Raw genomic sequence first — 114,215 nt, 5'->3', positions numbered from 1 at the left:
ATCTTCACCTTGCCCTGGACGCGCACGGGGACACGCTCCACGCCGCACGTGTCCGCCACCTTCGCCAGCAGGCAGAACCGGACGCCGTCCTTGGCGCGTGCGTGGTACGCCATCCCGCCGGCTCCAAGGCCCCCGCCCTTGCCGAAGTTGAAAATCTTGGCGAGGGAGCGGAAGGACGTGGCAGTTGCCTCCTTGGCCTTCACGCGCGGAAGGAGGGTGTCGTATCTCTCCCCCAGGAAGGTGGCCGCCGCCGAGGTGTGGACATCCTCCTTGGCCAGCAGCGCATCCGCCATGCGCGAGTAGCCCACGTCCCAGATGGCACGCTGGGCCATGGTGCGCAGCTCCAGGCCGCCGTAGTCCACGGAGCAGAAGACGAAGCCAGGGCGGGCCTCGTGGCATTCGCGCACGCCCCCGCGCTGGGGAAGCTGCTGGTAGTCGCTGGAGACGCGCGTCGTGGACACCAGCACGTTGAAGCGCGGATTGAGGGGGACAGTGGTGCCGGCCTCCAGCTTGCCCAGGTAGGTGGAGCGGTACTTGTCCACCTTGCCGGCCTTGCCCAGTTCCTCCAGCACCGTGTCGCCCGAGTCGAGGAGGGTGTCCCGGTCCGTGGCCACCTGTCCCTCGGGGAATCTGGAGGATGGCGGGGTGACGGGAGGAGCGCCGTTGTAGGCGGTGGTGACGAGCTGTGCGAGGCGCTTGGAGTCCTTGGTGCCGTTGGTGCGGAAGATGCCGGCGGCCTGGAAGTGAGCGCGGTTGGCTTTCCACTCTTGCTCGACGCGGCGGCGCAGCTCCTCGACGCGTCCGGCATCGGTGCGAAGCCCCCATATGGAGGCGAAGTGGAGAGCGAGGGCGGTGCGGACCTGGTCTCCTTCGGCGTGGAGGTTGCCGCCGTTGGCGACGGTGGACGCGGCGCGCGCTTGGGACAGGTGGACGTCCAGCGTGAAGCGCGCGTCGCGTAGCGGGTACTTCACGGCGCCTTCGGGCCACTGCTCCAGCGGCACGCGGTCCAGCTCTCCATAGCGAAGGCGCCACGCGTCGGGGGCGTGCTTGTCGGCGCTGATGTCGAGGCCGAGGTGGCGCCGCACCAGGAGGGCCAGCGGGTATCGGGCGCCCTCATCGTCCCCCAACGGGCGGCCCGTCTCCGGGTCCACACCATGGAGTCCGCGGGCTATGTCCAGAAGGGCCTCGCGGATGGCCACGTCATGGAAGCGGCCTGCTTCGGCGGCGGCGAAGACGGCGTCCACCAGTCGCGGGTCATCCGCGCACATGACGCCCAGGTCGTACGGGAGATTGGCGCCCGTCAGTTCGACTTCCGGCGAGCGGAGGGCCTCACTGAACCACGCGCGAGCCTGGGCGGCGGACAGGAGCTGCTCGCTACCAGCTGCCTCCAGGGCGATGGAAGCGCAGACGAGCGGAGGCGCCAGGAGACCGGGTTGAATCGGGTACGTCTCGGTGTCGAAGCTGAAGAGGGTAGCCACAACACCAAAAGGCCCGTGACGTGGGCCAGCCGTGGCGCCCTTGGGATAGCGCCAAGAAGTTCAGAGGTGAAGGGGAAGTCAGCCCAGGGCGTCAGCGAGCGGCGGCAGCTTCGCGGCGGCGCGCTTGGCCTCGATGGCGGCCAGCTCCGCGTCCGTGGGACTCACGTTGCTCCAGCGGTAGCCCTCGATGACCTTGCCGGGCCTGCCTTCCTTCTCCGGGAGCGTCTTGGGGAAGACGTCGCAGTCCACTAGGAGGAAGGCGCCGGCCTGCTTCGCCTCGGTGAACTTGGCGATGAAGTCCGGAGAGACTTCGTGCTCCTCGGCACCAGCCAGGGCCATGAGGAACGCCTTGAAGCGCCCGCCGCCGTTCTTCTTCGCGTCGGAGAGGTTCTCGACGTAGCTGGTGACGAGGCCGGGCCGCGTGGGCTCGGTGTTGGGCTGGGTCCGCTCCGACGTCACCACCTTCACTTCAGCGATGGCGGACAGGCCCTTGAAGCCGTCCTTGGTGCGGATGGACTGCACCTCCAGGCGGTAGCGTCCGGCCTTGAGGTACTGCGCGCCGAGGGCAGCCTGGGAGGTGGCGATTCGTGCAAGTGCGGCGTTGCTCATGTCCCGTGTTTCCGTTCGAGTGGCGGGACGTCGAAAGGACGTCCTCTCCTTCCTTTATGGGGACGCTTTCTGGGCGTGGCGCACGCAAGGAAGGGTGGGCCTCCACGTCATGGCGCGGCCATCGTTCGCAGCACGTGCCGCATTCTCGCCGCACCAAAAAAGTGCCATCCAGGCGCCAAGTGAAAGGCGCTTTTGCGGCGGCCAGACCGCACTTAGGCTCGACTTGACGTATTCGCCCACTAGGCATTGGGTCGACAAGGAGGGGTGTGTGATTCGTGCACTTGAAGATGACCTCAGAAGCAAGGCTCCCAAGGAATGGGCAGTGGAGGATAGAGAGTTGGTAGTTGTGCAGGTGATACTGTTTATCACGGGAGGACTCAGTATCATTGGGCATGTTGATGGCTGGTGGACCAGATTGGCTGCGGTAGTGGTTGCGTCTATGGCTCCGCTGTCCGTTCTCGCGTGGCGCATCAGGCGAATAAAGACGTCCTGGCGCCTGCGGACAGGGCTGAGAATCGACACGCTTGATGATGTTCAGAGATGTGTTGAGGAGGAACAGGCGCGTTTTGTTCTTGAGCACCCAAGCGTCAACCGGAATGGAAAAATCATCGAGGCCACAATTGCGGCTCTTCGGGCACGCAAGGAAATAGCCAAAAGCACTCCTCTGCTCACTCGGGAGTTCTGGTGCGTCCTGGCCTTCTTTGGAATTACGTTTTATGCCAACTCAATGGGCACACTCTTTGGTCAGTCGCAAATAGAGTTTGCACTTGTTGTTACTAGCATGGCCGTAATTGTCACCACCGTGGTCGCTGTGACGCGCTGGTATGTGCGCGACTTCATAACTCAGCGAGAGACCCTTCTTGGCAGAATGGAGAAGGCCCTGATCGGCGCAAAGGCTTCGCTAGAAGGGACTGGAGAGCTTGCGCCCTGGTGGAAGGGGGCGCGAGTGGCAACGGTTGAAACCGCATCCTCCCCGGATGGTGTCCGAAACCTTCCTTAAAGGATGTCTCACTAGTTGAACTCAACTAGTCAACGAGAGAAGCAGTTTTTGCGGCTGTCCGTCCGTCTGCTGGATGAACCGCGCTCGCTCGCGTGCCGTGGTGAACGCATCTGCGAAGTCCTGTGTGTGCAGGCACACGTCCACCTCGACGCAGGGCGCCTGCTGACCGGGGCGATGCGTGCGCGCGAGCAGTTGTTCCCAGGTGGCGCCGTCGCTAGGCGGTGTCACCACGAGGTTTCGGAAGAACTGCTGAAGGTTCTTTCCCGTGGCGTGCGCTTTGATGCTCGCCACGACGGAGCGCTTCCCCGTCTCACGGATGATGGACTCGGACGCCGCCTTCCCCCCGCCGTAGAACGGCACACCCGCCGCCTTGGCGATGCGCTCGCCCAGCTCCGGATACTCGACCCAGACGATTCCCACACGCGAGCGGGCCCACTCTGCCGCGTCCCTCACGAGAAAGTCCGACACCCAAACGGCCTGGGGCTCGGGCTGCACGGCGGCATGAATCTCCGCCCACTCCGCCCATGTCCCCGCGTTCCAGACGGGCTTGTCGCCCTCATAGGGCGGCGTCATGTGCGCGCGGATGGCTGCCTTGGTGAGCAGTCCCGGTGAGTCGAGGTGCTCGCGACGCTCGCCCTTGAGTTCCTCCCAGACTTCCTTGTTCCACGCCTTCCGCCGCGCGAACCACTTCTCAATCAGCTCTGGCAGCTCGCCCCTCGGGTAGCGCCAGCGGTGGAAGAAACCGGCGGACAGCTGTCGCGCGCAGGCCACGGACTGGAGCTGCTCCTGGAACTGTTCTCCGTCCGGACGCTCGCCCGCGTGCGCCAGCTCGATGAAGGCGAGGAGCTGCGCGGGCACAGGCCCCGGGTAGCGCGGGCGGATGATGAGCGGCTTGTCCAGGGCGCTCTCTTCCGTGGCCACCACGCCGCGCGTCGCGTTGCGACGACGCTGGAAGCCCTCGCGCACGTGCTCTCCCGGCTCGCACAGCCGCTCCAGCGCGCCAGGAGGGGCCACCACCTTGCCCGGGTCCAGGGCTGTTCCCCACTCCTCGACGACGTGGTGTGCGAGTGGCAAGGGAGAACCCTCACCGAGCGCCAGTCGCGACAGGTGCGCGTAGTCCTTGATGCTCTTGGACGCGAATGTGCCGGAGAGTGCCACGAGGCGCGTCCGTGGGTGCTCCTCGAAGTAGCGAAGGAAGCGGCCCGTGCGCGTGGACTTCGGGTCCTTGAGGTTGTGCGCCTCGTTGAGAATGACGAGGTCCGGGCGGATGCGCTCCAGGAGGTTCGTCGCTTCCTGACTGGAGAGCTTGTTGTACGAAACGACATGGAGCACTGGCAGGCCGACGCGGAACCACCTGCCGCCCGCGAGGTTGGGAAGCCGCCAGTGCGCGCCGTAGTAGCTCCATTCGACTTGGAACTGGGGCAGCAGGTTGGCGGGGATGAAGAGGACGGCCACGCGGCAGCCCGGCATCACCATGGGCATGAGGAAGGTTGTCAGCTCCTTGCCGTGGCCCGTGCCGATGGGCGCGAGGAGCCCGCCGACGCGCGCGGCTTCCAGAAGCGCCTGGGCCTGCACCCGCCGAAGATGCGTAGGGCATGGACGCGGCGGGGACATGCTCGCGCAGCTACACGGGCCGAGTGTCGCGCGTAGCTGGGCTTCCAGCGCCTCGATGTCCGCCGCTGTGTACGCGGTGGCGAGGTTCCGCCGAGGCAGGGCGAGGATGCGGCCGAGGTCCGCCGAGTAGCCTACGGGAGAGCGCCCATAGACAGGAGCGCGCTCCTCGGGCGGCGGGGGGCTGGAGGGCGTGGACATGACGCCCAGTCGTTCAAGCAGCCGCATCCCCACTCCCTTCAGCGAGCACCGCGCACGAAGTCACCAGGGCCGCACAAGGGCTCCAGGGCCTCGACGGCGAGTTGCAGCAGCTCCGAGTGGGCGAGGCCGAGGGCCGCGTAAGCTCCCGGCGCGGGCGGCGCATTGCGGATGGCCATGGAGAGCGCGCCCTTCCACCGGCCGAAACCCAGCGTGCTTTCGGCTCCCGCGAATCGCAGGTCCGCCACGCCGCCGGCCTCGCTCACCTGGGCTGCCACCTTCGCCACGTACTCGGACAGCGACTCCGCAGGCATGTTGGGAATGCAGTCCACGAAGAGGCGCAGGCGCTCTCCCTGGGTGCTCGGCGCGGCCGGCGGGCTGGTGACGGGCTCCTGGTGCTCGACGCGCGGCGCGGCGACGGGGACGTCCAGGACCTTCGGCTTGCGTCCACGGCGCTTCGGCGCGGCGTCCGTGGCGATGGTGGGCGATGCGGGCGGCGCGTCCGGGGGCAGCACGGCGGCCACCTCGGCACCAGGGCAGGACACATGCAGCACGTCACCCGAGCGAAGCTTGCTGGTGTTCTCGTGCGTCATGGCCTCGCCGCACCTGTCGCATGTCCCCAGCGGCTCGGGGATGACCTGGTGGGGTACGGTGAGAGGGAGCTGCGCGGCGGTGGCGGGGGCCTGGGTCTTGGGAATGAAGCGGTTCAACAGGGACATGGTGCGTTCTCCTGAAAGGCACTGCGCTTTGAAGGGGCACCCGCCGTACTTCTCGCAGGCGCCGAAGTTGGGAGGCGCGTCGGCGGTGCGCGTGGCGCGGGCCACCTCGCGCATGCGGCGCACCATAGGGACGACCTTCTGTGTCCACTCGCGCGTGACGTGCTCGACGCTCACCCTGGCCAGCACGCTCTCGGCACGCTTCGCGCCGCGCGTCTGGAAGTAGAGGTGCTCCAGCTCCAGCACGCGGACACCTGGGAAGCGCGCGTCGGAGAGGGCCGCCCAGACGCCGTAGCCCACCATCTGCAATCCGGCCTCGGTGCTCGCGTCCACCAACTGCGTGGGCGTCGCCCCGTAGCGCGCCACGTTGGACGAGAACTTGTGGTCCGTGACGCGCAGCACGCCTTCCGCGAGTCGGCGCGGGTTGATGAGGTCGATGTGTCCGATGAACGGGACTCCATCCGCCGACAGGGGCGAGGGCGTGCCGAAGGACTCTTCAACCAGGAGGTCCGCGCCCGGAGCAGGAAGCAGATGGCGCCCAGCCCGCGCGACGTCGCCCAGCACGTCCTCGCCAGTGCGTAGGTAGTGCTCCAACTGCGCATGCCCCTCGACGCCCAGGGCTTGCGCCTTCGTCTCGGGCTCGGGCAGCCGCAGCACCTTGGCGAAGTACCAGCGACGCGGACACAGGCTGAATTGCTTCAGCTGCGACACCGAGAGGAAGTTGAGGATGCCCCCGTCTACTGCGCGACGGCGGGGGCCCTCGAGTTGCGCGGGCGAGTCACTCCCCACGGCGCGCCTCTGCGGTGATGAGCGTCTGGCGGGCCATCTCCAAGTAGGGGGCGTGCTGCTCAATGCCAACGACGGCCCGACCTGCTTTCACCGCGGCGGCCCCCACCGTGCCCGAGCCGAAGAACGGGTCGAGAACGATGTCACCAGGACGGGTGATGTAACGCACCCACCAGTCGCAGAGGACTTCGGGCGTTGCTGCGCCGTGGCCCTTCGCACCGCCGCTGGTGACACTGTTCGAGTTGGCAATCGGAAGGAGGTTGTAGGGTGTGACGCCACCTCGCTCCGCGACAATGTCTGCAATCCTGCCTGGCCTGACGGACAGTCCCGAGGGAGAAACCCGCAGTGCGCGACTCTCGCGCTTGAGCGCCGCCATGGACTCGGAGGGAGTCCACAAAACCGCGTCCTGGTTGCGATAACACTTGGGGGAACCCAGCCAGACGCATGCTTTCACCGACGGGCGCATGAGCCCGTTCTTTCGCTGACAGCTTCCCGTCGGCGGCGCGCTGACGTTCCACCACCAGACGTCTTGAACAAGGTTCCACTCCCGCGACGTCCAGGCCAGGAACTCGAACAACCACGGCCGCATCCTTCCTACATGCTCGCTGTTGGGTTGCAGGATGAAGACGGCGGAACCCGAGGGCTTGAGCACCCGACGCACTTGTCCGACGACAGCGCGCATGAGTTCGTGCCATTCCGGCTCCGACAGCCGCCCATAGTCGCGGTCAATCTCCGGATAGGGAGGGTCGGTGATGATGGCGTCGACACACTCATTGGGAAACGACGCCATGACTTCGTGGCAGTTCCCGGAGAAGAGGGTCGCATGGTTGGAGTCATGAATGGGCGTCACACACTCTCTAATGGGGACGCTTTCCGCGACTGGTTCACGCCAACGCGGTTTTGTTGAGCCGCGTGCATGTCGGGCAGACGAAGCCTAGGACGTTGCGGAATCTGATTTCCCCACGCCCTGTGATGCCCCACCGACGCGCCTTGAACTCGTTGTAGGTGCCTCGGAATGTCTCCCCACACCCCAGGTAGCAGGTTTGGGTGAACTTGATGGAGAACACGTCTTTGTCTTTCATGGTTTGGCCGTCTTGATTGTTGCTACGGGGGAAACTGGATTGAGTCGTGTCGCGCCGTGGCCCAATTGCTGGGGCGCGGTGCGGATGGTTTCTGGCGGCAGGTAGACCCACGTCTGGATGCCGGCAATCCGCCGCTGGGTGCGCTGGAACCCCAGGCGTCGCAACGCGCGGCCAATGTCGAGGCGGACGCCGCGCGGAATCTGCCCAGGCGTCGTGAGGAGTAGCGCGTCGCGGGCCACCAACTCGGTGGTCACCTCGTTGCGCTTCTCGGGCGGCAAGCTCAACACCCACTGGAGAATCGTGTCGTCGGGGCCTCCATCCGACTCGCTGCGCTCCTGCGCGTGTTGCTCCGCGCGCTGGGCTTGCTTCTCTTCGAGCCACCACTCCTCACCCTTCCGGAAGCGCACCACGGCCTCCGCCCAGAGCTGGCCCCTGTCTCGCTTCAGGGCCGCGATGTCGATGTGGGTGCACTTGACGGGCCACCACCGTCGGTAGCCGCTCGAATCGGCGCGCAGGTACTCGGACGAGTTCGTGGTTCCGACGAAGACGCAACGGCGCGGCGTCTTCACCGTGACGCGGCCATAGGGCGGACGGAAGGTGTCCTCGTTGCGCGAGATGAAGGCTTTGAGGTCTTCCGCCTCGGACGCGCGCAGTGTCGTCACCTCGGCAAGCTCGATGAGTGAGCAGCGGCCCGCGAGGGAGGCGCTGTCCTTGTCGCGGATGTTGATGGGTGCATCGCAGAACCACTCCCCCGCGAGGACGCGGAAGGCCGTGGACTTCCGGATGCCCTGGGGTCCTTCGAGGATGAGCACCGTGTCCACCTTGCAGCCCGGCTCCAGCGCGCGGGCCACGGCGCTGATGAGCCACTTGCCGCTGATGGTGCGCAGGTGCTCGGTGTCGCCCTCGGCACCGAAGTAGCGCTCCAACATGAAGTCCGCACGAGGGACGCCGTCCCAGGTGAGGCCCTCAAGGTAGTCGCGCAGCGGGTCATACGCGTTGGTAGTGGCCACCTGTCTCAGAACGTCGCGGACCTGGGCGGCGCGCGGGTCCATGCCGAGGCGGCCGTACTCGCTTTGCTGAATCCAGCAGGCGATGCGGCCATCCAGCTCATCGATGGGCGAGTCATCCGGCAGTGGGCCGCCCGCGTACTCCATGTGTTTCGTCACTTCGTTGAAGCGAATGGTGTCTCGCCACTCGGGAGAGAGCGTCAGGATGGTGAAGAGATTGGCCTCGTTGTTCTTGAGACGCCTGCCGTCCTTCGTCTCGTAAGAGAGCAGCGCGCGCGTCCAGTCCTCTTCCGTGGCGGCAGAGACGTCCTCCTCGGTGGATACGGGCGTCTCGGTTTTCGGTCTGCCTTGGAGTGACGTCCACAACGCCTGGTTGTCCGCGACGCGCTTGGCATCTCCCTGGACGCGGCGTTCGCGGTGTCGACGCAGCTTGAGGATGGCCTCCTCGCACAGATGCGCGGTGCCCTCGCCCCATGCCGTTGCCGCGAAGCAGGGCCGGAGCACCTCCAGGATGGCCTCCTCGGGCGTGGCCGGCGGCAGCACGTGAGCCACGCACGACATGAGAGTGTTGAGCGTGTTGTCCTGCATGCCCACCTCGGCAAGAGGCTCTCCAGACAGCACGCGGCGAATGAGCGCGCTGTGCTCGGGCTTGCGGACGCGGCGCAGCTTGGCGCGCAGCTCGTAGAGGTCCGCCGGCCCCGACTCCACCGAGGGCATGGAGATGGAGGGAGTGGCAGGGACGACCGGTGTTGGGCGCACCGCGGCGAGCAACGCGTCGACGTCGAGCGCGCGGCCCTCGCTGACGTTGGTGATGGCCTCGTGCTCGCCCGAGTGGTTGGGCAGGAAGTAGATGCGCGACAGGTTCCGCGTGTTCGGGTCCGCCGGCATCTCCAGCAGGCGCTCCGCTTCTTCCCGCACGCGCGGCCACTCGGCGGGCAGCACTGGACGCGTCAGTGGGACGACGATGCGCAGGCTGGTGTGGCCAGGACGGTGCCCATGCGTGGTGTGGACAATCGCCGCGTAGCCGTCGAGCTTCTCCGAGGCTCGGACAGTCTGCTCCGTGGACACTCCGTCCAAATCGAAGACAGCTGCCGTGACAGAGTGGACCTCGGCATCCTTACGGAGCGGGCCGATGTCGACGGGGGCCCAGGCCCGTTGAGACAGCTTCGTGGGGCACCTGTGGCCGACGCACGGGGCGCAGGCCGTCACAGCATGCGTGGTGAGCAGCTGTATCAACTCGCCCCATGTCACATCTTGGGACTGGGGTCTGTTGTCCTGGACGCCGTCGAAGAATGCGACTCGGACGCGAGTGTCTCCGACGACAGGGGCGGCACTTCCGGCGGGGGGCTGGTTGGGACGAAGGCTCACGCACTTTCTTATGGGGACACTTTCCGCGACTGGCCCAGCAAGGGCTCACTTTCGCGCCTCGGCACCTCCTTTCGGGTAACAGGGGTGTCACCGTGAAGGTGTCGCCGTCACCAGCTCCGCTCTATCTATCCTCTAGAATCACTGTGGTGTGTCTTTGTCATGTCCTCTGATACCTCAACTTTTCTACACCCTATATAGAGAAGAGTTAGTGACAGTGACGCCTTGTTGGTGACCTCTGCCGGTGAGGAATCCGCAGGCGGACGCGAACCACGCGCGGAAGTTGTCCCCATAAGTAGGGACATGGGCTTTGCGTCTCCCAGCATGGTTGAGACTTTGTGTCAGAGGCAGGCGCTACGTTGCGTCCTGCGAGTCCCCCTCGTCGCGTGGTGCGGCATGCCGCTCGTGCGGGCGTTTCATTCGCTCGCCGCGGTGTTGCTCACAGCACGAGCCATTGTTCTCAGGGTGAACTGGCAGGCGCCTTGCTTAGCGATGCCTTCCCCTTCGGGTTCTGTGTTCCGCGAGTGTTTCACAACGAGGCAAGTCGCAGGGGGCAGTCATGCAGTGCGGTAGCGGGCCAGTGAAGCAGGATGATGTGAAGTCGGGGCGTGGGGGAGCGCGAGTGTCCCGAGAGTTGGTCGACATGTTGGTCCTCGCGATTCGCGGGTGCCGAGCGTCAGGGGACGCTCAGTCCGAGCGCGAGTACTCCGGCCAGCTGATGGACGTGCTGATGCCCGAGCTGCGCAAGCTCGCGTGCGATTTCGACAAGTCGCGAGGCTCCCTGTCGCGGGAGGACCTCGTCCAAGTCGCGGCGATGGAGGCCGTGAAGGCGGTTGATACGTATCAGCGCTCGAAGCGCGGAGAGCAGAGCTTCGCGACGTGGGTGAAGTGGCGTGCCCACCGAGCCATCATGGACCAAATCCGGTTGCACCGAGCGGACGTGTGTCTGCCGGACCGGGCCCAGCGCGGCAAGGGCAAGTGGCAGCAGGCCGTGGACCTCGTCAGCAAAGACGCGCCAGAGCAGGAGCTCTCCAGGTCCGCGACGCGGAAGAATGACGAGAGACGCGCACGCGAGGCGGACAGTCTCGTGTCCGTCCTCATCGCGCATGAGCGGTCCGTCCTGGTGCAACGTGCGCTCGCGGAGCTGGAGCCCCAGCAGGAGGAGCTTCTCTCCCGCATCTACGGCATCGGCATGCCACGCGAGGGGACGCGTGCCGTGGCTACGAGGTGGGGCATGTCCCGTCGACGTGTCGACGAGCTGTTGGCCCAGGCTCATGACGAGCTGCGCGCGCGGTTGAGTGGGAGGCTCCTCTAGTGCCGGTGCTTGTCGCCAGGAAGGGCGGGCCGTGCGCGGCGTGTGGCGCGCCTATCCTGGAGGGTGAGCGCATCGCCTACGAGCTGGCGACAGGCCCACGTCACCTCGCGTGTGCAGACAGGGAACCGGAGCTGCGTCGCAACAGGTACGCGGCCCGGTGCTCGCTCTGTGGCTTCCTGGTGCGCAAGGGACGGGGACGGCTCGACGTCACCGAAACGAGCGAGGGCGGGGCCTTCTTGCACGTCTGGCGGGTGTTCTGCGCGGACGTCGCGGCGTGCAACGCGCGGCTCGCCCAGGTCGCTCGGTGAGATCTTGTCCCACATGCGAAACCTGTAGCTGGACTTAGCGAGCCCCCCGGGTCCGGATTTTGGACGGCGGGCCCTTTCCTGTCTTGCTCGGCGGACCCCCACGCTCGAAAAACTTCGAGAAAAACGGCGCGGGCTACCGGGTTTTGTTCGGCCCGCTGAATGAAAGTTTGAAGAGAACTCCGGACCAGTCGCGGAAAGCGTCCCCATTGAAGGGGATGAATGGCTCGTCCAACAAAGCTCACCCCTGAGTTGCAGGCTGACATCTGCGCCCACCTGGAGCGCGGTCTGTTCCGTCGTGCCGTTGCCGGCCTCGTGGGCGTCGAGGAGCACACCCTCTCGCGCTGGTATCACCGAGGCGCCGGAGAACAACGCGGCCTGTACCGGGACTTCTTCCTCTCGGTGAACGAGGCGGAAGCGAAGTTCATGGCGGGGGCAACGGACATGCTCCAGGCCGCCGCGTCTCACAACCCCAAGCACGTCCAGTGGCTTCTCTCGCGTCGATTCCCCGACCTCTACGGGAGGCGCGACAACGTCGAATTGCAGGCGCCCGAGGACAAGGCCGCCGACGAGAAGGCCCTGCGCGAGCTGCTGATGGAGCGCCTGGGCCGCTTCCTCCCGGACGCGCCCGAGCCCGAGGCGAGCGCCTCCAGCTCCACCGACGCAGACGAGGGGGACGGCCATGTCTCGTGACTCTCGGTGCTCGCGTTTCTCGGTGCTGGTGGACCACCTCGCTCCTGATGAGTCTCCTGCTGCGTTCCTGGTGAAGCAGGCACGCACCCGCCAGGGACTCGCGCGTCTCTTCGGTCGGCTCACCCATCCGGAGGTGGAGACGCTCGTTCATGACTTGGACTTCTGGGCGCGCCGCGAGCAGATGCCGCCGGCCTCGTTCGCCACGTGCTTCATCATGGCGGGCCGGGGCTTCGGAAAGACCTGGTCGGGCGCGCGCTGGGTGATTCAGAAGGCCCGCGAGGCGAAGACGATTGGCGCGCTCATTGGCCCCACGGCGGCGGACGTGCGCGACACCATGATTCGCGGCTCCAGCGGCATCCTCGCCTTGTCGCCCCCGTGGTTCATGCCGGTGTACGAGCCCAGTAAGCGGCGCGTGACGTGGCCCAACGGCGTCTATGCCATCTGCTACTCGGCGGATAAGCCGGACCGTCTGCGTGGCCCCAACTGCGGCTGGGCGTGGGGGGACGAGCCCGCCTCCTGGAAGCATGAGATGGCCGCGCTGGACCAGCTCCCCATGGTGCTCCGCATTGGCACCGCGGCGAACCCGCCCCAGCTTCTTCTGACAGGGACTCCACGCCCGCTGAAGAAGCTGGAGGAGCTTCTCTTCTCCGATGCGGAGACGAAGGCGCTTCGGGCTGGCGTAGTGCTGCGGACGGGTTCCTCGTTGGCCAACCGCGCCAACCTGGCGCCCAGTGCCGTGGCCACCATGAAGGCCCTCATGCACACGCGCTGGGGCCAACAGGAAGTCCTCGGCAAGCTGCTGATGGACGTGCCGGGGGCCATCTTCGGCTCGGCGCGATGGGGCCGCGTGGAGGCGGACGCTCACGAGTACGCGCGGGCGTTGGACAGGCGCATCGTCTCCGTGGACCCTGCGCCCACCAGCGAGACGGGCTCGGACGAGACGGGCATCATCGTCCAGGGCGTGAGAAACAGTCCGCTTGTCGGGACGGATGGCGCGTCACTCAAGCGCGTCTCGGTGCTCAAGGATGCCAGCCTCCGGGGCTCGCCGCGTGAGTGGGCAGCCTCCGCGATTCGCGAGTACCTCGCCTTCGGATGCGACGCCCTGGTGGCCGAGGTGAACTCGGGCGGGGAGATGGTCGAGACGACGATTCAGACGGTGGCCTCTGAGATGGGCGTCCACGTCAACGTGAAGCCCGTCCGCGCTCGCGAGGCCAAGTCCAAGCGCGCCGAGCCGGTGAGCGCGCTGGCGGAGACGGGGCGCATCGAGCTGGTGGGCACCTTCCCGAAGCTCGAGGCCCAGCTGTCCAAGTTCAGCGGCATCAACGGCCGCCGCGATGACCGGGTGGATGCCCTGTTGTGGGGCGTCCACGAGCTGGTGTTCGCGGATTCCTTCTTCTGTCTGTGAGGTTGGCGATGGGCTTCTGGGAACGGATGAAGGCGGCGGTGGGCCACGAGCCGCGCAAGGGGACAGGGCTGGAGCTGTCGCGCTGGCAGCAGGCGCCGCCGCGTCGCGGGACTGCGCAGCTCCTCTCCGCGTACCGGGAAATGCCGTGGCTCCGCGCCTGTGTGGACGTCGTGGCCGACTCGGTGGCGGGCGTGCAGTGGCGTGTCTACCGGCGCGTTCAGAAGGACGGGCAGCCCGTGAAGGACTACGCGCTGCGAAGTGCGACGCGAGAAGTCCGGGCCGGGCGACTGAAGGCGATGCTGGATGCGGGCGAGGCTCAGGAGGTTCCGGACCATCCCGTCCTCAAGCTGCTCTCGGACCCGAACGACCATCTTACCGGACGTAGCGTGACGAAGCTCGTACAGGTGTACCTGGATTTGGTGGGCGAGGCGTTCCTGGTGCTGGAGCGCGTGGGCGGTGTGCCGGTGGGCTTCTGGCCAGTGCCCCCAAGCACCGTCACGCGGTTGCCTGCGCTCGATGTACCTCGCGAGCAACGCACGTACACGGTGACGGTGGGCAAGGTGTCGCGGGAGATTGCGGCCAGCGACGTGTTGCACCTGCGCAGCTTGGACCCTGAGGACCCGCTGGGGCGCGGCATCGGCCCGGCCTACGCGCTGGGGGACGAGCTGGATACCGACGAGTACGTGGCGCGGTTCCTCAAAACGTCCTTCTGGAACAACATGCTGCCGCCGGCCATCGCCTCGATTGAGGGCCTGTCCGACGCGAACAGCGCGGGCGCGAAGGCATTCAAGGAGTCGCTGGCGCGCGAGCACCAGGGGCCGGACAAGGCAGGGAAGCTCCTCATCACCAGTGGCAAGGTGACGTTTGCGCGCCTCGACACGAGCTTCAAGGACATGCAGCTGGTGGAGCTGCGGCGCTTCCTCATGGATTTCGTGCGGATGACGTTTCGGGTACCGCCTGAAATCGTCGGAGACATCTCCAGCTCGAACAAGGCCACGGCCTTTGCTGCACGGGAGAACCTCGCCGAGCAGGCGACCCTTCCGCGCATGGAGTTCCTCCGCACTGAATATCAGATGCGGCTGATGACTCTGCTGGGCGACGACGGGGCCATTCTCGATTACGACAGCCCCGTTCCAGCCGACCGCGAGCACCAGCTCCGCGTCATGGGGGCTTTGCCGGAGGCATTTTCGTACGATGAGTGGCGAGAGTTGGCGGGGCTACGGCCGGACCCCAATCGGCAGGGGTATCCGTTGCTTTTGCCGGGACAGTCGCCATCTTCCGGACGACTAGCGAAAGTTGGGGATGATAATGGGCTCGGATGACGACACGGCTTCCCTATGTGTGCAATGACTATGTAATCCAATAGAATGCGCCCAGGAGGGCATGTATTTAATTTGTGTATCAGCAATGTTCATGCCTTATTTGTGCTTGTCGTGGAGGCTGACTTGTCTGTCGGTGGACTAGTAGAAGTATTGTCGGCCATCTGTTCACGGCCGGGAGCGACTGACACCTCTAGTTCATGAATCCAAGCCAGAAATTTGCGTCCCTCCTGAGAGGCGCGTTGGATGTCGTATTTTATCCCCGGGCGAGTATAGTCTTCGACGAATCCATAGAGCTTCAGCGTGGGTATGACTTGAAAATACAGCGTCCTCATTGCCTGATCCGTCCCAGTGCTGTTGTTTATGCCAGTAATGATGTGGTTTCGATACCTTAAGACTGCGGTCGCAATGCTAATTGTCTCTCCATTTAGGTCGAATTCCAGTTTGCTTAAGGCTTCGAATACTCGCAAGAATTCAGCACTCTTGTCTTCCGGCTTTGGGGTGTTTGCGACCTTGGCTTCGAGGGACGCGACTTGCTTCCTAAGGTCTCTATTTTCCGCAACCAAAGCTTTTAGTTCGGTAATCGTGTCGGCAGCGTCCGGCGTCTCTGTCGCTGGCACCCATCCTCGCTTTGGATTGCCTTCGGTAATTTCCTTGAGAGACATGTGTATTGCCAGCTTAATCTCGTTTCTGTCGTTGGCGATCTTGCACATCTTTTTCATGACCGATGATTTGAATTTCTTCAGATGGCCTGGATGCTCTTGCTCGAGTGCATCGGCCTTTAGTTGCGCTACCTTGTTGTTAAGTGCGGCTTCGCCAAGGACGACTGCGAAGTGAGGCAATCCCTTTTCAATAGCGCGTTGGTACTCGAGCTCGGTGTACGACTTTTTGCTCTTGGGCTCGATGGTGCCGTATCGACCTCCGAGGATTAAGAGAAATGCATCCGAATCGTCTATCCATTTCTTGATTGCTTCCAGTTGGCTTGTGCTTCCGGCTGTGAAGAGTTCCATTCCCGCAGGGATGTGACCGGCTTCGAGGACTGCTTCAACAGCGGCTTGTCGTTCGTCCCGGAGGTCCTTAAAGGTGGAGGAAATAAAGACGAGCAGCTTTCTTCTCATGTGAGACTCCTCTCAGGTGAGCTTCGATGTGCGACTATGGTGGGAAGTGGTGGGCATCGTGCATCAGTAGTCTGGAAGAACGAAACGGCCGGCACAATAGACCGCCTGATATGCGGGATGCCGGGAATGTGAGGGGCGGCGTCAATGAGAATGAAAGCTCGCCGACCTTCTTTTTGGGGTGGGGTTTTTGTGACTCTGCTCCGAGCCATTCGCGGAAAGCGTCCCCATAAAGAGAGGTGATGCCTGCACCTCTCTCCAGAGCCCGCTTCTTCACAGTCCAGAAGGACGCCCCAGAGCCGGCCAAGGGCGCGCCGAGGCTCCATACCTTTCGCGCCAACGACGGCGACTTCGACCGCTACAACGACCGGTTGAGCGTCCAGGGCTGGATGCTGGACGCCTTCAACGCCAACCCCGTCGTCCTCTACAACCACGACGACGGCTCCGGTGGCTTCTTCGGCACGGGCCGGAAGGACGTGTTGCCCATCGGCAAAGGGCGCGCGTACGTCCAGGGCGATGCCCTTCTGGTGGACATCGAGTTCGACCAGGAAGACGACTTCGCTCGGAAGGTGGAGAGCAAGGTCGCACGCGGCATTCTGAATGCCGTGTCGGTGCGCTACCTCATGCACCGCTACCACGAGAACGAGCGTGGCGGATTCGACTGCGAGCAACAGGAGTTGCTCGAAATCTCCGTCGTCCTCATTCCGGGCAACCAGCGCGCAGTCCGGGTGAAGGAACTGGCCGACGAGCGCGCCGCCTTCATCCAGGACGTGGCGAAGGCGGTGGTCGCCACCCTCGATGAGCGCGAGCGGAGCAAGGCCGCGCTCCCTCCAGCCCCCGACGTCAACGCCCTGGCCAAGCACACAGCCGAGGCCCTCTTGCAGCACTTCAAGGAGATGCGATGACCCCCGAGCAGATGCAGGAAGTGGCGAAGTCCCTGGGCCCTCTCGTGGCCGCGCAGCTGATGGAGCAGGCCAAGGGCCAGCGTGACGGGCTTGCCGGCTTCCTCGGTGCGAAGTCCAAGCCCGAGGACAGCCAGGTCCCTGGCATCCTGAAGAGTCTGAGCGGCTTCGGCGCGTACCTGAAGGCCGTCGTCAACGCGGGCCGCAACCCGACGCGGGAGGCGGTGCTGGAGCAGGCCAAGCGCTTCGGTGGCGCTGACGTCCAGAAGGCGGTGCAGGAGAGCGTCTTCAGCTCGGCTGGCGTGCTGGTGCCGGTGCAGGAGGCCGGGGAGATGATTGAGTTCCTCCGTCCTGACTCCGTCGTCCTCGCGTTGGGGGCGCGCACGGTGCCGTTCAAAGGCGAGTTGCACTTCGGGAAGAAGACCGGAAGCGTCACCTTCAAGTGGATTGGCGAAGGCGAGAAGGTGGAGAAGTCGCAGCCCTCGCACGGGAAGGTGGTGCTCAAAGCCCACAAGGCGATGATTCTGGCCGACATCTCCAACGACCTCTTGCGCAACCCGGCGGTGGGTGACGCGGGCGTTGCCGAGGACTTCCGCGAGGCGACGGCGGATGGCATGGACGAGGCGGCGCTCAACGGTGACGGCCAGGGTCCCAACCCGAAGGGCGTTCTCGCGCAGATGGAGTCCTCGCATTCGAAGGCCCGGAGCGGGACGAGCGCGGACCACTACCTCGCGGACGTGGACGGCATGGTGGAGGACGTCCTCAAGGCGAACATCAAGCTGCGGCGTCCGGGCTTCCTGCTGCACCCGACGCGGGAAACGGCGCTGCTGGGGCTGAAGGACGGCGGCACGTGGATTTTCCGGGACGAGATGCTCAACCGGGGCACGCTGCGCGGCTTCCCCTACAAGGCGTCCACGCGGATTGCGCCGAGCCGCATTCTCTTCGGCACGTGGGACCAGCTGCTCTACGGCGTGGACACGGAGCTGGTGCTGTCCGAGCACGACGTCCGCGCCGAGTACGACGAGACGACGCTCCGGGGAATCTGCCGAGGGGACTTCAAGCTGCGGCACGACAAGGCGTTCTCGGAGCGCAAGGGCTACTGAGGCCGCGGAATCACCAGGAGACACGACATGCACGCGAACACGCAGGACTTCCAAGTCTTCTACAAAGCCGTCGGGGTGGCGGGTGGTGCGCTCACGGCCGGCGGGACGGGCGACGCCGCCGAGGTGACGAGCGGTGCTGTGGACCGCAACGGCTTCGACTCCGCGCAGCTCCTCTTCTCGGGAAGCACCAACTGCGCGGCGGGCCAGACGCTCAAGGCCACGGTGAAGCTGGCCGAGTCCGAGGACGGGACTGCGTTCGGCGCGGACGAGACGCTGGCCAATGCCGTGACGGTGGTGGCCGGTGGTGCCGCGCCTCAAGCCTTCTGCCTCCGGGTGGACTTGCGCGTCGCCAACCGCAAGCGCTTCCTCCGTATGAAGGTGACGCCCGACTTGTCGGCGGCTAACACGGACACCGCGCAATGGGGTGCGGCCCTTGTTCTTGGCGGCGCCGACGAATTCCCTGTGCGGTGAGCCATGCCTTCAGCTGCGGACCTCTGTCTTGCCTCCACTGTCGCGGATGACTTGGGCATCCCCGCGTCTCCGCGCGTGGAAGTGCTCGTCACGGCCGCAAGTCGCGCCGTGGCGGGCTACTGCTGCCGGGTCTTCGAGCGGGGCCTGGGCCTCGTGGAGTACCCGGCAGGCTACGGGCGCCCCCTGCTTCTCCTGGAGCGCCCTCCCGTCCTGGCTGTCTCCGGCGTCTGGGAGGCTGGCAACCAGGTCTCCGCTGACGAGTACGAGATTGCCGGCGGCTTGGCCGCGTCCGGCATGTTGAGGCGCAGGCGCGGCGTGTGGCGGGCGACGATGAGCATGGGGGGGGGCGTGACGGGGATGCTCGGTGACTTCCATGGAGACGGTGGCGAGGATGGGCTCCGCGTCGTCTACGACGGGGGCTACGTCACCCCAGGACAGCAGGCGCTCGACGGTGCCATGGTGGTGACGCTCCCCGAGGATGTGCAGGAGGCCGCCGTCCTCACGGCCGTTCAGCTCTACCGCTCGCGAGGTGTCGACGCCATGGTGGCCAGTGAGTCGATTGGCGACTGGAGCGTCAGCTACTTCGCGGCCAAGGCAGAGGGCAAGAGTCCCATCCCGGGTGCCGCGCAGGCTCTCCTCGCGCCCTACGCTCTGCATCGGGTGAGCTGATGGCGTCGCCTTCAGACAGGTTCCGTCAGACCATCTTCTACGCCCTGGTGATGGGGAGGGATGCTCACGGCAAGCCAACTCTGGGACCTGTGTCCCCTGTGCGGGCGCGCGTGCAACCGAGCCGACGACTCATCCGCGACGCAACCGGCAACGAACACCTTGCCTCGCACGTCATCTACACGGACGCGGAGCTGACCCTGCTCCACCGGCTCTGGTTGCCGGGAGAGGACAAATCCGACTTTAACCGTGCTCGGCGGCCGGCGGCGGTGGACGAGCTGGTGGACGGCGCTGGCGTGGTGCGCTTTCGCAAGGTGTGGCTGTGAGTCGCGACCTTGCTGCGGAGCTGGCGGCGGTGCTGGAGGCGGCGGGCCTCGGATTGGCGCGGCCTCCCTCTCCTGGGGCCAACCTCTTCACTGCCCCCATGCCCGAGGCGGATGGCGGTGTACCGGATAGGGCCGTGGCGTTGGTGGTGACGGGCGGCGCTGGGCCACTGCCGTACCTGGGGCTGGGACGTGCGGCGTACCTGTCCCCTGGCTGTCAGGTGCGCATCCGTTCGGCGCGCGAGACCTTCCGAGAAGGACAGCAGCTCGCGTTTGCTGTGTTTGAGGCCCTGCACCAGTCCCTCGGCATCTCGAATGCCAGCGTTCGTGCTGAGGAAAGTGCACCAACCTATCTAGGGACGGACGGTGCTGATAGGCACCGTTGGTCTCTTTCTCTTGTTGTCGGGTATAGGAGTTAGTATCACCAGAGCGAATGTCGGTGCGGGTCGATGATTATGGAGTGGAAGTCTCAATCCCATTTGAGCTGGCCCATCGCAGAATGGCGTTTCTTTGGGAGGTGTCGAAGTAGTCAGTCATGAGTTTTCCGCTTTGCGAAAATCCCATGAACCCCGGGATTCCTATTTGCTGAAGCATGTCGGCCATTGCTCGCGATGCAATCGAGAGGCGCTCGCCTCCCAACTGTGCCGATGCCTCGATGTTGATCGTATGCCGGCTCGGAATGAAATCTCGGACAATGCGTCGGGGTTGCTCGGCTCCGGATTCTCCACGACGGAAGATCCGAACTCCATTCCTCGCTCCACGCGTCGCGAACGTGACAATCAGGATTCCATCGCCGATGGTGCCGCAATGATTTGTTGCGTGCTCTGATAGGAATACGAGCTGGTCGTGCAGAGACGTCGCAACTCTTTCGTCAATTGCATCCCAGAATCGTTGATCGTTGTTGAACCATGAGACCATCTCTGCGCAGTAGCCCGAGCCGTCAGAGTGTAGTTCTGCTTTTCTGAAGTCTGCGAGGCCGGTTTCTTGGTCTGCGTCAGTTAGTGTTACTCGTCGAAACCCAGTAGTGGATTGTCTCCAGGGTAAGACACCGCTTTCAGCGTGTCGCATGGTTCGAACACGGAGGGCGTTAGCCCACGAGAGAAGGCTGTTCTCGGTTTCGTGGGCAATCTTCATTGAGCCAGATGTATTCGGGACAAGAGCAAGTACCAGAAAGAGCCCGTCGCTACCTCTTGTTGGGATGTAGTCTCCTTCACGGAGAACATTGTTGAGCTTGTCGATCTGCGATTCTGCGGCTGCGAATCTGTTTCGGTATTGTTCTGCGATTTCATTTTCGGACAGGATTCGACTTTTGGCGCCATCTCGCTGGTAATAACGGAGGCTCTCGCCAACGCGGACCGCATGGGGCGCCCATTCGCTCTTAGGAACCGTGATGATATACACTCCTCGCGATGGCTCGGTGGTACGCCCTTGGAATTTGATTTCGACGTTTTGTATGAATGGTGCGATCAGTGAGGCTAAAATCTGCCTCATTCTGAGTATTTCGGGTTCGCTATGGGCGATGTGGCTTATTGTTGTGGCGATTCCGTTGCGTTCCTCGACGCCGAGAATGATGATGCCGCCTTGCGTGTTTGCCATCGCTGAGACGTCTTTGGCGAGTTCGCGCTTGTCGTCGTCTCGGTTGCCGTAGATCTCAGCCTTGAAGTCTAGATCTAAATCCTCTGCGACTTGGGTCGATGCGAGGGTCTGTTCAAGCCCTTCGATGGAGATGTTCTCAAGTGTCGATCCAAGTACCGCCTCAACTCGTTGTAGGCGCAGCAATGGCACAGAGCCTCCTTGTGATGTGCGCGAAAGTAGCGAAATCCTCATGGCCAGGGAAGGTGATGGAGGGCTGCGGTTGAACTCGGCAAGTCCCCGACTACGCTGTGACCATCCTCGGAAAGCGTCCCCATAAAGAAGTAGTGGGATGCCTGTCCGAGTCAAAATTGACGTTGTGAAGTTGGAGCGCCTGCGCCGCTCCCCCGCCGATATGCTGCGCGCGCTGGATGTTCCGTGCCGGGACATCGCGCGGCTTGCCCTCGACTACTCCCTGTTCCTGGTGCCGGTGGGCAAGGACGCCTCGGACGGCCATCTGCGCGACACGGCCTTCCTGGACGGTCCTCGTTACAACCTCGGACCGCCCCTCTCCACCACGTGGACAGCGGGCTACACGCACCCGTCCGCCGGCCCCATTCACGAGGGTTGGCACTGGGGCGCGCCCATCTTCAACCCGCCGTCCCACTTCCTCCGCAAGTCCTTCCGCAAAGCCCGAGGAAGCGCGCGCCGCCGCGTCGCCGCCGTCCTCCAGGACTTCCTCGCTCGCCGCTTTCCCGCGCACTGAAGGAGACACCCATGGCCCAGCCCCGAGAGGCATTCTTCGACAAGCTCTACATCCGCGCCACGGAGACAGCTCCCACCGAGGTTGACGCACTGGACGGCGTCACGGAGGCCCCCGTCAATCGCGCCAAGGACACCGTCGACACCAACTACTTCGGCAATGACGGCTACAAGCGCAGCAAGGGCACCCTCAAGTCCTTCACCATCCCCCTGGCAGGCCACATCCTCAAGGGCAGCGCGCCTCAGAAGGTGCTCCTTGACGCCTTCGAGTCCGACGCCACGGTGTTCTTCACCATCATCGAGGACGAAGCAGCCCCCGTGGGCAGCCAGGGCTACCGCTACCCGGTGACGGTGACGTCCTACGAGGAAGGGCGCAGCTCCACGGACGTCGTCACCTTCTCAGTCACTCTCAACGGCCAGGGCGCTCCTGTTGCCGTGTAGCTGGCCATTGCCTTTCACCTTCGAGGAGACACCCATGTCCGCACCCGCCATGCACCGCAAGCCCCTGGGCACTCGCCGCACCCTCCACAGGCGCGTCGCTCTTGACGGCGCCGACTACGACATTTGCCGCCCCACGTTGGGCGAGAAGATGGACGTGCTGTCCGCGTCGCGCGCGGCCAAGGAGATGGGCGACAACCGCCATCCCGTGGACGAGGCGGCGGGGATGATGATGATGGCTCGCATTGCCGTCTGCTGCCTGTACTTCCCGGGCACCGCGACGCGCGTCTTCACCGAGGCGGAAGTGGCGGCGGTGAAGAACGAGCCCTGGCTGGAAGAGGTGCAAGGCGAGTTGGCCTCGGCCTTCGCGGGCCCGACGCTGGAGAGCGCGAAGGGAAACTCCGAGACCACCCCGAGCTGAAGGCCCTGCATGGGGTGGTGAAGCTGACGGGCCAGTCTCCAGACGAGGTGCGTGGGTGGGCCTGGGACGACGTCGTCCACCTGCTCGCCTACTGCGACTTGGAGGCCGACGAGCTGCGCGCGGGACGTCCCCAGACTGGGGCCGGGAGCGGCGGCCACGAGGTGACAACGGTTTTCAGGAAGCGTCCGAAGAGGTGAGGCATGTCTGGCGGCGGGCTGAAGGTGGGCGACCTCTACGTGGCGGTGACGGCCTCCATTGGCGAGGCCATGGCCAACCTCGCCAAGCTTGTGAGGGGCGTGGAGAAGGCCGCCAAGGAAGTGAAAGAGAAGGCGGGGGACCTCGGGGACATTGGCGCGGTGGTAGCGGCGGGACTCGCGGGCGCGGTGGTCGCCGCGTCCCAGTCCAATGCGGCCATGTCCCAGGAGGTGGAGCGGATTACCTCGCTGCTCTACACGCTCGCCGCCGACCTTGGCGACGCGCTGATGCCGGTGGTGAAGCAGGTGGCGGACGGGCTGGAGAAGGTAGTGGCCAGCTTCCAGTCCCTCTCGCCCGAAGTGATGGCGAGCGCCCTGCACATGGCCGTCTGGGTGGCGGGAGCGGGCCTTGCCTTGGGGGCCATCGGGAAGGTGGCGGGTGTCGTCGAGGCACTGGCCGCCGGGACGGGCCTGTTGCTGTCGGCCTTCAACTCGTTGAGCAAGTCCACGGCGCTGGCCTCGCTCGCGGGCAGCATGGACAAGGTGACGCAGTCCATGGGCGGCATGGTGGCCACCGCGCCCTCGGTGAAGAGCAGCCTCTCGCGGCTGGCCCTGTCCTTCGGGACGCTGCTGGTGCCGCTCGCCGCCGCTGCCGCTGCCATGGCCGGCATTGTGCTGCTCGCGGGCGCCGTCTACGCGGCCTGGGAGGACTCCAGCACGGGCCTCGCGGAGTTCTTCCGGGGCCTGGGCGAGAAGCTGGGGCCGCTGGCCGCGCGGATTGCGGACGCCTTCGCCCGTGCCTTCGCGGCCCTCGGGGACTTCCTCGGGCGTGTCGCCGCATCCATGTTGGAGCGAGTGGCGGCCTTGGTGCGCGGCGTCTCGCGCTTGCTGGAGCCGGTGGCGAGGGCGGCGGGCTTCTCCCAACTGGCGGACACCTTCGCAGCTGTCTCCACCCTCACGGGCCAACAGCTCCTCGAGTCGCTGGGGCAGGGAGCCCAGCTGCTTTGGACGGGGGCGAAGGAGACGGCGGAAGCGGTGGGCGCGGCGGTGGCGGGTGCTGGCCGCACGTTGGCCGAAGGTGCTGCCTTTGGGTTGGCCTCCAGCGCGGCCGGGACCAGGCGCCTGGGAACAGACCTCGCCCGCGCGCTCAACCTGGAGCACTTCACCAAGGCGATTCAGGACCTCGTCGCGCAGCTGACGGGCGTAACGGCCTCCACCGGCAAGGCCCGCATCCGCCAGCCCACGGACAAGGCGGCCCTGGCTGCATCGGCCAAGGAAGAAGCCGCGAGGGCGCGCGAGCTGGGGAAGCTCCAGGAACAGGCCGCCGAGGAGTCGCACCGCGAGTTCATCGCAAGCATCCGCGCCGAGGAGGCCGCTGGGGCCGCCGCCTTCCGCGAGGTGCGCCGCGAGGCCGAGTCCCTGGCCGCCGCGGCCGAGGCCGCCATGCAGAGCGCCCGCGAGGGCCTCATGAATCGCCTCATTGGCGGACTGGGCGCCCTGGGGGACCTCATCAACGCGGGCCTGCAAGGACTCCAGGCGGGTGGCGTGTATGGCGCCATCATCGCCGTGGTGTCGGAGCTGCTCATGCAGTCCGAGGGCTTCAAGGGCGTCATCGAAGCCACCAACGGAATCATCCAGCGGGTGGCCGATGCGCTGGGGACGCTCCTGGAGCCGCTCCAGCCGCTTCTGGGCGCCATCTCCCTCGTCGTCGACGGCTTCTTCTCCGCGTTGACGCCAGTCTTCGAGATGCTGGGGAACGCGATTCGGCCTCTTGCGCCACTGCTCGTCGTCGTCGGGCAACTGCTGGAGGGCCTCGCGCCGCTCTTCGAGCAGATGGGCAAGTTCTTCATCATGCTGATGGACCCGCTGGGCCAACTGGTGGGGCCCGTGCTGAAGGCCCTCTTCTCCGTGCTCAAGTTCGTGGCGACCGTGATTCTGGCCGTGGCGCGGGCGATTGGCTGGGTGTGGAACCTCATCGTCAGTGCGGTCCAGAAAGTCATCCACGCGTTGAGCAGCATCATTTCCTGGACGGGCTTTGACGGACTGGCGCGCTTCGCTCGCAGCCTCGACGGGTTGAAGGTGGACACAGACGCCATGCGTGCCTCACAGGACGCCCTGGAGGGGACGACGTGGGAGTCGGCCATGGCACGGGCCGAGGAGACGGCTCGGGTGCGCGAGCACACGCAAGCGGTGTCGCGTGCCACCGAGGCGTTGACCAACGTGCCGTCGGCTTGGCGGCGCGCGCTTCGCACCTTCGAGTCGGAGGATGCCCAGGAGGGGCCGACGCGTCCGCCCACCCCGACGTCGCCCACGTCTCCCGTGCCCGAGGAAGAACCCGGGGACGGCGAGCATCCGGCGACACCCATTCAGGGAGGTGCCGCGCCGCAAGTCCTGCCCGTCGTACTGGAGCACTACGAGCGGATGCGGCGGCTGTTCGGCCTTGGCGCAGGAGCGACATCCCAGTCCGCGCCCATCACCTACAACATCGTCGGCTACGACATTGACGCCGCTATGGAACAGACGCGCCGCGATGAGGACCTGCGCCAGCAGCGCGCGGGCGTGCGCACCAGCGGCAGCCGCATCCGTCTGACGTCCCGCTTCTCTCCCGTCTGAGGACTTCCACCATGCCCGCGCTCGCCCTTTCTGGAATCCCCTTGCCGGTGCTCACCGAGAGGGGCCTTACGTACACACCCACCTTGCTGGGGGAACACCGTCGCGCCTTCTCCGGGTGGTTGCGCACCAGCGAGCGGCGGGAAGTCCTCTCGTACGCGGGCAACACCGGGCCTCTCTCACAGGAGGATGCCCGCGCATACCGGGGCCTCGTCAAAGGGGAGGGCCACGTGTGGAACTTCGACTCGGGCATGCGGAGCAACTCGTTCCTTCTGCCGAGCGCTACCACGGGCACGGCGACGGCCGGTGTCGCGGGAGGGCGCTATGGCGCGTGCCTGCGCATGGCCGCCAACTCCAGCGTGACGTTCCTGACGGGCGTGGGCGCGAAGTGGACGGTGGCCTATTGGTGGAAGCTGGAGGGACAAGCGACGTGGACGCACTTCATCCACCGCTCCGGGCACTTCATCTCCAGTGGAGGGCTCGTCGACTCCACCACGCCCAATAGCGGCGCGCTCGTCGTGGACGGGGCTGGAGCCCTGGCTGGGGGAGATGTGACGCTGCGAATCCTTGGCGGTTTTGGTGGCGGCATCGTCAACCCCACCAACGCGGCGTTGCTGGTGGATGACCTCGTCATCCTTCCGTGGGTGGCGCCTTCCTCGTGGGTAGCGCCCTGGTACGCGGCTGGCCAGCCCTTCGGCGCGCCGTACCCGTACCACGTGGCCTCGGGCTCGGCGCTGTACGAGCCACGCGTGGTGCTGGGCAAGGTGGGCCAGGGGCGCGCCGTGGAGTGGTGGCAGGGCGGTGCTCGCGTGCTGGGCCAGGAGTTCGACTACGAGTTGCAGGAGCGCTGACGCATGCGTCCTCTGTCTTCCTTCCAGGCGGCTCTCCTCACCAGCCCCACGGGCTACTCGACGCATCCGCGCGTCTGGGTCCGCGACGCTCAAGGCGTCTGGCTCAACCTGCAAACCCTCTTCGGCGTCGACTGGGTGCTGGGCGTGCGCATCAACGAGAAGCTGGACGCGCCCGTGGCCGAGGCCGAGGTGACCCTAGCGCGCGATGGGGCCGGTGGTGGGCGCATGTCCCTCTCGCCCCTGGTGTTGCAGTCGCTTGCTAACACCACCCAAGGCAGCTTCGCGCCGTTGCTCGCGGAGGCGGCCTACTTCCGCATCGAGCTGGGGCTGGCGGCGCCCGGAGGCGTGCCGAGGGAAGAGGACTACTTCGAGGTCATTCGAGGCCGCATTGATGAGGTGGACACGGGGCCCGAGGAGTTGAAGGTGGTGGGGCGCGACTTGGGTGGGCTACTCCAGGACACCGTCATCGAGGTCGAGCACGAGTATGGAGACGACTCCGCGGGCGTCCCCGTGCAGGCCATCATCCAGGCGATATGTAACGACAACGGCATGGCCAGCTTCGGCCTCTACGTGCCGGTGGACCCGCTCTCCCAACGCGGGAGGTACGCGCAGAAGGTGGAGCCTGTCCTCGAAGCGGTGCGCACCCTCGCGCAGCGAATCGGCTGGGACTGCCGCATGAAGTGGCGGGCGAGCACCGGGGCCTACGCGCTGACGCTCTACGCACCGGACCGGCTCCAGACGTCCGAGGAGTGGGCCTATGGCCCGGACGAGTACGCGGACCTCGACTCGGTGACGCGCCAGCTCGTGGACATGCGCACGGACGTCGAGGTGGTCTACAGCGACAGGGCGGACCTCGACGCGTCGGGGGTGCCGAAGCGAAAGAAGGTGACGGCGAGCAACCCCACGGCGCGGGCCCAGGTGGGGCGGCGATGGATGCAGGTGGCCGAGGACGCCTCCAGCAACATCAACACGGAGGCCGAGGCGCAGCGCCTCGCGGATGCTGCGGTGGCGGACCTCTCCGTCTCTCCCCTCACGGTGAGCATGACGGTAGATCCGCACCCGGCCCTGGAGCTGGGGGACCTGGTGCGCGTGGAGCCGGATGGCGTCCGCCTGGACACAGCGCACCGGCTCGCCGTGCAGGAGATTGAGCACGAATGCGCGACGGATGGCACCGCCCGCATGAAGCTGGTGCTGCGCGGGCAGCCCTCGACGTCGGTCCGTGAGTGGCTGGAGCGCGACGCGCGGCCCGGCATCGCCCCGAGCGCGCCCTTCACCGGACCGGCGGCGCCCCAACAGCTGAAGACAATGCCCATCGTCAACGGCTTCACCGTGGCGTGGACGCCCGCGCCTTCCGGCCCCAAGTGGGACGAGTACGAGCTGCACGTCTCGCGGGAGCCGGACTTCGTCCCTTCGGTGGACACCTTCCAGGCGCGCGCGCGGACGACGTCCTTCCAGTTGTCCAACTTGAAGCCGGGCGTGACGTACTTCTGCCGGGTGGTGGGGCGGGACGTGCGGGGCAACGTCGGGGCGCCCTCGGAGGCGGTGCCTGTCACCACGGCTTACCTGACACCCGCCACGTTGCTGCCCGGCGTGGCCTTCGGTGAGTCGCCGCCCAATCCGGACTTCGAGGCGTGGAGCGTAGAGTCCTCGCCGCCGGACGCATGGGCCATGGGGGCGGGCCTGTGGGCCGGACATGCCCAGGTGACGGAGGATGCCTTCACCGGACAGCGCGCGGTGCGGCTGCTGGCGAGCGGGACGCGCCTCGACTCCCAGGCGATGATTGCCCGTCCCGGGGACAGGTATGGCCTGGACGCGCTGGCGAAGACAACGCAGCTGGGCACGGTGCTGGCAGTCCAACTCGTCTGGTACGACGGCGCCTTCAACGCCCTGTTCACGTCGAGCACCAGCCGTGCGTTGCCTGCCGGCGGATGGCAGCGCCTCACCGGCTTCCATGCCGCGCCGGCAGGGACTCGCTACGTGCAGGTGCGTCTCTTCGTGCCGCTCACTACGGGAGAGCCTTGGGTCTACGTCGACTCGGTGCGGCTGGAGTGCGTGGGCGGTCTCGTTGAGCCGTGGATTGGCATTCGCACCGACCAGCTCAACGACTTGGAGAACGGGTGGACGCCCTGGGATGCCGCTGCGTGGCCGCTGGGCTACTACAAGAACAGCGACAATGAGGTGTCCATGCGCGGTGCCGTGCGCCCCGGGACGGTGGGCTACGTCACCGTCTACCGCATGCCAGGGGGCTACCGCCCCAGCAGTCCGCGCGTCCTCATGCTTCCCACGAGCCACGGCCTGGGCTTTGGGCAGCTCAACGTGGATGGGGCGTTGCAGGTGTACAGCGTTCCCGCTGGGACTGTGTGGGTGAGCCTGGACGGGGTGCGTTTCCGCGCGGAGCAGTAGGGGCGCTTGGGCCACGGCTGGAAAGTGTCCCCATTGAAGAGAGGGAGAGCGGGAGCTGTGCGGCATGGCGCCGCGAGCCCCGCTCGAAAGGCTCACCATGCCCCGTCCCTCTTTGCTCCTGGCCGCGTCCCTCCTGCTCGCGTCTACCGCCCTGGCCGCCGAGTCGCCTGTCGTACCGGACCCGAGCCGCATCGAGGAGTTCGCGCGCCTCGTGTTCGACGCGGTGACGTCTCGCAACTGGGCCCTCGTCGCGTCCCTCGCGGTGGTGGCCGTCGTCTACGCGCTGCGCCGCTTCGGCGGCACGCTCTTCCCGTGGCTAACGTCCTCGCGCGCGGGGGCGGTGCTGGCGCTGCTGGTGGCCGTGGCGGGCGCCGTGGCCAACGCGCTGGTGGCGGGTGAGTCCTTCACCTGGACGCTGCTCCTGAAGGCCCTGGGCATCGGCCTGGGAGCGGCGGGTGGCTTCTCCGTGCTGAAGGCGCTCCTCTTCGGTGACGAGGTGGTGCGCAAGGCCGAGGAGGCGGGAGAGCTGGCCGCCGGGGAGATTGCCGGCAAGGCGGCGGCGGTGGCCGTCCTGGAGCAGCTCCACAAGGGCCGCAAGCTGTGAGGTGGTTTGGCTTGGTGCTGGCCTTGGTGCTCGCGGGGCCGGTGCGTGCCGAGGACGAGGTGCTGGACGTCGAGCGTGCCACCGTGACGCTCCAGGATGGGCGCGTGGTGGAAGTCTCCGAGGGGTGTTGGCTGTCCACGAGAGCGTGCCTCGACACGGCCCGGGAGGTGCGTCGCCTCCAGGTCGAGAACGAGGAGCTGCGCCAGCACGCGGGAGACGCGCCGCTGGTGAAGGTGCTCGTGGCGCTCGCCCTCGGGGCGGGCCTGGGATTCACCGTGGCGAAGCTTGCCCGTTGAAGGCCGGAATCTAAAAAGTCCCTGAATCGTGGACTTTTCAGGTGATTCCTGCCGAGAATCCTCGGGAGCGTCAGTGCATTGCCCCTCTTGCTCCCGAGGACTCATGCCTCCCCCTAAGAACAGTGGCAATACCGTCCCCAAGTCACGTCGTACGTCCTATCCCCCGACGCCAGATGCGCCCCAGCCCCTCTTCAAAGTGGGAGGCGTCCGGTACGAGGCCGTCCGCACGCTGGCCCACATGCAGACAGGGGACACGCTGCTCTTGGCCCACCGCTACGCGCAGGAAGAGACGCTTCCAGGCCTCTGCCTTGTGCGGCGTTTGCCGAGCCCTCCAACGTACGCGGAGCGTCGGCGTCTCTCGGATGAGATTCAGCTGGCCTTCCGCCTGAACCACCCCGGCATTGCCCAGGTGTTCCACCTGAAGATTCACCAGGACTCGCCCCACGTCGTCATGGAGTACGTGGACGGCCCTTCCTTGGAGACGCTGGTGAGCGCGGGCGTGGTGCGCGGCAAGCCTGTCTCGGAAGCCTTCGCCCTCTATTCGGGTGTCGAGCTGGCGGAAGCCCTGCACTACGCCCACACGTTGAAGGGGGAGGACGGAAAGCCGCTGGGCATCATCCACCGCGACGTCAATCCCCGGCATGTCTTCGTGGGTGCCCACGGGGAGGTGAAGCTGGCCAACTTCGGCGCGTCCTTTTCGCTGCTGGTGGGGCGCACCGAGTCGCCCGCGAGTCTGGTACGGGGCGACGTCGCCTATGCCTCGCCCGAGTACCTGGAGCGTGCCCCTCTGTCCCCGCGCTCCGACGTCTTCAGCCTGGGCGTGCTGCTCGTGGAGTTGCTGACGGGCACGCACCTCTTCGACGTCGAGGACGTGCCGTCACCGCCCGAGGGCATGCGCCGACTCGTCCCCGAGTACCTTCCCTCCCTGCCACTGACGCAGATGAGGACGCTGCTCGCCAGCTTCGGTCCGGAGGACGTCGAGCGCGCGGTGAAGAGTCTAGCCCCGGACGTGAAGGCAATTCTGCACACCGCCTTGCGTGTCGTCCCCGAGGAGCGCTTCGCCACGGCGGCGGACATGCGTGACGTGCTGCGGGCGGCCTTGGCCAAGCGTCACCCAGGCTATGGGCGCCAGGACGCACTGGAGGAGGTGCGCCGCGTCGTCGCGGAGGGCGGAGCCCAGCGCGAGATGGTGGAGTTCGGTGAGGTCGGCATCTATCCCGAGGGGTTGGAGGAGCACGAGCTGCTCGCGCTCGCGAAGAAGGGCTAGCGCGACAGGGCGGTGGCCACGTGAACGAGGGCGTCGAGCTTCTCCTCGTTCAGCTTCCGCGCCAGAGAGAGAAGGCGGCGCAGCTCGGGTGTCTCCTCCTCACGAGGGGGAGTGCGCTGCGCCTTCTTGCCTGCTCCTGGTGGCGTCAGGCCCATCAGCACCTCGGGGGACACGTGCAACTCCGCGCAGAGTCGGAAGAGGGAGGGAACGCTGGGCAGCATCTTCCCGCGCTCCAATCGGTTGTAGACGGCATGCACGAGCCCCACGCGCTCGGCCACCTCGGCCCGTGTCAGCCCCAGCTTCTCGCGCGCCTCACGGGCCGCCACGCCGATGGTTACCGCGAGTTCTTCATTCATATGCCTTCACCGAGGAGAGATGAGTTCGAGGATGGCTCTTACCCGAGCGTCGTCCAATTGGCGCACGTGAAAAAAGAGCCGACGTCGCGCTGGCAGGTCCTCGTCTGGAGGCAACGTCGGCGAGTGGCCCATCAGCTCGTTGGGCGACGCGTCCAGCACCTCGCAAAGTCGGTGAAGTGTCGAGACGCTGGGCTGCATCTTCCCTCGCTCCAAGCGGTTGTAGACAGTGAGGACAATCCCCACGCGCCGGGCTACTTCGGCCTGTGTCAATCCCAGGCGTTTGCGAGCGACGCGAGCGGCGCAACCAATGACGATGGGGAGTGGTGAGGGAGAAGTGGGAAGGGACGTGGCTGCCTTCATCGCTCCTGTGTAGCCGAAAGCGCCTCAGAATTGAATCCCTAGAGTCACGCGCCCAGCGTTGGACCTAGTACGTCCTGCGCTGCTCTGGCTTCGCGAGGATGGACTCCACGTTGGGTGATGCGTCTGGTAGCGTTCGCCGCCCGCTGGGAGGCAAGCGAATGCAAGAGAGCGACACCGTGAGAGCCGGGAGAAGGACGCCATGAGGAACGGGCCGTCCCTCGCGATGCTGGCGCCCGGCTCCCAGGTGGTGGGCTACACGGTGGAGCGGCCCCTGGGCAGCGGTGGCTTTGGCGCCGTGTACCTCGCGCGGTGCGATGGGCAGCCCGCCGCATTGAAGCTCCTGGACTTGAAGCGGGTGGGAGAGCGGGTCGAGCGCGAAGTCTCCATCCTCCTTCGCCTCAATCACCCCAACGTGGTCGGCATTCTCGGCTTCGGGTTCTGGCCCACGGCGTCACCGGAGTTCGCCTTCATCGCGATGGAGTACGTGGAGGGGCGCCAGCTCGATGCGTGGGCCAGTGAGGAGAACCCTTCCGCCCGTCAGGTTGCCAGGGTGGTGCTGGACGTGGCGCGAGCATTGGAGGCGGCCCATGGAGCGGGTGCCCTTCATCGCGACGTCAAGGAGTCCAACATCATGGTCCGCACCTCGGATGGCGCGGCCAAGCTGGTGGACTTCGGCATAGGCGACTACGAGGGCGCGCGGGAAATTACCTCGGGCAACCTCCCTCCCGGGACACCGCAGTATCGCTCCCCGGAGGCGAGGATGCACATCCGGCAAAATAGAGGCGGTTCCCGGACCAGATTTGAACCCACGCCCTCGGACGACCTGTGGGCGTTGGGACTCGTTTTCTACGGGCTGCTCACTGCGCGCGTTCCTTTCGAGGGACCGGAGGACGACCTTCGCGACGAAGCCGTTATCGCCACCGTGCCGAGGACGCCGCGTGAGGTGAACGAGCGCGTGCCCGTGGCACTGAGTGACGCGTGTATGCGGCTGATGGAGAAGACTCCCGCGACGCGGGTCCCCAGCGCGCAGGCCCTTCGCGTGGCACTGGAGGAGGTTCTTCGCGACGCGGACGCGGCGTGGGACGTGCCGCTGTGCGACTCCTACAGCGATGACTCAGCCACGACCGAGGGTGAGCGGGACACTCACGACAGGTGGCTGCACTCCCTCATTCAAAGGCCCCGGCGAGGCAAGCGTCCCCAGGTGGTAAGGCAAGAGCCCCCGCCAGCGTGCGAGGTACAAGCACCCGAGGAGAGCGCTCCCACGACGGAGCACGTGTCGCGGACAGTGCGCCCCGCTTGGACCTGGGCAGCCATGGCCCTGGCAGTGGTGCTCGTCGCGGTAGGGGCCCTGTGGAACTGGTGGACGTCACGCGTAGAGGAGGCCGTACTGACCCGTCAGGAAGTAGCGCGCATTGGGAGTTCGTCTCAAGCTGTCCGGGCCGCATCTCCCTCCATCGGAATGGAGGCCACCCCTGCGGTCGTCGCCGTTCCCGCGATGCTTCCCGAGGCCACAACTGTGATGATGGAGAAGACCGAAACCGCGACGCCACCGAAGCCCGTGACGAAGGGTACGGGCATCATGAGCAGGGCCATTGCCACGGCAGCGGCATGCACGGCTTTGGGTTGCCCCGGCGTGCAGGTGCGGCCGCCTCCCCCTCCGGAGGAGTGTCCGCCCGGAGCCGTTGAGGCAATGGAGAAGTGGGGCGTCAAGGTGGAGGATCATTGGGGCGTTACCTTCCTTGTTAATAAGCCAAAGATCATCACGGTGACTGATGGCCCGACTGAAATGCGGCTCCTCGGCAAGTGGAAGCGCATTCCGGATGCGACATTCTCAGGGAGGCTTACTGTGAGTGACCGCGTTTATGGGCGGTTCACCCGTGCGCGTACCAGCGATGGAAAGAGCTTCCCCGTGTGCCTGGAACTCCTGTCGGGATCCTTGGTGAAGGGGCTGGAGAGGGAGCCGGGTGATGACAGCCCGACTTCGGCTCGTGTCTTTACGACAGGGGACGTCAGGGCGGTGGACGAGTTTGAGTGACGCAGCGTGCGCGAGATGCCACACGAGGGAGTTCCGGACGGATGCATGCAACATCAGCGGTCGTTTTCCTTGGGCTCTTGCTCTTTGCTGGAGGTGCGGCGGCACAGGGAAACACGGCCTCCGGCGGTGGTGCTCGGCGCATTGAATTGGGGCCGGATGATTCCGGAGCGTTAGTCGAGGTTGCTGTCAGCCCTGGCTTGTCTACGATGCTTCTCTTTGACTCTGAGCTGGCTCAAGAAGGGGTCGACTTAGACGAGAGGGGTGTTTTCTCAATTGTCGATGTGGGCCGCATGACGATGCGACTCGTCCCTTCTGCGAAGGTGATTCCTGGGGAAAAGTTTCGCCTGTCGGTGAGATTCCGTGATGGCGCAGCGCCTCCCAGCGCATCGATCTTGCTAACGGCTCACCCTGCGCGTGCGGACACGGTTGTGGAGGTGTATCGGAACACGCGAACTGTCGAGTCATACCGGCAGGAGACCAAAGAAGCACGAGCCGAGGCACAGCGGTGCCAGGAAGAAAGCGCGCGCTTGGTTTCGGAGCATGGAGCCCCGGGGGGCCTCGCTGGGTTGCTCGCGGTTGGCGGAGTCGACGTGAATGGCGTGGCTGGTCGGGATGTGACCAAGACGATTTCTTCGGACTCGAAGAGCGCGCTTCAGCCTTTCAAGGTGCAGAGCTACCGCTCGACGGGACGCGTAGCCCTTGAAGTCTTTCTGACGGGCCTTCGTGGAGATCAACCATGGACCGCCAAAGGCGCTGCACTGCGCGGTCTCCAGGGTACTGAATTAAAGGTGCTCCGAGTATGGCAAGAGTCACCTATTGCATCGGGTGGAATTGGGCGCTTGGTGGTTGAAGCAGAAGCCTCCGCCGAATCCGCACGGGGCCCCTTCTCCTTCAAGCTGTGGGAGGCCGATGGGCAGCGCACGGTGACGATTAGCAACGTGACCTTCCCCTGACGGGGCTTCGAGGCATGTCGGGGTGACGTTGTAAGATTCCGCCGCGCAGTCGGTTCCCAGCCGTTTGTCAGACGGGAATGCCAGCATTCAACCCACTTGCCTCCCTTGGAGAGAGGCATGGGGGTGCTGAATGCGTGCTGTCCTCTGGGTGCTGTGCGCCGCTCTCCTCGTGACGGGATGCGCTGGCGTTGAACCCTCGACGCGCAGGAGCACTTTCCAGCAGCGTTCCGCACTACTCGGGGAAGGGGGGCACTCCCGAGGACAGCGAAGCGATGCGTTCGACACGCTGCTTCGCGACGCGGGGCTGGAGGACCAAGACGCACGTCCCGTGGCTGGCAGTTCGCTCACGCCGACACACGCCGCGCGTCTGCTGGAGGCGCTGACGGGCAAGGACGTGACGCTGGGGCAGTTCCCGGCACGCGTCGCGGTGGGCTTCATGCTGCGCGAGGTGCTCGCCGCGGGCGAAGTGTCGCGCGCCGAGCTGGTGCGGCGAGTCGGGCGCTTCACGCAACTGGCGGTCCTCCGTCCTGACGGTTGCCTCGCGTGGGTGCGCAGCGGGCAGACCCAGCAGCGCGTGGGCACCGTGGAGTGGAAGGACGGTGGCTTCCGGTCCGGCCAGTTCGAGCTGGGCGTCTTCTACTCGGGCAAGGGCGGTGTCTTCCGACAACTGAACGCGCGGCTGGAGGAGACCGGAGAAGGCGCCTTCGCGGACGTCCACGACGATGCCGACTACCTGAGCCGCACACTGGACGGAGCCGAAGAGGCTTTCGTCGGGCTGGCGCTGGCGGTGGGGCAGCTCCTCTCCACGTCACCAGCGGACACCCTCGCGGCGCTGAGACACATGCCTGCCGCCGTGGCGGCGCTGCTGGCCTCGTCGCCCGAGTACCTGGAGCGCTTCCAGTACATGCCGCGCGGCGAGCAGGTGCAGGCCGTCTCCAAGCTGGTGACGAACATCGTCGCCACGTGGGGCACGGTGTCCGCCACCACACGCACGTTGGAAGGCGCCTCGCTCGCCATGGCGGAAGTGCCGAAGCTGTCGCTGTCCGCCCAAGGGGTGCTCGCCATGGAGAGCGTGGCGGTGCCGGTGGGGCGCGCGGCGGCGGTGCTGAGCGGTGGGCCTGGCGCAGCCATCATCCTCCAGAGGGCGAGTACGGCCGCGAAGAGCGGGGCACCGTCGAAAGGGCCTGGCCAGTGGGGACCTGCCCAAGAGTCCATGTCCCCCCGTGCGCGGCGCTACCAGGAACAAATCACGGGGCACACTGCCGACGAGGCATACTGGGTCGGTGGCGTAGGCAAGGGCAGCGGAGGCGTGAAGTTCGATGGGTACGGGAAGCGCGTGCTGCTGGAGGCGAAGGGACCGGGCTATGCCAAGTTCTTCGAGGGGCTCGACCCGAAGCGCTGGTTCAAGAACTCAGGGGCGGAGGCGCTCATCCAGCAGGCCCAAAGACAGGTCGAAAAGGCGCCTTCGGGTGTGCCAATTCGTTGGCATGTTGCGGAGAAGCAGGCCGCCGATGCCATTCGGCAGCTCTTGCGAGGCCGAAACATAGATGAAATCGAGGTTGTCTTTACGCCCCCTCTCCCATGAGGAGACGCAGACCGTGAACGAAACTTACTACTTGGGAACTTACTGGGGGGCTCGCAAGGAACTGGCGGGGGAATGCGCTGTGCGCACAGGGACGTTGCTCTCGATGCTCCCCACTGTTGACCCCTCGTTTGCCCGATGGTTCCAGCAGGGCAAGTCACGAACCGATGCGCTTCGGCGTTCTATTGAGCCGAATGTGCAGGACCTGGAGCGGTTGATTAGTCGCGGCAAGGACCGCGTGATTGAGGACCTGGGGTTTCGCTTCCGTGGCTGGAACGGAGTTCTCGATGAACGTGATGCCAGCAGTTTTGATGTGACGTGCGGGGGCCGTTCGGTACGAGTCAGCAACTTCTGGCTGTTCGATTTGCCCATTCAAGGAGCGAATGCAGGCCGCGTGCTCACGGGAGATGTCCTTGCCTCATTGATGCGAGTGACCGCCACGTCCTGGGAGCCTGATTGGGGCGTGGCCATGTCGCACTCCCATCGGGACATGGTCGAGCCTCGGCGCGTCCCGAAGTCACCCTACGTCGGATGGGTAACGTACCTCGCGCGTCATCGCGGCACGGTGCCTCCCCTCCCCTCTCCAGTGCGTGTCGAGTCAGTGGAGGACAAGGGCACGCTGATTGTCCTCACTCCCGAGCGCTTCACTGTGAGCAATCCGGAGCATGTGTCGCTGGCCGAGCAGGTGCGCGAGCTGCTGGACCGAGCAGGGCTGTTGAAGCCCCTCGCGGTGTGACCTTCCCCCCTGCTTCTTGAGCTGGTGGAGTTGGCCTCATGTGCCCCCAGTGTGCCCCTCCAGCGTGGAATGGGGCGGCACACTGGGGGACAGGCTGGGACGGGGCGGGATAACGAACCCGAGGAGAATCAAGGCGATAGCGGGTAACAGCGCGTCCTGCTTGGGGTTTTCTATCGCCTCGTCTGCGGATACGAGGCTCGCAGCAGCGCGAAGAGGGGCGCGAGCAGATGTGGCGGCAAGCCCACGGGCAGCACCACCCGCAGCACGCCGGAGGGGGCCTGGCCCACCTCGCGCAGCGAGGCCACCAGCGCGCTCGTCTCCTGCATCATCAGCCGGCCACGACGGGCGAGCACCTCTCCCGCCTCCGTCAGGACGATGCCCGTGGGAGTGCTCGTGAGGAGCGGCACACCCGCGCGAGCCTCCAGCGCCTCCACGCGTCTGCGCAGCGTGGTCCGTGACACGGCGAGGGACTCGGCCGCGGCCAGGAACGAGCCCGTCTCCGCGACGCCCACGAAGGCACGCAACTCTTCCAGGTCCATGCTCTCGCCTCGTCGGTGAGGGCTCGCGAGCCCCACCCAGACGCCTCCCATCGAGTGAGCATCCTCGGGCGCCTCCACGACCGCAAGGCGGGCCGCGACAGACCGCGCATGAAGCAATGGACGCGCGAGGTGGAGTCGTTGCTCCGGAGCAATCCTACCGCGTGGTGGAGCGGCGCTTCGAGCGCAGGGGTCGGGGATACGCTGCGCATTCCTGACGCGGCTGGAAAGCCGTTGGACCTGAGGTTGGACCATGCGCGCTGACGTCCTGCTGTTGCTCGTGTTGTTGCTGTCCACGGGGTGCGCGTCCGTGGAGCGTGCACCTGGGCGGAGGAGGACCTTGAACTACGCGCCGCATACGGTCACTGAGTACGCCGGGCAAGGCCGTCTGGCTGGAGCTGGGGGACAAAGCGGCGCACTGACTCGGCAGGCAGTCCTCCAAGCGATTGACGAGGTAGCGGACTCATTGGACGGGAGCGAGGCCGCGCTCTCCACGCTCGCGGCGCGTGCTCCGGCGCATGGTCGAGGGAGTCTCGACGGCGTGTTCACGCGCTATCTCGACCACGGCTCCCATCAACTGATGTCGCTTCGTGGTTCGTTGGGGCGTGCCACCGCGCTGACGGAAGTGGCGTCGGAAGTCGACGATTCGGACATGGAGCTGGCCCTGCTCCGCATGACGGGACCTCGACTCCAGTCTGCCCTGTTCGGAACCCTGTTGCTGGCCACCTGGGTCGACTTCCTTCACCTCGCGGAAGCCGTGCTCCGGGACTGCCCCATGTACGGCTTCGAGAGGCTGTTCGTGGACCTGCATCGATTGCGCGAAATGATGGAGCCCACGCTGAAGGAGCTCACTTCGCTGGAGCCTGAGCGGGTCGAGGCGGCGGCGACCTCGATGCCCGAGCTGATGGGGAAGCTGACGCATGAGTTCGATGCAATCCATCGAGATGCCCGCGAGGCCATGAAAGTAGCCGGGCAGGTCATGGCGGCGGCCCAGGCGCTGGAGATGCTTGCCCTGATTTCCACGCTGAAGATGTCGTTGCCTCGGCTGCCGCCCGCTGCTCCCGCGACGCTCGGCGCGAGGCTGGTGATGAGTTCAGGTGGTGTAATGGCGGGCTCGCGAATCGTCGTCTCCGCGGAGTGGGTGGAGATGATGCGAAGGCTCGTGCAGGCGGGCGTCCTCTCTGTTCCCGCCGTCAGCGCGGCCGTCCGCATTCACGGCGGACAGGTGCTGATGGCGCAAGCGCACCAGGACCTGCCCAAGGGGGTCCGCGATGCGCTGGGCGACAGCCCGGAAGTGCGAGGCATGCGGGTGACGGGCAAGGCAGGAGCGGGCATGTCGGAGGCGCCGAAGCACCATGTCCTGCCGAAGGAGCATCGCGAGTGGTTCGAGCAGCGCGGCTTCAAGGGGGACATGGACATCGACCAGTTCTGCGTCCGGCTGGAACAGGCCCACCACGAGGCGATTCACGGTGGGGGAAACTGGAAGCTGGGGCGCATGTGGCCCGATGAGTGGAACCGGATGATCATGCGGCTGTTGGGCAAGGCCGAGAGAGAGACGGGCCGGACGTTGACCCGCAACGAGATCCTGAACATCGTCGCGGAGAACATGAAGCTCTACGACATCCCGATGAAGTTCACCAAGGGGAGAAGCCGATGACAGACGGACGTTCATGGCAGGGGAACTGGAAGGCCCGCCTGTATGAGCGTGTCCGCGAGCGTGGGTACGATTCGCTTACGGCCTTTGCCGAAGCACGCCCGGCCGTCCCGTTGGTGGAGCTGGCCGAGGAGCTTGGCGAGGATGACATCGCCGGTGTGCAGGTACTGAAGGGGCTGCTCGCCGAGGCAGAGCAGCGCAAGAGCACCACACGGTTTGTCCGCGATGTTCTCGTGCGCCTGCTATCCCAGAACCTCCCGCACGGGTGGCCAGCAGTGATGGATGACGGAACCCGCTTCCTGATTGGGAAGGCTCTTGGCTCATGGTCGGCCTACATTCCTGATTCGTATGAGGAACGAGCCGATCAAGTCATGGCCGCTCTTCGTGCGAATCCGCCCCCCGCCGGCTGGCGTCCACTCGGGCCTGACGACGAGTTGCTCCGCACGCTCCTCCCTGACGAAGAAGCCTGACCCGTAGAGGAAGACACCGAGAATGCCAGGTCGACGCCCTTCCCGAATGCCCACGCCACGTCTCCTCGTCGCAATCCTCGCCCTGGGATGGAGTGGCCTCGGTTGCAAGGACTCGAGCCCCGCGCCCACGACCCAGCCCGCCAGGACAGGCACGGACCTCGCGTCCCTGGAGCAGGTGGTCAACCTTCCCCGTCGCCCCATTTCCGTCCAGTGGCGAAAGGCCATTCGCGGAACACCGGGGATGGGCCCCACCGATTGGGAAGTGCTGGCCGTCCTCGAGTACTCGGAGGCCGAGGCCCAGGCGCTCCTGGCCACGCTGAAACCCACGGACCTCGCACCGCCCACGCTGGACGACGGAGGCTGGCTGCCGGCCTCCACGCGCAAGTCCCTCGCGGGCGCCCGGGCCTATGACGCCTCCGCCTTCTACCGGCCTCCGCTCCAACACGGGACGGTGCTCCACGTGCCGGGCACGAACACCTTCCTGCTCTCCCTCTTCACGATGTAGCCCGAAGGCCCGCGCGGGAAAGGCTCGGTCCGCCACGTCCCTTGGACGTCGCCTTGTCGCCGTCACGTCCTCGCCGAAGGGCACCTGGCGCCGGCCGTGTCGGCTCGCGGGCCGCCCGCGTCATGAGCCGGAGATGTGACGCCCCTCGCACCCTGCTAGCGTCGTCGCGTCGTTTTCCCGGCGAGGCTCCAGACTCCATGAAGAAGCTCCTCATCATCGCGGGTGTGCTGTTCGTGGCGCTTGGAGGGCTCGTCCTCAAGACGCTCTCCGACGCCGGACAGTTCAAGCACCTCACCCCCCACGCGCCCGGCAAGTGCACGCCGGTGTCGGGCATGCCCGGCGCGGAGGACATCACCTTCCACCCGAGCCTGGGCTACGCCTACGTCTCCTCGGATGACCGGCGCGCGACGCTGGCGGGGCGCCCCGTGCCCGGCGGCATCTACCGCTATGACCTCTCCGGCACCACGCCTCCGGTGCTGCTGACGGGAAGCTTCTCCCCCGACTTCCATCCGCACGGCATCGGCCTGCACGTGGACCCGTCGTCCGGCGCGCAGACGCTGTTCGTGGTGAACCACTCCCGGTCCGAAGGCCAGCGCATCGAGCGCTTCGAGGTCGGCGAGGACGGCCTGCTGGTGCACCGCGCCTCGTTGAGCGACGCGCTGCTCGTGTCCCCCAACGACGTCGTCGCCGTGGACGCGCAGCGCTTCTACGTGACGAATGACCACGGTTACCCGCCGGGCGCGAGGCAGGTGCTGGAGGACTACCTCCAACTCGCCCTGGGCAACGTCCTCTACTTCGACGGCCAGCGCTTCCAGGAGGTCATCCAGGACACGAAGTACGCCAACGGCATCAACCGCTCCGCGGACGGGCGCACCGTGTACCTGGCGGAGTCGGTGGGTCGCTCACTGCGCAGCTACGAGCGCAACCTGGAGACGGGCGCGCTGACGCTGCTCAACACGCTGGATTTGAAGTCCGGCCCGGACAACATCGAACTGGATGCCGACGGCAACCTCTGGATTGCCTCCCACCCCAAGATGCTCGACTTCGCCTCCTATGCGGGCGACCTGACGGGCAAGAGCCGGGCGCCCGCACAGGTGCTGCGCGTGACGGGCACGGGCGCGGACCTGAAGGCCACCGAGGTGTATCTGGACGACGGAAGCCAGACGGCCGGCACGGCCACCGCCGCGGTCTTCGGCAAGCGGATGCTCCTGGGCCCCGTGTTCGAGAAGGACTTCCTCGACTGCGAGCTGCCCTGAGCGCGTCGTCGGAATCCAACGGCCCTTCGCCCCCGAGTCGCAACCGGCTTGTCCTGACTTGAGAGCCTCCCCAACCTCCTGGCTGCCAAGACAGGGGGCGGACGCTTTCGCCCGGGGGAGAACGGCGACATGGGCGGTGGGCTGAGTTGGAGGGGGACAGTGGGACTGGGTGGGCTCTGCGCGGCGCTCGCGGCGTTCGCTCCGGGAAGCGCGAAAGCGGACGTGGACGAGGCCCTGGCCCTGGGGCATCACCACAAGGACAAGCAGAAGAAGAAGGAAGAGGAGCGGGCGAAGCGGGAGGCGGCCGCCACGGGTGGTTCGGGCGCGGCGGCGATGATGGGGCCTCGCGTGGGTGGCCACGTGGCCGCGGTGATTCCCTTCCTGAGCGTCACGGACGAGGACACCACCGTCATCTTCGGGGACTTCTTCACCGTGGGCCTCGCGCCGGGCATCACCCTGCACCTCAACGAGCGCTGGGCCCTCGACTTCGAGTTCATCGCCTTCAGCCGCTGGCAGTTCGAGGACGACGGCACTCCGGCGAGCGTCAGCACCAGCTTCGTGCTGGACCCGGGCGTCATCTACGACTTCGGAGCGTTCAAGGGCGGCCTGCGGCTGGCCATGCAGGTGGGCGAGGGCGTGCCCTTCAACGGAGGCATCGTCCCCATCATCATCAAGGGCTTCCCCATCACCGAACATCTGAAGTGGTTCGTGGAGCTGGACCTGCCCTTCTTCGTCACCGGAGCGCCGGGCGACGCGGGCATCAGCTTCTCGCCCCAAATCCAGACGGGCATCGCCTTCTGACGACGCCCGCCCCACCCAGAGCCGCTTCACCGTGCTCGCCCACGAGCGGGATGAAGCGGCGCTGGTTGCGAGGACTCAGCGCCCCGCGAGGTTCTTGGCGACGAAGTCCCAGTTGACCAGGCTGGTGAGGAAGGTCTCGATGTACTTGGGACGCTGGTTGCGGAAGTCGATGTAGTACGCGTGCTCCCACACGTCGATGGTGAGCAGCGCCTTCTGGCCGTGCTTCATCGGCAGGTCCGCGTTGCCCGTCTTGGTGATGGCGAGCTTGTCCTTGTCCAGCACCAGCCACGCCCAGCCCGAGCCGAACTGCGTCGCGGCGGCCTGGGAGAACTCCTCCTTGAACTTGTCGAAGGAGCCGAAGTCACGGGTGATGGCCGCGGCCAGGTCGCCCGTCGGCTGCCCGCCACCGCTCGGCTTCATGCAGTGCCAGTAGAAGGTGTGGTTCCAGACCTGCGCCGCGTTGTTGAACACGCCACCGTCGCTGGAGAGGATGATCTCCTCCAGGGACTTGCTCTCCTCGGGCTTGCCGGCGAGCAGCTTGTTCAGGTTCGTCACGTACGCCTGGTGGTGCTTGCCGTAGTGATACTCGAGCGTCTCCTCGCTGATGTGAGGGGCGAGCGCGTCCTTGCGGTACGGAAGTTCAGGCAGCGTGAAGGCCATGAGTCGGGTCCTTTCCAGGGTAAAGGGATGCGGAGAACTATCACCCTCCTACCCGCGAAAGGGGCTCGACTCCAATGCATTGGCGGCCCGCCAAAGCACTGGACGCCCGGGATACCGACGGGTCAACACTCCGCGAGGGGCCCCCGGGGCGGCGATGTATCAGGTGACCCGGGGCTCGTTTCGGAACTGGACACCCTGGGTCATCCGGCCAGGGGCGGACGCACCAGCAGCACCGGCCGCTCGGTGCGCGCGAGGACGGCCTGCGTCACCGAGCCGAGCACCGCGCGCTTCAGCCCCGTGCGTCCATGCGTCCCGAGCACGAGCGCATCCACGGCGAGTCGCTCCGCCGCCTGGGCCAGCGCCGTCACGACGTCCTTGCCGTCGACGATGACCTCCACCCGCGCGTGACGTCCGGTGGCCTCGGCCTCGCGAGGCACCAGCGCCTCCAGCTTGCGTTGCGCCGTCTCCACCGACGGGCCCGCCTCCGCGACATGGAGCAGGTGCACGGTGCCGCCCGGCGCCACCAGGCCGAAGGCGTGCGCCACCGCGCGGTTGCCCGTCTCCGAGAAGTCGGTGGCCACCAGCACGTCGCGGAACGACGGCAGGGGCGCGTCCACGCCGGTCGGCACCGCGCGCGAGGACACGCAGGCCACGGACATCCGCGCCAGCCGCAGCGCATGGTGGGACACGCTCCACATCTTCCCGAGCGCGCGCCGGTGATGCGTCCCCACCACGAGCAGGTCCGCGCGCTCCCGCTCGGCCAGCTCCACCAGGTGGTCCGCGATGCGCCCCAGCGAGGGCTCCAGCACCGTGCGCGCCGCCGCGCCTCCAAAGGCCAGCGGTGCCACCAAGGCCTCCGTCTCCCGGTCCAGCACGGCGCGCAGCTCCGGCGTCATCTCGGCCAGCTCCAGCGGGCGCGACAAGCCCAGGCGGCGGTACTCCTCATCCGGCCACACCACGCGCGCGCCGACGACTTCCACCGGTCCCCACGCGCGCAGGCCGCGCACCCACTCCCGCGCGGCCTCGAAGGGCACCGAGCGGTCCACGCCGAGCACCACGCGCAGGGGACGTTTGCCCCGCACCCACGCCTCCAGCACCTCCGCGTCGCGGACCGCGAGCAGCGGCGCGTCCAGCGACTGCGCCAGCCGGTCCACCGTCCCACCGACGCCGAGGAACGGCGCCTCCTGCGTGGGAGGCGCCGTCACCACCAGCGTGGCCATGCGCTCCCGGGCCACCTCCGCGACCTCCACCGCCGCCTCGCCGGTGCGCAGCTCCTGTTCCACCCGGGCGCCCGACTTCGTCAGTCGACGGGCCTCGTCTCCCAGCGCCGCCTCGGCCGCCTGGTGCAGCGCCTTGCCGAAGGCGCGCGCGGAGTTGGGGTTGAGCACGTGCACCAGGAACAGCGGCACGTCCGCCTTCCGGGCCAGCTCGGCGGCGAAGTCACTGGCGCGGCGCGCGGCGTCGGAGAAGTTGGTGGCGCAGACGATGGACATGGCGGTTCCTCCACGAGTCGGACGGGCGTCATGCCCATCCGCCCTGCACACGCGGCTCACGCTCCGGCGGGCCGCACCTGTTCGACGCGCACCTCGTTCACCAGGGGCTCGCCATGCTCGAAGGCCCGGACGCTCGCCAGCGTGGTGCGGGCGATGCTCACCAGGGCCTCGCGGGTGAGGAAGGCCTGGTGCGAGGTGACGAGCACGTTGGGAAAGGTGAGCAGGCGCGCGAGCACGTCGTCCTGGAGCACCTGTCCGGAGAGGTCCTGGAAGAAGATGCCTTCCTCCTCCTCGTACACGTCCAGGCCCGCCGCGCCGATGTGGCCGGACTTGAGCGCATCGATGAGCGCGCGGCTGTCGATGAGCGCGCCGCGGCCCGTGTTGATGAGCAACACGCCCCGCTTCATCCGCGTCAGCGCCTTGGCGTCCACCATGTGCCGTGTGCCCGGAGTGAGCGGCACATGGAGCGAGATGATGTCCGAGGCCGAATACAGCGCGTCCAGCGACACGTAGCGCGCGCCCACCTCCCGGGCGAACGCCTCGTCCGGCGCGACGTCGAAGCAGACGACGTCGCAGCCGAAGCCCTTGAAGATGCGCGCGGCCACCTGGCCGATGCGGCCCGTGCCCACCACGCCCACCGTCTTGCCCGCCATGTCGAAGCCCACCAGCCCATCCAGCGAGAAGTTCCAGTCGCGCACGCGCGCGAAGGCTCGGGGGATGTGGCGGTTGAGGGAGAGCACCAGCGTCACGGCATGCTCGGCCACCGCGTGCGGCGAGTACTCCGGCACCCGCGTCACCCGCACGTCCAGGCGCCGCGCGGCCTCCAGGTCGATGTGGTTGTAGCCCGCGGAGCGCGTGGCCACGAGCCGCACGCCCCCCGCCCGCAATATCTCCAGCGTGGGCGCGTCCAGGCGGTCGTTGACGAACGAGCACACCGCATGGAAGCCCTCCGCCAGCCGCGCCGTCTGGAGCGTCAGTCGAGGCTCCAGGAACGTCAGCGCATGACCGAACTCCGCGTTGGCATCCTCCAGCGCGCTCCGGTCATACCGATGGGTGTCGAAGACGGCCAGCCGCATGCCTGCTCTCCCGCCGACGGGCCGTGTGCCCGCCGCGTCCGGTCGGTCGCCATTGCAACGCTCACACCATGCGTGGGCGCAAGAGGAGCGAGGCGAGGAGGGACCGCGCAAAAGCTGCACACGTCTTGGAGTGGACGCAAAAGCCTCGGGCGCTCCGGGGGCTGGCGGCCAGGCGGGGGCGTCGTTAGAAGCACGTCGCGCGGGCCGCTTCCGGAGGCGACACGGCCTACCTTTTCGGAACGAGGCTCCGAGGAGGCGTCATGTTCCGCTGTGCAGCCTGTGGTGCGTTCAACCGCGTACGAGAGCCCCGCCCTACCGGGGCACCGGAGTGTGGCCGCTGCCACAAGGCCCTGGATTTGTCGGGCGCGCCGCAGGAGGTGGACGGCGAGGCGCTGGACCGCGCGGTGCTCGGCTCTCCCGTGCCCGTCCTCCTCGACTTGTGGGCGCCGTGGTGCGCGCCCTGTCGCGTGGCGGGCCCCATCCTGGATGAGGTGGGCCGCGCGCAGGCGGGCCGGCTGCTGGTGCTCAAGCTGAACACGGAGCAGCACCCGCGTCCCGCGAGCGCCTTGAACGTGCAAGGCATTCCGACGTTCATCGTCTTCTCTGGCGGGCGCGAGGTGGCGCGGCGCAGCGGTGTGCTGCCCAGGCCGGAGCTGGAGCGGTGGGTGTCGAGCGCGACGGCGGGCCCACCCGGAGCGGGCGCCACGGCCTGAGTCCCGCACCCAGCGCGCGGCGCATGTCGCGCATTGATTGAAGGAGGCCGGCCATGGAGCCCGAGGCCGCGCTGTTGACGGACCTCTACCAGCTCACGATGACGGAGGCGTATCTGGCCGAGGGCCAGTGGGACGAGGCGGTCTTCAGCCTCTTCGTCCGCGGGCTTCCGACCCGGCGCAACTACCTGCTGGCGGCGGGCCTGGAGGACGCGCTCCACACGCTGGAGCAGCTGCGCTTCCGCGCGGAGGACCTGGAGTGGCTGGCCTCACAGGGGCGGTTCTCGGACCGGCTGCTCGGGTGGCTGGAGCGCTTCAAGTTCAGCGGCGACTTGGACGCGATGCCGGAGGGAACTCCCGTTTTTGGTCAGGAGCCCTTGCTGGAGGTGCGCGCGCCGCTGCCCGAGGCGCAGTTGGTGGAGACGTACCTGCTCAACCACGTGCACCTCCAGACGCTCGCGGCGTCCAAGGCCTCGCGCGTGGTGACGGCGGCGGCGGGACGGCCGGTGATGGAGTTCGGCCTGCGGCGCATCCATGGAACGGACGCGGGGCTGAAGGTCGCTCGCGCGTCGTATCTGGCGGGCGTGGAGTCCACGTCGAACGTGCTCGCGGGGATGCGGTATGGGATTCCGCTGTCGGGCACGATGGCGCACAGCTACGTGCAGTCGCATGACGATGAGCTGGAGGCGTTCCGCGCCTTCACCCGCGTCTACCCCGACGCGACGTTGCTGGTGGATACCTACGACACGCTGCGCGGCGTGCAGCACGTGATTCGACTGGCGCGCGAGCTGGGTGAGGACTTCCGCGTGCGAGCGCTGCGGTTGGACTCAGGAGACCTGCTGGCGCTGTCGCTGGCGGCGCGCGAGCTGTTGGACGAGGCGGGCCTGGAGCGCGTGCGACTGATTGGGAGCGGCGGGCTGGACGAGGACTCGGTGGCGAAGCTGCTCGCGCGTGGCGCGCCGCTGGATGGCTTCGGCGTGGGCACGGCGATGGGCGTGTCCGCGGACGCGCCCTCGCTGGACATGGCCTACAAGCTGGTGGAGTACGCGGGCAAGGGCCGCGTGAAGCTGTCCGCGGGCAAGGCGCTGCTGCCCGGCGCCAAGCAGGTGTATCGCCAGGACGAGGACGGCGTGGCGCGCAGGGACTTGCTCGTGCGGCGCGGAGACGTCGCGAGCGGGCGCCCGCTGCTGCGGCCGGTGATGCGCGCGGGCCAGCGCCTGCCCGATGCGTCTCCGTCTCTGGAAGAGGTCCGTCAGCACGCGCGGAGGGAGCTGTCCCGACTCCCCGCAGAGGTGCGCGCGCTGGAGCCCGCGAGGCCACCCTACTCCGTCGTCGTGGGTGACGGACTCGCGCGGGCACGGGCTCACGAGGTCGAGGTCTGGGCGGCCGAACCCTGAGCGTCGCTCCGGCGTGACAGGAGGCCATCCCCCCGCGAGCAACGCGAGGCCGCCGAGCGACTCCATCGCGAACATGGTTCCGGCCGTCCAGCCGGGGAAGCCATGGGCGCGGGTGTAGGACCCGCGAGGCGAGGAGCGGCCCACAATCCCACGAGTGGGACTTATAACCACTGTATTTCCAATGCAACAGAGTCACTGTCATGCCGCGTCGTCACGCGATGTTGACGAGGAGGGGCGCGCGGAGCGTCGGTCCCCCTCGGCACAATGCGGACCTCACCCTTCACCACGAGGAACGGATGACACGAGCAACCACAGCGAAGACGTGGCTTGGCCTGGGATTGTGTGGAGCGTTGGCGACGGTGGCCGGGGCTTCCACGGCGGTCGCGGAAGCGCCACGCGTCGAGGCACGCACGGCCTTCATCTCTCCCTGGTCTCAAGCGGCGTCGATGAGCCAGATTCGCGCGTTCCACACGGCGACGCGGCTGCCCTCGGGCAAGGTGCTCGTCACGGGCGGCAATGGCTGGGGCTCGGTGACGGCGTCGACGGAGACGTATGACGCGGCCACCAACACCTGGAGCGCGGCGGCGACGATGAGCCAGACGCGGGCGCGTCACACGGCGACGTTGCTGGCGTCGGGACAGGTGCTCGTCGTCGGCGGCCAGGGCGCGGGCACGCTGGCGAGCGCGGAGTTGTACAACCCCACCACGAACACGTGGAGCGCCACGGGCAGCCTCGGCACGGCGCGCGGCAGCCATCAGGCGGTGCTGCTGGCCTCGGGCAAGGTGCTGGTGTTCGGCGGCTTCGGAGCCACGGCGCTGAAGAGCGCGGAGCTGTACAACCCGGCGACGGGGACGTGGGCGGCGACGGGCTCCACGTCGGTCGTCTCGGGGAAGGTCAGCGCCACGCTGCTGCCTTCGGGCAATGTGCTGGTCATCAACGACGACGGCGTCACGGGCGCGGCGGAGGTGTACAACGCGAGCACGGGCACGTGGAGCCGCGTGTCGGACCCGCCGGCCTTCTACGGACACGCGGCGATTCTGCTGAACCAGGGCGCGGTGCTGGCCACGGGACAGGAGACGGGACAGTACGCGAGCGGCGCATGGCTGTTCTGGCCGGAGGACAACGAGTGGGAGTACGTCTCGTATGCCACCGAGGAGCGTCGGCGGAGCCACTCGATGACGCTGCTGCCGTCGGGCAAGGTGCTCGTCGCGCGAGGCACGCGCAACCAGATTGGCGGCACCACGGAGCTGTTCAGCCCGGCCACGTGGCAGCTCTCCGTCGTGGGCAATGACACACCGACGTATGGGCATACGGCCACGCTTCTGACCAACGGCAAGGTGCTCGTCGTCGGTGGCACCAGCCAGGAAGAGCCGGAGATGTACTCGTCCGGTGAGCTGTTCACCGAGTAGCGAGCGGTCCGCGGCTCCCGGCCCGCCTGTCTTTCGAATCGAGACAGGCGGCGCCGTGTGCTACGCGGGGTGGTGATGAAGACCGACGTCCCCACCCAGCTCATCGAGGGCTACTCCGCCGAGGAGCTGCTGCGCATGCCGGCGGAGGAGTTGGAGGCCTTCGCGTTCACCGGTGAGGCATTGATTCTCCGGGTGGGCAGCGGCGAACTGCTGGGGCGCTTCCGGCGGCTGCCGGACCGACTCGAGGTGGAGCTGGCGCAGGTGGACCGGGGCGGCCAGGGGATTCTGCTCGCGCTGTGGCGTCTGGCGCGTCAACTGGCGAGCGCGCGCGGGGTGCCCCAGGTCGAGTGGATTGTCCACGCGGTGCATTGCGCCCATCCGAACCTCAAGCTGCGTCGAGTGCTCGAGCGCCGGGGCTTCGTGGTGCGTGAGCTGCCAGGACGCGGCTCCGCCTACCACTTCATCGACACGGTGTAGGCGCAGGCGTTCACTGTGCTCGCCGGGCCCACCGGTCCGCGTCGCGGCATGGCCCGTCCTGCGTCGTGGACCAGACGTGTGCCGTGGAGGCTGTGTGGCCGAGGCGTGCCCCGTGGACGACAGTCGCGAAGCCGTGGCGTTCATGTCCCGGTGGCGATTGGCCAGTGAATTGAAGGCCGGGCCTCCGGGGCTGTGAGCCCTTTTCACACTCAACAACCTGGCGGACCACCCGTGGTTCCTCACGACATGCGTGAGGCGCTCCGGACCCGCAAGCCCCGTGTCAGAGCGCCACGCGAGGATTTGGGTGCTCGGCGGGGGGAGGCTTCAATGCTGTTGGTGGATGTCTGGGAAGAGCACCTCGACGAGGCGTCTTTCCGATGGGAGCAATGGGAGCGAGCGCTCGTGGCTCCGGATGCGACGCTGTCGGAGGTGGCGGAGCGGGAAGAACGTCTGTTGGGGAATCTGGAAGGGCTGGCGGAGCGGGAAGCCCTCGACGCGGTGGTGAGGCCGGCGTTCGACTCGGAGGAAGCAGCACGAGTCTCTGTCGCCACCCACGCGCTGTTGAGCCAGGGCGCCGTGGACGAAGTGTTGTCGCGACTGCGAGGGGCGGAGGTCGAACCCCGTGCCGCCATGCGCCGCGCGCTGGAGGTCAGCGAGGTCGAGGGAGTGAGCACCGCGGTCGAGTCCCTGTTGAAGACAGGCGACCTGGACCTTCAAGCGCATGTATTGGAGGTCCTGGCCTTCCGACAGTCCACGTCGTCCGAGGTGCTGGCGCGGTACTTCCTGCATGACGAGCCGAGGGCGCGAATCGCCGCGCTCAATGGGGCGAGGCCACTGTCCGAGGAGCTCGCGCGGAAGGTGCTGCCGGCGCTGCTCGCCTCCGCGCATCCCGGCATCCGGCTGGCGGCCATGGAGGCGGGGTTGACCGCGGGGCTGCGGATGGCATGGGAGGCGTGCGGCAAGGAGGCACGGGAGGAGGAGGCCTCGAGTCCGGAGGCGAGGGTGTTGCTCGCGCTGGGTGGCGGGGAGGAAGACGCGGACTTCCTGGTGGGACTGGCGAAGGACGACGAGCTTCGTCCCGAGGCCTTGTGGGCGCTGGGGTTCAGCGGACGGCTCGCGGCGATGGAGGTCTGCGCGAGGCTGCTCCATGTGCCTTGCGTGGCCCGGCTCGCGGGGGAGGCGTTCTCGGCCATGACGGGGCTCGTGTTGGAGGGGCCGTACGCCCTGCTCGAAGGAGAGGAGCCCGAGGAGTCCGATGACCCCGAGGCCGACCTCACGGTGCGTCCCGAGGATGACCTGCCGTGGCCGAACGCGTCGGCGGTCCGAGGTTGGTGGACGGAGTCACGGAGCCGTTTCGTGAAGGGACAGCGCTATCTGCTGGGGCGGCCTTTCAGTGGCGCCGTGCTGCTGGAAGCCCTGGAGACGAGTCCGATGCGGCGGCGTCACGTGCTCGCGCGCGAACTGGCCATCCGCACGAAGGGGCAGCACGTCATTCCCACGCGAGCCTTTGCCCCGCGTCAGCGGGAGGCCCTCACGCGGGCCCGAGGAGCGCGGCTGGTGTTGGGAAGCGGCCCGCTCATCTCCACGCTTCGCTGAGAGTGACGAGGACACGCCACCATGCCCGCTCTCGAAAACCTCACGCCGTTCGCGGCCACCGACTTCCTGACCCAGACGAAGGAGGGCGAGGACGGTCTCGTTCTCGTCGTGGCTGGCACCTTCACCTTGCCCGCGCCTGGACGCGCCTCGGTGGCGCCGCTGACGTTGAGCGAGGTTCAGACCTCGCCACCAAGAACGGATACGCACTGGGGAGCACCGGAGACCTCGAGTCTTCGCCATGAAGCACCGTCGTCCTATGCGCGGCGAGCAACGGACGTGTTGTTGGACGGGAGCGCATGGGCACCGCGTGGCCGCAAGGTGACAGGGACCCAGGTGCGAGTGCGTGTGGGGCCCGTGGAGAAGCGGGCACAGGTCTGGGGCACGCGTGTCTGGTATCGAGGATTGGTCGGACTGAGCGCCTCGGACCCGTTGCCGTTCGAGTCACTGCCACTGCGATACGAGTACAGCTTCGGAGGCACGCGGGCGTCGGGATACGAGCCACGCAATCCCGTGGGGCGCGGCTTCTACACGAGTGCGAAGGAGGCGTTGGAGCAGCCGCTGCCGTCCATCGAGACGCCGGAGTCACTGGTGCGAGGATGGGCGGACAGGCCGACGCCGTGTGGCTTTGGACCGGTGGCTCGGCACTGGCAGCCGCGCTTGAGATGGGCGGGGACATATGACGCCGCATGGGTGGAGCGGCGCGCGCCGCTGTGGCCCGTGGACTTCGACGAGCGCTTCTTCCAGGTGGCTCCAGAGGGACTGCAAGCCTCGCCTCACTTGCGAGGAGGTGAGCCCGTGGTGCTGGAGGGAGTGTCTCCAGACGGGCCGCTGGCGTTCCACCTTCCGGAGTACAGGTTGCTGGCGCGCTGCACGTTCGCGGGGAAACGAGAGAAGCGGCGCATGACGTTGGACACGGTGCGGCTGGAGCCTGATGAGCGCCGGGTGGTGCTCACCTGGCGGGCGATGTTTCCGGCGCATCGGCGATTGGCGACGCACGAGGTGAGCACGGTGCGACTGCTGGAGCCGTGGGAGGACGTGACATGAGCGGGGCGCGAGTGGTGGGGGTGGGGTTGTGCACGCCCATCGGGACGACGACACACCTGACACTGGCATCCCTGCGAGCGGGCCTCGTGCGCTTCGCGGAGACGCAAGTCGAGGACGACCTGGGGGAGCCCGTGCGGGCCTCACGGTTGAGCCTCCTGGACATCGCGGCGACGCGAACGGAGCGAATGAGCGCATTGGCGCGTCAGGCGCTGGTGGGCGTGCGGCCCGTGCTGGAATGCTTGCCACCGCGGGGACGTGTGCCTGTGTACCTCGGGCTCCCGGAGCAGGGGTTGGGGGCAGAGGTGGAACTGAAGGCCCTCGAGGCCGCGATTCTGGAAGAGGGCGCGGGGCGCCTGGAGCTGGTGAAGGTGCACGAGGGAGGACGGGCGGCCTTCTTCGAAGCACTGGCCACCGCGACGAGAGACCTCCAGTCCGGTCGAGCGGGAGCCCTGGCCCTGGTGGGGGCGGTGGACTCGTATGGGGATGCGGCTTCGCTGGAGGCGCTGTCGAAGGCACGGCTGCATCTGGGGCGACAGAACCCGGACGGGCGGATTCCTGGCGAGGCGGCGGGCTTCATAGCGCTCACGCGGCCAGGGGCATCGAAGTCATGGGGGTTGGAGGAGACAGGGGTGGTGTTGGGGACAGCGTTGGCGGTCGAACCTCGCCCTTTCGCGCGAATGACGCCAGGTCTCGCGGACGGGCTGACAGAGGCGCTGAGGAGTGTGCGGGGCGACGGGGTGATGGGAGCACGGCGGGTGGATGGAGTGCTGGCCTGTCAGCCGGGAGAGACCTGGTGGGGGACGGAGTTCTCGCGGGCGTATTTGAGAAACGCGGGCCTGATGCCCGAGCCGCTGCGGGTCCACCTCTCGGGTGAGGGGCTGGGAGACGCGGGGGCAGGCGCGGGTCCCGTGATGTTGGGCGTGGCCTTGCATCGAGCCCGGTGGGGGGAGCCGGCGGCGAGAAGGACGCTCATCTACGGGAGCGCGGACGGGGGGCGAGTGGGGGCGTGCGTGGTGGAGATGATTCCGAAGGCGTGAAGAGGAGGAACCATGGGTCGCGTCTATGCGAATGGCCGTTCGATTCTCCACAAGGGTGACGGCAACACGCACACCTCGGCTGCGCCGGATGTTTGTAAGGTACCGACACCGGGAGGACCTGTGCCGACGCCCTTCGTCAACTCCGCGCAGGACTCGATGCTCACGAAGGGGAGCACGAGCGTCACGATTGAGGGCAACCCCGTGGCGCTGACGAGCTCGGAGCTGAGCACGAGCACGGGAGACGAGCCGGGGACGGCGGGAGGCCTCATCTCCTCCAAGTTCAAGGGAAAGATGGCCTGGGGCAGCGGCAGCGTGGACGTGAAGGTCGAGGGGAAGGGAGTGGTCCGCTACCTCGACGTCACCCTGCACAACGGCAACACCTACAACACCACCTTCATCTCCGACGGGCGCACCGCCTGGGCCTACGGCGACGACGCGCAGTGCACGGCCTGCGACAAGTCACTGGACGAGCATCGTGTCCACGAGACGGATGACGTCGTGGTCCATATGGATACGTTCTTCGCGGATTTGATGAAGGAGTTCCATAGGCAGCGTCCATTCATCGCCCAGTACTCCGAGTTGAAGCAGAAACGAAAAGTGCTCAATGAGAAGTCGCTGAACGAATTCCACGACGCAGCGTTACGGCTCACTCCAAAGAAGCAGAGGCTGAATGAACTGCGCGAGGTCGTCAGGTCGCCAGCAGCAGCCGACAAATCCACCATCAAGGATCAACTCATCCCTCTTCAAGAAGAAGTCAAAGCTGCGGAGCAAGCGGCCAAGAAGAAGAGAAAGTTGGACATCGAGAATGAAGACGCCCTGACTCGCGAAATGAACGTCCTCAAGAGCCAGCTCGAGAGCATGCCCCCGCTGTTACGCTGGCATGAGGACGAGAAGAACTACACCAAGGGCTACATGATTGGAGTGCTTCTCTGTAGATGCGCCAAAAAAGCCCTGATCGCCATTTCCGGCAGCGATGTGACACCTGGGTTTCGTCAGGTCATGCAGCAGACCATCCATGCGGCGCATGGAACCTCTTCATTCGAGTTGGTCGAGAGCTTCCAGATGAGCGACCATCAAGAGCAGGTCATCGACGGGCGGGAGCGCAACTGGGAGTGCGCTGCCCCCAAGCTCATTCAAGCAGGAGGCGCGGCCGGCCACAAAGCACGCACCATGTCCGAGCGATGGTTCTCCCCCATGGGAACGTCCACGTCCGCAATCCAGTACAGCCACACCGACGTCAAAGGCACCGCGCCCAAAAGCCGAGAATTCGGACACGGCGAAACGGTTGTCTCCTGCAAGGAGTGCCAGGAACTCCTTCCCGAAATGCTCTGCGACAACACCAAGGAGTGCGCCTGACCCATGGAAGAGCTCCTGAATCTCCTCGAGCGATACCGTCCCGGATACCGCGGCCAGGTCCGTGGGTATCCAGACCTGATTATCGACGAGCTGGAAGAGGTTTTTGGCAGTCCTCTCCCAGCGGCCTATCGCCAGTTCGCAAACGTCATGGGCGCCAATGGAGGACCCCTCTTTCGAGAGCTGTCCTCATACGACCCCATCCTGGGAGTCGCGGAGAACTACCGGCTCGCCCCCAAGAGCGTGATGCCACCCAGGAGGTTCCTCTTCCTCTTTGGGAGTCGCGACCCGTTGGTTTCGGATTGCCATTGGCTCGACCTGGAGGCACCTACGGAGGATGAAGACCACCAGGTGGTGCTCATGCCTTTCGGCGAGCACGCCTGGAAGAAAGACCTGCGGCCTATCTACAACGGCTTCCGCGAGATGCTCTTTCTCAAGGCGATGGCGGAGATCTGCCTGCCAACTTTCTCCCACCATGTCGACTTCAGCGGCGGGCACGAAGGGAAACACGCGTCCGCAGACGAGGTCGCCCGGATCTTCGAGAAAATGGGATTCATCCGACTGCCGTATCCACACCACAGCATGATCTTCGAACAGGAGGATGCCGCCATCCGGCTCTATCGCCGCCCCAAAGACTCCACCTTCCACATTCGCGTGGGCATGCGCGGCGCCGAGCAGCTCAGCCACTTCCAGGCCCTCATCGAGGACAACACAGACCTCGAAAGGTCCAGACGGTGAACGCACAGCCCCCGTCACCTTGACTCGCCGCACCCCGTGGTAATCTTGGGCCAGAATGCACGGGCACTCCTCCCACCTGCTGCGCTGGCTCAGGCTCTTCCTCGCCTGTCTGACGCTCGTTGGGAGTGGTGCCTCGGCGCAGGCCCTGCCCCGCCCGGCTCCGGTCTCCGCCGCACAGTCCGGCGGCTCCGCCTCCACCCCGCGCGCCCCCGAGCTGGTCCGCTACGCCCGGCACTTCCTACGCCCGGCACGGTCCACTCCCGCCGTCTCCGCCGCACCACCCGCCCCGGCCCACAGTCACGCCCGGCGCCATCCTCCAGGCCCCACCCGGCGCCTGTACCTGCTCCACGCGTCGCTCCTTCACTGAGCCCTCCCGGAAACGCCCCACCTTCCGGAAGTCCTCTCAGTCACAGGAGCACCCATGTCCCGGTTCCTCTCCCGGGCGCTCGCCTTCCTGCGTGCGCTCGCGCGCCACATCCGTCGCGCCTTCCGTCTCCTCTTCATCCTCATCCTCGTCGCCCTGCCCATCCCCGTCGCGCCCGTCGTCGCGGCCCTCTTGCGCCCCTTCCGGCGCAACCTCCCCGCCGAGGTCCTCCGCAAGAAACAGCCCTGACCCCAGGCCTCACGGCTTCGTCCAGCTCTCGTCCTCGCCGGGCCCGCCAAAGTCGTCGCCCTTCCGGGGCACCTCGCGCGTGCGCTTGACGGGCAGCCTCCATCCCTTCCGCACGGAGATGAGACGCACCGCCGCACCCACCGCCATCCCCGCCACCAGGGCCAGCCGCCGATGCCCCGTCAGCGAGAACGCCAGACACACCAGGCTCGCCGCCAGTGCGGCGAGCGCGTAGTACCCCGGCTCCGGCCGCATCACCGTGGGCGTGCGCCGGATGAGCACGTCGCGGATGATGCCGCCCCCCGCCGCGGTGATGATGCCGATGAGCACCGCCGTCCCGGGACTCAGCCCCACCTCCAACGTCCGCTGCGTCCCCGCCACCGCGAACGAGCCGAGCGTCAGCGCATCCAACGCCGACAACAGCTTCACCGTCGGCCCATGCCGCAGCTCGAAGATGAACGCCGCGAACGCCCCCGAGAAAGCCGCGACCAGATAGGCCGGCTTCACCAACACCAGCGGCGGCCCCACCTGCAGCAGCGTGTCCCGAAGGATTCCGCCCCCCACGCCGGACACGAGCCCCAGCACCAGGAAGCCCATCAGGTCCATCTTCCGCCGCTCGGCCAGGAGCGCCCCCAGCACCGAGCCGGAGAACACCCCCAACAGGTCCGCGATCAGCGTCCCCAAGGAGATGACCTGCTCCTGCACATTCGGTTCAGTCAGGTCGAAGGACATGGCGCGCGCAAGGCGGCCCGTCAGCACACCGCCACCCTCCACCGTGAGGACGCCACCTCTCGCCAGCAACCCGCGCCCGGAGTCACACGGGGACCGCTCGCTCGGCACTCCCGCCCCAGCGGGCTGGCACTCGGGCGACAGGACAACATCTCCCTGCCCCCATGGACGCTTCCCCCGCGCGGCCGCACCTTAAAGGTCCACCCGCGTGTCCCCCGGAGCGAAGGCCATGAACCCTTCCCGATTCGCCGACCGCATCTTCGAGGGCGGAACCCTGCTCACCATGAACGAGCATCAGCCCACCGCCGAGGCGCTGGCCCTCCAGGACGGCCACATCCTCGCCGTGGGCACCCGTGCTGAAATCCTCGCGCTCCGCGGCCCCGACACGGAAGTCGTCCCCCTCCAGGGCGGCACGGTGATTCCCGCCGTCGTCGACAAGCTGTCGAACAACAACAGCAACGCGGAAGAGGAGGAGCCGGAACCCCAGGGCACCCTCGCCCCGGGCCAGCGCGCCAACTTCGTCGTCCTCTCCGGCAACCCGCTCGTCGTGACACCTCGCGCCCGCGAGGACCTGCGCGTGCTGCACGTCGTCAAGGACGGCCGCAGCCTCTACTTCGCGGACACGCCTCCCGCGCGCGAGAAGCGCGAGAAGAAGGACGAAGACGCTTTCAACGAGGCCCTCTTCCTCGACGAGAGCGGCTGGCTCGTCTGAGCCGCACGCACGCGGCGCACCCCGAGCGAGTGTTCTCGACAGAGCACCTCGGGGTGCCAGGCGGGTTGGATGGCACCCAGCCTCGCGTGGGCTATCTGAAAGTTCCGGCCATGTACTCCTGGGGTGACTTCCTCCCACTCCCGGCGTTCTGCGATGGTGGGTGAGAACCCGCACCGGAGAGCCTCATGCTCCGCCGCCTTGGCCCCGCGTTCTTCCTCGGAACCCTGCTGCTCGGGGGTGCCTGCAAGAAGTCACAGGACCCCGCGCCCGCGACTCCGGCGCCCCCTCCCTCCGCGGAGCCCGCGCCCTCGTTCGCGCTCTCGCTCCTGCAGGACGCCGCTCCTTCCGGCTGTACCTGGATACGCCAGGACCCCACGGGCATACGCAAGGCCCTGGCCACCGTGGATGCCCCCTGCGAGCGCCTGGGCCTGGCCTGGAGCCCGGACGGCAAGCAGGGCGCACTGGTGGACCGGGGCAACGGCACCCTGCCGCCCCGCGCCTGGAAGGTGGACTTCGACGCCCCTCAGGCCCTCACGCCGCTCGCACTCCCAGACGAGGGCCATACGGACTCACTTGGCTTTGACGCACAAGGCCGTGTCGTCGCGCTCGTGTCCCAGTTGGAGGGGCTGACGCGCAAGGAGGAGCGCGGCGAGGAGGTCTTCGTCGTGGACGGCCGCCGGCTGCCGGTGCCGGAGGAGACGGAGGGCAGCCCGGCGGGTCTTGCTCACGCGTACCGCCGCGAGGGCGAGACGTGGAAGCGAATCGAATCCGTGGCGACGGTGTACGAGAGGGAGGACGCACCGGGCACGACGGCGCTGGCCACCGCGAGCCAGTTGGTGTCCTCGACGTTCGGCGCGGACCCGGATGCGCCCGCGGCGACGGAGCTGACCGAGGACAGCGAGGCGGCGCGCCTGGACGCGGTGGTGAAGGACAAGGGCCACACCGAGTACGGCGCCTGGGTCGCGCTGGAGACGCACGGTGGCCCGCTGTACGCATGGCGGGCGGCGCGCGAGCTGCCGGTGCTGATGCCACCGCTGCGCTGGGAGGCGAATGATCGCCTCTCCGAGCCGGAGGCCCTGTCGCTGGAGCCCACGTCGGTGGTGGAGCTGCGCGTGCGGGGAGCCCTGCTGCTCGTGGCGTCGGACCACAGCGCGCGCATCTACGACGCGCGGAGCAAGAAGCGCCTGGCCCAGCTCGACGGCGTGCATGGCGCGCGCTTCTGGCCCAAGCAGCGCACCGTCACCGCCGCCCTCCCGTCCTCGGGGACGTCCGCCGGGCAGTAGCGTCCGGCCGCAGGGCGAGCAGGCGCTCGGGCAGCGTCCAGACAACCGAGCCGACCCTCGCGCTCATGCCCATCCTTCCGGGGATGCATGAGCGCTTCCACAAGTTCGCCCAGGGCGTCTCCGAGCGCGTGGGCTCCGTCCAGGCCCTGCTTGTCGCCGTGTCCGTCGTCCTGCTCTGGGCGGTGTCGGGGCCGCTGTTCCACTTCAGCGACACCTGGCAGCTCGTCATCAACACCTCGACGACCATCATCACGTTCCTGATGGTGTTCGTCATCCAGGCCACGCAGAACCGGGACGCGAAGGCCATCCACCTCAAGCTCGACGAGCTCATCCGCGCGCAGAAGCACGCGCACGATGAATTCACGGACCTGGAGGACGCCACCGAGGAGGAGCTCGCGGAGCTGACCCAGCAGTTCAAGCGCGTGCACGCGCGCGCCCGACAACGCCACCTCGCCCAGGGACACGATGACCGGCACGAGTCCCCGCCGGACGCGGACCCGAAGCACTGAGCCTACGGAGACCTCATCAGGGTCGCCATCATCGCGGCGTAGCCACCCACGCCCAGGCAGCAGGTGACGACGGGCACGAACAGCGCGCCGAACGCCGCCTGCCCCCAGCCCACGCGATACAGCTTCTGGTACGCGGCCACCCGCGCGCCGGCGCTCCAGAAGGGCATCACATACATGCCGCAGAAGGGCACCAGGCCTATCAGGTAGACGCCCTGGGACAGGGCATGTCCGCGCAGCGTCGCGGTGAACGTGCTCGGCGCGCCCGCCATCCGCAGCACCAGATGGTCCAGCGCGGACGCCACCACGGTGATGCCCACGCTGAAGAGGGGCATCAACACCATCCAGAGGAAGAAGAAGAACACGACGGCGCCCCGGAAGAAGCCGGGGCCCGGCTCGTCCAGCCCTCGGGACGCGAGGTTCTCGTAGGGAACCACCAGCAGGACGGCGAAGTAGAGGAGCGTGGTGACGAAGTAGCCGGCGAGCGCCGTGAGCAGCGCGAAGAAGAGCGAGCTGCCCACGCTCCCCTCTGGTGACATCCGGCCGAAGGTCGCTCCCGGACGCAGCATCACATCGACGCACGTCGTCCAGAACGCCTTCGCCCAGCCCAGCTCCGCGCGCTGGTCCCACGCGAGCGGCGAGTACGGCGAGCGCTCATGGCATCGCGCGCAGGCCCGCTCGCCGTGAGGCCCCTCGCGCAGACACTCCGAGCACGCGAACGCGCCGCAGCGCGTGCACGCATGAAAGCTCATCCACTCCGGATGGATGGCACAGACGGCCACCTGCGAGTCGGAAGGCGGAGCGACCAGGAGGGAAGCGCCACACGCCGCGCAGCGCCGAGCGCCGGGTGCGAAGGGGGCCTGACAGAAGGGACACGGGATGCCGGACACGCGAGGCATCCTCGCACAGTCCTCCCGAAGGGCCTCGGCTCACAGCGTCTGACGCGGACGCACGAGCCCGTGGTCATCCGGCACGGGGCCCGAGCCACGGTCCACGCCCGCCCGGTTGGCCGGCGGCTCGGACGAGGACGGCTCCGGACGGGCCTCTCGCGCGCGACGGGCCTGCCGCAGGGCCGCCTTCGCCTCCGCCTTGTGGCCCTGGGCCTTCTCCCGCTTCGCCAGCGCGTCCCACAGCTCGGGCGACTCCGGGTGCAGCGCCACGCCCGCGCGCAGCAGGCCCAACCCCACGCGCGGCGGCGCCTCCGAGTCCATCACCACACGCTTGATGAACGACATCGGCGCCAGGGACACCGCGCCCTGCGGCGTCGCCAGGGCCTCCTGAAGGTGCGCCAGCACCTCTCCGTCCCGCTTCACCGTGAGCAGCGCCTGGGACAGCGCCCACCGCGCGTCCACGCTCCTGGGCTGAAGCTCCACCGCCCGCTCCAGCCAGCGCACGCGATTCACGGCCTGCTTGCGCCAGGCGAAGCCCTCCGCGATGCGCAGCAGCTCATCCGAGTAGTCCGGCCGCACGTCCGGCGACAGCGCCGCCGCCTTCTTCAGCGTGGGCCAGTGCGGCTCCGGGTTCTGCTCCTCGTCCAGCCGCAGGCGCAGCAGCGCCGGAACCTCCGCGCGCTTCCACCCCGCGACGAAGCGCAGCAAATCCGCGCGCAGCGGCTCGCCGAAGCGCTCCGTGTCCGGCACGCCCTGCGCCTCACACGCCGCCAGGTAGTCCGCGAAGAACGACAGCGGCCCCTCCGCCGGGTACGCCAGCAGCCGCTCCGGACCGTGGGCCTTCTCCAACGTGCGCGCCATCTGCGCACCCACGCGGATGAAGACGGAGCCCAGCTTCGGGTCATGCCCGCTGCGGATGCGCTCCAGCGCTCCCTTCCCGTCCTTGCCGATGCGCTTGCGGTCCAACAACTCCGACACGCGAGCAAAGGCGCCCGGGAGGTCCTCGTCCGGCGGCAGCGTGCCCGGTCCGCGCGTGGCCCACAGGTGGTACGCCAGGCCATAGCTGGCGATGCGGCCCAGGCCCTCGTACACCACCGAGTCCACCGGGTCCGTGAAGTGCGCGTCCCTGCGCGTGACGCCACCCTCCAGCACGCCCTCCATCAACCGGATGGACAGGCGCCGCAGCCGCTTCGCCTCGCCCTCGATGTTGGTGGCCAGCGCAATCACCGTGTCCTCGGCGGGGAACATCACCAGCAGCGTCGTCGTCTCCGGTTGCCCTCCCGCGTGCGCCACCAGGTAGTGGCCGCGCAGGGGATAGGTGGCGAAGCCCATGCCGTAGTCCGTGAGGCGCCCGTCGCTCGTGGCCATGGAGGCCTGCATCTTCCCCATGGTGTCGCGCGTCACCAGCCGGTGGGCCAGCACCGCGCGGCCAAAGCCGAGCATGTCCCCCACCGTGGCCCGCGTCCCACCGCCACCGAAGCGGCTGGACACATCCAGGAAGCGCGAGGGCTTCAGCACGCCGTCCTTCACGCGGTAGCCCACCGCCTGGTGCTCGTCGCGCGTCGCGGTGACGTCCAGGTCCGCGTGCTCCATCCCCGAGGGCTGGAAGACATGCTCGCGCAGGTAGTCGCGGTAGGACTTCCCCGACGCGGCCTCCACCGCCGCGCCCAGCAGGTTGTAGCCCCAGGTGCTGTACAGGTAGCGGGTGCGCGGCTCGAAGGCCAACGGCTTCTCGGAGAAGGCGGAGATGGCCTCGAGCGTGCTCACCGGCTTCACGTTGTTGCTGGAGGCCACCCCGTCATACGTGGGCACCCCGCTCAGGTGTCCCAGCAAATCCTTCACCGTGACGGTCCACTGCTTCGCCGGGTAGCCCGGCACCAGCGTGTGGATGTCCGCGTCCAAATCCAACTTCCCCTGCTCCACCAACTGCAACACGGCCACGGCGGTGAAGGACTTGGTGACGGACGCCATGCGGTACGTCGTGCGCGGCGTCGCGGGCAGGCGTTTGGCCATGTCCCGCAAGCCATAGCCACACACCCAGCGCTGGGCCCCGCGCGTGACACCCACCGTCAGCCCCGCGACGGGCCCCTGCGACAGCTCCGCGCGGACGATGGCGTCCAGCGCCCGCGTCACCTCGGGAGCGAACTCGCGAGGACCGTCGACGGCCTCCGCGTTGACGGGCTCGCACACCGGCGTGAGGCGCGGCGCGGACAGCGCGGGAGTCGCGAGCAACCACAGCGCGGCGAAGAGCCACCTCTGCGTCATCATGGCGCGGCCTCCACGGTCGAAGTGGGAGGGCTTCCAGCGGCGGGCGCCAGCGAGGCCACGCGGCGGGAGGCGGGCGGCGTCTCCACCCAGGCGCGCAGCAGCGCGTCCGTCACCAGGTGCCCCAGCACATCCAGCCCCCGGCCACGCGGGTGCACCAGGTCCTCGTGCATGAAGCCGGACTGGTGGAAGCGCGACAGCGCGCCCTTGCCGCCCATGGCTTCGTAGAGGTTGAAGAAGGCGCACCCCTCCGCCTGCGTCACCTCGCGCTCCGCGTCGACGACGGCCTCCAGGAAGGGGCGCTGCGTGAAGGCCTTGCCCTGGTCCTTCGAGTCGCGCACCGCGTCCATGGGCCCCACCACCAGACAGGCGCTGTTCGGCGCGGCCACTCGCGCGCGACGCAAAAGCGCGCCCAGGTCCGTGCGCAGCGTCTCCAAGTCCGTGCGCTTCCACTCCAGGCGCTTGGACTCGTTGCCGCCCAGGAAGAAGACCAGCAGCCGGGGCTCGCGCTCCGAAAGCTGCGAGCGCAGCGCCGCGTCATCCAGCCGCGCATAGAGGCTCGCGTCCGCGGACGGCACCCCGAGCATGTCCAGGACGATGCCGGGCCGAGCCTGCTGCAACACCACGCCCTGCACCACCGCGCCCTTCGCCTCGGCGACGATGTCCACCGACGTCGTGCCCGGAGGCAGCTCGAAGCGCGTGGCCTTCGACTCGCCACTCCCCGCGGGCGCCGTCCGCGCCAGCACCGTGTCTCCACTCAGCACGGTGAGCGCGCCGCCCTTCGGGACGTCCAGCCACCACAGGGTGCCGCGCGGCTCGCCCTCCAGCTTGAAGCGGCTGCGCGCCCGGGCGACGGTGGCCACGTGGTACACGCCCGTGATTCCGAACGGGTGCGGGGGCTTGCGCAGCTCGCCCAGCGTGCGGGGCTCCCACCCGCCCTTGCTGTAGCCGGTGCGTCCGCGCCCGCCGTAGGGCGCCATCCGGTCCACCAGCAGCACGCCCCGGCCCGCGGCGCCGAAGCCCGCACCCAAATCATCTCGGAGGATGTCCACGATTCGGTCCCCCGCGATGAGCGAGTTGCCGAAGGCCTCGATGACGGTGGGCCCCGTCGCCGTGCCCGCGGACAGCGCGTCCAGCGACTCGAAGAAGGGCGCCAGCGCGGTGCGCTCACAGCCCGAGCCCCCGGGCGCCACGCATGGGTCATCCACCTTCGCCCCGAGCGCCCCCAGCTTCACCGCCAGCGCCTGCGTCGCGCGCGTGCGCTCCGTGGGCTCTGGCGCCACCCGCCGTGGGGCGGGCGCGAGCGCTCGCGCCACCGCCGCCGGAGGCACCGGGACAGGCTCCCGAGCAGCGGTGAGCGGGCGGACCTCGGAACCAATTTCACAGGCGGCCAAGAGGCCACAGCAGGCCAGGACGTGGAATACGGCCCGCCGTCCACCCCACCCGACTTCCGAATGCGTCATGCGGCGTGCAGCGTAGACGAACTCTTCCGCCCGCGCATTTTCCCGGCGCGCCAGCCTCCTTGCTCCTCGGGGGAGCGCCGGGCGGAGACACGCTCGCACCTTGCCACCTGGTTTCGCGCAACCCTGCGACACACAGGGCCTCCGAGTTGGCGAACGTGCGAAATCCAGGGTCCAACCGCCAACACCTTCACTTCACTTGGGCCAAGGCGTCCCCAGATTACCCGTCACCCAATATGGAGAAAGCGAAGAACAAGGTAGCGAACTGGACGAGGTTCCATCGCAAATTCGGCGGTCATGTGCGCGAGCTTCGCGTCAACCGGACGCTCACGCAGGAGGCCCTCGCGGAGCGGTGCGACCTCTCCGTGGATGCCATCCGCCGCATCGAGCGCGGAGCGTTCTCTCCGTCGCTGGATACGCTCGGCAAGCTGACGACAGGCCTGGACGTGTCGCTCAAGACGCTCTTCAACGGCTTCGAGCAGGAGCGCACTGAAGAAGTGGCGGAGATCTGCGACTTCCTCTCCGGCCTCTCTGGCCAGGAAGTGAAACTCGCCTGGAGGGTGCTCCAGGCCATGTTCGAGGAGACCTGAGGACCTCTTCTGCCGGTGCGAACCGGCAGATGTTCCCTGTACCTCAAACCCACCCTGACCTAGGGAGATGACCTCTCATGCCAGGAGCCTCCGAAGGAACCTTGCTCGTCGTGGAGGATGACGCGGACCTGCGAGCGTCCGTTGTCGACGTCCTCACGAGCGCGGGCTATCCCAGCGCGGTCGCGAAGGATGGACTGGAGGCGCTCACCTGGCTGGAGGTGCACGGGCGGCCTTCGCTGGTGCTTCTGGACATGGAAATGCCTCGCATGGACGGGCGCGCCTTCCTGGAGCGCATCACCCGCCACCCCGCCTGGGCTGGACTGACGGTGGTGGCCCTGACATCCCGATGGGTCCACCACCCCGCAGTGCTCGACACCCTGCTCAAGCCCTTCGACGGGCACGCCCTCCTGGAGCACGTGCCCTACTGGCTGCGCCGCTCGCGCCCTCCTGGAAAGACCTGAAGCACGATTCCATTGCGCGCAATGGACCTGGGCCGCATGTTGCAGGCAGGAACCGCCATGCCCCAGCCCAAGAAGCGTGTCGACGCGCTCCACCTCGACGAGCAGCTGTGCTTCACCCTCTATTCGACGGTGCACCTGCTCAACCGGACGTACCGGCCGCTCTTGGAGGAGCTGGGCCTCACCTATCCCCAGTACCTGGCGATGATGGTGCTGTGGGAGGAGGACGACGTCACGGTGAAGGCGCTGGGGGAGCGGTTGCTCCTCGACTCGGGGACGCTGACGCCGCTGCTCAAGCGGCTGGAGGCGGCGGGCCTCGTCAAGCGTGAGCGGGACATGCTGGACGAGCGCCAGGTGCGCATCCGGCTGACGACCCCGGGCCGCGCGCTGCGCTCGAAGGCGGAGTGCGTGCCCGTGTCCATCCTGGAGGCGTCGGGGCTCGACGTGGAGGAGCTGCGGGACTTGAAGGCCCGCGTCCTCGCCGTCCGCGAGGCGCTGAGCGCGCGGCTGGAAGAGGAGCCCCCTCCCCCAACCGCGAGCCGGCGTCGCAAGACGGGGTAGCTACACCTGCGTCTTGAGGACGTCCTTCAGCCCGTTGGTGCCCTTCTCCACGATGCGGCTCACCAGGTCCAACACCTGCGCGTAGCGGTACATGGATGCCTGGAGCGACAGCAGCTCCGCGTTGGAGTAGCGCGAGCCGGAGGACGCGGACCGGATGAGGTGGTCCATCACGCGCTGGCCCTGCTCCAGCTCCTGCACGAAGCGGGAGATGCCGTTGAGCACCGTCCCATCCATCTTCGCCACCGGAGGCACCACGCCCACGGAGGCGACCTCCTGAGGAGCGCTCGGATTCGAAACGGGGTTCGTCTTGTCCGCGAGAACGCCCTCGAACCGGGAAAGCTCGAACTTCTCGGCTGCGACACGTGTGGGAGGCGGTGCGGAATGCGGCGGAAGCGACACGGGTGCGGCGGACAGCGGGCTCGTCATGGGATGAGGTTCCCTCTGGGTGCGGAGCAAGGCGCCAATCGCGAGTATCCGCGCCAGGGCTGACAGCCTCCTGGCACGGCGTAAGAGCCCCTCCTCCGGAGTCGTCCCACGCTGGAGCGCGGGTCATCCCCCCACGTCACGCACGTTGAATCCGTGTACCCCACGCCTTCAGGCGCTCGATGACGTGGGCCGAGTCTAACACGCATTCAGGTGAAAAAATTCCAGGTCCAACGGGCGCGGCGCCCACGAGTCCCACCAGCCGTTCCACCGCGAGCGCCACGCCCCGTCCACTCAGCCCCGAGTGAACATCCCCATCAACGAGCGTGTAACGGACATGCTTCATCGTCCCTTCCGGCGACTCACCGGTCAGCTCGATGACGACCTCGTGGCCCGGTCCCTGGCCGGGTTTCCGGCTGGATGCGGCCCGAAGCGCGAAGTCGAGCCGCACCGTGCTCGCGTCCGTCACCGCCGCGAGGGTGGCCACGTCCAGCAGGGGATAGGCGCGGCCCTGCCACTGCGTGCCGTCCGCGCCTTGGAAGGTCCGCGTCACGTCCTCCTCCGCGGTGGCCCAGAGGAACTTCCCGTCCTTGCGAATCAGCGGGCTGGGCACGCCCTTCGTCAGGCGCGCCATGTCTCCGCTGGCCGCCGGACCTCCCACGTCCTCCTCGTCGAAGACGGCGCCAATCTGGATGGCGTGGACCTTCTTCAATTCGCGCGCGAACTGGAGGGTGGCCAGGGCCACGGTGCCGCCCAGGAAGTGCCCCAGGAAGAGCACCGGCGCGGCGGTGGGGTGCTGGATGTGGAGGGCCACCGCCGGGCCGATGTCGAAGACGAAGTCGGAGAAGGAGACGTACGGGACACCTTTCGCCTGCGCGTACTTCATCGAGCGCAGTGAGTCGTCCTTGAGCAGCACCACCACCGCGCTGAAGGCGGCGTCCGGTGGCAGCCCCAGGTCCTCGCGCTCCAGGTCGATGCGCACGGCCTCCGCGTGGCCCAGCTCCCGCGCGAGCGTCGCGGCCTTGTTCACATCACGTCCTCCGATTCGGAGGGCCAGCTCCGGGTGCAGTTCGCGCAGGGCCTTCACGGCGCGGCGTCCGACGACGCCGGAGCCACCGATGACGAGGACGGGCTTCAGGTTCGATGCGTTCATGTTGGGACTCCTGTGAGGAGAAGAAGCAGGGACATCACGCGCGACGAAGCCGGGTGCCGGACTCCTGGAGTCGGCGCAGCAGGTACTCCGGCTCGATGAGGACATGGGGGAGGTAGAGGCCCGGTGCGACGGGCGCGCCTCCCGCGAGCCCGAGCAACCGCTCGACGCCCACGGCGACACCCACCGCCGTCATCGGTGCCTGCCCCTCCGGGTGCATCAGCTCGTGACGCACGCGCGCCCGGGTTCCGTCGTGCAGCGTGCCTTCCAGCTCGAAGATGATTTCGGTGGAGAAGGGCTCGCCACGGCGGCGCGGCGCGGAGGTGCCGATGGCGACATCGAAGCGGATGGACTTCGCCTGCGTCGCGGCGGCGAGGCTCGGGGCGTCCATCAGCGAGTACGCCTGGCCCTGGAGGTCATTCCCCTCGGTGTCGCGGAAGGTGCGCAGCGCCTCGGCCCCGCCCACCCAGCGCCACTGTCCGTTCTCCAGGATGAGGTTGTTGGGCGCGGCCTTCTGCCGCTCCAGGTCCACGTACGCGGCGGCCCCGCCCACGTCCTGCTCGTCGAGCACGGCGCCGATGGCGATGGACTCCAGCGCGCGGAACTCCCGAGCGAACTGGAGCACGGGCAGCGTGGCGGCGCCCACCAGCCAGCTGCTGCCCAGGAAGATGGGCGAGCGCGTGGGCTGATGCATGTGGAGGGCGACCTCGGGAGCGACCTCGAACAAGGCCGTGGAGATGCCCAGGTACGGCAGCCCGTGCATCTGCGCGTACCGCAGCGAGTTCAGCGTGTCGTCCTTCACGAACAGGACGACGGCGCTGTAGGCGCGGCTCGCGGGCTGGCCCAAGTCAGGCCGGGACAGGTCCACCGTCGCCGCGTCGGCGAGGCCGACCTCGCGGGCCACGGCCTGCGCGCGGGCCAAATCCCGGCCGCCAATCGTGAGCGGCAGGTCCGGTTGCAGCCGGCGCAAGGCCTTGGCGGCCTGGGAGCCGACGACGCCCGAGCCACCAACGATGAGGACGGGTTTCCGAGTGTTCGAAGACATGACGGGTGCGCTCCCCTGCCCCATGGGGCAGTGGTTGAAGGTGCCGGCGGGCCGGCGGAAATGGCGCTGCGTTGACCCTACTTAAAGTAAGTTACCAAAAGTAGGTTCGCCACGATTTCGACGCGGTGGGGGTCCGGTTGCGCGTCCGCGTCGAGGCGACTAAGCCCCAAGGGTGCCGTCGCGACGTCCCATGAGTGAGCCCACCGCCAAGAAGCTTCCCAAGGCCCAGCGACGCGAGCAGTTGCTCGACGTGGCGATGGCGGTGGTGAGGCAGGAGGGCACGGACGCGCTGACGCTCGGTCACCTCGCCGAGCGCGCGGGCGTCAGCAAGCCCATCCCCTACGAGCACTTCCAGTCGCGCGCCGGGCTGTTGATGGCGCTGTATGAGCGCCTCGACGCGAAGCAGGTCACCCAGCTCGAGGAGGCGCTCCAGCGCACGCGGCGCAAGCTGGAGGACGTCGCCAGGGTGATGAGCGGCGCGTACATGAACTGCTATGTGACGCTCGGCCCCGAGCAGCACGCCATCACCGCCGCGCTCAAGGGCGACGGGCAGATGGAGAACTTCTATCAAGGCGTGTTGGACAACTACGTGGACTTCTATCGGGACACGCTCGCGCCCTACTGCGAGCTGCCGAAGGAGACCCTGCGGCAGCGCTGCGTGGGCATCATCGGCGCGGCGGAGGCGATTTCCCGCGACATGCTCCGGGGCGCCATCTCGGAGAGCACCGCCGCCGCGACGCTGAGTTCGCTCATCGTCTCCTGGTTGTCCGCGCGCAAGTAGGGCAAGGCCCGCCACGCGTGCAACGCCCGCGTCGATGTGATGCAGTCGCCAGGTGCTCGACAGCGTCACCATCGACCAGCTCCGGACGCTCCGCGCGGTGGCCGAGGAGGGCAGCTTCTCCGCGGCGGCCCGGCGCCTGGGCCAGGGACAACCCGCCGTCAGTCAGGCCATGCAGCGTCTGGAGAAGCAGCTCGGCCTGCGCCTCTTCGACCGCAGCAGCCGCGTCCCCCGCCTGACGATGAAGGGCGAGGCCGTGGTCGCCGCCGCGCGGCGACTGCATGACGACCTCGCGACGTTCCAGACCGTCGTCGGCCGCCTCAAGAGCGGCGAGGAGACCCAGCTCGCGCTCGTCGTCGACGCCATGTTCCCCACGCCCGCGCTGCTGTCCTTCGTGAAGGAGCTGGCGGAGGCACACCCGGAGGTGGAACTGACGCTGGAGGTGGAGCTGCTCTCCGCCGTGACGGAGCGCCTGCGCGAGCGCAAGGCCACGCTCGGAATCGCGGGCGCGGACCTGGACCTCACCGGCCTGGAGCAGCGCCCCATCGCGCTCCTGCGCATGCTCCCCGTCGCCGCGCCGTCACACCCTCTCGCGAAAGTGAAGGGCGTCATCACCGACGAGCACCTCGCCACCACCACCCAGCTCGTCCTCAGTGAGCGTCTGCCCACTGGAAAGGCGGGCACGGCGGACCGGGGCGTCTTCTCGGCGAAAAGCTGGCGCGTCGCGGACCTGATGACGAAACATGCCCTCATCCTCGGTGGGCTCGGCTGGGGCCACGAGCCCGAGCACCTGGTGAGCGAGGACCTGGCGGCGGGGAGGCTGGTGCGGCTGCGGCTCGCCGCCTATGAGGGCGGGCCTCCGCCCCAACGGCCCCTCGCCCTGGTGCGCCGCAAGGGCACGCCGCTGGGCCCGGTGGCGACGTGGGCCTCCAACCGGCTCACCTCGCTCTGCCAGCTCGCGCTCGCGGACCATCACACGACGTGATGCTAAGCATCATGTGCGGGAGCGATTTACACACCCGCCCTGGCCCTTACGTTCTGTGTCATGAGCACCACGACCCAGACACTCACTCCCCCCATCGTTCCCCACGCGCTTCCCCGTGCGCGGACGCTCGAGAGCGTCCACGGCGGCGGGCCCTTCCACTGGGTCGGTGACGGCTTCCGCGTCAAGACACTCGTCCCCAGTGGCGGCGTTTCGCAGGAGCGCGTCAGCCCCTTCCTGCTCCTGGACCACCATCCTCCGCATCACTACCCTGCCCTCGCGAAGGGGCAGCGGGGCGTCGGCTGGCATCCGCATCGCGGCTTCGAAACCGTCACCCTCGCGTTCGAAGGCAACGTCGCGCATCGCGACAACGCGGGCCACTCGGGCGTCATCGGCCCGGGCGACGTGCAATGGATGACGGCGGCGTCCGGCATCCTCCACGAGGAGTACCATGAGCATGCCTTCTCCCGACGCGGTGGCGTCTTCGAGATGCTTCAAATCTGGGTGAACCTGCCCCGCGCTCACAAGCGGGCCGCGCCGGGCTACCAGCCCATCACCGCGACCCAGATTCCCACCGTCCCCGTCGAGGGCGGCACGGTGCGAGTCATCGCGGGCGGCTTCAACGACACCCAGGGCCCCGCGCGGACCTTCACGCCCATCTCCCTGCTCGACGTGCGGCTGAGCGCGGGGACGGACCTCCAGGTTCCGCTGCCGAAGCACCACAACGCCATCGTCCTCATCGCCTCCGGTCGCGTGTCGTCCGGCGGAGAGACGGCCACCGAGGGGGAGCTCGCCCTCTTCGCCAACGACGGCGAGTTCCTGTCCCTGCGTGCCGACACGGACACGCACGTCATCATCCTCGCGGGTGAGCCCCTCCGCGAGCCCATCGTCCATCTGGGCCCGTTCGTCATGAACAGCCAGCGCGAAGTGCTGCAGGCCATTCACGACTTCGAGTCCGGCGGCTTCGGTGAAATCCCGGAGGACGCCCCCGTCGCCTCCCCGTGACGAGGTGAGCGGCGAGCACGCTGAACGCCCCTGGACCACCGGGTCCAGCGGGTGTCAGCGGCTCCGGGCGCGGCGCGAGGACCCTGACGATGGGGTCTTCGCGCGCGCCTCTGTGCGAGCCGGCGGCATGTCCTTCAACACGTCCAGCAGCAACTGCCGGAAGTAGCGCGAGCCGGGGTCCGCGTCCGTGCGGGTGTGCCACATGAGCGACATCGTCATGGGCTGAGGCGCGGGCACGAACTGCAGGCGCTTCAAGGGCAGCATGGCGCACAGGACGTCCGCGGTGCGTCCCGGCATGCCCGCGATGTAGTCGGTGCGCGTGGCGGCCATGCCCGCGGCGATGAAGTGGGAGACGGCGAGCGCCGAGCTGTACTCCAGGCCGTTCTCCTTGCGGAACCGCTCGAACATGGAGCGCCCCACGCCCGGGCGGCCCTGGGTGATGACGATGTCGATGTGCTTGCAGGCGTTGAACGCCTCCCGCGTCAGCACCGTCCCGTGGATGAGCGGGTGGTCCTCGCGGACGACGAAGGCCACATCCTCCAGGTAGAGGTCCTCCACGCAGAAGCCCTCCCGCGTGGCCACCAGCCGAGGCCCCAGCGCGACGTCCACCTCGCCTGTCGCCATGCCATCCGACGCGACGAGGAAGTCGATGCTCACCACGCGCAGCCGCGCCTGTGGCATGCGGCGCGCGAAGGCCTCCACGACACGGGGCACGTCGCAGACGTCCTGGTTGTCACCGCAGGCCAGCGTGAAGCGGCGCGTGCTCTCCTCGGGCAGGAAGCGCTGGCCATCCACGGCCACCTGGAGTTGCGCCACCGCGTTGACGAGCAGCGGCCTCAACTCCTCGCAGCGAGGCGTGGGCACCAGCCCCTTCCCCTGCCGCACCAGGAGCGGGTCTCCCAACAACTCCCGCAGCCGCGCCAGCGCGTTGCTCACCGCCGACTGGGTGACGTGGAGCTGCCGTGCCGCGCCCGTGGCGCTCCCCGTCTCCAGCACCGCGTGCAGCACGAGGAACAGGTTGAGGTCGATGGCCGAGAGATTCATGGCGGGGCTGGCATACCGCACCCGCCCTCACCAGGACACTCGGGCCCACCGCGCTCAGGAGCGCTGCGCGCCCGAGAGCATGGCCGCCATCTGGGGGTCCAGGCGGAACGACTCGAAGAAGCCCTCCGCGTCCTGGGGCGGCTTGCCCTCCGGGTGCAGGAGGAGCTGCTGATAGAGGCGCGGGCCCACCAGGTAGAAGCGGCCTCGCAGCCGGCGCGGCCCGGAGACGCCCTCCACCTCCCAGCCCGGGAAGCCCTCCAGCGTCAGCGGCTTCGAGGAGACGCCCGTGGCGCCCAGGGCCTCCAGCGCACCCAGGCTGGCGCGGGACACCACGTCGCTCGGCTTCGCCTGCGACACCGCCGCCGAGGGGAAGTCCGTGTACGAGACGTAGTACGCCGTGTCCGACTCCGGACGGACGGCGATGAACGTGTGGAGTGTCACCTCGCCCACATCCGTCACTTGGGAGCGGCGCTCCTGGCTCACCGGCCCGGGCAGCGCGACGGAGAAGCCGCCTTCCGTGGACTGGACGACAGAGGCGGGGGCGGCGGGCTTCGCGGCCTGGGCCTCGGGCGCCGGTTGGCGGGAGGCACACGCCCCCAGTCCCCCCACGGACAGCAGGATGGCGAGCGGCGCGACTCGGCGCGAAATCTTCATGTTCCAGGCGGCTCCTGTCATGGAGCCCGGAAGGTACGTCCGACGCCTCGCTGGCGCACCCAGAGACTCCGACGGAAGCACGGGACGCAACGCTTTGCGTCTAGTGCAGGGCGTCCGGAGGCACCACGGCCCCCGCCTCCGGATGCTCCGCGGCGCCCGCCGCCTCCGGGGTGACGAGGGCCAGCCGGACGCAGAACGTCGAACCCACGCCGGGCGTGCTCTCCACCTCGATGTGCCCGCCATGGGCCTCGACGATGCGCCGGGCGACGGACAGCCCCAGCCCTACGCCCGGGGCGCGCTTGCTCCGGGCATCCCCCAGTCGCTGGAAGGGGGCGAACAGCATGCTCTTCTCGTCCTCGGTGATGCCCACGCCCTGGTCCTTCACGATGAGGAGCACGTCGTCCACCTCGCGGCGCACCGCCACGTCAATGCGGCTGCCGGAGGGCGAGTACTTCAGCGCGTTGCTGACCAGGTTGGCCATCACCTGCTCCAGCCGGTCCGGGTCCCCGCGCACCAGCAGCGGCGTCTCCGGCACGTCGAGCTGCAACACGTGTCCGCCGTCGCTGGAGCGGTACAGCTCCACCACGCCCCGCGCCAGCTCGCGAGCGTCGCGCACCTCCGGCCGCAGCTCCAGCTTGCCCGCCTCGATGCGGGTGGAGTCGAGCAAATCACCCACCATCCGGTCCAACCGCTCCACCTGCCGTCCCACCAGCGCCAGCGTGCGCTGCATGCGCTCCGGCGTGAGCTGCGCGCGGCTGCGCTCGGTGAGCGCGGTGGACAGCTTCAGCGCGGACAGCGGATTGCGAAGCTCATGGGCCACGCCGGCGAGGAAGGCGAGCTGCTGCTCCTGCTGGTGCGTGAGGCTGTTGGCCATCTCGTTGAAGGTGCGCGCCATGTCGCGCAGCTCCGTGGGCCCCGCCACCGGCGCGCGGGTGCGCTTGCGGCCCGCGCCGAAGCGGCGCATGGCCTGGCTGATGTCACGCAGGGGCTGCCACGCGATGCGGCGCAAGAGGAAGGTGCCCGTCACCAGTCCCACCAGCAGCAGGCCGCACAGCACCAGCCCCACGACGTTGCCCATCCGGTTGAGGTCCGCCGAGGACTCCCGTGCCGCCCGGGCTTCCTCCACGTTGAGCTGGACCAGCCGCTCCAACGAATCCAGCGCGGCGTCCAGGGAGGGGATGGCCCGCTGCGCGCGCAGACGCTGGGGCAGCTCGGCGGCCCCTCGCTGGGCGACGAGGTAGGCGTCGAAGTTCTTGTCCACCTCCCGGATGAGCCCCTGCTCGGTGGAGCCGGAAGCCGTCCTGTTGAGGGCGTCCAGCAGGCGGGGGAACGAGGACTCGATGCTCTCGAGTGTCCTTCCCCGGATGAGCGTCGACGTCGCCTCCACGGGGCCCGCCACGCCGCTGAGCCGGAAGTGGATGAGCAGGTCGATCTCCAGCTCCTCCGCCAGGTGGAGGCCCTCCACGGAGTTGCCGAGCGTGTTCGCCGAGTGGTTCTGCGCGTTCGTCAGGGCGATGAGCGCGCTGGCGGCCACGAGCGTCAGCAGGGCGAGTCCACCCATGATGGCGGCGAGCCAGGCGCGCAGACTCATGTCGCCTCCGGATGCGTCGGGCGGACGCCACGAAGGACCTGGCTCTGGGCGGGGAAGCTCACGGTTGGGACCTCGCGGAAGCCGAGGGCGGGTGTGGATGCAACGCCCCCTTCATGACTGGAGGAACAAGGACAGGACGATGGGGATTCACCGGGTGGACAGCAACCGGGCGTGGTGGGGGTTCCCCGCACGGCATCAGCGCCGGGAGAGGGCAATCGTGCTAGGGAAGGTCGGACGTGGCGGGCGAGCGTGAGCTCCCCTGGCCGCGCGCGAGGCCACCATGGACATGCTCCCCCAGCCGGTACGTACCCTGAAGTTCGATGGTTTCTGGCGCTGGCTCCAGGAACACACCCAATGCATCCTCCGGTGCGGCTCCGTCGACGCGATGCTGTATGACCACGACGACTTCCACTGGCTGCTCTTGGAGGAGGACCGTCAGCACATCATCCAGGTCCTCAAGGGCAAGGTGCTCGTGGGCGAGCTGGTGATGGCGGGCCGCGAAGTCACCGAGGTGAATGTGGCGCCGGACCCGGACTCGGGCACGCAGGGCCACTTCCTGGTGGAGTTGATGAGCGGGCCGAAGGAAGACCCGCAGGTCGTCTACCACTTCATCATGGCGCACGGCATCGACCCGGCGCCGGGCCACAAGGACCTCAAGCACTGAGCACGGCGCGCTCGATGAGCGCCACCGCGTCCCTGGCACCCCCGGAGTACGTCTCCGGCGCGCGCGCGACGCGAGGGCCCACCAGCGCGACGACTCGCTCCATCAGCTCCGCCTCGGTGCGGGCCAGCTCCTCCGGACGCAGCCGCACCGCCTGCCTGTCGTAGCGCCGGGCCCGCGCCAGGGCCACCAGCGGAGTGCCCGTCACGCGAGCCTCCTGCACGGTGTTGTACCCGCCCGCGCCCACCAGGATGTCCACCCCCGGCATCACCGCCAGCGCCGGCCACACGCGCACGGGTTGGAGCAGGTTGCGCGTGGGCGCACCGGACTTCGAGGGCCGCACGGGGAACCAGGGCCCGGGAGGTGCCAGCCACCGCACCGGCGCCGAAGCCCCGAGCCGCTCCTGGAGCCGCGTGGCGATGGCGCCCGCCTCCGCCACCTCCTCCGCGTTGCCGCTCCCCATCACCGCCACCAGCGGCCGCGCATCCTCCGGGTCCACGCCGAGCTGCTGTCTCGCCTGCGCACGGCTGAGCCACTCGTCGCGCTCCAGGAGGAGCCAGGGCGCGGTGCGCACGGCGCGCGGGTGCTGGGAGAAGGGCGCGTCCTCACCGGGGACGAGCAGCAGGTCGAAGTCCTCCACCGCCGCCGCGACGTTGAAGCGCTCCACGTACGTGGGATTCAAGTCGCGGTGCACCAGCACCTTGCCCATGCGCAGCCCGGGCAACAGCGGCGCCAGCTCTCCCGCGAGTCCCCGCGGGAAGGTGTCCACCACGAGGACCTCGGGGCGCACGCCGTCGAGCAGGCACTCCACCGCCTCGCGCACCGCGGCCTTGGCCAGGTCCGGGTTGAGCCGGTGCACGTGGGCACCCGCGCCCAGCACGTCCTCCAGTGGGACGTCCGGAGCGAAGACGCTGTTCGTCACGACGGTGACGCGGTGTCCCCGTCGGGCCGCCACGCGCGCGAGTCCACAGGCGCGGGTGAAGTGACCCATGCCTCCGCCCAACGCGTAGATGAGCCAGCGCGCGCCCATCAGCTTCCGCCCAGGTCCTCCTCGAAGGAGGCATCTTGCTCGTGCCGCAGGCTCTCGCCGTCGGCCTCGGTGAAGTCGTGCGGGTCCTTCGAGGCGCCCCGCGACCACGAGGAGCCCGAGCCGTAGTAGCCGTATTCCGTGTAGTAGGAGCTAGCGTCGTCCGAGTCCTCGTTCGTCGAGCCGTCGTCCTCCGAGTCGCCGCTGCCCAGGGCCGCGCAGCTCGTGCACACGAGGGCGTCCTCCTGACTCGTCAGGTGCGCGTCACAGACGCGCTTGCCGCAGCGCGGGCACAGCGCGCCGGCGGGCAGGCCGCACGGGTGGGAGAACAGGAAGCCCGTGCTCACCTCGCAGCCGTCGGTGGAGAAGGGACTCATGGCGCGGACTCGGACGGCGGCGTCTGGATTTGATGGAGCAGCGCCACGCGGAAGGGCAGGTCCAGCTTCTCGAAGGCGAGACACGCCGCCGCGTCCGCGCGTACCAGCGACTTGGTGGCGAGCAGCGTCTTGCCGCCGGGCTCGCGGAGGGACACCTTGCCCTCGCGCACCTTCACGCGGGCGACCTCGGTGCCGGAGGCATCTTCGATGCGCGCGCCCTCGTTGTCCGAGGACACGGTGTAGAGCAGCGCGCCCTTCGCGTCGGTGAGCCGCCAGCCGGAGCCCTGTCGCGCGAGGGTGTAGAGCACCTGCCGCTGCTCGCCGTCCCTCACGGTGAGCGCGCCGCCCGCGGAGCCGACGACGTAGCCCAGGGCCGTGTCATCCGGACCGGACACCTTGAGGGCGGCGCCCTTCCACTTGAAGCGGGCGAGCTCGCGGTCCTCTCCGTCCACCAGCTTGGCGCCATCATCCTTGGGCTTGAGGGAGAAGCGCTCGCGGTCGTCGGCGTCCTTGAACTTGAGCTTGCCCGGGAGGGGGACCTCGTCGCCCGCGGTGGCGGCCTGTGTCTGGGAGGACGGAGCCTCGGAGCCCGACGGACGCGAGCAGGCGGCGGTGAGGAGGAGGCTCAGCAGGAGCGAGCGGAACGTCATGGAGAGGCCCTCGCGGGGAGTTGCTTGCGCTGGGAGGTGGAGAAGTTGAGCACCTGGTAGAGGCTCAGCAACATCATGAGACACGTGCGGGTCGCATCTCGTGAGGGAAGCTGCACGTACTCGGCTGCCTCCCAGTCGGAGTCCATCCGGGCGCGCAGGCCGAGCCGGTCGTCGGACACCTCCAGCTTCGTGAGCGCCACCGTCGGAGGGAGCTTCACCGCCGAGCGGGCCGCGCTCTGGAGTCGGGCGAGCCCGGGGTGGCGCTCGGGCTTCACGCGAAGCTGGGCCTGGAGGTACGTGCCGCTCTTCTGCTTGTGCTTCGTCTTGTACTTGCCCCCGGGACTGCGGCGGGTGCGCGAGCGCTTCTGGAGCCACTCGGTCATCGCCAGGCGCAGGTGCGTGCCGTCGCGCAGACGGGCCTGGAGCGACAGCCACGGGTCCTCGAACTCATTCGTCTTCCACGTGCCCGCCATGCCCTTGCCCTTCCACTTGGCCTTGTGGTCGATGGCGTGGAAGTCCAACTCCAGCGACACGGGCTCCTCGGGAGCGATGTCACGGCCCAGCCGTCGCAGCAACAGCGTGGGCAGTTGGTAGCGGCGGTCCTCCAGGTCGTTCCGGCCGAACCGGAAGGCCTTGAACAGGAGGACGACCATGACGATGAGCAGGCCGATGCCCCCGAACAGCAGGCCGCTCGTCAACGTGGGGTTGAGCTCGGAGTCGAGGACGTTCGACAGGACGAACAGGCCCGCGCCCACGCCGCCCACGATGAAGGCCCGCCGCTGCCAGCGGCGCTTGACGACATCCATCTCCACGTCGAAGCGCGCGAGGACGCCCAGGTCTTCCATCAGCTCGGAGACGGGCGCGGTGTTGCTGTAGCGCTTCTCCGTACGAAAGCGGTCGATGTCGAAGGCCAAGGCGGCAGCTCCCCTTCGGAGCCAAGGAACGAGCGCGGAGTGTATGGGTCGGCGAGGAGCGGGGCAAACCGTCCGGTTTGCCGAGCCGGGTGAGCCGCGATACCACGCGGGCGTGGCTTCCGCGTCCGGCATCATCTACGCCTCTTTCGACCGCTTTCCGGCTCCCAAGGGAGCCGCCGTGCACATCCGAGCCTTCGTGGAGGCCCTGGGTACTGCCTTCGGGGACGTGGACCTGCTGGCGCTGCGAGAGGGCCCCACCGCGAGCGCGGCCCCGCATCCACTCGTGGAGGGAGTGACGTATCACCCGCTGGATGCGAGGGGGCGGGACCTGGTGGCGCAGGCGTTGTCGTTCCGCACGCATCTGGCGGCGTGGTGGCGGAACAGACCCCGGGCCAAGGTGGTCCACGTGCGCTCCATCTTCGAGGGCTATCCGGTGGCGCGGAGGAAGCAAGCGCTGACGGATGCGCTGGTGTTCGAGGTGAACGGGCTGCCATCGATTGAACTGAAGTATCACCACCCGGACGTGGCGGAGGACGCGGAGCTGATGCTCAAGCTGGTGGCGCAGGAGGACGCGTGCATCGCGAGCGCGGATCTGCTGGTGACCCCCAGTGAGGTGACGGCGGAGTACCTGGTGAAGCGGGGCGCGGAGGCGTCACGCGTGCGGGTGATTCGGAACGGCGTGGAGCTGGAGGTGTTTCGTCATGCGCCGCCGCGCGCGATGGAGCCGGGGCGACCGGTGAGGTTGCTCTACAGCGGGACGATGACGTCGTGGCAGGGAGTGCATCACGCCATCGATGCGCTGCGGCTGTTGCGAGCGGAGATGCCCGCGGTGCTGACGCTCGTGGGGCCGCTGCGCAAGCACCAGCGGAGGGCGATGCTGGAGCGGTGTGGCGATTTGCTGTTGGAGGGAGCGGTGGAGCTGCGCGAGGCGATGCCGCAAGACGCGCTGGCGGCGCTGCATCACGAATGCGACGCGGTGCTGGTGCCGCTGCCGGTGAATGACCGCAACTGCGTGCAGGGCTGCTGTCCGCTGAAGCTGTTGGAGGCGATGGCGTCGGGCACACCGGTCATCGCGTCGAACCTGCCGGTGGTGCGGACGCTCGCGAGGCCCGATGAGGTGTTGCTGGTGAGGCCAGGCTCACCGAAGGCCATCGCGGAGGCGGTGAAAGACCTGCGAGCCAGTCCCGAACTCGGACCCTCGCTCAGCGCGAGGGCCCGCGCCCGTGTGGAGCGCGACTTCACCTGGACCCGAGCGCGGGAGGCACTGGTGGTGGCCTATGAGGAGCAGCTCGGACTGAAGAGAAGGCGCGAGGCTGAACACGGGTGACCTGTCCGCACGCTTCGGGAAGCTGCGGCGAGCGTCGCGCGAACCCTCAGCCCACTCTGGGCACCGCGCGGGCCAGCACGCGGCGCAGCACCTCCGCCTCGGCATCGGACTGAAACCGCTCCAGGATGCGCCTGCGCGCGGCGGAGCCAATCGCCGCCCGGTGCTCCGACGACAGCGACAACACGTCGAGACACGCCTGCCCCAGATGGTTCAACAGGGCCTTCGACACGAGGAATCCGTTGCGCTGATGGTCGACGGCCTCGGGGATGCCACCCGCGTCACTGGCGATGACGGGGCAGGCACACGCCATCGCCTCCAGCAGCGCGTTCGGCATCCCTTCCCACAGTGACGGCTGGAGATACACATCGCACAGGCGCAGGTGCGCGGCGATGGCCTCGGGTGTCTCCAACGCGCCGGAGACGATGATGCGAGCACCGTCCTCGGGATGCTCCGCGCGGTAGGCAACGAGGTGCTCCGCGTCGCGTGGACGCACCTCACCGATGACGAGCAGACACGCGGGCCGAGCCCGCCGCACCTCCGACAGCGCGGAGAGCAGGAACGGCAGTCCCTTCTTGTGACGCAGCTCCCCCGAGAACCCGAGCACCACCTCACCCGGAGCGATGCCGAGCCGCTCGCGCAGCACCGGGTCGGCGGGCCCCGGTGAGAACACCTCGGTGTCGACGGCGTTGGGGATGACCTCCACCCGAGCATCCTTCCCGAGCAACAACCCCATCTTCCGACCCAGGTCGGCGGAAGCAGCGGTGAGCACATCCGCGCGCTGGAGCGTCCACAGGAGCCGAGCGAAATCCCCGGGAGGAAACATGTGCTGGTCCACGTCATTGCCCCGAGCACTCACCGTGGATGCAATCCCCACCGAGGCAGCGAACACGACGGCGAGGAATCCCGGCGGCGACAGGTAGTGCCCCCATACCAGGTCATAGCGCCGCTTCGAGTGCAGATAGTCGAGCACATCCAGCGTGTGTTGCATCGACAGGTCGCTGCTTCCGAACAGGCCCAGCCGATGCAACGTGACACCGCGAGCAAACGGCGTCACCTCGCCCGCGTCATCCAGCGTGCTCAAAGCGCCTGGAGCCGCCGTGCGCGTCCACGCGAGCACGTCCACCCGAGCCCCCAGTCGAGCCAGGGCGCCAGCAGTGCGAGCGCCACTGCGAGCAAGCCCTCCGATATCGGGCGGGAAGCGTTCAGCGAGGAGAAGGACACGAGGAGAGCCAGCCATGGGACCGAATCTACCCGGCCCCGGGCGACCCACCCGATGGGAACCCACCTCGCGAGGGTTCCTGGTGCTGCCCGTGAATAAACCCCGCCGCCCTCCGTCCAGGGGCACGGTGGAGCCATCCCCTTAGTACGGCCGGACCCCCAGGCTCCCCCGGAGGCACGTCACACATGCACGCGCGTCGTTGGTGGGCAATCGCGCTCGCGGGAACACTTGCGGGCTGCATCGTGGAGCCCCAGGGTCCCGACTGGGACGACTGGGATGAGGACCCCACCCAGCCCCGGCCCGACCCCACCGAGCCTGGCCCCGAGTTCGGCGGCCCCGACTTCCAGGTGGAGTCCGTCTCCGGCCCTTCCGCCCTCGGCACGGGAGAACTGCGCGTCCGGGCGCGCCTCTGCAATGAGGGCGGCGGCGCCGGCTCGACGGAGGCCTCCTTCTTCCTCACCCCCGCCTCGGGTCCTGGGACGAATGAAATCCTCCTGGCCACCAGCAACCGCCTCTCCCTCCGCTCCGGCGAATGTCGGGAAGTCTCCGCCTCGGTGAGCGCACGGTCCGTGCCCGAGGGCAGCTACTTCCTGAGCGCCAGGGTGGACCCGGACGGCGTCGCCACGGAGACCCGCGAGGACAACAACGTCCGCCTCGGCAACACCGTCCGAGTGGACCGCACGCCTCCGGAGACCCCCGCGCCCGCCTGGACGCAGGCTGAAATCGGAAGGCTCCGCCGCCTCACGCTCCACACCGAGTCAGGCGCCACCGTGCGCGTGTACGAGGGCCCGAACTGCTACGGACAAGAAGTCGCGAGCACCGTGGCGGGCTCCAACAACTACTGCGAGGTCCCCATCGACGTCCCGACGACGCCCGGAGCCACCTACTCCGCGCGCGCCTATGACGACCTCGGCAATGGCTCACCCTGCAGCCCCACCGTGGACTACCCCTACGGCGACGGCACACCGCGGCTCGCCCCGGTGCTGCTCAACACCAACCCGGGCTCGCCCGGTGGCAGCCTCCAGCCCACCTTCAACGGCCGCGCGGAGCCGCGCGTCACCGTGGAGCTCTTCAAGAACGCCACCTGCCAGGGCATCGCGGAGCAGACGCTGACCACGGATGGCGCCGGCTCCTTCTCCGCCCGGTTCAATGTGGCCAGGAACGAGAAGGTGACCGTGTCCGCGCGAGCCAAGGACTCGGGCGGCTACTCCACGCCTTCCCCCTGCTCCAATCCCATGGAGTACGAGAATGACGGCACCCCGCCGGCCCCGCCCCGCGTCACGGACGTGAAGTGGCAGTACCTGAACAGCGGCCGCCAGCTCGTCGTCACGGGCACCGCCGAGCCCCACTCCACCGTGGCCATCTTCATCGACGTCGCGTGCACGGGAACCCCCGCGCGCACGGTGCAGGCGGACGCGGAGGGACGCTTCACCGCGACCGCGCCCTTCAGCGCCGGAGGCAGCCACCGGGTGTTCCTCTCAGCGAAGGACGCCTCGGGCAACGTGTCCACGTGCGCCGAAGGGCCCGCGTATGAGTTGCGCTGCCCGCCGGGCACCGCGGACTGTGACGGCCGCTCCTCCAACGGTTGCGAGGTGGACCTGACGGCGAATCCCAACCACTGCGGCACCTGCGGCAACTCCTGCCAGGACGGCCCCTACGCGGACGGCGTCTGCGTGGCGGCCACGTGCGGCACCACCTGCGCGCCGGGCTACTACGACTGCGACGGCAAGGCGTCCAACGGCTGCGAGTCGCGCACGGTGTGCCAGCCCACCAACCAGTGCACCATCGACAAGCCGAGCGAGCTGATGATTACGGCGCTGTCCGTCGTCGAAGACCCGGTGCGCACGGCGCCCGGTGGCGCGTGGCACTTCGGCACGGTGATGCGCGAGCTGGCGGGTGGACAGGACCCGTCGCCGATGGTGCGTGCGTGGCTGAAGACGTGGCTTGGGAAGCAGAACGTGAACGGGCTGGAGATTCCCCCGCGCCCGGAGATGCAGACGCGCGTGCTGGGGCCGTGGGAGGCGCGCAGTGGCGGGCCGTCGGCGCCGCTGGACTTCAACTCGGCGCCGTTCCGGCTGCTGGCCATCATCAACCGCATCGACCTGCGCGAGCAGGGCATCCAGGCCGGAGAGGGACGCTTCATCTACGGCGTGGTGGACCCGAGCGGTGTGCCGCTCGAGTTCACCGTCATCCTGGAGTACGCCCTGCCCGGCACCACGCCGGAGTCCATCCAGCGCTGGGCCACGGACTGGCATGAACTGGGCACGGTGAAGGTTGGAAACGCGGGCTACAACGCGAAGCTCCAGGCACTCACGGACCGCTTCTCGAAGCGGGGGGTGATGACGGGTCGGCACGAGGGCAGCGCGCTGAACCAGATTCGCACCAATGAAATCGAGCTCGCGGAGCCGTGGGAGATGCGCGAGTTCATCCTCTCGCCGCTCGGCCTGATGCCGGCGACGACGAAGCTGACGCCCGCGATGCACTTCGAGAACACGCAACTGCTGGCCACCTACCTGACGGAGAACAGCGCGGACGTGCTCGCGGAACGGCACGTGGTGCCCGACACCTTCGGGGGCTTCCCGTTCCTCGCGGCCCACTCGCTGGTGCCGCTGGACTTCTTCTGGCGCGCGCCGAACGTGTCGAACGAGGTGCGCCACAAGTTCTCCCTCAACACGTGCAGCGGCTGTCACGCGGGTGAGACGCAGACGGAGTTCGTCCACGTGGCCCCTCGCTCAAGAGGTGCGACGTCGGCGCTGTCGCCCTACCTGCGAGGCACCACGGTGACGGACCCGATGACGAAGTCGGTGCGCACGTTCGACGACCTCACCCGGCGCGCCGATGACTTGAAGGCGCTGGTGTGCGCGCCGACGGCGGGCCTCAAGTCCGTGGGCCTGGTGCCGTCCAACCTGCCGCCCGCCCGCGTGCACTGAGCCACGAAGGGAATCATCAGGCCCGGGGAGGAATCCCTCTCCGGGCCTCGTCAGGGTAGGCTTTGGACATGGCCCTCCTTCCTTCTGATTATGCCCGTCGCGATGCCGGCGCCGCCCGACACGCGAAGCTTCACGTCCAGCTCGAGGTAACCCGCGTCACGCTCCCGCCCCACACCCCGGGCGAGGCCGTGGTGGAAGGACGCATCGCCCGCATCTTCCGAGGCGACCCGGCACGGCTCTCCACCCCCGTCTCCTTCGAGGTCCCCTGCTACCGCGAAGGCGACAGGCTTCCCCCGAGCGGCATCCGCTGGAGGCTCGTCGAGGACCTGGAGCGCGCCCGGTACATTGAAATCTACCTCGACACGAACGCTGTAGGAGTCATGGATGCTGGGCCGGGCTTCACCGTGCTCGAAGCCCTGACCGACACGTCACGGTTCGTCTTCAAGTACATCGAAGAAGATGAAGAAGTAGAGGAAGAAGAGGAGGCCTGACGCCTCACCGTCCGAAGCCCCCCAGGGCCGTGCGGCTGAAGCTCGCGGCCCCCTGACTCACTCGCACCGCGGACTGGCTGAACACCTGGAAGGCCGCGCGAATCTCCTGCGCTGTCTGGCCGGGCGTCAGAATCCATTTGTCCTCGATGCCCATCTCCAGGAACACGCGCCGGAAGTCCGTGCTCCCGTCGTCGATGCCCATCGCCGCGACGATGTGGTTCTCCGCGCGGCGCAAATCATTCACCACCGCCGCCACGTCCTTCGCCCGGGCGCGGCTGGAGTGCATGTCCGCGCCGTCGGTAATCAGCAGCGTCACCGTGCGCACCGGCACGCCGTTGCCGCTGAACTCCTGGGACTTCGCCAGCACCGTGCCTAACAGCACCACCGCCTGGTCGTACAGCGGCGTGCCCTGGTCCGCGCTGTAGTTCTTCGAGTGCATCCGGACCACGTCCTCCAGCGGCCGGTAGGGATTGAGGACATGGCCATTCAGGTAGCGCGTGTGGAAGAGGACGCCGTCCTTCTGCTTGCTCGCCAACAGCGAGTCGAGCACCAGGTTGTGCCCGTCGCACACCGTCTTCGTGTGCCCGCCCGAGGAGATGCTCCCCGAGTCGTCCGGCATCACCGTCACCAGCACCACCTCGCTGGCCTGCACGTCCTCCACGCGCACGCCGAGCCCCGCCTGGATTTGCGCTCCCAGGTCCACCACGGACAGCGCCTGCAACCCCGCGGGGCTCAGCACTCCTTCCGCGTGCGCGTCCTCGAAGAGCTTCGTCACCGCCGTCGGGTGGGCCCACGTCGACTTGCTCGTACTGCTCATGTCCAGCTCACTTTCTCCCTCGGTCCGAGGGCATGGCTCCGCCCGCCTCGTTCCCTTCGGAGCAAGGTCGGAGCATCAGATTCGTGACGAAGGGACTACTCTCAGCCGATGCGCAGGTCCGGCCAGCTCGTCAGCGGGTCCGTGGACTTCACCAGGTGCATGCCCGCGTCGGCGAAGCGCTTCAGCGCCGCATCCGCCTGCGGGGTGAAGTCCGCCGCGAAACCGCCCTTGCCGTCGGGCACCGTCACCGCGGACATGCAGTCCGTCAACAGATACACCTTGCGAGCCAACGCCGCGTCCTGCGCGACGATTTCTCCGAGCAGGTCGTCGATGGAGCTCTTCACGCAGTGGCTCGCGGCCTGTCCGCCAATCACCACCGCGTCCGCCGTCAACAGCGTCTTGAGGAACTGGGTGTTGCGCTGTGCCAGCGGCTGGCCGTCATGCCGGCTCATCACCTCCGGCCGCAGCACGGAGTAGTTCTCCGTCAACGGGTTGCCGCCCTTCACCTCCGCCCAGGACTGCATGCCGCGCGCGTACGAGTGGAACAGCCGCGCCTCTTGCACCACGCCGGCCAGCGCGTGTCCGTCGCCGCCCAGGAGGCAGTGCGGCGGCCACAGGTACAGCGTGTACTTCCCCGCGCGTTCCAATTCCTCGCAGTAGTACTTCACCTGCTTGAGCAGCCAGGGGTAGTTGCCGCCGCACAGCCACTTCGCCATCGCGGGGTTGGGCCGGGCCTGCCCGCGTTCGATGTGCTCGCGAGTCACCTCGCGGTACGGCGTGAGCGGCTTGTCATCCTGGTCCACCCAGAAGGACGGGAAGAAAATCTGGTACGCGAAGTGGGTGTCCAGCGTCGCCGTGACGTTCGTCAGCGTGCCCAGGTTCTTGTAGATGAACTCGGCGATTCGCCGGCTGTCGTCCACCGCGCCGCGTCCGCTGCGTCCGGCGACGTAGAGCGAGCCCTCCGGGAAGCAGAAGTCCTTCTGCACGTCGATGAGCAACAGGTGCAGGTTGAACCCATCCGCCGCCGCCGAAGTGAGTCCATGCGCGCCCCGCCACGCGCCCGCCTCCAGTTGGAGCCTTCCCGCGTCGGGGCCATAGCTGTACTGGCCCGCGTGGTCCGCCCGGTAGAAGCCAGGCATCGGAAGTTCCTTCAAGTGCTTCTTCATCGCGCTACCCCCATGTGAAGAATTCAATCGCTCACGCCATCCGCAGCGTGGTGAGGTCCTGTCTGCCCACCACCAACAACCCCTGCCGAGTCAGCAGGAGCTGACAACCCGAGTCCACGAAGGGCTCGGCATCCGGAAACTCGCGCACGGCCTCCAGCCGGCCGCCGCGCAGCTCCACGCGGGTGAGGCCCACGTCCGTCGCGCGGAACAGCGCCTCCCCCACCGCGCACCGTCCGCTCCGGAACGCGCCGCCCAGCCACGAGCCATCCCCCGCCTCGGCCACATCGCTCGCGCGCACCACTCCGTCCGAGCCCACCACCACGCAGTGGTGCCGGGTGCGCCCCGCCGTCTCCTCCGCGAGGAACAACCGCGCCAGCGCCCCGTCGAAGACACAGTCCGCGTCCACGAGCTGTCCCGAGGGCCACGGCAACACGAGTCCGTCTCGCAATCCCAGACGCTCCGCATCGAAGATGAACGCGTCCCGCAGTCCACCCGCGCGATGGAAGCCCAGGCCGAAGCGGGGCCCCACGAACAAGCGCGTCTGCCCCTCCAGCACGTCACCGATGCGCTCCGGACCCTGCGCGCCGTCCCGCCACAATCCACCGCCGACCGCCCAGTAGCGATGTCTCGCATTGGAGGCGAAGGCCGGGCGTCCCTCGGGGGAATCCACGCTCAGTCGCTCGGGCTGGCGCTCCGGGACGAGCACCGCCACCACCCCGTCGCGCCCCACCAGCGTCGCGTCCCCTTGCAGCGACCAGCGCAAGGAGGGGTCCAGGGGTCCGCGCAGCGCCACGCGTCCGTCCTCGCGTCGATAGGCTCCGTCCGCGTGGTACAGCCAGCGGGGGACGCCCTCCTCCACGCTCGCGTGCACCAGGACGCCGCGCGTGGAGAACAGGCGCGTCGCCGTCACCTGACCGCGAGCCGAGGTGACGGGTGTGCTCGCCGCCACCGCGTGGGGCTGGCACGTGGGACAGGCGCTCCGCGCATGTTCGACGCCACACGACGCGCAGGCGGAGAAGCGCAGGCCCTCCAGCAGTGGCAGCGGGAAGACACCGCGCAGGTCCTCCACGAAGACGCGGTGCAGGTGGTGGAGCACGTCATCCGGCAGCGTGCGCAGCGGGAGCGCGGGCTTCGGATACTGTACATCTGGATGGAAGACGGTGATGCGCTGGAGCAATCGCCCCGCGGGAGTCGTCCGTGCCGCCGGGGACTTCGCCCGGTGTACGCCGCCGTGAGGCCCCACGCAGAGGAGCGACTGCATCGCGGCCACGGTGAAGCCATACCAATCACTCACATCCGAGGCGGGCTTCGTCGGAACGAGGCTCGTCGCACCGCCCAGGCGCACCGGGTCGAGGAAGCGCTCGGTGAACACCGAACACAGGAAGCCTCCAAACTGGAAGCTGTCCGCGTCGATGAGGTGCGCGTCCGCCGGCCCCGTCACCAGCACGTTCAAGTCGTTGAAGTCGCCCACCACCACGCCCGACGCATGCACCCCGGCGAGCGTCCGATGCAGCCCACACAACACCTCCACCACGCGCGCGGACGTGGCGCCGACGCGGCGGAACGAGGGCTCGCCGAAGCGCCGCAGGGACTCCACGCCGTCCAGCTTGCGCATGGCGTAGCCCAGTACCGTCTGTCCCTTCTTGTCCGTGGCCAGCGCCTGCGGCGTCACCACTCGCCCTGGCAAGCCCGTGGGAAAGGCGCGCAGCTTGCGCTGATGCTCGTCCAGGCGGGCGCGAGCGGCGGATTGCTCGCTGGCGAGCCCCGTGTAGTCCGGGTGCTCGGGCGGCTTGAACACCTTGAGGGCGCGGCCATCCCCCAGGTCGAACACATCCGCCTCGCCGCCCTTGCCCAGCGCCTTCGCGGGATTGAGCCGCACCTTCTTGCCTTCGAGCCAGAGGTCCATGGCGTCACGCCCTCCCCATGCGACGACGCAGCACCACCATCGTCGTGTCGTCCGCGAGCAGGCCCGGCGTGCGCTCCAGTCGCCGCGCCTCGAAGTCGGCGCGCACGTGCTCGCGGTTGAGCATCGCCAGCCTGCGGCGCAGCGCATCCGGGTTCGCGAAGTAGCGGTCCTCCGTCCAGAACCGCGACAGCGCGCCCACCGGCTCGTCACTCGACGGAAGGCGCGCCTCCGCGAGCTTCGCCAGGTCGGAGACGCCATCCGTCCCGAGCATCAGCACATGCACGTCCCGCGTCGGCACCAGGGCCTGCGCGACGAGCGGCGTCTGCGCTCCGCTCGACAAGGCATACGCGAGGTAGGGCGGCGCGTTGTTCGCGAAGGGCCCCAGCACATGCACCTCGCCGTTGAGGCACCACACCCCATCCCCCGCGGAGAAGACGAGCGTGTGAGAGGGCGTCAGCACCGCGCCCACCACCGTGAAGAGGAAGTCCCCCAAGGTGTCGCGGCCCAGCTCCCCCCGGAGCTCGCTCAGCAGACACAGCACGTCCTCTCGCAGCCCGGGAAGGAACCCGGCTTCATCCACACGCCCGTCTTCCGCCAATCGCACCAACGCCGCCTGCGCCACCCGCCGCACGCCGAGCTGCGCGCCCAGCTCACTGCACGGCTGGCTTCCACAGCCATCCGCCACCACCGCCACCAGCCCATGCTCGCTGGCCCGCACGCACCAGGCATCCTGGTTGTTGCGCCCCGCCCTCGCGTGCTCCCGGCCCTGCACGGAGGCGGCGGCGACATCGAAGGGCAGCGAGGACATGGCTCTCCCGTGGCCCGCGAACGGGCTCGGCACGCGAAGGTGCTGCAAGGTGACGCGCCTCGTCTCCCGGGGTCCCCGGGAGCGGCGGCCTCCCACGCCCCGGAAGGGGGACTCCACGGGCCGCGCCTCTCCTCTGGTGGCGACGTCCCGCGGAGCCTCGCTCCGGATTCGTGTATCTACGACACCAACATAGTGTCCCTTAGACACTATGTCAACGCAATCACGGGCGGCCGGGAGGACAGGGCCTCCGTGCGCTGGTGGACAGCGAGGGGTCAGAGTTCGAAGTTGAAGCCGGCCTTCTCGAGCTGGCGGTACTTCTTGTGGTCGAACCGGTAGAGGCGCGCGGCGCGATGGGAGACGTCCTGCTCCACCTCGTCCAGCTCCTCCAGCAGGTCCATGGCCAGGATTTTCTTGCGGAAGTTGCGCTTGTCGAGCTCGCGCTCCAGCACGACTTCGTACAGGCGCTGGAGCTGGGTGAGGGTGAACTTGGGCGGCAGCAGCTCGAAGCCGATGGGCTGGTAGCGCACCTTGCCCTTGAGGCGCTGGAGCGCGGTGTTGAGGATGTCCGCGTGGTCGAACGCCAGCTTGGGCGTGTCCCAGACGGAGAACCACGCGGCCTCGCGGGCGTCGGTGGCGGCGCGCAGCGAGTGGGCGCTGAGCTTCACCAGCGCGAAGTACGCCACGGTGATGACCCGGCCCCGAGGGTCCCGGTCGGGCTCTCCGAAAGTGAAGAGCTGCTCCAGGTGCCCGGGGCGCAGGCCGGACTCCTCCTCCAGCTCGCGCCGCGCGGCGGCCTCGAGCGACTCGTCCATCTTCACGAAGCCGCCCGGCAGCGCCCAGCGGCCCTCGAAGGGCTCCACCCCGCGCTGGATGAGCAGCACCTTCAGGTCATCGTCGTCCAGGCCGAAGACGACGCAGTCCACCGTCAACGAAGGTCTCGGGTACTCGTAGGTGTAGCTCACGGCGCACCGGCATAGTGTCCGGAGCACACCCGAGTCAACGAGGGTGCTGCCCGCTACACGTCGACCATGCGGGACAGCTTGCGCCAGTCGACGAGCTGGACGCTCTCCTCGGCCAGGTCGAACTCCACCGAGCGCCGCAGGCCGATGACGTCGCCGCCCATCTGGAAGGGCACGTCGCGGTCGAAGTCCATGCGCAGGCGCTGGACGAACCAGTCATGCATGTGCGGCAGCGGGTGCTCACCGCGCCACAGCTTGAACATGTTGCGCGTGGCCTCGACCACGCCGGCGCTGTAGACGCGCACGGAGAGCCGGTGCGGCACGCTCTGGGCGAAGGGGAAGGCCTTGAAGCCGAAGCCCCACTCGGGTGTCGTGGCGGCGCCGGCCACGCCCGCGGGCCCTTCGTACAGAAGCGCGCCCGTCTCACCCCCGGGCACCGGAATCACGTTGCCGCGAGCGTCCACGGTGAGGGCGGGCTCACCCACGTTGTAGACGGACACCCGGGGGTTGCCGGAGCCGAACATGTGCCGAGGCACCGTCCGGGTGAACATGGCGGTGAGGTAGCCGCGCAGGCCCGCCTGCTGGCTGCGCAGCGGACCCGCGGCGGAGAGCTGATCCTTGAAGTCCTGAATCATCTCCGCGTCCCAGCCCGTGCCGGCGAAGGGCGCCACCTTGCCCTCCACGCGCACCAGGGAGAAGGGACGCGTGGGCGGCAGGACCTCGCGCATGGCGGCGATCTGCTTGAGCGCCACGGCGGGACGGGGGGCGCCGGTGACTCGAGCCCAGGCGTTGCCGGTGCCCATGGGGAGCACGCCGATGGCGGGGAGGGCCACGCCCGCCGCGCGCAGCTCGTTGAGCAGACCGGTGATGGTGCCGTCACCGCCGCCGGCCAGCAGGAGGGAGGGAGGGTTGGGCCGCAGCTCGGAAATCCAGTGACGGGCCTCCTCCAGCGAGCGGGTGAGCGCCAGGCGAGCCTTCGGGAGGAAGCGCTGAACCAGGCCGCCGACTCCCTCGGAGCCCCGGCGTGCGCGCAGATTGACGAGGACGGCGATGTCGGTCATGGCGGCGGGACTTTCCCTGGGCCGTGTCATGGCCCGGTCACGGGCCCGCGATGGATAGGGCCCGTGACGACAATGTGCGTCTCACACCCCGAGTACGTGGGCGACGCGCGCTCCAAGCCGCCCCCGAACCTCCCTCCGCCTCAAGAGTGCGGCCGTGGCGAGCAGTCCCCCAGCGAAGAGCAGGCGGCGCAGGGCTTGCTTGCTTCGAGAGTGATAGCCGCCGGACGTGGCGGTGCCCTCGGACATGGGGTGGAAGAGACTGCCGGGGGTGGCGCCCTGACGTTCGTCCTCGAAGTGAAGGGCCTCGGTGGCGCCGTGCATGGTGCGCTCGAAGGTGCGAGGCATCAGGCCGTGCATGGCGGCGAAGGCGCGGGCGGCGGGGCCTACGAGGACTTCGGGGCGGGGTTGGCGCAGGACGCGGAGGATGGCGCGGGCGACGCGCTCGGGGGTGTAGACGGGCTCGACGGGGCGCACGCGCCAGCCGGTGTAGTTGGCGGTGTGGTGCCACAGGGGCGTGTCGATGGCGGCGGGCATCACGGTGCACACGTGGATGCCGGTATCGAGGAGCTCCTGGCGGACAGAGGCGGTGAAGCCTCTCACGGCGTGTTTGGAGGCGACGTAGGCGCTGACATAGGGCGCGGTGACGGAGCCGAAGGACGAGGAGACATTGACGAGGGTGCCGTATCCCTGGCGGCGGAACTGCGTCACGGCGGCGCGGGTGCCGCTGACGGTGCCGAAGAAGTTGGTCTCCATGAGCTGGCGGAAGGCGTCGTCGGGGGTCTCCTCCAGACTGCCCATGAGGTAGACACCGGCGTTGTTGATCCACGCGTCGAAGCGGCCGAAGGCTCGCACGGCCTCCTGGGCGAGCGCCTGCACGGAGGCGGAATCCGAGACATCGGTGGGGACGGCGACGGCGCGGACGCCGAGGGAGACGCACTCACGGGAGAGGTCCTCGAGCGGCTCCTCGCGGCGGGCGGCGAGGACGAGGTGGGCGCCCTTCTTGGCGAGGGCGAGCGCGGTGGCACGGCCGATACCGCTGGACGCTCCGGTGATGACGACGACGCGGTTCTTCCATGCACGCTTCATGGTCCCTGGCCTCCGAGGGGCGAGCCGGCGCACGGGTGGCACGGCTGACTCGCCGAAGATGGGGATGGTGGTGGGCTTGTGACCCATGCCCCTGGGGGCTCCCCCGGAGAGCGGGCGGCGGAGCGGTTCCGGGGCACGGGATGGGTGTCCAGCGCCGGGACGGAGCCTTCTGGGTTCCACCCGAAGTGGAACGACTCCGAGCCGGTGGGTCCGGGCCTGAAAGCAAGGAGTTGGGGTGGTTTGGAGGAAGCGGGAGAGGGCTGTTATGGGCATGAGACTGTCGAGTGGGCAACGGAACACGGCCTGCACTGACGCCTCGCGATGATTCCTCCAAGACCTGTCCTGTTGCCCTGGGTGGTTGCCGTTCTCCTGTCCGCGCCGGCCTGTATCGAGGTGCCGGACATCACTCCCGTCCAGGGCGAGGCGCGCATCCGCACGCCCGAGGGGACGGCCTATACGAAGGGGGTCCTGGACATCGGCCTGGAGGTGACAGGGCACCGCCCGGACCGGGTGGAGCTGCTCCGGGACGGGGAGGTGCTGGCGGTGCTGGAGTCGCCGTACACCTATGCGTGGGACACGACGGGGGAGACGGAGGGGGAGCACCGGTTGAGGGCGCGGGTGGTGTTCGGGGAGACGGTGTTCTCGGGGGAGGAGCGCGTGGTGGTGGTGGACCGCACGGCGCCGCAGGTGGTGTCACGGGCGCCGGAGCCGGGGGCGCAGGATGTGTGGGTGAAGAGCCCCATCCAGGCCGTGTTCTCCGAGCCGATGAAGGTGGACACCATGACGAGCGCCTCCGTGCGACTCACCGTGGGCGGGGTGGACGTGGTTCGGACGGTGTCACTGTCGGGGGATGGGAAGACGCTGACGGTGGTACCGGGAGCCGGGTATGCGCCGTCACATCCAGTTCAGTTGGTCCTTACCGAGCAACTGGTGGATCTCGCGGGGAACAGCCTGACCACCGAGTCGGCCGACTGGGACTGGACCATCCCTTTCTGGATTCCTTGGGGCACTGGTGATGGGGCTCTCCTGAGTGCGCGTGACAGCTCGATGAAGAGCCACGCCTTCGACGCAACCGGCAACCTGCTGGCCATATGGAACCTGTCTGACAACGGCTCGCATTGGCTCTATGTCAAGCGCTACGAAAACGGCGAGTGGAAGACCTACGGCCAGACCCACTTCGCATCCTCAAACCAGGGAGTCTTCCTTGACAGCTCACTCATCCTGGACTCCGCAGGAAACCCTATCGTTGCCTGGACCCAGCCTGGCAGTTCGAGTTCCTCGACCGTGCAGGTCAAGAGATGGACTGGAACCCAGTGGGAGCCACTCGGGGCGCGTGTCGAAGTCGATGCTGCGATGCCACAGAAGGCCCATCCTCATCTCGAATGGGCCCCCTCCGGTCAACCCGCCATTGCCTGGAGCGAATCGGATGTCATTGAGACAACCACTGTTTGCGCCGCGGAGTGGGTTACAAGCAATTGGCGTCCTCTCGGAAACTGCTTCGACGCACGGGGCACATCGAACTACTCCACGAACCCGGTCTTGAAATACACACGCAGCAAGGTCCCCACCATCGCATGGGTGGCCGCCGGCTCTCCTGAGCATGCCGTCCACGTCAGCCAGTTCGTCGACAATACCTGGACGGTTCTCGACGCCGAGGACCACAATATTCGAATCAATGACCCCTACGTATCCCTGGCCTTAGGCCCCACGGACCAACCCATCCTCACATGGCTCGCTGACACCGGCAGTGGAAACGACTGCGTCGCCACTGAAAACTGGTTTGATTCGTACTGGGCCCTGCTGGGGTCACCCCAGCTTCCACCCGCAGGAACCATCACGACGACGGGACCCGCGCTTGAAACGGATTCTACCGGCACCCCATTCATCGCGTGGACAAGCACGGTCACCTCCACGGACAGTCGTTTGCGAACCAGCCGCTGGACGGGACTGAATTGGGAGTCACTTGAAGACGCCTCGTTCAAAGTCGAGGGCCGGGTATTCACCAACCAGCACACGCTTCAACAAACGAGCACTGGAGAACTCGTGCTGTCCTGGCGACAACTCCTCCTCTCCGAATATCGAATGAGGGTACGCCGGCTCAATCGCTAGCGTTCAAATGTTCCCTCGCTCCCTTCCACTCTTGTGGAGCCCGCGGTCGGCACACTTCACGGAACCACTCCGATGACAGATTTTCGAATCGTTATTCTCCTCCTCGCGACCCTTCCGACACTCGGGCTCGCAGCACCTCGCCGTCTGGTCGTCGCGAGTGGAGACTGCAAGGACGCGGAGCTGGGCAGCCAGGCCAACGCGTTCCTCAGTGCCCTCGTCTCCCGCCCGGAGCAGGATGTCCTGAGCGCGTCCGGGTTCAGCGAGCGGCTCTTTCCGCAACCCACCAAGAGCTACGAAGACCTCCAGCGACAACTCGACTCCGCTCAGGACCACTTCTACGAGAGCCGGAACGGCAAAGCCGCCGTGGCCATCGACGAAGCCCTCCAGCAAATCAATCGACTGCCCGTGGGCGATGCGCGCTGGAAGCTCTTCGTGAACGCCCAACTCCTGCACGGCCTGAACTATCGGGCCATGGGCAAACAAAAGGAGAGCGACACCGCGTTCCGGAGCGTGTTGCGGCTCCAGCCCGCCTACGAGCTCGACCCGGACTACTTCGCGCCCTCGGTGCGCCAGGGGTTCGACAAGCTGCGGCGGGAGCTGAACCTCACTCGCAAAGTGAAGCTCTCGGTGAAGTCCACGTTGCCCACCTCGGACGTATATCTCGACGGAATCAAGATGGGCCAGACGCCCCTGACGATTGACGTGCTGGCGGGCAGCTATGACCTCACCCTGGTGAAGAGCGAAGCCATCAGCTTCCCTCGACAGATTCAGGCGCAGGGCGCTGACACACCGCTGCTCGTGGACCTCGCTTATGAGGGCTCCGTCTCCGCCACGCCGTTCCCCTGCCTCTCCGTGCCCGAGGCCAGCATGGAGCAGACCCTCAGTCACGCCGTCCGGCTGGGCGGCACGCTCGGTGTCGAAGAGGTCATCGTCGTGCGCCTGGAGCGCCCCAGCAGTGGCCCCAAGTGGTTCGCCGCCACGGTGCTCAATGTCGAGGGCGGCCAGAAGCTTCGAGAAGGCGGTTTCAAGACACAGGGCTTGGATGCCCCAGCGGAAGCACTCTCCGCCCTGGTGGACTTCGTGACCACGGGTCGATCTCCTTCCAACCTCGTGGTGATGAATGCCAATGGGCGTGCTCCCTGGGAGCAGGCTGTGACCTCGGACAAGCTTGGTGCCCAACACGGAGGCAGCATGGACATCAGCGCTCCGGACCTTCTCTCGGACGGCATCGCGGACACCGCGGACCGACCCACACCGGCACTGCGTGTGGCGTCCTATGTCCTGCTCGGCACCGGCGTGGCTGCACTGGGCGGGGCAGGTGTGGTGAGGTTCCTCGCCCAGAAGAACGTCGATGACCTGGAGAAGCGGCTCGAAAACGGCCGAATCCTCTCCACGGACCAGGAGGCGCTGCGGCTTCGCAACTCCCTGGTCCAGAAGAGCAACGTCCTCACCGGACTGCTCGCCGGAGGCGGCGCCGCGGTCGCGGCGGGGGCCGTGCTCTTCCTCCTGTCGCCCACACCCCAAGCACCGCCGCCTGTCTCGGTGGGTGTCGCCACGAATGGCGAGGAGTTCTCGGCCAGCCTCTCCGGCACCTTCTGACTTCCAGACCTCCCAGGAATCGCTCTCCATTCGCGCCGATACCCTCGCCGCCGCATAGAGTGCCGCGCATGACGCGTGCCCTTCTTGCCTTGCTCCTGGCCACGAGCGCTTCCGCCGCGGCCCCTCGCACCCTCCGGGTGGATTACTTCCATACCGGCAATGCCACCGAGGAACGCTTCAGCCTCGACAAGGTGGTCCTCGAGCCGCTGCCCTGGCCGGGCCATGCGGCACGCGCGGTCGACGACACCAACCTCGGCAAGTACCTCTTCGAGGTGAGGGACCGGGACACGAACCAGGTCCTCTTCTCCCGGGGCTTCGCCTCCATCTACGGAGAGTGGGAGCTCACCACCGAGGCGAAGAGCCAGCACCGCACCTTCCACGAGTCGCTTCGCTTCCCCACGCCCGAGCGCCCCGTCCAGGTGCTCCTCAAGAAGCGCGACGCGCAGAACGCCTTCCGCGAGGTGTGGTCACTCATCGTGGACCCGAAGGACATGTTCGTGGACCCGTCCTCGCCGCCCGCTCCGGGCCCACTGCTGAAGCTGATGGAGAACGGGCCACCCGAACAGAAGGTGGACCTGCTCATCCTCGGCGACGGCTACACCGAAGCGGAGCGCCCCAAGTTCGAGAAGGACGCCAAGCGTATGGTGGACATCCTCTTCACCTTCTCTCCCTTCAAGGAACGGAAGACAGACTTCAATGTCTGGGGCTTGATGCCTGCCGCCGCGCAGTCCGGAATCTCCAGGCCGTCCACCGGCGTCCACCGACGGTCGCCCGTGGGCACCACCTATGACGCCTTCGGCAGCGAGCGCTACATCCTGACCTTCGACAACAAGGCCTTCCGCGAGCTGTCCGCCTTCGCGCCCTACGAGTTCGTCGAAATCCTGTCCAACGGCAACACCTACGGAGGCGGAGGCATCCTCGGCCTCTACGGCACCGTGGCGGCCGACAGCCTGTGGGCGCCCTATGTCTTCGTCCACGAGTTCGGCCATCACTTCGCCGGCCTCGCCGACGAGTACTACACCTCCGAGTCCGTCTACGTGCCGAACGCGGACCGGCTGGAGCCCTGGGAGAAGAACGTCACCGCGCTCAAGGACCCGGAGCAGCTCAAGTGGAAGCACCTGATGACACCCGGCACGCCCCTGCCCACGCCATGGAGCAAGGAGGCCTATGAGACACACTCCAATGACGTGCAGAAGCGCCGCCGTCAGGTGCGTGCCCAGCGCAAGCCGGAGTCCGAGATGGACTCCCTGTTCGTGGCGCAGCGCGACTGGGAGGAGAAGTTCCTCTCCTCGCAGAAGTACTCGAACAAGGTCGGGGCCTTCGAAGGAGCCAACTACGAGGCCCGGGGGTATTACAGACCCCAGCTCGACTGCGTGATGTTCTCACGGGACCGCGTGCCCTTCTGCGCGGTGTGTCAGGACGCGATTTCACAGGTCATCGACTTGTATGCGGGTCCACGACCCCAGGCGTCCCGCAAGACTCCGTGAAAACCTGACATTTCAAGGGATTCTTGCGTGACATGGCGGTGTCACGGGGGCCCCGCAATGGACCCTCTCCAGGTTCAGGTGTAAGGGGGGCGAGTTACTACCTGCATCCCTGGAGGGGACCGCATGCAGAAGCGAAATTGGCTTGCAGCGCTCATGACCGCCGTGCTCGTCACGCTGGGCACGGGCTGTGGAGATGAGTGCGTCGACCAGTTCGACTGTCGCGCCGACAATGGCCAGCCAGATCAGGGCAAGGAGTGGACCTGTAATGACGGGACCTGCGAGCAGGTCACCATCAACATTCCGACGCCTGACTCGGGCACTCCAGATTCGGGTACGCCGGATTCAGGTACGCCGGACTCGGGCACTCCAGACTCCGGCACTCCGGACGCAGGCGTAACGTGCAACCCGGCGTGCGCCGCGGGCGAGCTGTGCGATGTCAGCTCCGGCGCGGGCGTGTGCAAGACCTGCCGCGACTCCGCCACGGGCGCGGGCACGGATGAGGGCTGCTCCTCCGTCGCGCCTGTCTGCGATACCGCCGGTGCTGGCGGCAAGGGCGTGTGCACCGCGTGCCGCGACTCCGCCACGGGCAACGGGCAGGACCTGGGCTGCTCCGCCACGACGCCGGTCTGCGACGCCGCCGCCAACAACGGCGTGGGCGTCTGCAAGGCGTGCACGGATTCCGCCACGGGCAATGGGCAGGACCTGGGTTGCTCCGCCACGGCCCCCCTCTGCGACACGACGGCCAACAGCGGCGCTGGCGCCTGCAAGGTCTGCGTCGACTCGCTGACGAGCCCCGACCTGGGCTGCTCCTCGCCCACCAACATCTGCGACACGGCGGCCAACAACGGCGCTGGCGAGTGCAAGGTCTGCAACGCCACCGAGGGTTGCCAGGGTGAGCAGACGTGCAACGCCACGGGCACCGCCTGCGAGGGCTGCGCGGACAACGCGTCGTGCGCTCCCGAGACGCCGGTCTGCCGCACGGACACCACGCCGACGACGTGCGTCGAGTGCACCCCGGGCGACACCACCCACTGCGATGCGACCAAGCCGGCCTGCAACGCCAACTTCCTGTGCGGCTGCACGGACAATGGCCAGTGCGCCGGAGTGGCGGGCAGCGAGCGCGACTTCTGCGACCTGACGGGCAACAACGGCCGGGGTCAGTGCGAGGTCTGCGTCACCGACGCGCAGTGCGCGGGTGTGGACCCCGCGAAGGCGGTCTGCAACAACCGCACGGAGTGCGTGCAGTGCCTGACGAACGCGAACTGCTCGGCGGGCCAGGTCTGCAACACGACCACCCACGCCTGCGAGACGGCCCCCGGCCCCACCGCGGCTGAGACCAGCGCGCAGATCACCGCCTTCCTGGCCGCCGCCAATGACGCGACCAACCTGCCTGTCGAGGGTGCCTACGTCACGGCCCTGAAGCCCGCCGTGCAGGGCCAGGCTGCCTCCGAGCCCGTCGGGTTCTTCCTCCAGGCGGAGCCCAATGGCCCCGCCATGTTCGTCTCCGACGCCACGGCCCTGGGCCAGGTGGCTGTGGGTGACCGCGTCAGCCTGACGGTCGCGCTGAAGGAGCTTGTCAGTCAGCAGGACCTCGCCAAGACCGTCACGGGCCTGACCCGCATCAGCCAGGGCCACTCGGTCAACTCGCTCGCCGTGGACCGCTCCGCCGCGGAGGACCTCATCACCGCGCTGGACACCTACGAGTATGAGCTCGTCACTCTCTCTGGAACCCTCGGTGTTGGAGGCTCGTTGGGTACGGGGTTCACGGGCTTCGCCATCACGACGGTCGGCATGCCCGCCACCAACGCCATCCGCCTGCGCTTCCCGTCGGCGATCTCCCAGGCGCTCGACGCCGCCCAGGGCTGCCAGTTCAATTTCACGGGCCCCATGTGGCGGTTTGGCACCACTCCGCAGCCGTCGGTCACCTCCGCTTCGGACATCACGCTCGATTGCCCGGCGCCCAAGCTGCTCACGGCAACCGCCGTGTCCGCTACGGAGGCTCGGCTCACGTTCGACCGCAAGATTGATGCGGCTTCGGCGCAGGCCTCGGACTTCACCATCGCCAACCTGACCATCTCGGGCGTCGCGGTTGACGGCGTGCTGGTGACCCTCACGACGAGTGAGCAGACCGCGGGTACGGCCTATACGGCCACCGTCTCCGGCGAGGTCACCGACCTGGGTGGCAAGCCGGTCAATCCCGCGAACAACAGCGCGAACTTCAACGGCTTCACGCCTCCGCCCCAGGGCGCTTCGCTCGTCATCAACGAGGTGGACTACGACAACATTGGCACCGACAACGCGGAGTTCATCGAGATCTACAACCGTGGCGACGCGGCCGCGGACCTGAGTGACCTCGTCCTGGTTCTCGTCAACGGTGATTCGACTGCGACGCCGCGTCGCGAGTACCTCAAGGCGGCCCTGAGCACCGTGACCGATGCAAGTGGTACCGCGGTGACGTCACTCCCCGCGGGTGGTTATCTGGTCGCAGCGTCCACGAACTTCTTCACGGCCAACCCGCTTCCCGGTGTTCTGCGTCTGGTCATTGCCGGTTCAGGCGGCGCGCAGAACGACATCGTCCAGAACGGCTTTGGTGACGGCGTTGGCCTCATCCAGAACTCCACGGGAACGATGGTCGACACCGTCTTCTATGAGACGCCCGCCCAGAACCCCCAGAACCCCGTGTTCAACATCTTGTTGACCGGCGGCGCGGGTGAAGTGACCCTCAGCTTCGTCGAGGGTACGCGGACCGTCGCCGCGGACTCGAACTCGGTGGCGGGCTCGCTCCAGCGCGTCCCCAACGGCGGCGATACCAACGACAACAACGCCGACTTCGCGTTCCTGCCCATCTCTCCGGGCGCCGCGACGCCGTAATCGGCTGACACGGGGCTGAGCCCCCAAGCTCATCTTCCTGGCCGCGGTCCCTTCGGGGGCCGCGGCCTTTTTCTTGGCCGCATCCCCTGACACCCGATTGAGCTGTCGTCAGTTCTCCGGACTACAGTGCCCTCTCTCACCTGGGGCCTCGGCTCCTACCGGTCCGGAGTCTCCATGCGGTTCCACCGCGCCCTGGCGCTGCTCTTTGCCCTCAGCCTCACCGCATGCCCCGGCTCAAAGCCCACCACGCCCCTCTTGCCGGAACAGGACGCCGGTCCGACTCCCACCGACGCCGGCCCTACTCCTACCGACGCCGGCCCGACTCCCGCCGATGGCGGCCCTACTCCCACCGACGCCGGCCCGACTCCCGCCGACGGTGGCCACACCTCGCTCACCTTCGAGACCGCCACCCTCTCCGACGCCTACGTCGGTGACGCGTACTCCGCGCCCCTCGCGGTCTCCGGTGGCTCGCCCCCTTACGCTTGGACCCTCATCAGCGGCGCCCTTCCTCCCGGACTCACCCTCCTCGACTCCGGCGGCCTCCAGGGCACCCTCTCCGCAGGAGGCACCTCCACCTTCAGCCTCCGCGCCACCGACTCCCTCGGCGCCACCGCCACGCGCGAGCTCTCGGTCACCATCTACCTGCCCCCCACGCTCGCTCCCGTGAGCCCTCAGCTCGTCTACGTCCGCGACAACATCGCTCGCGCACTTGAGCCCTCCGGCGGCAAGGCCCCCTTCGTCTTCACCACGCCAGGCCCGCTGCCCCCAGGACTCACGCTCGCTCCCGAGGGACTCCTCCACGGGCAGCCCACCCAGGACGGCGCCTTCACCTTCGAGGTCCTCGCTCGCGACGCCAATGGCCGCACCACCACGCGCTCGGTCACCTTCACCGTCGCCGCCCTGCCCTCCATCACCACCCTGTCACTCTCCGATGCGACGCTGAGCGCCCCCTATCAGCAGACGCTCGGCGCCACGGGTGGCCGTGGCTTGCTCACCTGGACACTCGCCTCTGGCTCTCCACCTCCCGGCCTCACGCTCTCGCCTCAGGGCACGCTGAGCGGCACCCCCTCCTTCAGCGGCACCGCGTCCATCACCGTCCGCGTCTCCGACGAGTCCGGTCGCACCGACCAACGCACCCTCGCGCTCATCGTCTACGCCCCACCCGCCATCACCAGCACCCTCGGCGACGGCTACGCCACCACCGCGTACACCACGTCCCTCACCGCCTCGGGAGGACGCGCTCCCTTCACCTGGTCCGTCGCCAGCGGCGCCCTGCCCTCGGGCCTCTCCCTCGCGCCAAGCTCGGGCATCCTCTCCGGCACCCTCGGCTCCAGCGTGGGGACGCACAACCTCACCCTTCGAGTCACCGACAGCGCCGGCCGCACCAGCACCCGCGCCGTCACGCTCTCCGTCTACTCGCTGCCTGTCGTCACCGGCGCGGCCACCTCGCTCGATGGCTACGTCACCGTCCCCGTGAGCGCGGTCTACGGGGCCTCCGGTGGAAAGCCGCCCTACACCTTCGACACCCCCAGCACCCTGCCCTCCGGACTCACGCTCTCCAGTGACGGCCGCCTCACCGGCACGCCCTCCGTGCCCGGCCCCTTCTCCCTCCAGGTCCGAGCCAGCGACTCCAACGGCCGAAGCGCCCTTCGTCCCCTCGCGCTCAGCATCTTCGCGCTCCCCTCCATCACCACCAGCACCCTCCCGGAGGCCGACACCGGCGAGCCCTACTCAGCCACCCTGTCCGTCTCCGGTGGCAAGGCGCCCTTCTCGTGGAGCGTCGTCTCGGGCTCGCTGCCCGCGGGCCTGTCCCTCTCCAACTCCGGCACGGTGAGCGGCACCACCCCCTCCAGCACCGGCAGCGCCTTCACCGTGCGCGCCTCCGACACCAACGGCCGCGTCGCGGACCGCGCCTTGTCGCTCGCCGTCTACGTACCGCCCTCGGTGACGACGACGACCGTGCCCATGGCCGTCTCCGGACAGCCCTACTCCGCCACCCTCGCCGCGAGCGGCGGACGCGCGCCCCTGACCTGGAGCCACGTGGGCACGCTGCCCACCGGCCTGTCCCTCTCCTCGAGCGGTGTCATCTCCGGCACCCCCACCGAACAGGGCACCAGGTCCTTCAGCGCCGTCGTGCAGGACGCCAAGGGCACCTCCGCCTCGAGCGCGTTGTCGCTCACCGTCAGCGGCTCGGGACAGGTGCTCACCGTGGGCCACTGGAACATCGAGTGGTTCGGCGCGGACAACCAGGGGCCGCCCGCATCCACATCACCCGGAGGCACGCCCGATGACCTGCAGCTCGCTCACGCGGGCGACATCCTCTCCGAAGCAGGCGCCAACGTGTGGGGCCTCGTCGAGATGGTGGACAGCGCGGACTTCCAGGTCCTCAAGGCCCAGCTTCCCCAATACGACGGCTTCCTCGCCAACGACTGGAGCTACGTCTCCAACGCCAGCTCCTGGTACTCCGCCGGCGAGCAGAAGCCCGGCATCCTCTACGACAGCAGCCTCGTCTTCCAACGCGCGGAGCTCATCCTCACCGCGAACGACTTCTCCTTCGGAGGACGTCCTCCCCTGCGCGTCGACTTCACCACCGTCATCAACGGCGCGCCGACTCCCATCTCCGTCATCGTCCTGCACATGAAGGCCTTCGACGATGTGGATTCCTATACGCGAAGGCAGGAGGCCAGCATCGCGCTCAAGGCGTACCTCGATGCCCTGCCCACCGCGCGCGTGTTCGTCCTGGGCGACTGGAATGACGACGTCGACCGCTCCATCACTCGCAACGGCGGTGTGAACCTGCCGACGCCGTTCCAGAACCTCCTCGACGACCCCACGCACTACACCTTCATCACCAAGGTCTTGTCCGAGCGCTCGGAGCGCACCACCACCGAGTACCCCGACACCATCGACCACACGCTCGTCAGCGACGAGGTCGCCGCCGTCTACGTCCCCAACTCTGTCCGCGTCGTCCGTCCCGACACGCGGATCCTCAACTACAACAACATCGTCAGCGACCATTACCCCGTCGTCAGCCGCTACGACTTCGGCGGAGGCGGCGAAAGCACCGACGGAGGAACCCAGACGCCTCCCGCGATGCTCATCAACGAGGTGCTGGCCAACGAGCCCGCGGTCCCCACCGGCGACGGAGGCACCGCGCCCGACACCGACCATGAATTCGTCGAGGTCATCAACACCGGCGGCTCCACCGCTGACCTGTCTGGCTGGTCGCTGTGGGACTCCAACGTGGTCCGGCATACCTTCGCCACCGGGACGCTCGTCGCGCCGGGCCGCGCGTATGTCATCTTCGGCGGCTCCCGAGGCTTCCCGCTCGGCACGCCCGACACCGCGCCCGCGTCCACGGGAACGCTGGGCCTCAACAACGGGGGTGATGGCGTGAGCTTGCGCGACTCCACGGGCGCTCTCGTGGATGTGATGACCTATACGGGCACCGTGGACAACGTGTCCCTCAATCGCTCACCCGACGCATTCCCGGGCACCGACTTCGTCCTCCACACCACCCTCAATCCCAGCCTCGGCTCCTCACCGGGACGTCGCGCGAACGGCAACGCCTTCTGACCCGAGGCCCCTTCCCTCCCGCACGGCGGGCTGATGACCACGAGCGGCTCGCGCGGTTCACGCGCGTCGCCGCACACGGTGCGGGGACTCATGAAGGGAGAGAGGCTCACTGACGCGCCGAGGGTTTCTCGCGCTCACGCTCATGGAGCTCGCGCTCCGTCGGAAGCTTCGGGGCTTGCGGAACCACGACGTCGACCTGTCGCGCCACCCAACCTCCGGGGCCGTCGTCGTACGTCACTTCGACGGGGTCTCCCTCGCGCATCGAGGCAAGGCCCACCACCGGATTCCCGTTCAACCGCAGCAGCGTGTCCGGCGTCACCTCGACATCCCGCTCCTGTCCGCCCGTGTCGCGGATGAGCAGCTCGTTGTCGCCCACCCACTCCACGCGTCCCGACAGGGTCCCCGTGGGCTCGGGTCGTCCCGAGCCACCCTGTCCCGTGCCGCCCGGGTCGTCTGGACCTTTCAGCGCCTCGGGGTCCGGTGCGCGCTCTCGCGAGGCGACGAGGTCTCGCAACAAGGACGAGCGCACCTCACGGTCGTCCGCCGACGGATTCTGCGTCGTCACCTTGTCCTCTTGCCGCTCGCAGCCGCTCCCCAGCACGCCCGCCGCGAGCGCCAGTACCAACCGCCGTCCTTGGCGTGTGCGGTCCATCGTCCCCCCATGCTTCCGCATGCGCGTCAGTGCCCGTGGGCCTGGGCTCGACACGCCCCGCCCTCTCACTCCTCGTCAACATGCGAACGCTCCAGGCAGCCGAGAACCCGGGGAGCCCGAGCCCCAGCCCCGAAGCACGATGGGCAGGCAGCCTGGCGCCGCGCCACTCGTCCGGCGGGGCCCGGATTCCTGAGCGGGCAACGAAGCCTCTCAATCACCCCGGGCCGAACCCCCTCCCCCTGGGAAATCCAAGACAGGCCTCATCGGCATGGGCCGCGAGTCACCGACACCGCGAGCTGATGGCATTCGAGGCAGCGGTCAGGCTACGAGGACGCCGCGACCTTCTCCTTGTGAGCCCCCGTGAATCCGCTTCCCCTTCCCAAAGAGCGCCATCTGCGGCCGTTTCCCTTCTTCTCGGCGCAAAAGGGCGGCCTGTGGCTGTTGCTCGTTGTCATCTTCGTCGTTTCCTACAACGCCGCGTCCCGCTCCAGTTCGCTGCGTGAATACCTGACGCCGCCGGTGGTCACCGCGTTCATGGTGGCGGTATTCCTCATGCTGTTCGGCTTCTTCTTCTGGCGCATCCGAAGGTGGAGCGGGGCCTACAACCAAGGGGTCTCCTACTTCAGCGCGGGCGACGAACAAGAAGCCGCACATCGCTTTGAAGAGGCGGCACGCCGCAGCACCCAGGGTGCCCAGCGTGCGCTGTCCGTCGCCATGGTCGGGCAGTGCCTGTTGTCATTGGGACAGGCCTCGCGAGCGCTCGAGTTGTTTGGCTCGGTGGAACGTTCCGGCAAGCTGCGTGGGGCCGTGCCGGCGATGCACCAGTGGGTGCCCAACCTGATTGCCATGGCCTACCTCCTCCAAGGAGAGCTGGCCCCGGCGCGTGAGTGGCTGGAGGAAGGGCGCAGGCGCGCTCGTGGCCTGCCTCCCACCTACGCGGTGCTGCCGGATATCATCCTGCTCTGCCGCGAGGGGCAGTACTCCGCCGCGCAGGCGGCGCTCGTGTCCCGCATCGCCGAGGCGGATGCGCTGGTGGGACGCGATGCCCGCCGGCTCAAGCTCGTCAGGGCCTTCACGCTGGACGCAGTGGACCCGACCATGCATGCGGCGGACATCGAGGCTTCGCTGACAGCGGCACGGCGCAGTCGCCCGGATGACTTCGAGGCACTGTCGGCTCGGTGGCCGGAGCTGCGCGCCTTCATGGAGCGCAGGGGCCTGAAGACGCCTGTCGCCGCGTAGGTGGCGAACCGAAACCGACTGCGACTTTCTCGGACGCTGTCCGCCGCGCCCGAGACAGACATGACAAACAAGGGATGGCTTCGGACACACCCTTGGATGACCCACGATGGGTCATGAACGCCCTGATGGGCGGAGGACTGCGGCGGGTTCTTCGCTTCAGGCATCCTGAAGCGAAGCCGAGGCATCCAGCCGTTCCTGGACTGAGTCAGAACGCGGGCAGGTCCGACGCCAGGTGCGCCGACAGGCCGCCGTCCATCACCAGGGCACTGCCGTTCACGTAGCCGCTGAAGGGCCCGACCAGGAAGGACACCATGCCCGCCACCTCCTCCGGCGTCCCGAAGCGCTTCACGGGGATTCGCTCCAGCAGTCGCGCGCGGACGGCCGGGTCCGCCTTCGCCAACATCTCCGTGTCGATGTACCCCGGGCAGAGCGCGTTGCAGGTGATGCCGTAGGCGCCCCACTCGGCGGCGATGGACTTCGAGTACCCCACCACCGCGTGCTTGGTCGCCGCGTACGTGGATGACTGCGCGCCACCGAAGAGCCCCATGATGGACGCGATGTTCACGATGCGCCCGTAACCCCGCGCCTTCATGCGCGGCAGCGCCCAGTGACACAGGTTGCGCACGCCCGTCACATTCACCCCGAACAACTGGTCCCACTCGGCGGTGCTCACCTCGTCCACGCGGTGGAACGGCCCACCCACTCCCGCGTTGTTCACCAGCACCCGAGGCACGCCCAGCTTCGCCTCCAGTCGCTCCATCGCGGCGCCCACCGCGCTCTCGTCCGCGATGTCACAGGCCAGCGGCCAGACCCGCCCACCGGCCCGCGTCAGTTGCTCCTCGAGCCGCCCCAGCGCCGCCACGTCTCGCGCCAGCAGCGCCACCTCGAACCCCTGCCTCGCCAGCTCCGTGGCGATGGCCGCGCCAATTCCACGACTGGCCCCGGTGACAATCGCGACAGGGGCCTTCGACTGCGTCTCCATCAGAGGACACCTCGGGGAGGAACGAGGCGCACCTCGTCCACCCGCACGTTCAACGGCTTGGTGGAAATCTCCCAGATGCACTGCGCCACGTCGTCCACGGAGAGCATGTCCTCGGGACTGAACTCCGGCCGGGACTTCCAGAAGGACGTGTAGACCGCGCCCAGCGACACGAGCGTGGCGCGGATGCCCAGCGCCTTGCCCTCTTCGTTCAGCACCCCTGTCAGCCCGCGCACGCCGTGCTTGGACGCCGCGTAGGCGCCGTTCATCGGCAACGTCAGGTGGTCGCTCACGGACCCGATGTGGATGAGCCGGCCTCCGCCTCGGGGCTTCATCCGCCGGAACGCCTCCCGCGCGCAGAGGAACGTCCCCGTCAGGTTCACCTCGAGGCTGCGCCGCCAGTCCTCCAGGGACAGGTTCTCGAGCGACGTGAAGACGCCGACACCCGAGCAGTTGACGAGGACGGAGATGGGGCCGAGCGCCGCCTCCGCCTTGTCGAACATCGCCACCACGGAGTCCTCACGGGTGACGTCCACGTGCACCGCGTCCGCGGTCTCCGTCGCCACGTCGTTCGCGGCGCACAGGACGCGCAGGCCCTCGGCTCGCAGCTTCCGCGTGACGGCCTGGCCGATATCGCCCGTACCTCCGACGACGATGACGTTCCTGCCACTCACGTGCCGTGTCCTCCCAGGACTCACCCGCGCGAGACGCGCGGGGCGGGGGAGTATGTCGGACCGACGGCGGAAAGGGGGCACTCGTATCGCTCCCCTGCTGCTCACTGCTCGACGGTGGCGGCGAGGGCACACGCTGGGAGCGGCCCAGGAGGCGGGCTGTTCGCTCCCAGGGAAGCTCCAGCCCCGCTCACGCGGCGTTGCCGCGCTGGCTCAGCCGGGGGCCGCTCCTTCATCCAGCTCCAGAACCCACCGAGCGCGTCCTCCACCCAGGTGATATCGAGACAATGGCACGACCCGTCGCAATGCCTCTCCAGTCCACCTGCCCACACCGCGAGGGCCCGCCAGAGCAGGCCCTCGCGAGAGACATCTGACTCAGCGCAGCGGTTCGATGACGTAGATGAGCGTCACCTTGGCCTGCACGGTCTGCTCCTCTGGCTGGATGGGCGTGGCCACGCGGGCATCCGCGGCCTCCGCCATCGCGAAGCGCGCCGGGTACATCTGCGGCGACTCCGTCACCGTGCTCGCATCCACCACCGCGCCCAGCTTCACGTTCAGCGCCGCCGCCAGGACTTCGGCCGACTTGCGCGCGCGCGCCACCGCCTGGCGCAGCGCCTCACCCTGGACCGCGTCCTGCTTCGCCAGCCCGAAGCGCACCTGGTCCACCCGGTTCGCCCCCGCCGCCAGCGCCTGGTCCAGCAGGCTGCCCACGCGCGACAGCTCCGTGAGGTGCACGCCCACCAGATTGCTCACCCGGTAACCCTTGAGCTTCGGCTCCGTCTCGTTCGGCGCCGGAGGCCCGTAGTCCGGGTACACCGAGTAGTTGCGCGTCTGGATGTCCTTGCGCGCGATTCCCGCCGACGTCAGCGCCGCAATCACCTTCTCCATCTTCTTCGCGTTCTGCTCGCCCGCCGTCTTCGCGTTCGGCGCCAGCGTCTCGACAGCCAGGTCGATGAAGGCCTCATCCGGCTGCGCCTTCACCTCACCCGTGCCCTCCACGCGCAGGGTCCGCACCGCGGGGTCCAACGGCGGGCGCGGCGCGGCGGGCTGCGCGGAGGCACCCAGTGCGGTGAACAGCATGGCGGTGAGCAACAGGGAACGAACGGACTTTGCGTGAAGCATTGCGCCTCCTCGGGCGGGATTCCGGTACGGCGGGTGTCGTGATGCCGCGGCCATGCTCCTCAGGACGAACCCCCACCGCCGACATTCATGTCCCCTCGGCACGAGAGGGCGGAGGTCCGCCCCGCCCTCTCCAAGGGAGCCGACGTCACGGACTCGCGGAGTCCCCTGCCTCGTACTCGGGGGCCGGTGGCTGCTTCGCGCCCCGCCCGGTGACTTCCCGCACCTTCGTCGTCGCCCTGCGCCTCGCGGCCCTCAGCGCGTCACGGCCGATGTCCATCACCGCCGACACCGCGCCCGCCACCAGGTTGCCCGGCGGCGTGTCCGGAGCCAGCGGGTGCGGCCGGGTGGGCGCCGCCTGCTTGGCGCTCTCCAACAAGGCCCCCAGCTCCCTCAGCTCCTGCGGCTTGAAGGCCTTCTTCACCGCCGGGAAGAGCGTGGTCTCCTCCTCGAGCACGTGCGCTCGCACATTCTCCATCAACACGTACACCTTGGCGTCGAAGCGCTCGGCTTCCGCGGGCAGCTCGTCCAGCTCCGACAGCACCCACTTCACCACGTGGTGCTCCTCCAGCGAGCGCAGCACCTCCTCCTTCATCGGCTCCGAGCGCGTGCGCACCGCCGGATAGAACACCTGCTCCTCGATGGCGGCGTGCACCGACAGCTCCAGCACCATCTGCTCCACCAACTTGCGCTTCAGCTTGTGGGCATTGGCGCCCGCCTTCTCGAACCTGCGGAAGAGCTGCTCCACCGTCTTGTGGTCCGTCTTCAGCAACGCGATGGCATCCATGCTTGATTGCCTCCCTGGGGTTCTGGGGGCCGCGCATCCCCTCCATGGAGCGCAAGGCTCCTGGCGCGACATGTCCTGGATGGTGGGGATGACCACGCCACGATGCCGAAGCGACGTGGGGAAGGCCCGCTCCCCCGCGACCCCGGCAGGCGGCCAGGAGGTCCGCGCCCTGGAGAACGAGACGGGTCACGACAGGTCCCCCGCGGGGACCTGTGGGAAGTTTCTAGCCCTCTGACAGGAGAACATGTCGCCCGGAGCAGGAAGCGGCGCTCCCTGGGTGACACCGACGCGACCCTCGAGGTCCGACCACCGTCGGGGAAGCAACGCACCGACCGCCCCCTGGTTCAATCCCACGCGGAACCACCCCTGACCAATCTCGTCTCGTCGTGATGGGTGATGGGTTCATCGCGGTCGCGGGATGGGGAGAGGGGACGCAGTGAACACCTTGATGAATGATGCTCAGCGCGTGCGCGTGGCCCGGATTTCAAGCGAGGCCGAGGACGTCCTGTCGTACGAGCTGGTCGCGGAGGAAGGCGGAGCGCTGCCCCCGTTCGAACCCGGCGCCCACCTGGACGTGCGCGTCCCCGGCAAGGACTCCGTGCTGCGCTCGTACTCGCTCTGCAACGACGCGGAGGAGACGCACCGCTACGTCATCGCCGTGCAGAAGGACGCGCGAGGTCGCGGCGGCTCACGTGCCATGCACGAGCGCGTGCGGGAAGGCGACGTGCTGGTGGTGAGCCCCCCGCGCAATGACTTCCCCCTGCTGTTCGCGCGCAGCTACGTGCTGGTGGCGGGCGGCATCGGCATCACCCCGCTGCTGGCCATGGCGCGCCAGCTCCAGCGGACCGGCGCGAACTACGTCCTGTACTACTGCGTCCGCACCCCCGAGCGCGCCGCGTTCCGCGAGCTCTTGTCCGCATCTCCGTTCGCGGACCGGGTGCGCTTCCACTTCGACGGTGGAGACCCGGACAAGGGGCTGGATGTGTCGGGGCTGCTCGCCACGCGCGGGCCGGGCACGCGGCTGTACTGCTGCGGCCCCGCGGGCCTGATGAAGGCCGTGCGCGAGGCGTCCACGAAGCACCGCTGGCCCTGGGAGAAGGTCCACTTCGAGTCCTTCGGCGCCGAGGGCAATGGCGCGGCCCTGGGCAAGGAGGACTCCGACTTCGAGGTGACCATCCGCAGCACGGGGCAGGTGCTCAGCGTGCCCAAGGGGCAGTCGGTGCTCAACGTGCTGCGTCGCAATGGCGTGCGCGTGGACAGCGACTGCGAGGCCGGCTCCTGCGGCACCTGCGTCACCCGCGTCTGCGAGGGACAGCCCGAGCACCGCGACACCTTCTTCCAGCAGGAGCCCGCCGGAGACGAGCGCATGCTCATCTGCGTGTCGCGCGCTCGCTCCAAGCGGTTGGTGCTGGACTTGTAACCAGGCGCGCTCGGGCCACCTCGGCCCGGACGACCCCTCTCAGGGCCTCCGGGTCGAAGGGCTTCTCCACGCGCGGGTTCTCCACCCGCTCCAGGAAATTGCGCGCCGTCGGCGTGAAGGCCCCGCCGGTGATGAAGACCATCCGCTCCGCCACGTCGGGCGCGGTGCGCACGAGGGCCTCGTAGAGGTCCATCCCCGTCATCTCCGGCATCATCAAGTCGCACAGCACCACGTCGTAGCGCAGGGGCTCGGGCCCATTCAGCCGCTCCAGGGCCTGCCGCGCGCTCACCACCACGTCCACGTCGTTCTCTCGCGCCAGCGTGCGACGGATGGCCCCGCTCACCAGGGCATCGTCGTCCACCACCAGCACCCGCCCCCGCACCGGAGGCGGCGGGCTCTCCACTCGCGGGGCATCCGTCACCACCGCGCTCGTCCCCGGCGGCACGCCCGCGTCACCCACCGGCTCGGACCTCCGGGCCACGGACTCCAACGCGGAGCTGTCCACGCGGGGGGCGCGCGCCTCGGGGCCCGGTGTCTCGGAGGAGGATGGTGGACCCGGAGCTCGCGCGGTGCTCGCGGCCGTAAGAAGAGGAAGGGCGGCGCCGGAGGGCTGCGCGCCAATGGAGGCGGCCGGACGCTCCGTCACCAACCTGCCTTCGGGCGGCGGCTCCCACCGGGTCGGCGCGCTGATGGGCGACGCGGGCCGCTCCGCCGCGGGCCTCACGTGCACCGTCGGGTAGCCCAGCGGAGAGGTGTCCCGCTCCGACATGGGCCGAGAGTCAGAGATGGTCGGAAAGCCCGAGGGCGAGGAGTCCCGCTCCGTCACGTGCCTCAGGCCCGGGGAGGAATCGGTCAGCGCGTCTCGCGCCCTCGCTCGTGCCTCCGCTGTCACCGCCGCGTCCCTCGCGCGGCGCAGCGCCACCCGGAACACGGAGCCCTTGCCCAGCTCGCTCTCCACGGAGATGGTGCCGCCCATCGCCGTCACGTACGCGTGGCACAACGACAACCCCAGCCCCGTGCCCACGCCCACCGGCTTCGTCGTGTAGAACGGGTCGAAGATGCGCCCGAGCGACTCCGGCGAAATCCCGCTCCCCGTGTCGCGCACCTCCGCCATCACCCACCCGTCCGGCCCGCCGCGCGTCACCAGACGCACCTCGTTCTCCTCCGCCCGCCCCTCCGGCAACGCCTGCGCCGCGTTGATGAGCAGGTTGAGGAACACCTGCGCCAGCCGCGCCTCGTTGCCCTCCACCCACGTCACGTCGCCGTAGTCGCGCACCACCTTCGCGCGCGGACGCAGCTCGCCCATGGCGATTTTCACCGCCGAGTCGAGCACCGCGCCCAGCTCCACCGGCCCCTGCTTCTCGTCGTCCGGCCGGGAGAAGGTCTTCAAGTCGCGGACGATGCGGCGCACCCGGTTGGCGCCATGCAACGCCTCGCGCAGCGCCTGCCCCACCTCGCGCAGTCGCGTCCCCGCGTTCCTCGCCTCTCCCAGCTCCTTCGCGAGCGCGTCCGACTCCTCGCTCGCGTGCTCCAGGTTCGACACGATGTACGCCAGCGGGTTGTTGATTTCGTGGCCCACGCCCGCGGCGAGCTGCCCCACCGCCGCCATCCTCCCCGCCTGGACGAGCTGCGCCTGCGTCTGCCGCAGCGTGCGCACGTTCGACTCCAGCTCCTCGTTCGCCCGCGCCAGCTCCCGCGTTCGCTCCTGCACGCGCGCCTCCAGCCACCGCTCGCGCGCCTTCAACTGCCCCACCCGCAGCAGGTACACGCTGACGCCCAGCATCCCCAGCCCCAGCACGAACAACACCCAGAAGTCCGTGCGCTGCCACAGGCTCGGCTCCAGCAGCACGTCCAGCGACACCGGCTCCGTCCAGCCGCCGTCCCGGCCCTCCGCCTGCACCTCGAAGCGATAGCGACCGGGCCGCAGCCCCGTGTACATCGCCCGGCGAATCTCCGCGCGCACCCAGCCGTCGTCGTGCCCCACCAGCCGGTAGCGGAACGGCAGCCGCACCGCGTCCCCCGGCGTGAAGGCCGTGAAGCGGATGTCCAGTCGCGAGCCATCCGGCCGCAACTCCACCGGGCCCGCCACCGGCACCAGCTGGCCCTGCACCCTCACTTCCTCGATGCGCACCTCGGGCGGCTGGCGGCTCGCGCGCACCCGCACCGGGTCCACGACGATGGCGCCCTGGATGGTGGTGAACCACAGCCGCCCGTCCCTGCCCCGCCACCCCGACGGCTGCGTGTTCCCGTTGCACTCCGCGGTGCGCATGCCGTCAGTCTGGTCGAACCCCATCACCGCCAGCCGCGAGCGGCGCCCGTCCGCCACCTCCTCCAATTCGCGCAGCGACACCCGGGACACGCCCTTGTTGCTGCTCATCCACAGGTGGCCGTCCCCGTCCGGGACGATGCTGAACACCGCGTCGTCGTAGAGCCCGTGCTGCGACACCGAGTAGCGCGTCCACTCGCCCTCCTTCCACCGCCCCAGCCCCGTCTCCGTGCCCACCCACACCGTGCCGTCCGCGTCCGCCAGCAGCGCCAGCACCACCTCGCCGGGCAGCCCGTCCTTCAACGTGAAGCGCTGGGGGCCCTTGCCCTCCTCGATGCGCCACAGCCCGCCCTCGGAGCCCAGCCACACCGCGCCCGTCGCGTCCTCGGCCATGACGATGATGGGCTCGGCCGACAGCCCCTGCTTCGTGCCGAACACCGTGACGTCGTCACCGCGAACGCGCGCCAGCCCCTGCCGCGTGCCGAACCACTGCGTCCCGCGCGAGTCCACCAGGATGGACGTCACCACGTGGTCCGGCAGCCCCTGCACCCGCGACGACTTCGCGAAGCGCTGCCCGTCGTAGCGGAACGCGCCCGCCTTGGAGCCCACCCACAGCGTGCCGTCCGGCGCCTCGTGCAGCGCGGTGATGACCGGGTCCGTGCCTCCCTCGAAGTCCTCCATGCGGTGGATGCGCCCGTCGCGCAGGTAGAACAACCCGCCGCCCACCGTGCCCAGCCACACCGTGCCGCGCTTGTCCTCCAGCACCGTGCTGACCGTCTCGTTGTTCAGCCCCTCGGGGATGCCGTACGTGGCGAACGGGCCGTCGCGCAGGCGGAACAGCCCCGAATAGGTGCCCACCCACAGCGCCCCGTCGCGGTCCTCGAGCAGCGACAGGACCTCCGCGTCCGCGAGCCCCGCGCCGTGCAGCGGTGAGCTGAAGCCGTCGACCTCCCGCCGCACCAGCCCTCCGCGCCGCGAACCCACCCAGAGGTTGCCCTGGCTGTCCGCCAGGAGCGCGGTGACGGTGGCCGGCAGCCCGTCCGCCGTCGTGAAGCGCCTGGCCACCACGCCATTCCACGAGACGAGCCCCGTCTCCGTCCCCATCCACAGCGTGCCGGCGACGTCCTGGAAGAGCGCGGTGACCTCCGGGCGCTCATCGGGGCCCGGGACGGGGAAGGGAGTGCGCCGCACCTGCCCGCCCTCCAGCAACGCCAGGCCCGCCTTGGTGCCCACCCACAGCCGGTTGTCACCGCCCGCCCGCGCCAGCGCGGTGATGAAGGAGCCCGGCAGACCGTCGGCCTCCGTGTACTGACGCGCCACGCCTTCGCCCAGCGGCACCTGCCAGAGTCCCCCGGTGGTGCCCACCCAGAGCGAGCCTTCGCCGACGAGCAGCTCCTCGACGCGCACGCCCTCCAGCGGCGCGGAGGCACCGGGGGCGCGCTCGAAGCGGCCGTCCGCGTAGGACACCAGCCCCTGGTCCGTGCCCACCCACAGCACGCCGGAGGCATCCTCCACGAGCGCCTTGATGGTGTGGTTGCGCAGCTCCGGCGTGTTGCGCTTGTCGAAGACGACGAAGCGCGCGCCGTCGAAGCGCACCAGGCCCTCCCACGTGCCGAGCCACACGTAGCCGTCTCGCGTCTGCGCGAGCGCCAGCAGGCTGTTCTGCGGAAGCCCGTCGTCGCTGCGCCACGAGTCCTGGCTGTACTGGGACACCCAGCGCTGCGGGTCCAAGGCGAGGCCCGGCCGCGCCAGGACGAACCCGGCCAGCAGGATGAGCCCCATGAGCCCACGCCAGAAAACGCGGGCCCGATGCCTCGGGATGGACATGACGTCCCCCAGTGTCCGGCAGAAACGCCCGCGAGGCCAAACCTCCGGCATTCACCCACAGTGGAACGTTGGCCGTTAACGGCCTCGGCGACAGCGGCGGGGGACGACCTGCCCCCCCACGACTCCCAAACTCCCCCCCGCCGCTGTCGCCTCGTACGCCACCACCGCCGGCACCCAAGAGCCGTGCTCCCGGGGAACCGGGGCCATGGCCCTGGCGCTCCTCGCTTCAAGACCCCGGTGGTGGGTGGGGTCTCGCCGCATCGCGCTGAAACCAAGATGGGAGCCACCCGTGGCTCGCGCCACTGCGGGAAACAGACAGCAGTCACGTCCCGCGGTCGCCCCAGGGCAGCCCCTGGG

At 68.0% G+C, this 114,215-nt stretch carries 102 protein-coding genes (1 of these 102 running past the window's edge); 60 read left to right on the top strand and 42 right to left on the bottom strand.

Features of this window, described 5'->3' with window-relative positions; all coding sequences use genetic code 11:
- Both G4D83_RS18565 and G4D83_RS18560 read right to left on the bottom strand, forming a co-directional pair.
- Nucleotides 1–1,478 carry the 5' portion of a DNA polymerase gene (locus tag G4D83_RS18565; protein ID WP_163866105.1) on the bottom strand. The gene continues 538 nt to the left of window position 1, outside the view, so the window shows 1,478 of its 2,016 coding nt (coding positions 1–1,478); it begins with the start codon at nt 1,476–1,478; the stop codon falls past the left edge of the window.
- A 78-nt stretch (nt 1,479–1,556) separates the two neighbouring features.
- Entirely contained in the window at nt 1,557–2,087 is a 531-nt protein-coding gene (locus tag G4D83_RS18560) for a hypothetical protein (RefSeq protein WP_163866104.1), read from the bottom strand.
- A gap of 268 nt (nt 2,088–2,355) precedes the next feature.
- Here G4D83_RS18560 and G4D83_RS18555 point away from each other — a divergent pair, with 268 nt between their 5' ends.
- Nucleotides 2,356–3,087, top strand: a complete 732-nt coding sequence (locus G4D83_RS18555) for a hypothetical protein (protein ID WP_163866103.1) — start codon at nt 2,356–2,358, stop codon at nt 3,085–3,087.
- A 21-nt stretch (nt 3,088–3,108) separates the two neighbouring features.
- Here the strand turns inward: G4D83_RS18555 and G4D83_RS18550 are convergent, their stop codons facing one another.
- The 4 genes from G4D83_RS18550 to G4D83_RS18535 form a co-directional block, all read right to left on the bottom strand.
- The gene (locus G4D83_RS18550) at nt 3,109–4,926 is read right to left on the bottom strand and encodes a DEAD/DEAH box helicase family protein (protein WP_163866102.1); all 1,818 of its coding nucleotides are present in this window, start codon (nt 4,924–4,926) and stop codon (nt 3,109–3,111) included.
- Nucleotides 4,927–4,937: 11 nt separating this feature from the next.
- Entirely contained in the window at nt 4,938–6,401 is a 1,464-nt protein-coding gene (locus tag G4D83_RS18545; protein WP_163866101.1) for a PD-(D/E)XK nuclease family protein, read from the bottom strand.
- Nucleotides 6,391–7,188, bottom strand: coding sequence for a DNA-methyltransferase (locus G4D83_RS18540; protein ID WP_163866100.1), 798 nt, complete (start codon nt 7,186–7,188; stop codon nt 6,391–6,393). The genes G4D83_RS18545 and G4D83_RS18540 overlap by 11 nt, the downstream gene beginning before the upstream one ends.
- Nucleotides 7,189–7,476: 288 nt before the next feature.
- Nucleotides 7,477–9,555 (bottom strand): virulence-associated E family protein, encoded by a 2,079-nt coding sequence (locus G4D83_RS18535; protein WP_240356405.1) that lies wholly within the window; start codon nt 9,553–9,555, stop codon nt 7,477–7,479.
- A gap of 940 nt (nt 9,556–10,495) precedes the next feature.
- On the opposite strand from G4D83_RS18535, the gene G4D83_RS18530 reads away from it, so the two are divergent.
- The 5 genes from G4D83_RS18530 (at nt 10,496) to G4D83_RS18510 (ending at nt 14,892) form a co-directional block, all read left to right on the top strand.
- Nucleotides 10,496–11,167 carry a sigma-70 family RNA polymerase sigma factor gene (locus G4D83_RS18530; protein WP_163866098.1) on the top strand — a complete coding sequence of 224 codons (672 nt, stop codon included), beginning with the start codon at nt 10,496–10,498 and terminating at the stop codon, nt 11,165–11,167.
- Nucleotides 11,168–11,172: 5 nt separating this feature from the next.
- Nucleotides 11,173–11,475 (top strand): hypothetical protein, encoded by a 303-nt coding sequence (locus G4D83_RS18525; RefSeq protein WP_163866097.1) that lies wholly within the window; start codon nt 11,173–11,175, stop codon nt 11,473–11,475.
- A gap of 219 nt (nt 11,476–11,694) precedes the next feature.
- Nucleotides 11,695–12,165, top strand: coding sequence for a hypothetical protein (locus G4D83_RS18520; RefSeq protein ID WP_240356404.1), 471 nt, complete (start codon nt 11,695–11,697; stop codon nt 12,163–12,165).
- The gene (locus tag G4D83_RS18515) at nt 12,155–13,570 is read left to right on the top strand and encodes a terminase large subunit domain-containing protein (protein ID WP_163866096.1); all 1,416 of its coding nucleotides are present in this window, start codon (nt 12,155–12,157) and stop codon (nt 13,568–13,570) included. Before G4D83_RS18520 ends, G4D83_RS18515 begins: the two co-directional genes overlap by 11 nt.
- An 8-nt stretch (nt 13,571–13,578) precedes the next feature.
- Nucleotides 13,579–14,892 carry a phage portal protein gene (locus G4D83_RS18510; protein ID WP_163866095.1) on the top strand — a complete coding sequence of 438 codons (1,314 nt, stop codon included), beginning with the start codon at nt 13,579–13,581 and terminating at the stop codon, nt 14,890–14,892.
- Between the two features lie 89 nt (nt 14,893–14,981).
- Here G4D83_RS18510 and G4D83_RS18505 read toward each other — a convergent pair whose 3' ends face one another.
- Complete coding sequence (locus tag G4D83_RS18505) at nt 14,982–16,007, bottom strand: DUF4062 domain-containing protein (protein ID WP_163866094.1); 1,026 nt, start codon at nt 16,005–16,007, stop codon at nt 14,982–14,984.
- 239 nt (nt 16,008–16,246) lie between these two features.
- On the opposite strand from G4D83_RS18505, the gene G4D83_RS18500 reads away from it, so the two are divergent.
- The 6 genes from G4D83_RS18500 (at nt 16,247) to G4D83_RS47225 (ending at nt 19,888) form a co-directional block, all read left to right on the top strand.
- Nucleotides 16,247–16,909 carry an HK97 family phage prohead protease gene (locus tag G4D83_RS18500; protein ID WP_163866093.1) on the top strand — a complete coding sequence of 221 codons (663 nt, stop codon included), beginning with the start codon at nt 16,247–16,249 and terminating at the stop codon, nt 16,907–16,909.
- Entirely contained in the window at nt 16,906–18,009 is a 1,104-nt protein-coding gene (locus tag G4D83_RS18495; RefSeq protein ID WP_163866092.1) for a phage major capsid protein, read from the top strand. Before G4D83_RS18500 ends, G4D83_RS18495 begins: the two co-directional genes overlap by 4 nt.
- Nucleotides 18,010–18,036: 27 nt before the next feature.
- The gene (locus G4D83_RS18490; protein ID WP_163866091.1) at nt 18,037–18,480 is read left to right on the top strand and encodes a hypothetical protein; all 444 of its coding nucleotides are present in this window, start codon (nt 18,037–18,039) and stop codon (nt 18,478–18,480) included.
- A 3-nt stretch (nt 18,481–18,483) separates the two neighbouring features.
- Entirely contained in the window at nt 18,484–19,149 is a 666-nt protein-coding gene (locus tag G4D83_RS18485; protein ID WP_163866090.1) for a hypothetical protein, read from the top strand.
- Nucleotides 19,149–19,472, top strand: coding sequence for a hypothetical protein (locus G4D83_RS18480; protein ID WP_163866089.1), 324 nt, complete (start codon nt 19,149–19,151; stop codon nt 19,470–19,472). Before G4D83_RS18485 ends, G4D83_RS18480 begins: the two co-directional genes overlap by 1 nt.
- A 98-nt stretch (nt 19,473–19,570) precedes the next feature.
- Nucleotides 19,571–19,888: a minor capsid protein gene (locus G4D83_RS47225; RefSeq protein WP_420826642.1), complete on the top strand. Its 318-nt coding sequence runs from the start codon at nt 19,571–19,573 to the stop codon at nt 19,886–19,888.
- A 34-nt stretch (nt 19,889–19,922) separates the two neighbouring features.
- Here the strand turns inward: G4D83_RS47225 and G4D83_RS18475 are convergent, their stop codons facing one another.
- Nucleotides 19,923–21,254: an AlbA family DNA-binding domain-containing protein gene (locus G4D83_RS18475; RefSeq protein WP_163866088.1), complete on the bottom strand. Its 1,332-nt coding sequence runs from the start codon at nt 21,252–21,254 to the stop codon at nt 19,923–19,925.
- Nucleotides 21,255–21,393: 139 nt separating this feature from the next.
- Here G4D83_RS18475 and G4D83_RS18470 point away from each other — a divergent pair, with 139 nt between their 5' ends.
- The 9 genes from G4D83_RS18470 to G4D83_RS18430 all read left to right on the top strand — a co-directional run bounded on the left by G4D83_RS18470 (nt 21,394) and on the right by G4D83_RS18430 (nt 30,887).
- The gene (locus tag G4D83_RS18470; RefSeq protein WP_163866087.1) at nt 21,394–21,807 is read left to right on the top strand and encodes a hypothetical protein; all 414 of its coding nucleotides are present in this window, start codon (nt 21,394–21,396) and stop codon (nt 21,805–21,807) included.
- Between the two features lie 11 nt (nt 21,808–21,818).
- Nucleotides 21,819–22,244: a phage tail tube protein gene (locus G4D83_RS18465; RefSeq protein WP_163866086.1), complete on the top strand. Its 426-nt coding sequence runs from the start codon at nt 21,819–21,821 to the stop codon at nt 22,242–22,244.
- A gap of 34 nt (nt 22,245–22,278) precedes the next feature.
- The gene (locus G4D83_RS18460; protein ID WP_163866085.1) at nt 22,279–22,662 is read left to right on the top strand and encodes a phage tail protein; all 384 of its coding nucleotides are present in this window, start codon (nt 22,279–22,281) and stop codon (nt 22,660–22,662) included.
- A 200-nt stretch (nt 22,663–22,862) separates the two neighbouring features.
- Nucleotides 22,863–25,469, top strand: a complete 2,607-nt coding sequence (locus G4D83_RS18455) for a phage tail family protein (RefSeq protein ID WP_163866084.1) — start codon at nt 22,863–22,865, stop codon at nt 25,467–25,469.
- An 11-nt stretch (nt 25,470–25,480) separates the two neighbouring features.
- A complete protein-coding gene (locus G4D83_RS18450) occupies nt 25,481–26,317 on the top strand; it encodes a hypothetical protein (RefSeq protein WP_163866083.1) in 837 nt (278 codons plus the stop codon).
- A 3-nt stretch (nt 26,318–26,320) separates the two neighbouring features.
- Complete coding sequence (locus tag G4D83_RS18445) at nt 26,321–28,720, top strand: fibronectin type III domain-containing protein (RefSeq protein WP_163866082.1); 2,400 nt, start codon at nt 26,321–26,323, stop codon at nt 28,718–28,720.
- A gap of 97 nt (nt 28,721–28,817) precedes the next feature.
- On the top strand, nt 28,818–29,324 hold the full coding sequence (locus G4D83_RS18440; protein WP_240356403.1) for a hypothetical protein: 507 nt from the start codon (nt 28,818–28,820) through the stop codon (nt 29,322–29,324).
- 11 nt (nt 29,325–29,335) lie between these two features.
- Nucleotides 29,336–29,620, top strand: coding sequence for a hypothetical protein (locus tag G4D83_RS18435; protein ID WP_420826641.1), 285 nt, complete (start codon nt 29,336–29,338; stop codon nt 29,618–29,620).
- A 103-nt stretch (nt 29,621–29,723) separates the two neighbouring features.
- A complete protein-coding gene (locus tag G4D83_RS18430; protein ID WP_163866080.1) occupies nt 29,724–30,887 on the top strand; it encodes a serine/threonine-protein kinase in 1,164 nt (387 codons plus the stop codon).
- Here G4D83_RS18430 and G4D83_RS18425 read toward each other — a convergent pair.
- Together G4D83_RS18425 and G4D83_RS18420 are read right to left on the bottom strand one after the other, a co-directional pair.
- Nucleotides 30,884–31,243, bottom strand: a complete 360-nt coding sequence (locus tag G4D83_RS18425; protein ID WP_163866079.1) for a helix-turn-helix transcriptional regulator — start codon at nt 31,241–31,243, stop codon at nt 30,884–30,886. The genes G4D83_RS18430 and G4D83_RS18425 overlap by 4 nt on opposite strands.
- A gap of 6 nt (nt 31,244–31,249) precedes the next feature.
- Nucleotides 31,250–31,603: a helix-turn-helix domain-containing protein gene (locus G4D83_RS18420; protein ID WP_163866078.1), complete on the bottom strand. Its 354-nt coding sequence runs from the start codon at nt 31,601–31,603 to the stop codon at nt 31,250–31,252.
- Between the two features lie 199 nt (nt 31,604–31,802).
- Between G4D83_RS18420 and G4D83_RS18410 the strand changes: the two genes are divergently transcribed.
- The 4 genes from G4D83_RS18410 to G4D83_RS18395 all read left to right on the top strand — a co-directional run bounded on the left by G4D83_RS18410 (nt 31,803) and on the right by G4D83_RS18395 (nt 36,909).
- Nucleotides 31,803–33,638, top strand: coding sequence for a serine/threonine-protein kinase (locus G4D83_RS18410; protein ID WP_163866076.1), 1,836 nt, complete (start codon nt 31,803–31,805; stop codon nt 33,636–33,638).
- Between the two features lie 41 nt (nt 33,639–33,679).
- Complete coding sequence (locus G4D83_RS18405; protein ID WP_163866075.1) at nt 33,680–34,591, top strand: DUF2381 family protein; 912 nt, start codon at nt 33,680–33,682, stop codon at nt 34,589–34,591.
- A gap of 328 nt (nt 34,592–34,919) precedes the next feature.
- Nucleotides 34,920–36,176 carry a Tox-REase-5 domain-containing protein gene (locus G4D83_RS18400; RefSeq protein WP_240356402.1) on the top strand — a complete coding sequence of 419 codons (1,257 nt, stop codon included), beginning with the start codon at nt 34,920–34,922 and terminating at the stop codon, nt 36,174–36,176.
- Nucleotides 36,177–36,189: 13 nt separating this feature from the next.
- Entirely contained in the window at nt 36,190–36,909 is a 720-nt protein-coding gene (locus tag G4D83_RS18395) for an immunity 52 family protein (protein WP_240356401.1), read from the top strand.
- Between the two features lie 170 nt (nt 36,910–37,079).
- Here the strand turns inward: G4D83_RS18395 and G4D83_RS18390 are convergent, their stop codons facing one another.
- Entirely contained in the window at nt 37,080–37,448 is a 369-nt protein-coding gene (locus G4D83_RS18390; RefSeq protein WP_240356400.1) for a LysR family transcriptional regulator, read from the bottom strand.
- A gap of 538 nt (nt 37,449–37,986) precedes the next feature.
- On the opposite strand from G4D83_RS18390, the gene G4D83_RS18385 reads away from it, so the two are divergent.
- The 5 genes from G4D83_RS18385 to G4D83_RS18365 all read left to right on the top strand — a co-directional run bounded on the left by G4D83_RS18385 (nt 37,987) and on the right by G4D83_RS18365 (nt 42,131).
- Nucleotides 37,987–39,102: a DUF2380 domain-containing protein gene (locus G4D83_RS18385; protein ID WP_338041925.1), complete on the top strand. Its 1,116-nt coding sequence runs from the start codon at nt 37,987–37,989 to the stop codon at nt 39,100–39,102.
- Nucleotides 39,099–39,569, top strand: a complete 471-nt coding sequence (locus tag G4D83_RS18380; RefSeq protein WP_163866072.1) for an NUDIX hydrolase — start codon at nt 39,099–39,101, stop codon at nt 39,567–39,569. Before G4D83_RS18385 ends, G4D83_RS18380 begins: the two co-directional genes overlap by 4 nt.
- Before the next feature lie 241 nt (nt 39,570–39,810).
- The gene (locus G4D83_RS46195) at nt 39,811–40,074 is read left to right on the top strand and encodes a hypothetical protein (protein ID WP_240356399.1); all 264 of its coding nucleotides are present in this window, start codon (nt 39,811–39,813) and stop codon (nt 40,072–40,074) included.
- Between the two features lie 197 nt (nt 40,075–40,271).
- The gene (locus G4D83_RS18370; protein WP_163866071.1) at nt 40,272–41,330 is read left to right on the top strand and encodes an SMP-30/gluconolactonase/LRE family protein; all 1,059 of its coding nucleotides are present in this window, start codon (nt 40,272–40,274) and stop codon (nt 41,328–41,330) included.
- A gap of 159 nt (nt 41,331–41,489) precedes the next feature.
- Entirely contained in the window at nt 41,490–42,131 is a 642-nt protein-coding gene (locus G4D83_RS18365) for a hypothetical protein (protein WP_163866070.1), read from the top strand.
- A gap of 75 nt (nt 42,132–42,206) precedes the next feature.
- On the opposite strand, the gene G4D83_RS18360 is transcribed toward G4D83_RS18365, so the two are convergent.
- The 3 genes from G4D83_RS18360 to G4D83_RS18350 all read right to left on the bottom strand — a co-directional run bounded on the left by G4D83_RS18360 (nt 42,207) and on the right by G4D83_RS18350 (nt 45,360).
- A complete protein-coding gene (locus tag G4D83_RS18360; protein ID WP_163866069.1) occupies nt 42,207–42,791 on the bottom strand; it encodes a superoxide dismutase in 585 nt (194 codons plus the stop codon).
- Nucleotides 42,792–42,991: 200 nt separating this feature from the next.
- Nucleotides 42,992–44,284, bottom strand: coding sequence for a universal stress protein (locus G4D83_RS18355; RefSeq protein ID WP_163866068.1), 1,293 nt, complete (start codon nt 44,282–44,284; stop codon nt 42,992–42,994).
- A gap of 56 nt (nt 44,285–44,340) precedes the next feature.
- Nucleotides 44,341–45,360, bottom strand: coding sequence for a 2-hydroxyacid dehydrogenase (locus G4D83_RS18350; RefSeq protein WP_163866067.1), 1,020 nt, complete (start codon nt 45,358–45,360; stop codon nt 44,341–44,343).
- A gap of 260 nt (nt 45,361–45,620) precedes the next feature.
- Between G4D83_RS18350 and G4D83_RS18345 the strand changes: the two genes are divergently transcribed.
- The 10 genes from G4D83_RS18345 (at nt 45,621) to G4D83_RS18300 (ending at nt 55,734) form a co-directional block, all read left to right on the top strand.
- Complete coding sequence (locus G4D83_RS18345) at nt 45,621–46,073, top strand: thioredoxin family protein (RefSeq protein WP_163866066.1); 453 nt, start codon at nt 45,621–45,623, stop codon at nt 46,071–46,073.
- 53 nt (nt 46,074–46,126) lie between these two features.
- Nucleotides 46,127–47,467: a nicotinate phosphoribosyltransferase gene (locus tag G4D83_RS18340; RefSeq protein ID WP_163866065.1), complete on the top strand. Its 1,341-nt coding sequence runs from the start codon at nt 46,127–46,129 to the stop codon at nt 47,465–47,467.
- 296 nt (nt 47,468–47,763) lie between these two features.
- The gene (locus tag G4D83_RS18335) at nt 47,764–48,876 is read left to right on the top strand and encodes a Kelch repeat-containing protein (protein ID WP_163866064.1); all 1,113 of its coding nucleotides are present in this window, start codon (nt 47,764–47,766) and stop codon (nt 48,874–48,876) included.
- A 75-nt stretch (nt 48,877–48,951) separates the two neighbouring features.
- A complete protein-coding gene (locus tag G4D83_RS18330) occupies nt 48,952–49,353 on the top strand; it encodes a hypothetical protein (RefSeq protein ID WP_163866063.1) in 402 nt (133 codons plus the stop codon).
- Nucleotides 49,354–49,680: 327 nt separating this feature from the next.
- Nucleotides 49,681–50,949, top strand: a complete 1,269-nt coding sequence (locus G4D83_RS18325) for a TIGR02270 family protein (protein WP_163866062.1) — start codon at nt 49,681–49,683, stop codon at nt 50,947–50,949.
- A gap of 21 nt (nt 50,950–50,970) precedes the next feature.
- Nucleotides 50,971–51,993: a DUF2169 family type VI secretion system accessory protein gene (locus G4D83_RS18320; RefSeq protein WP_163866061.1), complete on the top strand. Its 1,023-nt coding sequence runs from the start codon at nt 50,971–50,973 to the stop codon at nt 51,991–51,993.
- Nucleotides 51,990–53,030 carry a 3-oxoacyl-ACP synthase gene (locus tag G4D83_RS18315; RefSeq protein ID WP_163866060.1) on the top strand — a complete coding sequence of 347 codons (1,041 nt, stop codon included), beginning with the start codon at nt 51,990–51,992 and terminating at the stop codon, nt 53,028–53,030. Before G4D83_RS18320 ends, G4D83_RS18315 begins: the two co-directional genes overlap by 4 nt.
- 12 nt (nt 53,031–53,042) lie before the next feature.
- Nucleotides 53,043–54,386, top strand: coding sequence for a DUF4150 domain-containing protein (locus tag G4D83_RS18310; protein ID WP_163866059.1), 1,344 nt, complete (start codon nt 53,043–53,045; stop codon nt 54,384–54,386).
- A 3-nt stretch (nt 54,387–54,389) separates the two neighbouring features.
- Nucleotides 54,390–55,121: an SMI1/KNR4 family protein gene (locus G4D83_RS18305; RefSeq protein WP_163866058.1), complete on the top strand. Its 732-nt coding sequence runs from the start codon at nt 54,390–54,392 to the stop codon at nt 55,119–55,121.
- Nucleotides 55,122–55,542: 421 nt separating this feature from the next.
- A complete protein-coding gene (locus tag G4D83_RS18300) occupies nt 55,543–55,734 on the top strand; it encodes a hypothetical protein (protein ID WP_163866057.1) in 192 nt (63 codons plus the stop codon).
- A 9-nt stretch (nt 55,735–55,743) separates the two neighbouring features.
- On the opposite strand, the gene G4D83_RS18295 is transcribed toward G4D83_RS18300, so the two are convergent.
- A complete protein-coding gene (locus tag G4D83_RS18295; protein ID WP_163866056.1) occupies nt 55,744–56,490 on the bottom strand; it encodes a trimeric intracellular cation channel family protein in 747 nt (248 codons plus the stop codon).
- 199 nt (nt 56,491–56,689) lie between these two features.
- On the opposite strand from G4D83_RS18295, the gene G4D83_RS18290 reads away from it, so the two are divergent.
- The 3 genes from G4D83_RS18290 (at nt 56,690) to G4D83_RS18280 (ending at nt 58,964) form a co-directional block, all read left to right on the top strand.
- Nucleotides 56,690–57,172 (top strand): amidohydrolase family protein, encoded by a 483-nt coding sequence (locus G4D83_RS18290; RefSeq protein ID WP_163866055.1) that lies wholly within the window; start codon nt 56,690–56,692, stop codon nt 57,170–57,172.
- Nucleotides 57,173–57,357: 185 nt separating this feature from the next.
- Entirely contained in the window at nt 57,358–58,455 is a 1,098-nt protein-coding gene (locus G4D83_RS18285) for a hypothetical protein (protein WP_163866054.1), read from the top strand.
- A gap of 65 nt (nt 58,456–58,520) precedes the next feature.
- Nucleotides 58,521–58,964 (top strand): low affinity iron permease family protein, encoded by a 444-nt coding sequence (locus G4D83_RS18280; RefSeq protein ID WP_240356398.1) that lies wholly within the window; start codon nt 58,521–58,523, stop codon nt 58,962–58,964.
- A 2-nt stretch (nt 58,965–58,966) separates the two neighbouring features.
- Here the strand turns inward: G4D83_RS18280 and G4D83_RS18275 are convergent, their stop codons facing one another.
- Genes G4D83_RS18275 through G4D83_RS18265 form a run of 3 tightly spaced genes read right to left on the bottom strand, consistent with a single transcriptional unit; the run spans nt 58,967 to nt 63,447 of the window.
- Entirely contained in the window at nt 58,967–59,860 is an 894-nt protein-coding gene (locus tag G4D83_RS18275; protein WP_163866053.1) for a YIP1 family protein, read from the bottom strand.
- A gap of 30 nt (nt 59,861–59,890) precedes the next feature.
- Nucleotides 59,891–62,119, bottom strand: coding sequence for a serine hydrolase domain-containing protein (locus G4D83_RS18270; RefSeq protein WP_163866052.1), 2,229 nt, complete (start codon nt 62,117–62,119; stop codon nt 59,891–59,893).
- A complete protein-coding gene (locus tag G4D83_RS18265) occupies nt 62,116–63,447 on the bottom strand; it encodes an SGNH/GDSL hydrolase family protein (protein WP_240356397.1) in 1,332 nt (443 codons plus the stop codon). The genes G4D83_RS18270 and G4D83_RS18265 overlap by 4 nt, the downstream gene beginning before the upstream one ends.
- A 428-nt stretch (nt 63,448–63,875) precedes the next feature.
- Between G4D83_RS18265 and G4D83_RS18260 the strand changes: the two genes are divergently transcribed.
- From G4D83_RS18260 to G4D83_RS18250, 3 genes are all read left to right on the top strand, one after another.
- A complete protein-coding gene (locus G4D83_RS18260) occupies nt 63,876–64,166 on the top strand; it encodes a helix-turn-helix domain-containing protein (protein WP_240356396.1) in 291 nt (96 codons plus the stop codon).
- 77 nt (nt 64,167–64,243) lie between these two features.
- The gene (locus tag G4D83_RS18255) at nt 64,244–64,627 is read left to right on the top strand and encodes a response regulator (protein ID WP_163866049.1); all 384 of its coding nucleotides are present in this window, start codon (nt 64,244–64,246) and stop codon (nt 64,625–64,627) included.
- A gap of 57 nt (nt 64,628–64,684) precedes the next feature.
- A complete protein-coding gene (locus tag G4D83_RS18250; protein WP_163866048.1) occupies nt 64,685–65,185 on the top strand; it encodes a MarR family winged helix-turn-helix transcriptional regulator in 501 nt (166 codons plus the stop codon).
- Here the strand turns inward: G4D83_RS18250 and G4D83_RS18245 are convergent, their stop codons facing one another.
- The 3 genes from G4D83_RS18245 to G4D83_RS18235 form a co-directional block, all read right to left on the bottom strand.
- On the bottom strand, nt 65,186–65,611 hold the full coding sequence (locus tag G4D83_RS18245) for an ATP-dependent helicase HrpB (RefSeq protein WP_163866047.1): 426 nt from the start codon (nt 65,609–65,611) through the stop codon (nt 65,186–65,188).
- 136 nt (nt 65,612–65,747) lie between these two features.
- Nucleotides 65,748–66,761 carry an SDR family oxidoreductase gene (locus tag G4D83_RS18240; RefSeq protein WP_163866046.1) on the bottom strand — a complete coding sequence of 338 codons (1,014 nt, stop codon included), beginning with the start codon at nt 66,759–66,761 and terminating at the stop codon, nt 65,748–65,750.
- A gap of 34 nt (nt 66,762–66,795) precedes the next feature.
- Nucleotides 66,796–67,803 carry an SDR family oxidoreductase gene (locus G4D83_RS18235; protein WP_163866045.1) on the bottom strand — a complete coding sequence of 336 codons (1,008 nt, stop codon included), beginning with the start codon at nt 67,801–67,803 and terminating at the stop codon, nt 66,796–66,798.
- Nucleotides 67,804–67,993: 190 nt separating this feature from the next.
- On the opposite strand from G4D83_RS18235, the gene G4D83_RS18230 reads away from it, so the two are divergent.
- From G4D83_RS18230 to G4D83_RS18220, 3 genes are read left to right on the top strand one after another with little or no spacing between them, the layout of a single operon-like run.
- Nucleotides 67,994–68,584 carry a TetR/AcrR family transcriptional regulator gene (locus tag G4D83_RS18230; RefSeq protein WP_163866044.1) on the top strand — a complete coding sequence of 197 codons (591 nt, stop codon included), beginning with the start codon at nt 67,994–67,996 and terminating at the stop codon, nt 68,582–68,584.
- A 52-nt stretch (nt 68,585–68,636) separates the two neighbouring features.
- A complete protein-coding gene (locus tag G4D83_RS18225; protein WP_163866043.1) occupies nt 68,637–69,566 on the top strand; it encodes a LysR family transcriptional regulator in 930 nt (309 codons plus the stop codon).
- A 60-nt stretch (nt 69,567–69,626) separates the two neighbouring features.
- Entirely contained in the window at nt 69,627–70,568 is a 942-nt protein-coding gene (locus tag G4D83_RS18220) for a pirin family protein (RefSeq protein WP_163866042.1), read from the top strand.
- A gap of 54 nt (nt 70,569–70,622) precedes the next feature.
- On the opposite strand, the gene G4D83_RS18215 is transcribed toward G4D83_RS18220, so the two are convergent.
- From G4D83_RS18215 to G4D83_RS18205, 3 genes are all read right to left on the bottom strand, one after another.
- Nucleotides 70,623–71,612, bottom strand: coding sequence for a LysR family transcriptional regulator (locus tag G4D83_RS18215; RefSeq protein ID WP_163866041.1), 990 nt, complete (start codon nt 71,610–71,612; stop codon nt 70,623–70,625).
- Nucleotides 71,613–71,666: 54 nt separating this feature from the next.
- A complete protein-coding gene (locus G4D83_RS18210) occupies nt 71,667–72,266 on the bottom strand; it encodes a hypothetical protein (RefSeq protein WP_163866040.1) in 600 nt (199 codons plus the stop codon).
- A gap of 100 nt (nt 72,267–72,366) precedes the next feature.
- The gene (locus G4D83_RS18205; RefSeq protein WP_163866039.1) at nt 72,367–73,857 is read right to left on the bottom strand and encodes a sensor histidine kinase; all 1,491 of its coding nucleotides are present in this window, start codon (nt 73,855–73,857) and stop codon (nt 72,367–72,369) included.
- 280 nt (nt 73,858–74,137) lie between these two features.
- Here G4D83_RS18205 and G4D83_RS18200 point away from each other — a divergent pair, with 280 nt between their 5' ends.
- Nucleotides 74,138–74,521: a serine/threonine protein kinase gene (locus tag G4D83_RS18200; protein ID WP_163866038.1), complete on the top strand. Its 384-nt coding sequence runs from the start codon at nt 74,138–74,140 to the stop codon at nt 74,519–74,521.
- Here G4D83_RS18200 and G4D83_RS18195 read toward each other — a convergent pair.
- From G4D83_RS18195 to G4D83_RS18180, 4 genes are read right to left on the bottom strand one after another with little or no spacing between them, the layout of a single operon-like run.
- Nucleotides 74,511–75,548 carry a hypothetical protein gene (locus tag G4D83_RS18195; protein ID WP_163866037.1) on the bottom strand — a complete coding sequence of 346 codons (1,038 nt, stop codon included), beginning with the start codon at nt 75,546–75,548 and terminating at the stop codon, nt 74,511–74,513. The two genes, G4D83_RS18200 and G4D83_RS18195, sit on opposite strands and share 11 nt — an antisense overlap.
- A complete protein-coding gene (locus G4D83_RS18190) occupies nt 75,548–75,922 on the bottom strand; it encodes an FYVE zinc finger domain-containing protein (RefSeq protein WP_163866036.1) in 375 nt (124 codons plus the stop codon). The genes G4D83_RS18195 and G4D83_RS18190 overlap by 1 nt, the downstream gene beginning before the upstream one ends.
- Nucleotides 75,919–76,572 (bottom strand): hypothetical protein, encoded by a 654-nt coding sequence (locus tag G4D83_RS18185; protein ID WP_163866035.1) that lies wholly within the window; start codon nt 76,570–76,572, stop codon nt 75,919–75,921. Before G4D83_RS18185 ends, G4D83_RS18190 begins: the two co-directional genes overlap by 4 nt.
- A complete protein-coding gene (locus G4D83_RS18180; RefSeq protein WP_163866034.1) occupies nt 76,569–77,486 on the bottom strand; it encodes a hypothetical protein in 918 nt (305 codons plus the stop codon). The genes G4D83_RS18185 and G4D83_RS18180 overlap by 4 nt, the downstream gene beginning before the upstream one ends.
- 112 nt (nt 77,487–77,598) lie before the next feature.
- Here G4D83_RS18180 and G4D83_RS18175 point away from each other — a divergent pair, with 112 nt between their 5' ends.
- Nucleotides 77,599–78,813, top strand: a complete 1,215-nt coding sequence (locus G4D83_RS18175; RefSeq protein ID WP_240356395.1) for a glycosyltransferase family 4 protein — start codon at nt 77,599–77,601, stop codon at nt 78,811–78,813.
- A 46-nt stretch (nt 78,814–78,859) separates the two neighbouring features.
- On the opposite strand, the gene G4D83_RS18170 is transcribed toward G4D83_RS18175, so the two are convergent.
- Nucleotides 78,860–80,050: a glycosyltransferase gene (locus tag G4D83_RS18170; RefSeq protein ID WP_163866032.1), complete on the bottom strand. Its 1,191-nt coding sequence runs from the start codon at nt 80,048–80,050 to the stop codon at nt 78,860–78,862.
- Nucleotides 80,051–80,217: 167 nt separating this feature from the next.
- On the opposite strand from G4D83_RS18170, the gene G4D83_RS18165 reads away from it, so the two are divergent.
- Together G4D83_RS18165 and G4D83_RS18160 are read left to right on the top strand one after the other, a co-directional pair.
- Nucleotides 80,218–82,962, top strand: a complete 2,745-nt coding sequence (locus G4D83_RS18165; protein WP_163866031.1) for a CARDB domain-containing protein — start codon at nt 80,218–80,220, stop codon at nt 82,960–82,962.
- Nucleotides 82,963–83,030: 68 nt separating this feature from the next.
- Nucleotides 83,031–83,453, top strand: a complete 423-nt coding sequence (locus tag G4D83_RS18160; protein WP_163866030.1) for a hypothetical protein — start codon at nt 83,031–83,033, stop codon at nt 83,451–83,453.
- A gap of 4 nt (nt 83,454–83,457) precedes the next feature.
- Here G4D83_RS18160 and G4D83_RS18155 read toward each other — a convergent pair whose 3' ends face one another.
- The 7 genes from G4D83_RS18155 to G4D83_RS18125 form a co-directional block, all read right to left on the bottom strand.
- Nucleotides 83,458–84,270, bottom strand: coding sequence for a hypothetical protein (locus G4D83_RS18155; protein ID WP_163866029.1), 813 nt, complete (start codon nt 84,268–84,270; stop codon nt 83,458–83,460).
- A gap of 101 nt (nt 84,271–84,371) precedes the next feature.
- A complete protein-coding gene (locus G4D83_RS18150; protein WP_163866028.1) occupies nt 84,372–85,436 on the bottom strand; it encodes a cysteine hydrolase family protein in 1,065 nt (354 codons plus the stop codon).
- Nucleotides 85,437–85,467: 31 nt separating this feature from the next.
- On the bottom strand, nt 85,468–87,342 hold the full coding sequence (locus tag G4D83_RS18145) for a hypothetical protein (RefSeq protein ID WP_163866027.1): 1,875 nt from the start codon (nt 87,340–87,342) through the stop codon (nt 85,468–85,470).
- Nucleotides 87,343–87,346: 4 nt separating this feature from the next.
- Entirely contained in the window at nt 87,347–88,150 is an 804-nt protein-coding gene (locus tag G4D83_RS18140) for a protein phosphatase 2C domain-containing protein (protein ID WP_163866026.1), read from the bottom strand.
- Between the two features lie 272 nt (nt 88,151–88,422).
- The gene (locus G4D83_RS18135) at nt 88,423–89,112 is read right to left on the bottom strand and encodes an NUDIX hydrolase (RefSeq protein WP_163866025.1); all 690 of its coding nucleotides are present in this window, start codon (nt 89,110–89,112) and stop codon (nt 88,423–88,425) included.
- A gap of 53 nt (nt 89,113–89,165) precedes the next feature.
- Nucleotides 89,166–90,170 (bottom strand): diacylglycerol/lipid kinase family protein, encoded by a 1,005-nt coding sequence (locus tag G4D83_RS18130; protein WP_163866024.1) that lies wholly within the window; start codon nt 90,168–90,170, stop codon nt 89,166–89,168.
- Between the two features lie 81 nt (nt 90,171–90,251).
- Nucleotides 90,252–91,256, bottom strand: coding sequence for an SDR family NAD(P)-dependent oxidoreductase (locus tag G4D83_RS18125; protein WP_163866023.1), 1,005 nt, complete (start codon nt 91,254–91,256; stop codon nt 90,252–90,254).
- A 321-nt stretch (nt 91,257–91,577) separates the two neighbouring features.
- Here G4D83_RS18125 and G4D83_RS18120 point away from each other — a divergent pair, with 321 nt between their 5' ends.
- From G4D83_RS18120 to G4D83_RS46850, 5 genes are all read left to right on the top strand, one after another.
- Nucleotides 91,578–93,365 carry an Ig-like domain-containing protein gene (locus tag G4D83_RS18120; RefSeq protein WP_205522655.1) on the top strand — a complete coding sequence of 596 codons (1,788 nt, stop codon included), beginning with the start codon at nt 91,578–91,580 and terminating at the stop codon, nt 93,363–93,365.
- Nucleotides 93,366–93,437: 72 nt separating this feature from the next.
- Nucleotides 93,438–94,964, top strand: coding sequence for a PEGA domain-containing protein (locus G4D83_RS18115; RefSeq protein WP_163866021.1), 1,527 nt, complete (start codon nt 93,438–93,440; stop codon nt 94,962–94,964).
- Nucleotides 94,965–95,032: 68 nt separating this feature from the next.
- Nucleotides 95,033–96,451, top strand: a complete 1,419-nt coding sequence (locus G4D83_RS18110) for an IgA Peptidase M64 (RefSeq protein WP_163866020.1) — start codon at nt 95,033–95,035, stop codon at nt 96,449–96,451.
- A gap of 123 nt (nt 96,452–96,574) precedes the next feature.
- A complete protein-coding gene (locus tag G4D83_RS46855) occupies nt 96,575–99,322 on the top strand; it encodes a lamin tail domain-containing protein (RefSeq protein WP_163866019.1) in 2,748 nt (915 codons plus the stop codon).
- Nucleotides 99,323–99,496: 174 nt separating this feature from the next.
- Nucleotides 99,497–102,898, top strand: a complete 3,402-nt coding sequence (locus G4D83_RS46850) for a putative Ig domain-containing protein (RefSeq protein ID WP_163866018.1) — start codon at nt 99,497–99,499, stop codon at nt 102,896–102,898.
- Nucleotides 102,899–103,004: 106 nt separating this feature from the next.
- Here G4D83_RS46850 and G4D83_RS18095 read toward each other — a convergent pair whose 3' ends face one another.
- A complete protein-coding gene (locus G4D83_RS18095; protein WP_163866017.1) occupies nt 103,005–103,550 on the bottom strand; it encodes a hypothetical protein in 546 nt (181 codons plus the stop codon).
- 360 nt (nt 103,551–103,910) lie between these two features.
- Between G4D83_RS18095 and G4D83_RS18090 the strand changes: the two genes are divergently transcribed.
- Nucleotides 103,911–104,789 carry a tetratricopeptide repeat protein gene (locus tag G4D83_RS18090; RefSeq protein WP_163866016.1) on the top strand — a complete coding sequence of 293 codons (879 nt, stop codon included), beginning with the start codon at nt 103,911–103,913 and terminating at the stop codon, nt 104,787–104,789.
- Nucleotides 104,790–104,994: 205 nt separating this feature from the next.
- Here the strand turns inward: G4D83_RS18090 and G4D83_RS18085 are convergent, their stop codons facing one another.
- From G4D83_RS18085 to G4D83_RS18070, 4 genes are all read right to left on the bottom strand, one after another.
- Nucleotides 104,995–105,771: an SDR family NAD(P)-dependent oxidoreductase gene (locus G4D83_RS18085; RefSeq protein ID WP_163866015.1), complete on the bottom strand. Its 777-nt coding sequence runs from the start codon at nt 105,769–105,771 to the stop codon at nt 104,995–104,997.
- Nucleotides 105,771–106,442 (bottom strand): SDR family oxidoreductase, encoded by a 672-nt coding sequence (locus tag G4D83_RS18080; RefSeq protein ID WP_163866014.1) that lies wholly within the window; start codon nt 106,440–106,442, stop codon nt 105,771–105,773. The genes G4D83_RS18085 and G4D83_RS18080 overlap by 1 nt, the downstream gene beginning before the upstream one ends.
- A gap of 372 nt (nt 106,443–106,814) precedes the next feature.
- Entirely contained in the window at nt 106,815–107,561 is a 747-nt protein-coding gene (locus G4D83_RS18075; RefSeq protein ID WP_163866013.1) for an SIMPL domain-containing protein, read from the bottom strand.
- 145 nt (nt 107,562–107,706) lie between these two features.
- Nucleotides 107,707–108,345: a hemerythrin domain-containing protein gene (locus tag G4D83_RS18070; protein ID WP_163866012.1), complete on the bottom strand. Its 639-nt coding sequence runs from the start codon at nt 108,343–108,345 to the stop codon at nt 107,707–107,709.
- Nucleotides 108,346–108,781: 436 nt separating this feature from the next.
- Here G4D83_RS18070 and G4D83_RS18065 point away from each other — a divergent pair, with 436 nt between their 5' ends.
- Nucleotides 108,782–109,765: a PDR/VanB family oxidoreductase gene (locus G4D83_RS18065; protein ID WP_240356394.1), complete on the top strand. Its 984-nt coding sequence runs from the start codon at nt 108,782–108,784 to the stop codon at nt 109,763–109,765.
- Here G4D83_RS18065 and G4D83_RS18060 read toward each other — a convergent pair.
- Nucleotides 109,716–113,813: a two-component regulator propeller domain-containing protein gene (locus G4D83_RS18060; protein WP_240356393.1), complete on the bottom strand. Its 4,098-nt coding sequence runs from the start codon at nt 113,811–113,813 to the stop codon at nt 109,716–109,718. The genes G4D83_RS18065 and G4D83_RS18060 overlap by 50 nt on opposite strands.
- Nucleotides 113,814–114,215 lie beyond the last annotated feature (402 nt).

This window comes from Myxococcus eversor, assembly GCF_010894455.1.
Taxonomy (GTDB): Bacteria; Myxococcota; Myxococcia; order Myxococcales; family Myxococcaceae; genus Myxococcus; species Myxococcus eversor.
This window is presented reverse-complemented; position numbering and strand designations above follow the sequence as displayed.

Coding starts and splice junctions, on each gene's coding strand:
- G4D83_RS18515 (WP_163866096.1), top strand. CDS start 12,155: ATGTCTCGTGACTCTCGGTGCTCGCGTTTCTCGGTGCTGGTGGACCAC.
- G4D83_RS18560 (WP_163866104.1), bottom strand. CDS start 2,087: ATGAGCAACGCCGCACTTGCACGAATCGCCACCTCCCAGGCTGCCCTC.
- G4D83_RS18500 (WP_163866093.1), top strand. CDS start 16,247: ATGCCTGCACCTCTCTCCAGAGCCCGCTTCTTCACAGTCCAGAAGGAC.
- G4D83_RS18430 (WP_163866080.1), top strand. CDS start 29,724: ATGCCTCCCCCTAAGAACAGTGGCAATACCGTCCCCAAGTCACGTCGT.
- G4D83_RS18335 (WP_163866064.1), top strand. CDS start 47,764: ATGACACGAGCAACCACAGCGAAGACGTGGCTTGGCCTGGGATTGTGT.
- G4D83_RS18245 (WP_163866047.1), bottom strand. CDS start 65,611: ATGACGAGCCCGCTGTCCGCCGCACCCGTGTCGCTTCCGCCGCATTCC.
- G4D83_RS18380 (WP_163866072.1), top strand. CDS start 39,099: ATGACAGACGGACGTTCATGGCAGGGGAACTGGAAGGCCCGCCTGTAT.
- G4D83_RS18155 (WP_163866029.1), bottom strand. CDS start 84,270: ATGAGCAGTACGAGCAAGTCGACGTGGGCCCACCCGACGGCGGTGACG.
- G4D83_RS18440 (WP_240356403.1), top strand. CDS start 28,818: ATGCCCCGTCCCTCTTTGCTCCTGGCCGCGTCCCTCCTGCTCGCGTCT.
- G4D83_RS18115 (WP_163866021.1), top strand. CDS start 93,438: ATGACAGATTTTCGAATCGTTATTCTCCTCCTCGCGACCCTTCCGACA.
- G4D83_RS18370 (WP_163866071.1), top strand. CDS start 40,272: ATGAAGAAGCTCCTCATCATCGCGGGTGTGCTGTTCGTGGCGCTTGGA.
- G4D83_RS18310 (WP_163866059.1), top strand. CDS start 53,043: ATGGGTCGCGTCTATGCGAATGGCCGTTCGATTCTCCACAAGGGTGAC.
- G4D83_RS18110 (WP_163866020.1), top strand. CDS start 95,033: ATGACGCGTGCCCTTCTTGCCTTGCTCCTGGCCACGAGCGCTTCCGCC.
- G4D83_RS18300 (WP_163866057.1), top strand. CDS start 55,543: ATGTCCCGGTTCCTCTCCCGGGCGCTCGCCTTCCTGCGTGCGCTCGCG.
- G4D83_RS18340 (WP_163866065.1), top strand. CDS start 46,127: ATGGAGCCCGAGGCCGCGCTGTTGACGGACCTCTACCAGCTCACGATG.
- G4D83_RS18490 (WP_163866091.1), top strand. CDS start 18,037: ATGCACGCGAACACGCAGGACTTCCAAGTCTTCTACAAAGCCGTCGGG.
- G4D83_RS18120 (WP_205522655.1), top strand. CDS start 91,578: ATGATTCCTCCAAGACCTGTCCTGTTGCCCTGGGTGGTTGCCGTTCTC.
- G4D83_RS18345 (WP_163866066.1), top strand. CDS start 45,621: ATGTTCCGCTGTGCAGCCTGTGGTGCGTTCAACCGCGTACGAGAGCCC.
- G4D83_RS18195 (WP_163866037.1), bottom strand. CDS start 75,548: ATGGGCGCGCGCTGGCTCATCTACGCGTTGGGCGGAGGCATGGGTCAC.
- G4D83_RS18485 (WP_163866090.1), top strand. CDS start 18,484: ATGCCTTCAGCTGCGGACCTCTGTCTTGCCTCCACTGTCGCGGATGAC.
- G4D83_RS18060 (WP_240356393.1), bottom strand. CDS start 113,813: ATGGGGCTCATCCTGCTGGCCGGGTTCGTCCTGGCGCGGCCGGGCCTC.
- G4D83_RS18540 (WP_163866100.1), bottom strand. CDS start 7,188: ATGGCGTCGTTTCCCAATGAGTGTGTCGACGCCATCATCACCGACCCT.
- G4D83_RS18125 (WP_163866023.1), bottom strand. CDS start 91,256: ATGAAGCGTGCATGGAAGAACCGCGTCGTCGTCATCACCGGAGCGTCC.
- G4D83_RS18255 (WP_163866049.1), top strand. CDS start 64,244: ATGCCAGGAGCCTCCGAAGGAACCTTGCTCGTCGTGGAGGATGACGCG.
- G4D83_RS18205 (WP_163866039.1), bottom strand. CDS start 73,857: ATGAGTCTGCGCGCCTGGCTCGCCGCCATCATGGGTGGACTCGCCCTG.
- G4D83_RS18165 (WP_163866031.1), top strand. CDS start 80,218: ATGCACGCGCGTCGTTGGTGGGCAATCGCGCTCGCGGGAACACTTGCG.
- G4D83_RS18140 (WP_163866026.1), bottom strand. CDS start 88,150: ATGTCCTCGCTGCCCTTCGATGTCGCCGCCGCCTCCGTGCAGGGCCGG.
- G4D83_RS18330 (WP_163866063.1), top strand. CDS start 48,952: ATGAAGACCGACGTCCCCACCCAGCTCATCGAGGGCTACTCCGCCGAG.
- G4D83_RS46850 (WP_163866018.1), top strand. CDS start 99,497: ATGCGGTTCCACCGCGCCCTGGCGCTGCTCTTTGCCCTCAGCCTCACC.
- G4D83_RS18305 (WP_163866058.1), top strand. CDS start 54,390: ATGGAAGAGCTCCTGAATCTCCTCGAGCGATACCGTCCCGGATACCGC.
- G4D83_RS18450 (WP_163866083.1), top strand. CDS start 25,481: ATGCCCGCGCTCGCCCTTTCTGGAATCCCCTTGCCGGTGCTCACCGAG.
- G4D83_RS18410 (WP_163866076.1), top strand. CDS start 31,803: ATGAGGAACGGGCCGTCCCTCGCGATGCTGGCGCCCGGCTCCCAGGTG.
- G4D83_RS18290 (WP_163866055.1), top strand. CDS start 56,690: ATGAACCCTTCCCGATTCGCCGACCGCATCTTCGAGGGCGGAACCCTG.
- G4D83_RS18170 (WP_163866032.1), bottom strand. CDS start 80,050: ATGGCTGGCTCTCCTCGTGTCCTTCTCCTCGCTGAACGCTTCCCGCCC.
- G4D83_RS18325 (WP_163866062.1), top strand. CDS start 49,681: ATGCTGTTGGTGGATGTCTGGGAAGAGCACCTCGACGAGGCGTCTTTC.
- G4D83_RS47225 (WP_420826642.1), top strand. CDS start 19,571: ATGCCCGAGGCGGATGGCGGTGTACCGGATAGGGCCGTGGCGTTGGTG.
- G4D83_RS18530 (WP_163866098.1), top strand. CDS start 10,496: ATGTTGGTCCTCGCGATTCGCGGGTGCCGAGCGTCAGGGGACGCTCAG.
- G4D83_RS18160 (WP_163866030.1), top strand. CDS start 83,031: ATGGCCCTCCTTCCTTCTGATTATGCCCGTCGCGATGCCGGCGCCGCC.
- G4D83_RS18390 (WP_240356400.1), bottom strand. CDS start 37,448: ATGGACCTGGAAGAGTTGCGTGCCTTCGTGGGCGTCGCGGAGACGGGC.
- G4D83_RS18505 (WP_163866094.1), bottom strand. CDS start 16,007: ATGAGAAGAAAGCTGCTCGTCTTTATTTCCTCCACCTTTAAGGACCTC.
- G4D83_RS18150 (WP_163866028.1), bottom strand. CDS start 85,436: ATGAAGAAGCACTTGAAGGAACTTCCGATGCCTGGCTTCTACCGGGCG.
- G4D83_RS18510 (WP_163866095.1), top strand. CDS start 13,579: ATGGGCTTCTGGGAACGGATGAAGGCGGCGGTGGGCCACGAGCCGCGC.
- G4D83_RS18285 (WP_163866054.1), top strand. CDS start 57,358: ATGCTCCGCCGCCTTGGCCCCGCGTTCTTCCTCGGAACCCTGCTGCTC.
- G4D83_RS18130 (WP_163866024.1), bottom strand. CDS start 90,170: ATGACCGACATCGCCGTCCTCGTCAATCTGCGCGCACGCCGGGGCTCC.
- G4D83_RS46195 (WP_240356399.1), top strand. CDS start 39,811: ATGGGCCCCACCGATTGGGAAGTGCTGGCCGTCCTCGAGTACTCGGAG.
- G4D83_RS18350 (WP_163866067.1), bottom strand. CDS start 45,360: ATGCGGCTGGCCGTCTTCGACACCCATCGGTATGACCGGAGCGCGCTG.
- G4D83_RS18075 (WP_163866013.1), bottom strand. CDS start 107,561: ATGCTTCACGCAAAGTCCGTTCGTTCCCTGTTGCTCACCGCCATGCTG.
- G4D83_RS18495 (WP_163866092.1), top strand. CDS start 16,906: ATGACCCCCGAGCAGATGCAGGAAGTGGCGAAGTCCCTGGGCCCTCTC.
- G4D83_RS18185 (WP_163866035.1), bottom strand. CDS start 76,572: ATGACGTTCCGCTCGCTCCTGCTGAGCCTCCTCCTCACCGCCGCCTGC.
- G4D83_RS18210 (WP_163866040.1), bottom strand. CDS start 72,266: ATGAAGATTTCGCGCCGAGTCGCGCCGCTCGCCATCCTGCTGTCCGTG.
- G4D83_RS18360 (WP_163866069.1), bottom strand. CDS start 42,791: ATGGCCTTCACGCTGCCTGAACTTCCGTACCGCAAGGACGCGCTCGCC.
- G4D83_RS18355 (WP_163866068.1), bottom strand. CDS start 44,284: ATGTCCATCGTCTGCGCCACCAACTTCTCCGACGCCGCGCGCCGCGCC.
- G4D83_RS18215 (WP_163866041.1), bottom strand. CDS start 71,612: ATGAATCTCTCGGCCATCGACCTCAACCTGTTCCTCGTGCTGCACGCG.
- G4D83_RS18200 (WP_163866038.1), top strand. CDS start 74,138: ATGGACATGCTCCCCCAGCCGGTACGTACCCTGAAGTTCGATGGTTTC.
- G4D83_RS18465 (WP_163866086.1), top strand. CDS start 21,819: ATGGCCCAGCCCCGAGAGGCATTCTTCGACAAGCTCTACATCCGCGCC.
- G4D83_RS18230 (WP_163866044.1), top strand. CDS start 67,994: ATGAGTGAGCCCACCGCCAAGAAGCTTCCCAAGGCCCAGCGACGCGAG.
- G4D83_RS18480 (WP_163866089.1), top strand. CDS start 19,149: ATGGCGTCGCCTTCAGACAGGTTCCGTCAGACCATCTTCTACGCCCTG.
- G4D83_RS18070 (WP_163866012.1), bottom strand. CDS start 108,345: ATGGATGCCATCGCGTTGCTGAAGACGGACCACAAGACGGTGGAGCAG.
- G4D83_RS18420 (WP_163866078.1), bottom strand. CDS start 31,603: ATGAAGGCAGCCACGTCCCTTCCCACTTCTCCCTCACCACTCCCCATC.
- G4D83_RS18190 (WP_163866036.1), bottom strand. CDS start 75,922: ATGAGTCCCTTCTCCACCGACGGCTGCGAGGTGAGCACGGGCTTCCTG.
- G4D83_RS18250 (WP_163866048.1), top strand. CDS start 64,685: ATGCCCCAGCCCAAGAAGCGTGTCGACGCGCTCCACCTCGACGAGCAG.
- G4D83_RS18280 (WP_240356398.1), top strand. CDS start 58,521: ATGCCCATCCTTCCGGGGATGCATGAGCGCTTCCACAAGTTCGCCCAG.
- G4D83_RS18455 (WP_163866084.1), top strand. CDS start 22,863: ATGTCTGGCGGCGGGCTGAAGGTGGGCGACCTCTACGTGGCGGTGACG.
- G4D83_RS18520 (WP_240356404.1), top strand. CDS start 11,695: ATGGCTCGTCCAACAAAGCTCACCCCTGAGTTGCAGGCTGACATCTGC.
- G4D83_RS18320 (WP_163866061.1), top strand. CDS start 50,971: ATGCCCGCTCTCGAAAACCTCACGCCGTTCGCGGCCACCGACTTCCTG.
- G4D83_RS18240 (WP_163866046.1), bottom strand. CDS start 66,761: ATGAACGCATCGAACCTGAAGCCCGTCCTCGTCATCGGTGGCTCCGGC.
- G4D83_RS18145 (WP_163866027.1), bottom strand. CDS start 87,342: ATGGACCTCTGGCTCGAAGGCAAGAAGGTGCGGCTCAATCCCGCGAAG.
- G4D83_RS18095 (WP_163866017.1), bottom strand. CDS start 103,550: ATGGACCGCACACGCCAAGGACGGCGGTTGGTACTGGCGCTCGCGGCG.
- G4D83_RS46855 (WP_163866019.1), top strand. CDS start 96,575: ATGCAGAAGCGAAATTGGCTTGCAGCGCTCATGACCGCCGTGCTCGTC.
- G4D83_RS18220 (WP_163866042.1), top strand. CDS start 69,627: ATGAGCACCACGACCCAGACACTCACTCCCCCCATCGTTCCCCACGCG.
- G4D83_RS18270 (WP_163866052.1), bottom strand. CDS start 62,119: ATGATGACGCAGAGGTGGCTCTTCGCCGCGCTGTGGTTGCTCGCGACT.
- G4D83_RS18275 (WP_163866053.1), bottom strand. CDS start 59,860: ATGCCTCGCGTGTCCGGCATCCCGTGTCCCTTCTGTCAGGCCCCCTTC.
- G4D83_RS18235 (WP_163866045.1), bottom strand. CDS start 67,803: ATGTCTTCGAACACTCGGAAACCCGTCCTCATCGTTGGTGGCTCGGGC.
- G4D83_RS18315 (WP_163866060.1), top strand. CDS start 51,990: ATGAGCGGGGCGCGAGTGGTGGGGGTGGGGTTGTGCACGCCCATCGGG.
- G4D83_RS18085 (WP_163866015.1), bottom strand. CDS start 105,771: ATGGAGACGCAGTCGAAGGCCCCTGTCGCGATTGTCACCGGGGCCAGT.
- G4D83_RS18445 (WP_163866082.1), top strand. CDS start 26,321: ATGCGTCCTCTGTCTTCCTTCCAGGCGGCTCTCCTCACCAGCCCCACG.
- G4D83_RS18405 (WP_163866075.1), top strand. CDS start 33,680: ATGCATGCAACATCAGCGGTCGTTTTCCTTGGGCTCTTGCTCTTTGCT.
- G4D83_RS18425 (WP_163866079.1), bottom strand. CDS start 31,243: ATGAATGAAGAACTCGCGGTAACCATCGGCGTGGCGGCCCGTGAGGCG.
- G4D83_RS18550 (WP_163866102.1), bottom strand. CDS start 4,926: ATGCGGCTGCTTGAACGACTGGGCGTCATGTCCACGCCCTCCAGCCCC.
- G4D83_RS18460 (WP_163866085.1), top strand. CDS start 22,279: ATGTCCGCACCCGCCATGCACCGCAAGCCCCTGGGCACTCGCCGCACC.
- G4D83_RS18470 (WP_163866087.1), top strand. CDS start 21,394: ATGCCTGTCCGAGTCAAAATTGACGTTGTGAAGTTGGAGCGCCTGCGC.